Here is a 109,616-nt window from a genome sequence, read left to right on the forward strand (position 1 = left end):
TGAAAAATACCAGGATACCATTTACTTTTGATAAACTTCTTAATAATTGGTATAGATAATAAATTGAATGGAGTTTTGGGTGCGGGATTATTTGGCATAGACATTTTTGTTCCCTCTTCCTTTAATCAATTTATTCCATACACCAATAAGGATGAATGTAAGATTTATTAATCCAAAAACGGTTAATACGCGATAGTTTGGAGCACTTTCAGTTATCTCTTCAGTGCTATGCCCACCCTCTTCACCATGCTCGCTTTCTTCTGAGTTGTGACTACTTTCATTCTCGGCTCCATGTTCACTGTTTTCTGTACTATGACTTTCCTCTGATTCAATTCCTCCTTCTTCTTGCTTTGTATTTTCTTCTGAAATTTGACTATCATCTACTCCTTCTTCATTAACGATAGACTGGTTATTACTTTCTTCATCTGTACTAATTTCAGTGGTATGGGTTGTATGACTATCTCCCTGACCCTCTGCAAACACTGATGGACTACTAATCAGTAAAAAGGTCATGGCTACCACTGCTAATACCCTCTGCTTCATAATCTACCTCCGTAAATGTTGTATTTCGCATAGTTACAATTTATAGAGGAGATTTGCAGATTTGATGGTTTTTATTTGTATAATTAAAGAACAACTTTCCTGGATCTGTGACATTTCTCACAAAAAAACGCCTCTCATAGAGAGAAGCGTTTTTTCTGTACTTTTCCAAAAGGTGGTCTAGCAGTGCTAGAGCTAAATTATATCTGATTATTTTGTTAATGTCTATTCTTCATTATGTAAGAATCTTCTCCTAATCAGTTCACATTATTATTGAATTAAAAAAAATCGTTTTTTTCTTCCATCTTTCCTATAACTCCTTTAAATACCATTTCAATCTGCATAGTTTCTCAACAATTTTCTTATAAACTATAAAAATCTAATGAATTATAGGGGTAGGTGTACTCGTTGTACTATAGACGTTTACTAAAAACCGGTCAAATTTCAATTCCAAAAGAAGTAGAGGAAGAGCTTAATATTATGGAAGGACAATTCCTTTCTTTATACAGAGAAGGTAATAAAATTGTTATTGTTAAACAGCATTCTAACGCTACTTTAAACCAATGTATTTATAGTTATAGGAAAATATCATTACCCATAGAGTTACGTAGATTAACAGGTTTTACATGTGGGATGCTTTTGGCACTAAATTACTGTAAAAACGAACAAAAGATTTTAATACAAGCCCACGGTTAAAGCTGATTTTTAAATCAGTCATATCTCAAATAAATATTCAGAATTTCTTCATAGTTTTACTATATGCTTTAAATATTGTCTTGTTGAAGGGGTGAGATAAATAGCAACTATACTTTTTATGGGAGATGTACAGGAAATCAGTGTAGAATATTATCTACACTTACATGGAAATTATTTAATTATTACAAAAGAATCTTTAGAAGACGCATATGCCCTTATTAAGAAGGGCTCGGTTGAACTTATCATTATTATAGATCCAAACCCCGTCCACTTATGTATGCAAATTAGAGAATTTTCAAATACTCCTATCATCGTTAAGTCCATAATAGGAAGTAAAGAGGAAGGGATTAAATCTCTTAATATGGGGGCAGATGATTATTTATATGGTAACGTTTATCAAGAAGAATTTAGTGCCCGTATAGAAGCAGTTTTAAGACGATCTGGAAACGACAAACAAATAGTTGAATTAAACCAATTAGTATGGGACAAGAGATTATTAGAGCTAAAATACCAGCAAAAAGTAATACCCCTGGCCCCGAAAGAGTTCAATATAATTGGGGTCCTTCTACAAAAACCTGAAAAAGTGTTTACAAATGAAGAGATTGTTTTAGCTGTGTGGGGGAACAAAGATAAGGTGGACTCAAAAACTTTACATTCCTATATCAGAAATATAAGGGGCAAAATGAGGGACGCAGCATATCCAGTAGATTTGCATCTTATTACTGTATGGGGTGTTGGGTACCGTTGGCATTCACTTCAAGACACTACTAACTGAATTATCTTTTCATTTTTAAGCAAAAAGGGACTTTTATTAGTCCCTTTTTTATCTAAATCCGCTCTGTATGCTTTCAAATCTTATTGACTAATCTCCTCCTGAAGCCACGTAAATGTTCTAGACTTTATGCCATTAATGTTATTTAATTTCAATTCTAAAAATGGAAACTCACTATTCCAGTTGCCGTTCACTTTTATATATCCTTCAGTATGATGACTTTCAGTAGTGGATGGTTCCCAAGTAATACTACCAACTTCTTCATTTTGCCCAATTGAAATCTCTGTAAGGTTGTCTAAGTCAAATTCTGATAAGTCCACCGAATGCGTGTTCATTTCTACTAGAAATACATAATTTTCTTCATCGCTTTTTTCAAGTAATGGAGTGACACTAATTGTAACTTCTCCTTGGTTGTCTGTTTTTGTTATCTCATTATTACCCTTATTCACTTGATTTGTTTCAGTTTGAACTTCTACTACTACTTTCTTTTCAACCTTTGGCTTTTCTCCAACGATTGTTATTATCGCAAAGTAACTTATTAAACTTGTAATTCCAAATAAGAGAATTAAACCTACAATCTTTTTAGCCTTTGTCATTTCTGTCACCCCATAGAATTTTATAAAAATAAGATCTCATAATTTTTTGCAGAATTTAACGAAAAAACTTGAATACTTTATGAAATTTAAGCAGTGACCGTATTTTTTAGATTACTTTCAAAACCTATAATCAATGTTCACTCAATTGCTACTATTTCTGCAAAGACTCTTCATCTTTATTTTTTAGAATGAAAGGGAGCAAATATTAAATCAAGAAAAGGAAAGGAAGGATCTTTTGAATTATTTTGAAATAAAGCGTCACTTAGCAATTAAGATCGAAAATTTATTAAAAAGGTTAGACGACCCGTATCTACCAACTTCTGATGGCGAGGCACTTAGGAATATGATTGATAATTATCAATATATAGCTGAAATAGCAGAAATGAACCACTTCCAAAGGGGGATAAAAAATTAAAGAAGTCACCGCTACTTTTGCGAAAGTAGCGGTGACTTCTTTTAATTATGAAATTAGCTGCATTAAATTGATATTATATGAAGTTATTTTTGGGATTAAGTTGAGAGAGCTTATTACAATAAAAAGTAAAAGTAAAAGTTCCCCCTCTTTGTTGTTAGAATTCAACAACAGCTTTTTCTACCGTTGCATCAGGGTGTACCATTATTAAGTGTCTACATTTACCATTAAAAGCAGATGAAATATAAACTGTTCTCATTGTATCTCTATATAAAGAGACTTTATCAACATCAATGAACGTCTCAATCTATTAAGAAGAGACAATGCTTAGTTTTGGCCGATAACATATACGAGTGGAAAACTGTCTGGTGCTTAAACTAAAAAGCCACCAGAAAAAAACATGGCTTATGACACTAATTATCTCTACGATGGCCCATTCACCCAAATATAACGTACCTAATCTTATCCAAGAGTTATGTTAAAATAAACATTCACTCAATAATTTGATTAAATTGAAGGTCAACTATAAAATGCAGTTGACCTTTAACAATAATCTTTTTATTCATTTCTAAATGATTTTATCTTAATTCGTCATTCAAAGGCACAACAATATCATCTAATGTCTTTCTCCACTGACGTTTCATTTCTGGTCCATATTTCAGTGGTTTTGCATCTGGGTTTACTGCTTTATACTTGTCGAATTGTTTACTATCAATAATTCCACCGATATTTGGAATAGGCTCAGTTCCTATTACATATTGAATAGCAGATGAATGCAGCTCTCCTTCTTCCACAAACCAAGTATTCGAAAAATCTTCAATCGTATGATTATAGGCTTCCTTGAAGAACCGTCGTTTCACTACTAGAATATCTTCTTCTAAATCTATTTCCTTGTTATCAATCGCATTTAAGATCGCACGATATACATCTTTAACAATTTCAGATTTCTTTAGTTTTTGCAGGGCTTTTTCAATTTCGTCACGGGTATTCTGATTATTGGCTGAGTAGATTTCTAATAAACGGTCAATATACGTTGAATCTATATCATAGATTTTTATTGCATTATCTCCATAGAATTCAATTTCAGAGAGGTCAGGTCTATCCCCACCATCTCCTCCATCATCATCAACCAGTGACCCTTTAACCGTGTTGTATACACCTATGTATTCTTCTAAGATTTTTACCTGTTCTTGAAGTGCCTCTGATTTCTCCATTTCATTGTTATACTGATCATAAGTAACTAGAGCTTCGTAAGCATTGTTTAACTCTTGAAATGCTTTTACAAATTCAATCCGAGTTTCTAGCGGTGAGTGTTCATTCACATCGGTTTGATTTGAGACTATTTTTTTCAAGGTTTTGTGCGCTTTTTTGAATCGTTTTTTCGATTCATCATAAGTCGGATAAACAAGCTGAGATTCCTCATGTTCTTGAGAGTACAACTTTGTCGCATCTTTCACGTTGCGTTCCATAGTAGCGGGTTTTCGGTATGTCACGATCAATCCCTTTGTCTTACCTGGATATGTACGATTGGTACGTGAAAAGGCTTGAATCAAATTAGCGTAACTTAAATTTCGATCGACAAATAACGTTTGAATCGTTGGTGCATCAAATCCAGTCAACAAGCGATCTACAACAATGACTAAATCAATTTGTTTCCCGAATTCTTTGAATTCCCCTTTTTTTCGAGCCAAACGATTGTTTATATCGCCATTATATCGTTCGATATCTTCTAACGACCAAGCGGTCCTATAATAATCGTTATAGTCTTTGATAATCCCTTTCATTTCATCTTGAATTTTTTTGGAATTATCTTCGTTTTCTTGTAACGAGTAGGTGATAGCGATTCGAGGAAAATCAGTATCTTCAATAATACGTCCCTTTCGAATCGGATTTCCAGCGAATTCCTTTGTTATCCATTCAGGATCTTTGGTCAGTTCTTTGATTGCCTGATAGTAACGCTTCGCCAGATCAATAGAACTTGTAGTTAATATAGCAGACTTTTGGGGTTTACCATTTTGGAAATCAAATTTGATATAGGCGCTATCTGGTCGGAATATTTTACGAATGACTTTTTGAATATGTTCATCACTTTCATAAGAAACTGGCTGAAGATATGATTCCTTTGCAATTCCATCCATTTGATCAATCATGTTGTTAATTTCATCGTTACTTAAATTTACGTAATTTTCATTAATGCGGAGCTGACTAAAAATATGATTTTTTAATGATGTTGGTTCAATCGTATCTTCATGCTCTACTTGAAACCCTAAAACAGCACCATCATCTAATGCGTTTTTAATCGTATAGGTGTGTAAAACTTCTCCATATTGGTCACGAGTAGTACGGGCTAATTTCCCTTGTGCTTGTTTCTTGTTTTCATTGAATATCGGTGTACCTGTAAAACCAAACCACGTAGAATTCGGGAAGAAGCTCTTAATTACTTCCATTCCTTCTGCACTTAACGCTCGATGGCATTCATCAACGACAAAGACAATATGTTGCCCAGATAGCTTTTTAAAGCGTTGTGTACCTTTTTGTTTTTCTTGCTTTTCGGCAAAGCGTAACGCAGCCTCTAATTTTTGACGAGTGGTAATAATCACTGTATTGGAATTACTGTCCGATAGTAAGGCTTCGCTCAATTTTTTTGCACTTCCAGTTCCGACAATTAAACTATTCGACTTGGCTTTACCAGAAGAAATACCCGTATTAAATTCAGAAGCGAATTTAGTGAACTCAGTGGTCGTTTGATTATCCAAGTCTTTTCGGTCAATTAACATAATGGTGCGATCCACACCTGGCTTACGAGCTAATAATTTCGTAGATACAAAACTAGTTAACGTTTTTCCTGAGCCTGTGGCATGCCATACGTATCCTGACTCATGTTTTATAGCAGCCGTAAACAACGCTTCAATCGCATGGATTTGATAAGGATGTAACACCATTAAGGCTTTGTTATCTTGGTCTTCACTAACGATTGAATAATTAGCAATTATTCTATGCGCATCTGGTATATTTAAAACTTGTTTTACGAATTCATAGAGGTTTTCTACTTTTCTATTTTCCTTTGTACGCCAACTAAAGATGATCTTCTTATGCATATCTTTAGGTAGCGCGTTGGCGAAATAGCGAGTAGTTTGTTCATTTGAAATGACAAATAACTGTAGAGTTGAAAAGATATTATTTCTAAACATCCCTTCTTCTGCGTACTTCTTTATCTGATTAAAGGCTTGGAACACCCCATCTTTGGCACTAACCTGTTTCAATTCAATTTGAACAATTGGTAACCCATTGATTAAAAGGGTCACGTCAAATCTCCTGTCACGACCATCAACGATAGCCTTTTGTTTCGCAATTTGATGAACGACTTCATATGTAGAAATTCCTCCACCAATGTCTTGATTGGAATACAACACCAACGACATTGAACCAAGAGAAACTTCTTCACGTTCAATCGTTATTCGCGAAATCCCATTCTCCCCTTTAAGCCATCTAGCAGCATCAAAGGGAGTTTTGGTTTTGGATAACAACTCTGTTTTAATAGCGTCAAATTCTTTATCAGAAATGGGATGATCCCCAATTTCTGATAAGTTATTTTGCGTAATCTTTAAACGCAAGTTCTTCCATAGGTCTTCTTCTGATTTTAAATCCGGGCGATAATTCCACTGATTATACCCTTCCCCTAACACTTCAATCAGGCGACGTTCTACCTCAGCTTCATCATTATATGGTATCTTTGTCACGTTTCTTTCTCCATCCCTTCTATTAGATTAAACAAACATCTTTTGTAGGAAGGCTTTTTTCGTTTCTTTTAAATACTCCAAATCTCGTTGATGAAGATCGATAGTCTCGTCTAGTTGTTTAAATAATTTACCGATTTTACGTTGTTCTTCGAGAGAAGGATATTTCTCAATAAATCCTTCAACATCGTTTTTAGATAAATTTGTTTGACCCACACCGTCGTCAAAACGCAAGAAATAGCTATGTCTATTCATTAAAATATACAAAAAATAGGTATCAGTATTACTATCAGGAGTAATACCTGCAATACGTTGATTTAGACTGTACATATCATTAGACTCTACTAAAAAAGTTTTAGCAATAGCACGACCATTTGGTACATCACTAAGGACGAAAGCAATTTCGTTCATGTACATTGGCTCAATTTGTTTATCTGAATACTTTTTAACTTTTCCATTTGTCGAAACGAATTTTGAATTTATAACTATATATTTACCGTTATCTGAAATGTTTTTTTCATGTGCCTTCCCATTTCTATACTTCGCAACTTCAATTAATTTTTTCTCATGCCAATCTCCAGTAAATCCTGGGAACCGAAGTTCCGGCACGGACTCCCCTTCTTTTGGAAACATTTTTTGCAAGAATCCCTGCTTTGTTTGTTTGAGGATGGTAAGTTCTTGCTGGTGAAGAGCAATAGTATTTTCTAGTTTTACAAAGAAATTTCTAATTTCAATCTGCTCTTCAATAGAAGGTTCTAATATTACTATACTGCTCAGAATAGATTGACTTACATTAAATCGTGTACTTCCTCCTGCCTTACTTTCAATTTGCTCTCTATTGGAATAATTCAAAGAAAGTTCAATAAATTTGGAGTCAAATTCACTTTTTTTCTTGCCCCTAATTGAAAATCCACTATATAGAGCATACTTCTCTTGTTTATAGGCTTTTACCCAACCAACCTCATCTGGTATTTCCGATGACCGAACAAATACTAAATCACCGTTTTCCACTTTATTTTTACTTTCAGTAATATCATCTACTTCAACAGAATTTCGAATATTTTCATAAATAATAGGCTCATCAGCAAGTATATCCATAACACTAATCATTTTTCTTCCCTTGCCATAATTCTCTTTCGGAGCATTTATCCCATTTGAAAAATCCATTAGGTCTGATAGCCTTCGCAGTTTCCAATCTCCACTAAATCCTGAAAATCGAATTTCAGGTGTATAATTATTTTTCACGATTAAACACCTCTAATGCACCCTTGATCCATGTTGCGTTTTCTTCTTCAAATTGTAACGAAGAAATCATCTCAAATAGGCTAGATTCTAATTCTGCTTTTTCTTTTCGAATGTCATGAATTTTCGAGCCAATTGAAGCCATATCAATAGGCGCTTCTTCTTCAAAGGTATCTACGTATCGAGGTATGTTTAAATTGAAATCATTCTCTTTAATTTCCTCAAAGGTAGCAACATGGGAATATTTCTCCACACCTTCCCGCTTCTTATAAGTTTCTACAATCTTATCGATATTTCCCTTTGAAAGTTTATTTTGTGTTTTTCCTTTTATAAACTCTTTACTTGCATCAATAAATAATACATCACGAGTGGTACGATCTTTCTTTAAGATTATTACTGTAGTTGGAATTGATGTTCCAAAGAATAAGTTTGCTGGGATGCCAATTACAGCATCAATACTGCCATCTTCTAATAGTTTCTGACGAATAACACCTTCTGCAGCTCCACGGAACAATACACCATGTGGTAACACGATTGCCATTGTTCCAGAGTCTTTTAAATGATAGAACCCATGTAAAAGGAAAGCAAAGTCTGCTTTTGATTTTGGTGCTAATTTCCCGTAACGATTGAATCGAGAATCATCTAAGAAAGAATCATCTGCAGACCAATTTGCAGAGTATGGCGGATTCATAAGAACAGCATCAAAGGTATAAGGCTCGTCTGTCGGCCAATCTTTATTCAATGTATCCCCATTGCGTAAACGCATATCCTCTTTATCAACACCGTGCAAAATTAAATTCATTTTTGCTAGATTATAGGTCGTTGTATTTAGTTCTTGCCCATGATACTTTACACTATCTGGATAGTTAATATAGTTTCGTATATTCAACATCAATGATCCTGATCCCATGGTTGGATCAAATACGCTAAACAATTTTTTGTGTTCTTGTCCCATTGCAGCAATACGAGCCATCATGTCAGATACTTCATGAGGTGTATAAAATTCTCCAGCTTTCTTACCTGCTTCTGAGGCAAATTGGCCAATCAAAAATTCATAGGCATCCCCAATGACATCGCCATTATGTCCTAGAACATCGATATCAATTAGTTTCTTCAGTACCTCTGTAATGGTAATGTTTCGTTGTTGATCATCTGCTCCAAGTTTTTTTGATTTCAAATCCACATCATCAAATAAGCCATTAAATTGGTCATATTTCGTGGATAAATCGATAAATGATTTATTTAAATCATTCAACTGAAATGTATTTTGTTTTGCTTGAGCTGTTAGAACATTAAATAAATAATTGGGTTCAATATCATAGCCCAATGTATCAACTAATGTTTCAATTAAATCATCTTTTATCTCCTTATCTGCTAATAAATCCTCATACAATTTAGTTTGTTTTTCTTGTGTGTTGTATTCTTCTAGCGATTCATCTGCTATAACAACTACTTTTTCTAATAACTTATCAGATAAATACTTGTAAAAGATCAATCCTAACAAGTAGTTTTTGTATTCTGAAGCGTCCATTTTGCTACGTAGGTTGTCTGCAGCACTAAATAATTTCGTGTTTAAATCTGCCATGTTGGTTCCTCACTTTTTCTATTGTTGGTCTAAATTGCTTCAATACTTCTAATAAAAGTTGCTATTTTGCTTTTTCATTGAGTATAATTCATTCAACGAATAACATAAATAAGCTACTATCCAAATAATCATGTCCATTTTGCAAAATTTTGGTTTATTATCCCGCTGTTTTAAGTGACTTACTTGACTACCTTTTAGCTCACAAAACCAGAAACAAATCTCCAGCACTGCTCAAATAACTGTCTTTATAATTTGGGTTTCCACTAGTTGAAATAGCTTGTGAGTCTAGAAATGCAGCCATCTCATTTATTAAGTACTCGTAAGAATAAGAATCCAAAGTTAAAGATTTTTCCCTATTTTCACTGTAAGAATTTCGTCAAGTTTCCTATCCCGCCCTATTAAATGAAGTATCTATAAAATTACTATTACAGTTACATTTTCATCATATCATCTGAACATACCTAGTCAACAATTGTAATTACTATGAATTACAGAAATAATGTTTTGCGATTTTTACATCATTATTTATTAACGAGTATGTATATTGGGTTGCAAAGGTTAACCGCTTATTGTGGGTTGATTAGTGTTAATATAAGTTTTGCGGAGATCTAAATAAAATAAAAAACGTTTCAACTCAGTGATACCAAGGGTTGAAACGTTTTTATAACCGTTCATTTAGTAGCGTTAAAAGGTATTATAAGAATAGTTGGAAGAAGGGTCATGCCTTCAAATTGGGACAATAGAAATATAAAGGCACGATATGAGTATGCTGGCATTACTTTACTAAATTACGCAAAAGAATACATAGTATGTAATTAAAAATAAAATGATAAAAACGGAAAATTTTTTACAATTACCGTTTTTATCATTTTTGATTTATTCAAATGTTATTAATTCTTCCGTTTTTAAAATGATGGCCCAATCATAAGCATTATTATTGTAATTATAAATAATTATTTCAGGATGATAATGATTGATTACTCTACCTAAACTAAAACTAAGTGAAACAGGTGTTGTAGCAAATAAATGGATTTTATTAACACCGTTAGCCTTTAACTTTGACAAAATATCTAATAAGTATTTCTGATATAAGTCTATTTGAGCATAATTATTAATTTTCCATCTATCTGGATTTTCAATACCTATTGAAATTACTTGTGATACTTTTGTAAAACCTTTTATCCCTTCGTCCCTAATTGGAAATGATTGCTCTATTTTTAGTGCAATTTCATTTTCGTAAGTATTTTGCTGATCATAATTACTTACAATTTTCATGTCAGTATTATATTTCTTATTTAATTCATAGAATCCCTTTCCTAATGATTCCGTATCCTCTCCCTGATACTCGAATAATACTGGATCATCAGTATCTTTGAAATGATATCCATCTAAAAATGCCAGTGGCACATGTGGGAATCCAAGATAAATTAGTGAATTACTATTTTTACCTCGCTTTATTGCAACCTTCATCCTTTTCTTTTGCTTTTTTAATATTTTCAGGAGATTCTCCTTTTTAATACTCCCATCAACCTCAAAAAATTTTATTACATTAAGGGTTAAAAACAAACAGCCCTGTTCTTGAAATTTCTGCTTAATTTTTGAATAGTTGGCTTCTTTCTTTGAAAAAGTGGTTAACATGACAAACTCTCTCTTCATAAAACGGAAGATATTATTAACTATCCAATTATATACAATTTGCAGTAACCCGAATTTTTTATATAGCAATATACTAGAAAAAATCAATATTAATAGAGTTATTATTGCAGTTAACGGGTCACTTTGTATAAGTATAAATAATTCAGTTACTGTTTGAACTAACTTCATCATAGGCTCCTTTGTAAATAAAAACTACTTCCCCATTTATACGATTTCCTACCCAAATTTTATAAAAATTTATTCCACCAATAAAAAAGAACAAATAATCGGAGTAGGTTTTAGACTTTTTTAATAACCTTTTCCAATTCCTAATATCCTGCCAAGAATAATGTGGATCATTTTCGGGATGAGTATGCCATTCCCCCATATACATTACTGTCCCATCACTATCCATCCACTTTTTATGCAATATAGCATTATGAGTTTTTTTCTTTCGTATGAATCGATACCTTGATTGATGGTCTCCTATTTGTGGTATAGTGTAGTCCCTTATTTCAATTTCATTGCTGTTATTTATAATTGAGCCAATCACCATACCACCGGATTCTTTATCTTGATATTTCATCTGACGTCTCGATCTTATTTCTTCAATTATTGTTTCTTCAACACTAATAATCATATTTTCGTATTTAATCTTAATCATTTCTGAGAGCCTCTTTGAGATGCATAGAACATATTTTACAACTAGAATTTATATATTCATAGGTATCCGTCATTAACTTATCTATTGGTTGTCTATATCTCTCAGAAGTCTGATAACCACTTTCTTCAAACGCTTTAGAAGAACCTTTCCATGATATTAATGGATTTCCTTTAATCTCGTTGTTTAAATATCTTAAAATGAGTCTAGAAGCAAGTATTGCTGTCTCCATGGAGTCAACACTTCCATATGGAGTGAATGATGTTGTACAACCATTCATATTTTTAATAAAAGGCACATCACTCTTACCCGCAAATGATGGAAACATGCTTAATTTATCATCAATTAAACACTCATAACAACCTTTGTCTCCATTGTTAACCATCAGTGCATGCCCTCCTACTCCATACGCTTCAACCCAAGTAAAAATAGCAGGTGTTGATGATTTCGATATAAATTCATTTAACTTTCTTTCAGTATTTGGATCCCCAATAGCAACAATTATTAAATCATAATCATTTAGATTTAATTCCCCATATTCAATTGCAACCAGTGCATCCTCTTCTAGTGTGTGTATATTGGAATTAGGATACCTAGACTCCATTTCATCCTTTAGAAGTTTTACTTTAGACATATTTTCAATAGACTTATCCATTCCTAAAAAATGTCGATATGAATTTTCGATTCTCAATTTATCATTGTCTACTAATGTAAACTTATTTATTCCGGAACGTGCTAATAAAAACAGTAAGTCACTTCCTACTGAACCACAACCAATAAGTAAAGTATTTAAATCTTTCTTTACTCCACCGCCTCTTTCTATTAATGTCTCCTCATCATCTCTATAAACAAATAGAGGTGTAATTTCAAATGCATTTGCAAATGTTTCATCAATTAGCGGATTTACCTTTTTTGAAAGTCCGTGAACAATTTTTTTATACCAAAGCCCAATCAGTGCACAATCACCTGTTAATAATGGGATTCTTATTAAATAATAGTAATTATTCTTGTTTACACAGAATTCCTTTATCCTTTCAAAGGTATCGCTGGTTGTGTGTTCTTTTATTATTTTTATTATTTCTTCACTCGTCCAAAAACGATCTAATTGTGGAACATTTCCTGAATACGTATGGTCTAAAGGCAAATAAAATGCTTTATTTAGATTATGTCTATTAATATTCGTTTTTAACAACCTACCTAAGAAAAATTTAGATTGATTGTTATCATTTAAAAATGCAAATGGTTTATCCTTTAAGGTTAGAACTGAAATTTCCATTGGTTTATCTTCTGGAGTAAATACAGAAAAAACATATTCTAACGGGTCAAGTGATCCATAATAATAACTAAATTCCCGATGATATTCTATTTGTGGTGAGTCTGCAATTAATACTTTTTCCACTCTCTCGAAAACAAAGTCGAGAGTACTTTCGGGCTTATTATTCCAAATAACTCCTTCACGGTCTAAGAAACATATCAAGCCGTTATTCATCACGTGAGGGATTTTCGGTATAATATGCTGCCTTTTGTTTATATAAACAAAAGGCAACTGTGTAGGAAATAACGGACTGAAAGTTATCTCCAATGGAATCGTGTACCCATTTCTCATAATAAATAAAAATTCAAATTGGAATGGGTTTATTGTTTCAACATTTTCTATATATTCTTTTTCACTTAATATCCTTTTAAAATCAGTTTTCATAACCAAATCCTTTTGCAGAGTTTGATGCTGGAGCACTTGATAACGCAACTTTTTGGTATCTTGCTTGTGCTGACTCTGGAATCGGGAATTTATCTCCAAGATATGGACTTAATACTGTACAAGCATCATGTGGATCGCTTTTGCTTTGTGCATCGGCTAATGCACCCTCAAAAGTGACAAGTTTTTGATAAAATGTATTCATTTGTACCTTTGTCATTTTAGAAAAGATATTCGAATATGGTTTGACTGGTAAACTATATTCGATTGTGCGTAAATATTCTTCCCTTTCTGAATCCCAAACTAGTACAAATTTATTTTTTAAATTATTTACAAAGTCCTTTAAAGCAGTCAAATCATCATATTTATAAGTCCCTGATAAAGAGTTGTATGTTTGTCGAGGGGTAAATAAATCAACTACTGCAATAGTTATCCCTACACTCGGAGGCCTTGAACCACCTGATGTAGAAAAGCAAATATCTTTCCATTTTTTCATGTATCTCACAATTCGTTTAAATTGTTTTTTATCATCACCTGTAAAAGAATTCGAAATGTGATCGTTTAACCCTTCTGGATCTGCAAGGTCCCAATATTTCTTATCATCCTCGGCAAATTCCTTCCCCCAAGCAAGAAACAAATCATTATCATATTTTGATTTAATATAAACAGGTAAATCGACATGGTAAATTGGTTCATCATCTAGTGAATAAGTTATGGTTACACAGGGGTTTTTAATCTTTGGTGGAGTGCTTGTGTGGTTTGCAAGTATATCTTTTATAATTTTTTTTAATTCTACACTATTAGTGTAATCCTCTTTATATAAATCAAAAATTACTCCTTCGTCAATATCGTAATCTTTATCTTCTGGTACAATACCAAGATCAACTGCATAACTGCCTTGATCAATGAATTCCAAACTAGGAACGTCTTTCTCCATTTCCTCAAATTTTGTCTTAATTCCACTTTTGATTTTGCCTATAATGATATCTCTTTTTTCCCTTAACTCTTTGTTTTCCTTAAATCTTTTCAATTTAATCGCATCATGGAACTCTTCAAATTGTTTCTGGATATCAGCCATTATTTCTCCCCCTAAAATATTTTCTTTTTCTACTATTATACGACAAAAACTGGAAATCTTAAAAAAAATGAGACAACAGGCTACGACAAATGAACTGAATTTATTTTAATAAACAACAAAAAAAACAGAGAATTTTCCCTGTTTTTTAATGCTGTATATATTTTTGTAATTTGTGTCCTTAAGTATGGTACCGGTGGTCTGGGTCGAACCGACACTCCGCAGGATCACTATTTTGAGTCGTGCTCGTCTGCCAATTCCACCACACCAGCACTTTTAAAGGGTTTTGCCATTTTTAAGTTTAAGTAGCTTGGTTACCTATCAAAAACGGAACATTAGAGGCTCTCAAAAGTAATGAAGCTGGATATATCTTGCGTTGTAATTAAATCATCATCATCCTCACCCTTCGATAGATAGGAGTACGATAAGTTATATAAATGGGAGAAAGCTGCGAACAAATCACCAATAATGGTTTCAGTTATCCCTTTATCGATTTCTAATTGAGAAATCACGCTCTTACTTAGTCCAAGTCTCTTGCTACCTCTTCTTGTGACATTCCGTTGTTAATCTTGCTCTCTTTACTCGTGCACCTATCATGCCTTATCCCCCTACAATCTCTCTTTTGTCTCATTATAAACTACTTTGAAATCAACAGATTTATAAAAAAGAGACTCACCTACTTATAAGGCAACTCTCTCTTTTCCGGTCTATTATTCTTTTATATGTGTTGATTATTTTACAACGTCTCTGTCTATACTGTTATTGTTGGGGAAACCCAATAATTACTCGCAAAGGAGATGAATCTATTGGCAGTTGTAGATGTAATCATCAATATCATTATTGGCTCCAAAAGAAAGTAATAGCCATTAGCAAGAGATAGATCGAGAAAATATAGGAACGTAGTTTAATCAATAATAATTATGGCATCTACTGTCAGTCTTCTTGGTTTTTCTTTTTAAACGAGAATAGGTTTAACATCTTCTATTTCATCATGTTTGACTACCAATTCACCGCTAGGAACTACTAAAGCATCCACTTCAACAGATTCATCTAAATGAATGCCTGTTTGAATCGTATTCGTACTACTAGGCACTGTAGAACTATTATAAGCCCCTATTTCGACTCCAGCCTTTCTTTAGAGGGTTTTTATATTTTTATACGTTTTTTATGATAGTATAGTATTCTATCTATATGATCTTCTTCACCGTGTATAACACATCCTTGGCCCGAAGTACTATGACTGATACAAGGGAAATTAAATTCATTTTTAATATCTTTTCCCATAGCGCTTTCTAAATTCCAACTACCAGTATTTCGAATTATTTTTTTCTCCAACTCTTCGATGCATTTATCTGAACAATTGTTGAAAGAGCAATCTAATTGTCTACAGCTTATTACCTTCACAATAATCACTTATCCTTTAATTTAAAGTCAAACATTTATCCAGTGAACTTCTAATTAAGATTAAATACATCACGTATCTTTTTTGTATTAAGGTTTGTCTCTAAGATAAAGACAATTAATAAAGCCCCTCAATTTGAAGAGCTTAGTTGAAGATTTAATTATGAAAAATTTATTACTTAGTTTCACTAACTGCTTTTTCAAAAGGTTCAAGGATATCAAGCGATATTTCATCTAGTAATTCAGCTGCATCCTCTACCTTTTTTAAGTTTTCATCAATTAATTGTTCATGATTAGCTTCAACTAACATTGGCAAACTTGTTGTTGCCTCACTTAGTAGCGATGACGCTTCTGCTAGTTTTGTATCGACCTCTTTGAATCGTTCTGAAGGTGATTCTAATTCATCTTCTATCAATACATTTATTGCCGTCATGGTTAGCATTCCCTTGAATAAATCTTTAGAAGCTTCTTCTGAGAGGCCGTTTTTCTCTACATCAACTAAAGTCTCTGTGAATTCATCATAAGATTTAGTCATTTGTGTTACTGCTTCATTTACTCCTTCTAGATACTGGATTTCTTCTTTTGAATAAACAACTTCTTCTGTCTTTGAACATCCTAATAAAAGGCCCATAAAGAGTGTTAATACTGCTATCCTAGTTCTGACTTCCATAATGGTATTTCCCCCAAAGTATTCTATTTATAGTAGAATACTACCATATATAGGTATATTTAGGTATATAAAGAAAAAGGTTTAATAAGTTCTAATATTACCTTCCCGTATTCAACGTACTCCTATGATTTTTCAATAGATTTTCTAAACACTTTTTAAACCTTTTTCAAAAAAGTGTTCCAAATCTTCCTTTTTAACCACCCATCTGGTACCTTGCTTTTCTCCAATTAACTTTCCGTCTTTAATCCACTTTCTAATGGCGTCACTGTAAATGTGATGTTCTTTAAAAGGACTGTTTTCATCATGCCTACATATGTTTTGAATTCTTTCACTTGTGAGGAAAACACCGTCCTTTATTTGTGAAGTTGACACGATTTAATAAACTCATTTCTTCGCATTTCCTCTTCTGCAACTTCAAGACCTCTCTGCAAATCTAATAACCTTTGAGCTTCTTTGAGAATGTCTTCACTTACTATGTAATTCATCATCCCCATTTTTCTCCACGTATTAAAGTGATGGGCAGGTTCAAACACGAACATTCTTGGAGTATTAGCAAAAGGAACATGAATGAACGTAAAATTTGGAAGTATATAGCTTAACATTTGATTTGGATCCCCTTCTCCAACTCTTCCAGCTATCCCTAATTCCTCGGAAAATACGTTGGATAAACTTGAAGGAAAGGTAGGTTGAGGATCACCTTGTTCTTTAAGCCAATTCCACATAAACCACATTAAAGTCCCTTTATTTAAATATCTTCGCGGACTATTAATAGTATGTCGATATAGAAAATGCATCTCTTCATTATCTTCTTTGGAGGGTTTTTGATAATACTTACATGGTAAGACACTTACCTTTATATATCTCTTGCTGAGTAAAGCAGCGAGGAAATACCAGGACATCCAATCTCCTCTTGGGCCCCACCACCCATCGGTACCGCTAAGTATTCTCTTAGTGGAATTATAATCCCATTCAATTGTTTCATTATTAATAGAATCAACAAAACTCTGTAAATCTTGTTCGGATTCATATTCGCTCCAAAACTTATAATATGATGATTCTTTTAAACTTGAAATGAATAACCAGTACTCCAAACGCTCTTGAAATTCAATTCATATTCAACTTCACCATCGTCTATATACTCAGGACCCTCAAAATCTAAATTTAATTTCTCAAAGTATTTATTTAAGTCTTTTAACATTACATCTGAAATATAATACCGTAGTATTGTAGAATAGTCTTCTCTCAAGTTCAACAACTCCCAACAACGTTTCTTTATATTCATTATGTACTCATAATGGTAATCTAATAACCATTTGAAAAGTTATTATAATAGACTTATTTAACTCAATTACCTTAGATTTATCTAGATTGTACACAATTGATTTTCATTTTTCGTATTTTAATTTTCGACAGACTCATCTTTATGCTACAACCTTATATAATCCCCCATGATTAGAAGTAATTCTTAGCCGGAAAATTTGCTAAGAACAGATTACCACTTTTTGTTATATAGTTAACTTAAATCTAGAACAGGGAGGCTGATAGGAATGAGAGAGGAACAATACATGAAGTTTCTATTAAAAGATGAGAGTATTAATAGCAAGGATAAAGCGGTACGAAGTCGTATTAGTAGGGCAAGAAAAGTAGAAAGAGAATTAAAAATTAATTTAGATCACGTTGTTTGTAATGATGATGCAATGTTTGAAACACTTCTAATGATCAAAGAGAAGTTAAAAGATAAAGGTAATCTGCAAAATACCGTTCGTAAGTATTATACTTTTGTTAATAATAAGGAATTTCCATCTTTACTAAGATACAAGAGAACAACTAAAGTAAATTGAAAAGAAAAAGTACTGTTAGGATGGAAATAAATTTTTAAAATCTACTAAAAAGAGGAATTATTTAAAAGTTAATTCCGTAATACTAAATAGTAAGTAAGCTAGAATTCGAATTCAATTATAAGGAGCGATACAGCAATGTCACCAAAACAAATAGAAGAAATAGCCATGCAAGTAGTATCCGAGGAGTTGCCACAACTTGAGCAACAGAATCAATCGTATTTTTACGGTTTTGTAAAAGAACTAACTGAAACTATTATTATTGGCTATGACATAAATAAAATCGATTCAGAAGAGTACTTAAAGAAGTTGATGTTAATCGACTTAGAGCGTTTAAAGTCAGCTCTTTCTTCTTAACCAGAATAACTAAAGTAAAAGACCCTCTCTTTGGAGAAGGCCTTTTCTTATATATTAATATATTTCTTTAAAGGTGATTTCCATTTTGGACTCATCTTCTTGATAAGCATACCCCTCTTTAATTAATATCGGAGCAACATAAGAAGCTAGAGCGGTCCTAGTTACCATTGTTTGCAACCACGCACCTAGAGACCCATCATCGGGACTCGTCCTAGAAGTACCTATTAACACCTTACGGCCCTTGAATTCTTCTAAAAGATTATCAAGGTGTTCTTTTTCAATGGTTTTTTCTCGATCAAAGTCATGGCCAAAATATAAGGTAATGCCTGTGTCAACTGAACCTTTATATTTAAACCGCTTCTTCCTTTGTAATGTGACCACTTCATTCAAATTATCTACTAAATTCAAAGTAGATACCTCCTTATTAAATTACATAATTATATTACGCCCGGATGTCCCTCTTTTTGACACTCTCTACACGCGTGCATAGGTATTGGGATTATGTTATTTTTACAGACTTCACAAACCTTTTTCCCTTTCATATCCCATAAAAACGCACATTTCTTACAGAAGGTCTTTGTATCCTTTAATGAGATATACCGTTGATGCTCTTCTATCGAAATATACAGTGCCTCTTTCCGTATATCTTCGCCGTATCTTTCCCAAGTGACCTGCTCTTTTCTTTTTCTCAATAGGCTGGCTTTTACATCTTCAAAACTAGGTTTTATTTTTCCTAGTTCATTCGAATAGGCTAACTTTAATGGTTCATCAAATTCGTGTCTACATTTAATACATTTGAACTTCGGCACCATCGTTTTTCGTTCCGAAATACTAAGTCGACTACACTTAGGACAAGCGTATCTTTCATCAACAAATCGTTCTAAATAGTGATGGATTTCTTGGTATTCACTATCGTCACTAACCAGTTCTTGATCTACAATTGGAAAATACTTTCTGTAAACCTCTCTAATGATATCCTGATAACGTTGTGGGTGCCACATATGTTGAAGAACAAATGGTGGTTGTGTTTTTTCACATTGTTCACAAGTATCTTTAATTAATTGCTTTCTTTTGTCTTGCCATTCCTTCGTCTGCCAAGGTTTTTTCTTACTGTCATAAATTAGCTTTGATGACTCATCATATGACATTTCATTGTTAATTAAAGCTGTCTTTATCTGTTCAAGGGTAAGCGTCATATTTAGCTCCTAAAGGTAAACTAACCTAAAAGGGTCAGTAAAGTTTTATAAAATACAAAAAGCATTAATGCTATTGATAGTAAATTTGAAATGTTATTGGGTACTTTAAAACTCCGCAGCAGAAACTTACATATCAACCCGGTTAGTAAAGGAACAAATAAAATTACAGCTAGTTTAATAGCCATGCTATCAATGGTTCCTTTTAGTGGACTAAAATCAATCTCATTCATTCGTTAGTGCTCCCTATAGCTTTATAAAAGGTTTTTCTTGTTTTACTTATTACTTCTTGAGATTATTGTTTTCTATGGTTAAATCTTGGACTTGTCTCTGGAGTTGTTCAATTTTTTCATATAACTCCCTATTATCTTCACGGCTTTGTTGGTTAAGCTCTCGTTCTCTTGCTAAAAGAGCCCTTTCTTTATCGACTTCCGCTTGCTCCGCTGCTCTAGTTAAATTGATCTCGTATTCCCTACTTTTTCGGACCATTTCTTCTTCTAATCGTTTATTAATATCCTTCAGCTCTGAATTTTCTTTAGAAATTGGCTCCATTTCCTTTAGTTGTTCAAGAGTATCTACGATCTGTTGGTTAAGCCTGGACTTCTCTTCTTTATGTTGAATCTTTAATTCCTCTAACGATTGGATATATTGACTCTTTTCGGCAGCATTGTGTTCCTTTGCGGTTTCCAACTCTACTTTTAATCGGTCATTGTCCCCTTCTAATCGTTCCATACCCTTTGTCAGCTGTTCTTCTAATTTCGCAAAGCCTTCTACCTTCGAGGAAAGACTTAATATCTGGCGGTTAAGCTCTTCAAGTTCCTCATCCTTTTCTTGAAGGTTTCCCTCTAGCAAACTAATTTCTTGTTGGAGCCTTTGTTGTTTTTCTTCATGGATTCTAATGGTATTATTAAGATGTTCCGTCCAATTCCCTTTTTCAACTGCAATCCGGTTCATTTGATTTAAGAATAGGGTATTAATCAGGTTCATGGCTTCTTTCAATGCCGATACATCACTTGAGAAATGCTTCCGTAATTCAGGAGAAATATTCTCCTTATCGAGAACCAATTCATTGGCGGCGATCTTATGGATGACCGATTCAAACCATTCTACATCTTTCATACCTGAATCAGATATTAATTTTTGAACTAGAGTAAATGATTCGTTCCCCAAGTTAAAGCCTTTGGTTTTTCTATCCTTTTCCGCTGACATTTCCTCTCACCGCTTCCGATTTTATCTTATTTTCATTATACGACTTTGTTAACAGAAAATATACTATGTTAACCTATTTTTCGTACTGTTAACAGTGGTTTAACAGGTTTAACAAGTTTATTTTATCCTAAATCTTTAGTTATTCATTTTTAGATAAGATCTAATTGAAGTAATAATCCAAACCAATTAAGACATCCATAGGGCGCTCCTTCTATACGATAATATAAGGCGTAGATTCTTTAATCTGTTCCTCTTAGTGAATAATGGTTTTACCATGATACTTCATCATCAACTGTAACACCTCTCCTTTTTCCTTTATTGATAAAGGTTTGACAGGTATCGAAATCAACGGTGAGTTATTATTCATACGAATTTCTAACACTTTTCTTCTAATCCCGCTATAGCCCTTCACGATGTGTCTACTATTGGATACTTCAAGTCTAATAAAGTTATACTCTGAATGAATGGTGTATAACCCTCCTGCATTATGACTCACGCTCGTTTTCATATCGTTAATGGATACAATGCTACCCCAAGGAATAAAGCCATGTTTGAATATAGAGGTGTTATCTGTTATTCCCTCTTCATTTATAGTCAATATAGGCTTAGATACAAATAACATCCTCATTGTAAAAATAACAAACTACCAAAGAATAAGAGTAGAAATATTCCTATCACCATTAAAAGAAGCCCTTGTACATAATCGCTATAATCTTGATGGAAAGAAATCCAATAAAAATGAAAAAGATGGGTATTGCGGTAAAAATGATATTACCAATAGTCAATTTTAGATAGTACCACAAGGAGCGGTACAAATTCATTTCGTCTTTCATTTTGCCCACCTCTACGTTTAATCTATTATTCCAACCACTGTCCTATCGCAAATAATAGGATAATACTTGCTACACATATCCATAAAACAACTAGGATTCTGATGACCACGACATACCAATCCCCTTTTTTGGGGCTCATTAATAAACGATATTTGTAACTAGTCCAATCAATGCTATAAAGCAAACCAAAACAATAAAATAGTACGTAAGCTTATCTAGCATGAGCTGTTTTACCTTGTTCTAAGATGGTGTAGTTTTTGTGATTAACAACTGTATTGTTGTTCTCATAACCTAAAACGAATTTCGAATAGTCATCGATTTGAACCAAGACGCTGTTGTCTTGTACCTTCGTAACCTTCCCTTCATGGGTTCCTTCTTTCCGATTGAAAAGGATAATGTCTCCTACTTTTGCTTTAATAATCTTTGCCATATATATTAACCTCCAATATAGACAAAAAGAGAGTGCCCCAAAACGCAGATCATCCTTAGATAATCTTGTTTTGGGGCACTCCCATTCGTCCAATTTAATTGAATTCATAATAGCATATTTGGTCTAATAAATAAACAAAAATGCTACAAAGGTATTTCATCAAGATTTTAAATTATTTACATATTTTAGGTGTAGGTATTTGTCCTTATTTAATGTTCCAATGTTATTATTAATATATAGTTTAAATGCTAGGAGGAAATAAGTTGGATTTCAAGCGAATACCTGTTGTATTAAAACGCTATTCTTTTGATGCTAAAATGCATAAATGCCAATCACATTCTAAAAAACTAATGACACTTAACGGTTTAGTTAATGCAGATAAATTAAGAAGTATGGCCCTTCCTTGGGATTTAGAAACATTTGCTTTATTTTCCACTATAACTCTTGGCGAATACTCTAATGCTGACTTCGAGGATAGACGTGGCGATAGACAATTTGTTGAAATAATAAGTGCTCTCAAGGAATATATGCCGCCAAAATTAGAAGAAGCAATGGATAGCAACAGCAACAGTTTTCTAGATTATTTTATGATAGTTACAGGGTTAAACCAATTTCAAATACAAGAAAATATTCCATATAAAGTCTTTCGTTACTCCTATATATTCAACTTTATAAACGATAATGTAGATATGAATAAGCATTTCATTGAAAAGTTCGGTTGCGGATTTGAAGATTTTATTAAGTTTGGTTTTATCATTCAATTTCTTTTCTCTAATGAATCTATTAACCATGTGAGTTTATATAATTATGTAATAGAAAGGTATAGGCATATTGTCGAAACATTAACAATAGAACGGGAGAAATTTAATGATCTTCAGCAGAGAATTACAGACGATATTACACATTATATATATGGTTTTAAATATTTTTATCAATTCCCATTTATCTCATATAATCAAAAATTTTATCTACCGCTACCACATCTTATAATGCACGCTGTTACGTCTTCGCTTTTATTTAGGTTAACTGAGGGCAATAATCATTTGCGTCAGCTTTTTGGCAAGGAAGTTCTAGAAAGTTATCTTTTACATATCTGTCGGTTCTCTGAACATTTTGATGAAGTCGTACCTGAATTTTCTTATCACCATAATATGAATCGAACGTTAGACATTATGGTACGTAAAGATAGTCAATGTATTATGCTAGACTCCAAAAGTATGAGTCCAAGAGTATCCATTCGTAATCTGTCAGATAAAGATATATTACATACAATTGACAGGATGGCAGAAGCGGTTAAACAAGTATACTTACACATCACTCAAAGATTTAGAGTAGATTATTATCCTTTTGAAGAAACAGTAGATTTTCAGAAAGAAGATATTTTTGGAGTTGTCATATTATTTGAAGATAGTTACGTTCGTAGGGATATTATTATGTCAAACGCAGCAGATAAATTAGGCCTAATGAAAGATAGCGAAGAATATAAATATTTATTATCTAACGTAAAAGTAATGGGCCTATACGAACTTGAGAAAATGTTATTTGTTAAGGAAGATATCTTTCGGCTACTCTCTGCTAATAGGGATAATCCAAGTAAATGGTTTGATCTTTCCTATATGGATTTTGAAGGAGGTAAAAAGGAAGTAATTAAAGAAATTAGTGATATCAATGACAACATGAAAGATATAATTATTGATTTTGCAAAAGAATTAGAACAAGCCGGGTTAATTTCATCATAACGCTAGTCGAAACTCAAATTGATCTTCTTAAAATTTGTGAGGTATAACATGGAATCTATAACAATCAAATGGCATGGTCCATACTCATTGTTAAATCTGGGGGCAAAAGAAGCAGCTGGTAGCATAGGTATTTATGCCATTTACCGAACGTACGGAAACAAGGAAACCCTTTTGTATATCGGAAAAACAGAAAGAAGCTTCTCCCAACGATTAGCGGAACATTATAAAGATTGGCTATATCAAGTAAAAGGTAAGATAACCGTTAGATTAGGAATCGTAGAAATTCCTTACGGTCGCAGGTTCTCTCCCAAGCGACTTAGTGACGTTGAATCACTTTTAATCACGTGGCATAAACCTATCTATAATACTACTTCCACGGTTTATTATAGGGGCAGATTCAACTTGCAAATTAATAATGTAGGAAGAAGAGGCTCAATAAATAAATTTGTTACGACAGAGGAATTAGTTTGGGCTTAGCGCTAATAATATTAATCTATTATCAAATAAAAAACCGTTGCAACAAAATAAATGAAGCAACGGTTTTCCTTTTAAAAAAGGCTTAATTGTTCTAATTCAGAGGTTTTTACCTCTTCTATCTCCTGTTTAGGATTTATTAATTCGTCTACAGGAGTAGCCGCCTCATTCTTCACTTTTGGTACATAGTGAGGTGAATGTTTAATTTGATAACAGCGACAACGCTGTTTCATATTAGGATCCGTTGTAGTAAAGACACACTCCAACTTCCCATAATCACATTTATTAAAAGCATGACAGCAGCTAAATTCCATTTTCTTTTCCTCCTACCATATTTGGCGAATTTATTTTTTTCTTTACGCTATTTGAGCCATATCCAATAAGGTTAGTTGACTCTCTTCAAGGTTTTCTAATCCCAATAAAAATTTAATGTTATGTGCTATAATCTCCATCGTAGACATCGTTTCTGGGGCCTCTATCCGCTCTCCTGTTGGAAGGTATATCTTTCTATCAGACCACTTACGCGCGTTTAAATACGCAGTCGAGTCAGCAGAGAAAATCCCATAGTCTAATAGCATTTCATTTGCTATTCCAAGTCCATGAAAGCAAACGTTAGGATGACGTTTCGTAATCATCTTCAGTTTGTCCCGAACAAAGTCTTTACGCGAGCTTAGGAATGGGACACAGCCACCTAAAGCCACCATTTCAGGCTCTTTTTCTACGATTCGGTCTAATTCCTCCAACGTGTCCGTTATTTGCCACACAGGGTAAATATGAGCATCGGTTAATTCTTTAAGTTTCTTATAATTCTCCCTTGTCATTTGTGGGTTTCCGATACAATCTAATGGCATAAATCCTAGTATTCTCGGATTACTTTTATGCTTATTGATAAATTGAGCGTACCCTTCAAGGATCATCTCATCTAACAATTCCGACTCAAATAGAGACGGCTGATAAACCTCGTTTTTCTCATCTTTTTTTGACTGGTTAAACAAGGAAAAGGCTCCACTGTCACAAATACAAAAAGGTCGTTTTCGTCCAATTGACGTAAACAATTAGGGGACTCCAAGATACTTTTATAATTGAACAGAACGTACTTTCCACCCAAACTTTTTAGGAGAGAAAGAATGTCCGGAGACCGTTCTAAACCGCTAAACCAGTGTCTTGTTCCGATTAAAGATACTCGAAAGAGACCATGTTTTAACTTCATCAACTTGCTTTTATCTCGAAAGCAATGAACGATAATGGCAAACATGGCCGAAGTGAACTCGGAAAAGCTCTTAAAATCTGAGCGAATCGCTGTTCTCTTAAAAAAGAAAAAAGTAATCGCTTTTCTAATCCTAGTCCGTTCCAACTCGATGGGATTAGCCCCTTTTTCAGTTATCACTAATACATGTGTTTTGCCATACTCCACTAAGCGATTGATGTTTCCTTTTGCGGTACGATAATACCCTTGTTTGCTCATTTCTCTTTGAAACCTTCTCTCTACCTGTCTTGCATTGACGGTATATTCTTTATACATCTCATTTCCTCCTATAAAAAAGAGAAGAGTTAGAAACTCTTCTCTCATTCCTGTATTTTGATTAGAACTTATCGCTTAAAAACGAAAAAATCCGGATTAAACCAATGACAGTGAACACTAGTCCAGTAATTGCTCCAACTACTGAGCGAATTACTTTTACGACTACGATCAATGCTATGACTCCAATCACTAACATCCATAAGGACGGTAGTTGAAGTATACTTGTCAATAAATCCATAACAGTTCCCCCTTAATTAACAAATTTTCTTAACCCATCTTTTCTTTGGTCCAGTAGGAGCTTTATCAGTTCTTTTTCTTGAACGACAATTCCAAGAACCGCCCTCACTGATACCATCGAGGTAAAACCCACTAGCTTTAAGGGAGATACCTGTCTCTTCCTCCAACGTATACGAAATAATTCGCTTATACCCGAGCGCTTTTCCCGCTTGGTAAACTGCGGATAACAACTTCGATACACCATTTTTATAGATGCTGCTTTTCATACAACATCTAGTAATCTCTAAGGTTCGTGAATCATCTAAATAACGATTAACCGGATTTCCTGCTATGGCCACACCCACTATGTCTTTCCCATCACTAAGACCAACGCTGAAACGATGTCCCTGGGGAGCTTGATGATGACGATGATGGGTGTTTATAAACTCACAAGCCTGTTTAAAGCTAAGAGGCACTGTTTCTAAAGTTAAAGGCTTTGGTTCCTCCAATAGTAAGCGATCGAGCGGAATATCCCTTTGATACCAATCTAGGAAAGTATGAATCTGTTCCATGACTCGTTCCTTTGCTATGTCCTTTGATAGAGCACTATCCCAAACGATTTCATATCCATCGTCTAATAAATCACCTAATGCTCCATTTTTTAACTCTTCATCATTGGTAATAATGAATTTATTTGTTTCTACTTTATAGAAAATCCAATGAAAATTGGTTGATCTACCGCTAACGTAAAGCATTTAATTCCTCCTGCCGTAGCCTAAATAATGAAGGCTAGCTGATTGTTTTGGTTTTGCTCCAATGGAATGGTCATTTGACGTTCCGCTGATTGTTGAACTCTCTGTTTCATCAATGAATAAGCCACTTCTATCCCGATTACTCGAACGACATTACCCGAAACTGATTGACCTAGTAGCGCAGCTCGTTGGTTTTCAGAAATGAATTCTGGAAAAGAGAAGCTGTCTGGCACATCTAAAAATCGAGCTAATTCATCTGATCGGAACAATCTCCATAAGTCAGGATTCTCAGGATGCTTGAAATAACTAGAAGTTACATTGATTTTTGCGTAATTCGCAATGATACAGGAGATCTTCTTATCCTCTAAACCGACCAAAGTACGATTTTTTTCTGCAGTAAAGTTGTTGTTTCCACCCTTTGATAGCAAATGCTCCATGGTAGACCCTTTAATCGTTCTCCAATCCCCTTCTTCCCAAACCTTACCTAGCACTTGTCCGACCGTCAGTCGCTTATGCTCGGGCAGCTTAGGGATAGTAGGAAATTGAAAGTCCGTTTCCTCTCTGAAAGCCACTGCGTATCCACGTTTTCTGCTTGAAACAGAACCTAGCTCATACGCATCGATGGTGGTCACATTCCAATAAGGAAACAATGGTGCTAGCAATCCTTTTAATTGTTCAAACGAACGACTTTGAAAGTAGGAAGGTACTTGCTCGACAATAATGGCCTTACAATTGGTTGCCAGTACTAATCTTGCAAAGTGAGGTCCTAAGCCTTCTAATACACCATGCTTTGACCGCCAAGGCTACTAAATGTCACGCATGGTGGTGACAGCCACGTTACATCAACGGAAGGAACGAAAGAAGGATGTAGGCTCTTCACATCTCCCCAATATGTACTTGATGAAGAGAAGTTATGAGCATACGATTCTACCGCCAAGTTCCATACGTCTGCGCCAATCTTACCCTCGAAAAATCCAGTACTTTCAAGGACAGATGGTGCCACGCCTGCACCGGATGGGAAGGAAGCAACCGTTAACTTACTCATCGGATTTCTACTGCTTAACCGAGGCTGGCCGATAACACATAAGTCAAAGGTTTGTTCTTTCCTTATCACAATGACCGAATCAGATACCAAAATATCGATCTTCTCCTTTGTGCGGAACAGGAGAGCTAAATCACCGTTTGAATAATCAATCAGGGGTCGCTCTTTATTCCAGGAAGGACGTTTTCTCTTTGATACTCTGTAAAAAGTATCCTCCGCTTTCTTAATGACCAATGCTAGCTTGACATAGGTGTAGGAAATGGATTCTCCCATTTCAAAATTACCTGCTTCAAGAACAGCTGGCTAAGAAAAATACGAGGATTGCCGTACTTATTCGTACTCGTCCTTACATTCCGTATCATTTTTACACTTGTGTCCACGATGATTCCTCCTTAAATAAAAAGACAGAGCAAATCAGTTAGATTTCTCTGTCCTTATATGTCCTCTATTCGTATATGGGTAGATTCGGTTCGACTAAAGATTCACAATCGAACATGATCCACTGAACATCTATTGAAACCGCGTAATCCAACACTTGTTTCATATCCTCTGGAATGGATTGAAAGGTAGGCTCATTAGGATTCACTTTATAGTCTTCAGGTATAGGAATAAACCAACCATAATCACTCTTTTCATAGGGTGATAATGGAAAAGGGCTGTCCATTAACCACTGTCTTGTTGACTCGGTTAAGTGAATCGTACTAATGTCTAACATTCTCTCAATGATTGTCTTTTGTATCATTTCATTCTCCTCCAATTCTTAGATAGCCATTGCTAGCTGGAAGTTTTCCTCTTCAAAGAAGTCCCCTTCCTTCTTGTCCCCAAAATCAACGAAACAGCCGCAGCCCGAAACATCATACTTTAGGTCAAACTGGTCCTCTTGTGTGGTAAACCCTGTATTCCCATTTAACTCTCTTGCGTATTTAGCAAGCGGATAAGCACCACCATGTCGCTTTAAAAAGCTGTATTGGTTGATTACAAGATCCGTAGGAATATACACTTTTGGCCTTTTAGCTCTACCATAAAAGTAATCACTATAACAATCTTTCAGATTCTTATGCCATAAAGCCTTTACTTCATCATCTAAACCATCTACTTCAAGATTCTTAATGTAGTGGTACTCAGATACGTAAAGCTTTAAATAATGTTCCTGTTTAACAAGCTCATTAAATACTTGTGGCATCTCTTCTTTAAGTCGTTTAAAGTGAGCTAAACCTCCTCTTATACAACGTCCACCACAATTGTTATGACTGAAACCTTTTAAATACAGGTCAGGAATCCTAATATCTCACTTATCCAACACATCTTGATTATTAATAAAGTAGTCGATTAATGGGAATTGGCATTCAAACGGGGCCCAGTTCAATTCTATCGGCTCAGCACGATGCGCTTACTGGAAATCAATCCCAAAATACAGAGTAGCATCTGTCCGAAAGTCCTCCTGCTTGAGAAACTGTTTATTTCTCCAAACTTCAATTTTAGGAGTAATACCTTTCTTTAAATAATCGGCTGCCACCTTCATTTTCAAGTACTTAGAACAATTCGGGATTCGGTTGTTAAAGATCACTCGTTGTTCGAACATTAGTTGAATTGGCGTCAATCCAGTACTAATTGTGACTAGCGGTAACTCCAATTTATCCGCTGTTTCATGAACGAATCGGTACAAGTCCCCGTCCTCCCAAAGCGTGTCACTAAAAATAAGGACCACGTTATCATTAGGGTACTTTTCTTTAACAAAGTCCACTACAGAGAAGCTGGACGCTCCACCTGAGAAGAAAATGATATGATTTTTCATGGTATATTCCTCGATTCTTTTATATGTTTTTCCTCTGCTATGAAATCAGTTGTTGGTGAGTTGAAAGATGATTGTTCTGATACTCTAAATGAATGGCTAACAAGAGGGATTTAAACTCTTCAAAATCCTCCTCTATTAGTCCAGGTTCATAGAAATAATCAGAAAACCAATACTCCCCATCTCTCCGCATACAACCTACTTCAAACGGTCTGAATCCTTCCCCCTTACTCCCGTTAAAATCTTCTAGAGAAGCTGTTACATTCGGGTCAAGATAATGAAGGTTAGGACCAAATCCGTTTTTTCCAAAGATAATCACTTCATCTACACCCACTCTTACCGCTACTTGGAACCCTTCTATACAATCCAGGTTTCTAAAAGCATAGGTAAAACCGTCTTTCTTGGAGAAGATCCAACTTGGAAATTGCTCTTGGATAGAAAAAGGCTGTGGACTCATTTAGACCACAACCCTTCAAGTTCATTCCACGTAAACCCTTCATCAATTGCCAATTCAACGAACGAATCGTCGTTATCAGATATGTCATAATTCATATCCATCAATTTGTATTTCACCTGTTGGTCATTTAATTGAAGAGTAAATCCTTTTGCATAGGCAAATTTTCCGCAGCAGATGACTTCCTCCGCTTCCTTCACGAAATAGCCTGTTTCCTCATGAGTAAAGAGAGAATGGTAATAAGGGTTATACAGCACTTTTGAATAATCAGCTGTTACATTCACGTTATACGCAAGCAAGGTGCCTCTGATATACGCATGAACCCTTTTTCTCTTCTCATTTACCGTTTTCATTATTCCGCTTTCAGATACGACAAATCGAGCATCCTTCAGATGAACCGTACTACAATGAGCAAGTACCAATCCTGTCTTTGAATCGCGAATGCTGTAGCCATTATCCGTATGGAGATTTCGATATACATCTACTGTTGCTCCCAACTCAACCGTTCTTCCCTTGTAAGGGGTAAAGAACTTTTCCTCTTCTTTTGAAGAAGGCGTTTCAATTGGTTTAACAGAGAGAATATCCCCCGAATAATAAATGTCTGCGGATGTACTACCAAACTCCCAAAATAGAACATCAATGATGCCTGAGTCGTAGTTGTAATCCAATCCTCTAAATTCACCTTGAATCGTTACATTCTTGGTATCATTCTTAGGATCTGGCACAACAATCTCATAACAATCTCCAACATTCTTGAATTGTTCATATGGTTTTTTCATCTTTCTTCCTCCTTAAAATAGAAAAAGACAAAGAAATCTGTACGTATTTGTACGGTTCTTTGTCCTCCATAAATTATGTTTTTTATATGTACAGTCGAATGGTATCTGACTGTAACAATCCATCTCCAAGTGTGTTAAATCGCAAGCATTGATAGAGCATACTCGTAATGATCTTTTGATAAATCCCAGTTAGTTACTCCATTTGTTAATTCGATCCTACGATTCATCACTTTTCGATAATCCTTTACACCATCCAGAAGAGAGATCAAATTCTTTGGATAGGTTAACCCGGTCTTTATCTCAAATTCTTGAATAAAATCCTAGTCACGGGTAGGAAACAAAGCTCGGCCTTGAAAAGTACCAATGGTCATTTTATCTACTTTATTACTTGCGTGATTCTTATAGATAACACGATACTCTTGGATTTCCTTTACTTCACATAGTTCATATAAGGTTCTCCACTTTCCAAAAGCTTCTTTTCTGAAAACAAAAAAGAGCTGACCGATAGTTGGTTGTATCCCACTAACATCACCCCAAAGACATTTCATATGCTCGTATTTGTAGTAATCCTCAAAGATTCCGTCTATCATTGATTCATTGTTAGAGCGGTATTCTTCAAGTTTGGTATAACCCTCTTGTGACGTTTAATAGTGTACATTTTCTTCCCTCCAATAAGTAAATTCTTCTTATTCCTTAAAAAAACTGACCACCTTTCCGAGAACGCAAAAAAAGCCCTGGGATAGAATTTAGACACACTGAAATAAAAGTGTCTTCCTTCAACCCAAAGGCTGCTAGTTTAATAGAATCCCGCTAACGATATGTAAGGATCGTTGCAATTAAAATAAAAAATAAATAAAACTTATGAACTAAGTATAACATAAGAAAATTGTAATGAAATAGAGTTAAAACCCTTTCGCTTAAAGAAATGTTGTGATACCTTTTTCTTACATATATCAAATATATTTAGCTCAGATGGAGGCACTATGGAGAACAAAGAACTACTGGATTATGACTATGAAGATAGGAAATTCTTAAAAATAGTAGAAAATGGTACTGAAGGATTACATAATATGATTAGCATTAGCAAAGAAAGTATTCTACCGGCACCTGTTAAACTTGCAAAAAAAATTATTGGAAAGCAGAACAAACATATAAAAATTATTGAACTAAGAAAAACACATTCTGCTATTTTTCCTGGTGATGGTCTACCAAAGGTTGGCCAAGTGTATATATGTAATCCAATTGATACTAGAAGGTATTATGAGGTTGATCAATTCCATAAAGAAATGGTCGATCATAAGATTTTCGAAGCTGAATATCTCCTACGCTCATTGGGAGCTACCACGATAGAAATAACGAATGAGACAGTAGTTGAAACCAAGAGAAAAGCAAATGCCTCTTATAACGGATTTGTTAAAGGGGATTTTGATAACTCATCAAACAAAACTGAAAAAACAAGGTGGAGAGCGACATATACACCCATTCAAGAACCTTTCATTCCAGAAGATTTAACTTGGTTTGATCGTGAAAAACAATGGGAAATGATAGCTAATTCTAGGTTATATAATGGATTAGAAACATTTACACTGGAAGTGGAAATGAATGAGGACTTCGGTATTACTTCTGATGTAGTAATACCACTTAAACAAGGTATTGTTTCTGTTAGTGGTGAGTTTGGTGAGTTTAAAAAGAGTAAATTTACATTAGTTGGTGAATTTAAACCATTGTAACAAACCAAAAGAGCTGTACTTCATAAAGAGAAGTCAGCTCTTTTTTCAATGTTAATAATCCTGTACCGCTGTTACAATCCCATCTTCTAAATATACATATTTTCGACTTCCTTTAATCTCGTATACCCACTGTTCACTAACACCATAAACAGTTGTAGATTTATTAATTTTCATCGGCTGTCCCCAACTGGTTAACTCTACATCACTGCTAACCATACCGACACTCGGAATCATGGTACTTAAATCCTTTCTTCCTTCAATACCTGCTTCTATCTCATCTCTCATGTCTAAGTCATAACTGTTATATATTTGTTCCCATTGAGCTTCATTTATAAAGAAAAAGTTTTGAAGTCCAGTTTTTAGATTAGACATTACATTAGGTATAAATGATGAAGCCCCATTAGTATTCGGGTCAATTTCTTTTAAATACTCAACCACTTCCAATAGGTGTTTATCCGCAAACCCTCGACCATAGGAACGTTGATTATCATAGTTTCCGCTACCATTGTAACCGGTTTGACTGTTCATATTATCCCAATATTCATTGATAAACCCATTTTGTACCGCATAATAGTAAAGAATAAGTGCATCTTCCTTGTACTTGGAGATAAAATTGCCTTTATTACTAAGAACTGATTTAATGTTATTTCCAGTAGAAGCATTATCATTACCAATTTTTATTAACTCTTTCCACAAGGCATAAGCTTCTTCTACCTTTTCCCTTTCTTCAACCTCAGCAACTTTTATCGCTTCTTCAACTTGTCTCTCAAGTTCTGTTTTCAAGGTAATAGCTTTTTTTGCTAATTCACTTTTATTGTCCTCATCAATCTCTGTGTGTTCCAGAACCCTTAGAGCATTTTTATTTTTCTCGAAACCACTTACTTCTTCACTTTCTAAGACTAAATTAGCCTTTACATAACTATTCATAATGGTTATCTCATGATCGTAATCACCTGGAATCTCTGAAACCATTTTGTTTGCTTCATCCCATTTTGCACTTGAAATTAATTCCTTAACTTCTTTTATTTGCTTTGAATAGTCTTCTTTTACACTTGCTTCCTTATTGGAACATCCTGTTATAATAACAAGAACAAGTGCTATTCCCCAAATACGTTTCTTAAACATACTCCCACTCTTTCCACTTTTTATGTACCTTTCTAACGTACCATATTTTTACTAAAAGTGTATGGGATTTAGTTAATTTAACCTATTAAATTATGGAGGAAAGGTTTTTGTAAGACCTTTGGTTTCACCATGCACAAGGGTTTGTAATAGGATTTTATGTGGGTTTTATAGAATATAAGAGTATGAATGAGCTACTAAAGGGAGGATAGGAAATGGACAAGCTGACAATGATTGCTGGACTTTTGTTTTTAAGCGAAATAAAGGAATACCAAGATTCAGCCATTATGCTGTTAAATGGTGACTTAACATTGGATGTAGCAAAGAAAACACCTAATCTTTCGAAACAAGTGTATGAACTTGAAAACCTCTTGAAGACTGAAACAATAGATGAGGAAACCAACCAAAAAGTTATGGAATTCGTGGGAAAGTATTTGTTTGAAATGGCATAATTTGAAATAAGGGAATCCCTAAGCGGGGTTCCCTTTCTTGTTTAATTATCATATTTATTTAAAAAAAGGCAAATTTGTTCATTTTCAATTAGTGTGTTTTGTCTACGTTAGCAGATCCTCGAACGTAGAACAATGCGCTTCAAAAAAATCTCCCTGTTTCTCTGTTTTACTCCAATTTACGAATTTGATATTCATCTCCGTCTTTTATATCCTCTAATTAATCTCAAGTAATTAATGGAAGGGTTGAGATAGCGACACCTAGCAAAATTCCTAAAACAATCCCTAAAGAGTATTCACTCTTTAACAGTTTTTTCATCATAAACTAAAAGCTCCCTACTACCCGAAATACAACTAGATTAGGAGTGAAACTAATTCACTCCTAAAATCCTAAATGTCTAATGTAAAAGGAGATACCAATAGCAAGTAATCCAAAAAGAGCTGTAATTTCCTTGCGTTCCCCATATAAGGCAGCATCCCTTGTAAAAGTGATAAGAGCAAAAGCTCCACCGATGATCAACATTACTTTAATAAAAAATAGTATCGTTTCCAGTTAAATCACCTACGATTTCACCTAATCAGATATCTAGACTTATAAGGTCCTTTCCATAGAAAAATCCGAATTTATCTCTGTCAAAGTCCACTTTGTAAGAAATGGTTCCATTCTTCGGGTTTTTTGATGATGTACTAATGACACCCTTTTTATTTTCGTAATCCTTTATATAGTAATAGTCCTCGGGTTCAAGTTCTTTGGCTTCATCTTCTGTCAATTTTTTCACTTTAACCCTGTCTCCATCTTGAAAAATTACTTCTTCCGCTGGGGAGGACTCTTCCTTTTCTTCAATCTCGAATAAATCTAGTTGGTTCATAGCCATCCCTCATTTATCGTACTTTTCTTTTAGGATCTTTAAGACAAACTCTTCCATCGTTACCCCTTCACGTTCCGCATCTTCCTTAACTTTTTCTTTTAAACGGGAAGGAGCTGCAATTTGAATGATTTCTAAATCACTATCGATATAGAATCCGTCTAAACGTTTGGTAACACTACCCTCTACCACTGATTCCTCTAACAATTGAAACTCTTCTGCCGTTAATTCTTCTTTAATAAGGATTGGCTTTACTTCAACAGTTACTTTTTCGTTATCAACTAGGAATACCTTTAAGTTCTTTGGACCGAGGTACTGGTAAAAGTAGTTCATAATAGAGCAAAATGTTTCTGTTACGGTAAATTCAAACTTCGCAAACCCTTTTTTATTGATGTAACCAGGGTTTGGAATGGTTCTGAACGGTTCGTAACCAATCTTTTTTATGTCTTTATAGGCAATTTGTTGACCATTTTCTGTTTCTAAATAAGGCTGGCCATGTTCATCTAATAATAAGAAGTTCTTTGCAGTACCATTCTGGTCTTGAAACTCTTGGAACCAAGCAAATTTTGTTTTCTTATCATAGAATTCTTTACCTTCACTCTTTTTCATTTCTTCATATACGGATTTAAACCGCTCTAACTCTTCGAAAGAAATGAAATTAAAGATTTTTCCTCTATATTCTTTTCGCTCTGCTTTTAATTGACTTTGCTGAATATATTGCAGAATGGTTCCACTATGAATCCCTAGCATTTTACCTGCTTCGCTTGTGGTCAGTCCTGGTTTTGCTAGTGCCTTCTGTAATTTCTCGATATCATCCTTATAAAAGAGTTTGGTCTTATCAATATAGTGATTTTTATAGACTGGAGTTAGTTCTCCATCTTTTACATATTTAAGAATGGTCGTTTTTTTCACATCAAGCATTTTTGCGGCTTCTTCAGTCGTTACAATCTCTCTATCTAGTTCCATATATAACACCTTACTTTCCATACAGTAAATAATTAACTAAACAATTTACCTTAAATTATATCAAATGATTATGTATGGATTTAAAAAAAGGTAAAAAACTTTTTACCTTTTTTCTTCTATAATATATAGGAAACTATCGAATCAACTTTTCATTATAAGCGTACTGTATATATTCCTCTATCTTATCTGCAATCTCAGGTCGTTTCGGATTAGATAGAATTTCTTTTACATATGATTTTTTTAGTATCAGCTGGTCATCACCATGTAATAACTCAACCTCTACGGATGTGCTAAATTTTGTTGTTAGCGTTCTTAAGTAACGAATTACATTAATGTTGGTAACTCATTGCTGTGGTGCTTACGCTAGATAATTACTTCAATTTTGCTACGTATTCTTCTGCTTCTGTCTTGGTATCAAAAACCCTATTCAATTGCATAGAGGATAAAGTATAGTGACCTCCATTAGCTTCGTGACCAACTATGTATGCTTTAGCGCTTTTCCCCTTTGGAACAACGATTACAGGAATAATTTCTTTTCCATTCACAAAATAACCGCTCCTTGGACTCAACCACCCTAGATTCTTTTCGAACTCCTGTCTACCGGTTATTAATTTATCAATGTTCGTTCTCTTACTAACCTTCTCTAGACCCGCTTGTGTACACTGCATGTCTATATTTCCTTCGGTTAATACTCGTATAGGGAACTTGGTTGTAGGTTTGAGGTCGTAGATGATACCCAATTTTCCATTACTTTTTAATTTAACTGGTCTGCCTATGTGAATATCTTCACTTACAAGAATAGACCCTTCCGAAAGTGACCAAGAGTTAATCTTGTACTTCTTTGCAAATTGCTTAATCATTTCCTTTTCCCCTAATTCACGTAACTCTTTTTCACTCATACCCTCTGGAGCATCAATTTCTACCGAAATTGGAGCAAGGTTAAAAGTTAATGTTTTTTTCATGTAAATCAGCCCTTTTTAAAGTTTTCTTGTTTAAGAGAATCTAACAATCAAGAACTTTCCAAAATTGACTAAATTCCCCTTCTGAAACCAATATATCAAATTTAATTATTAATGTATAGTTAATTATAAATATTGAGTTAAATTAATAATTACATTAATATTTTTGTATAGTCGTATATAGTAGACAAATAACCTCTTTTTCGTGTAGGGTTATAGTTAAGTAAATGGTTATTTTTTATTACATATCTAATCTTTTTGCATTCTTAGGTTTTGAATTTAAGTTAAATTAGATATTGGAGAATTACATAGGATAAAAACTATTTAATGTAGGATGGGTTGTTTTAGATGGTTAATTACGAAGTAATTCAATATAAAATTGATTCAATCAATGAAATTAGGAAATATGTTAATCAGTCTGATAGTATCGCTTCTTTAACTAATCAGTTGTTAAATGATTCATTACATAATCAATTAATCGATATGATAGATGAGGAAGGAGATGAAGATTACTCCTTATTTAACGATATGGAAATGATTTACCTCTTCGTTCATAAAAAGAGAGATATGAATGATAAGAAGAATCGAGGAGAAAACACTAAGAAGGAATATTTGCGGGATGTTCTTCTCTTTTATAAGCAATTGATTGAACAGGCTGAGTTGATTGAATTGACCTTAGAAGGTTTGGAGCAATACCAGCTGTTTAAAAGATTAACCGCAAGACACCTACGCAAATATCAGGAATGGTTGAAAGGTGCTCCACTAGGTAAAGGGAAGAAACCTTATTCCGTTTCAACGCTTAGTAGAAAGATAATGATTATTCGAGGATTCCTCAACTTTCTATTTGAAAGTAAATACATTGAGCAGCCGATACATAAAAAGATGCTGAGTAGCAACGTTAGGAGTGAGGATCGACCATACAAAGACCTTTCCTCTTACGAAGTAACAAAGATATTAGAGGGATTTAAAAACCATCCAATCGTGTACGGAGTTATATCAGTGCTTGCTACTACTGGATTGAGAATACAGGAGCTTTGTACGGCTCGTGTTTGTGACTTATCTTTTGTTGATGGGGACTATTGGTTACTGGTAAAAGGTAAAGGTGATAAGCGGAGAGAGGTATTAATTCATTCCAATGTACTGAAAACTATTGAGCAGTTTCGCTTAAGAAGAAGGTTATCATTTAAGCTGGACCCTAGTGATCAGTCCCCTTTATTAACAACTGCAAGCGGAAAGGCTTACGATTATAAATATTTATCAAACTACATCACGCGGAAAATACAGTCTTTGGACTATGACTTCGTTAAATACCGCTCATCGCCTATTACTCCACATGCATTTCGACATTTCTGGGCCATACAATCGGAAGAAAATGGGGTTAATTTAAGTCAAATTCAGTCAGGACTAGGGCATTCAGATGTGAAAACAACCATGATCTATTTAAAGAGGAAAACACTACGGAAGAATCATGCAGCTCACGCATGGAAGAATTCCGATATAATAAACAATATATAAGTACTTGTTGAGACAAATGTTAAGAATAATAGAGACACCGATAGTTGCGTCAACCTTCTCTTGAAGTATTTATATTTCTATAATTAAATATGGCTATCAAGTAGAATTGCTTAACTAAAAAAATAACAACTAACATTTAAGATTGGTGGAATAGGTATGTCAGAAGTAAGTTTTATTCGAGGATTTGATGTTGTATGGAGAAAAAATCAGTTACCTGGGTATCCGAAGATGTCCCTAAAAAACAACTTGGTTTTAGCTCAGATAGGTGGTAATTTATTTGGATTAGATCCTTCAACAGGTAGAGAATTGTGGGAGTTCAAATACCCTAACCAAGGTTATAATATAAATCACATATCAGATTATGACGATAATATCTATTGTATTAATAATATTGGTAGAAGTCATCATAGCGAGACTAGTAGATCCTCAGTCTTGTACAATCTAAACAGAGCGAACGGAGAGATAATTTGGAATATAAAATTATCTGATCATGTAAACCTACCAGCCGTAGCAGGGAATGAAATAGTAGTTATAGAATTTTGCGGAGATCTAATCGGAATAGACAAAAAAACAGGGAATAAAAAGTGGACTCTACCAACTGAAGGTAAACAACCTATCTTTTTATCTATACATAAAGATATGGTTATATTTGTTGTATCTCAACGTATAAATTCTGGTGAGAGTCCTGGAAGTATTAAACATATATATATCTTGGACATAAACACCGGTAAGGTAAATAAAAAATTCGAGGAGAATACCCTCATTGGAAAGTTTTATATCTCTAAAAGTCATTTATTTTACGAATGTGGCACTTTGGATGATTTGAATTATTTTTATAGAGAGTTTATTAAGGGAATAAGTTTAAAGTCGTTAAAAGAATTACCATCAGTCTTAAAGGTGAATAATAACGATATTATAGATATACATAACGGAACATTCTATTTGTTATCAGATGAATCTTTAACCTGTATAAGTTTTTCAAATGAAATAAGGTGGCAAAAAAAGATTGGTTTCAATCCTGGTCATTCTATAACTACTTTTGAAGCAGGGGTAACATATCTAAAGGATGGTAACTGCTTGTTTGCTCTTAATCCAGCGACTGGTGAGGAGTATTGGAAAAAGGAGCTACTTCCTACCAATACAGTAACCATTCCTTTCGTCTATAAGGGATTAATACACGATTTTGCTCTTAACTATAGTTAGTATTCTTATCCCTTCTTCGGAATGGAATTCCATGTACATGATTAATATATAAATTAAAGTCTAAAAAAGTCCAGGTGTTTACACTGGGCTTTTAGGCTTTAAGGAACATAATTTTCCATTCATTCATAGATCCTACCGCCAATACTAGTATCCTATTTCCCTACTCTACTCACTACGGACATTAGCCTATCTTGGCGCCCTTGGTCAACGAATCCTATTTAAGGAATGCTCCTTTTCTATCGCTCTCCCCCTGTTTTGACATCATTACTAACTAACAATTTCCAAATCTCGTTATATGGACAACACAAAAAAACGCCTTCCTCCTTCAAGAATGGCGACATTTTGTTGAATAAAGGTTCACATTTTTATGTAAAACTCTTTCAAAGTGTTTTAATGATAATAACAGTTTGATTTAAGTTAAAATTCCAATGTAGTTAAAGTTGTTATTTAGTTTTCTTCTCAATTATTAACCATTTAGCTTTTTAAATTATTATATGGATTTCCATCAGGATTGGAACGTAAATATCCTCCACCCTCTTCTACTGTCCTATCTATTGATGTATCACCATCTCCGTCAACCCAAATTGTATTTCCGTCTGATAACATACGAGAATGAGGTTCAACAAAATGATTATTAGGGCCCTCAACTAGTTCAAGGGAATTATAATCAAGTGAGTCTAGGACATCTAATGCATCTATTGCGTCACTTAATAACCCAATGCCTACTGTTCCGAAAATAAGCATCATAACGCTTTTATTAACTTTAGCATCATCATCATAAACGATTCCTTCCACTAAGTTTACAATATGTCTAACTGGTGCTGAAACCATATTCCAAGCAAAGACAGCAGCTTTACTTAGTAGGGATTTCTTTTTTATCTTAGAAAGTTCATCAATAGCTGATTGATATTTAATCAACTGATCATTTAAGTGACCGATTATTTTTTGTGAGTGCCAAATCAACTTTTCTAAATTATTTCTTCTTATATGGTATAAGTATGGAAAAAACTCTTTTATTTCTGTATCATTTTCTAAAATTTCTAATGTATATTGAGCCGATTTGATATTGGAATCGAAATACTGAATTTGATATTTAATTGTATAAATTACACCAATCAAATTATAAATAATTCCAAGGGCTTTTTCATCAATATCCATACTTTTGTAACGTTTTTGGTCTTCATATGCTTCCTCCCCCTGTTTTATAATGGAGTAGCTTGTTGGATAATCTTTAAAAAATGAATTGAAACCCAGTAAATAAGCATCATAAATCTGATCAAATCTTTCAAGTATTTTAAGTGCGTTTTGTCTTTTATTTTCACTATTTCCTTTAGATGAATAATATTTGTCTAAATTATTTTTGCGAATCTTAACTTTTTTATTTTCATCTATACAAAAAGAAACTATAACAAAACCGAAAAATAAAATTACTAAAACTAAAATAATTACAAGGATTGTCTTAAACAAATCTTTTAATACTCCTTTCAACCATACTTAATCTCCTATATATAGGTATAGTATCCTGCATCCTTTATACTAATCGCACATTTATTTTAACATATATATCCAACCTTTGTAGCAGTAATTTTTATCAAAAAATTCTCTCATTTGTTGATAAATAATCAACTCTTTATTATAAATACTAATTTTAAGAAATTTAGTTTTTATTGATTTTTATTAATTCAAACCTACTAGCTTAGTTGTTTTCATCCTGATTATTTTTTCACTCTCCTAATGAACTAGTCGAGTAGAAAGGAGCCTTCCTACCTTACGGTAAGTTGTTCTCCTCCCCCTCACAGAACCGTGCTTGCGCTATTTACGCACACGGCTCCTCCTAGTTATCATTACAGAATATAGCTAATCTCTTCTCTAAGTTCATAGATATTTACCTTAACTCTTGGTAAAGGAAGTGGATATCTACTGAGGAAGAGATTAAATTTGTTCCATGTAAAGGACTTTCTTTGGCTCCTTCTGTTTAGCCATTTAAATAGTAAGTTTTCAAGTCTCTCTTTGAAATTGTTAACAGTTTGGATGTTATCTGTCATGCAATAATAGTTGTAATAACCAGTGAGCGAGCGATTAAGTCTATCCATAATCATATGAATAGATTTATTTCTATTAATCTTCAACCATTCTTTAGTTTCTTTTAGTTTGCCTTGAACTTTCTTCCTACTGGATTTTCGTTTCACACGAAATTTTCCTTCTTTACTTTTTCCGCAATAGTGGGTAAATCCTAAGAAATCAAATGTGTCTGGTTTGCTATTTCTATCTCGCTTTGCGTTATGTACTGCAAACCGACCAAAGGAAATAATTTTCGTTTTATCCTCGGCTATTTCCAAATTAAATTTCTTTAATCTAAGCTTTAATGAATGGAAGAATTGCTGGGCTTCGCTCTTATGTTGAAAACAACATACAAAATCATCTGCGTATCTTACTATATATGCCTGCCCTTTACATTGTTTCCTAACCACTTTTTCAAACCATAAGTCGAGAACATAATGGAGATATACATTGGCTAATATCGGAGATATTACTCCACCTTGCGGTGTACCATTGTCTGTCTTATACTTCTTACCTTCCTCCATGTATCCACCTTTAAGAAACCTGTTGATTATTCTCAGTAGGTTAGGGTCAGCGATTCGAAGTTTTAGAAACTCCATCATCCATCTGTGATCAACGTTGTCAAAGAAACCTTTAATATCTACATCTACTACATAACTTACTGCTCTCTTTTCAATGTAAAGATTCAGTATCTTCAGCGCATCATGGCAGTTTCTATTAGGACGAAACCCAAATGAACAATCTAGGAAGTCATTTTCATAGATAGAATTTAGTATTTTGGTAATTCCCTTTTGTACAATTTTATCTTCATGTTCAGGTATGCCCAACGGTCTTTTCTTATTTGAATTGAGCTTTGGGATATACATTCGTCTTACTGGAACAGGGCGATAGCTCTTGCTTTTAAGCCTACTTACCAAATCAATTATGTTTTCTTCTAGGTTTTCACTGTATTGTTCTTTAGTCGTTCCGTTAACACCCGTTGCCTTTCTATTTGGCAATCCATGATGACACTGTGTTAGTGATTGCTCATTTAATAAATGAGCAAGTGATGTAAATTTCATATTAGGCTGAGACTTTGCTAATTCTGCTATCCTTAGTAGTTTTGTTTCCATTATTATTCCTACCTCTGTGTGTAGTTAATGTGTCCCTAGTGAGGGTGATAACTGGTAGCTAGCCTTCCCTCCATCGGCATTACCCAACTTCATTGGTACTACGCTGCTATCCGACTCCCTACACGGCATTTGGTTTCCTTGCTTGTTATCGCTTGTACACCATACTCTTCTAAAAAAAAATAGAAAAGACCGGTAGGGTCTCCCGAGTTGCCGTATCATATCAATGTGAAGCGTGCCAAGGTCTCTGACTCCAGAGAGGTTTTATTCTTCTTGCCTTTGATGAAGAATAAAATGTTGCTTTCTACCGCAGTTAAGGTATCAGCCCTCTCAGTCTACTAAAGTTTATGGAGCTCAATCCCTTCAACCATTTGGCTTTCGGCCCACTTCCTAACTGTCTACGCTTAAAGACTAAAGTTACCTTTAGCCCTCCAAGACTCGCTACGAGCGAATGGCTAGTTCTTACTCGGCGGGAATCCCACCCGCTATATGATACGACCTAGGCTCGGCCGCACAACTGCCGCGTTTTTGGAATATAAAAAGAGGTCCCTCCATTATTGAAGGAACTCCCTTAACATTAAAGTAAAAATATTCGATTTGTTTACTCTCCTACTAGTCCATCTCCATCTCGATCATCCATATATTTATAAAGCCATGAATCAGAAGAAATTGGCATTTCATAGCCAGCTGCTTTGGCTTCTGCAATCGTAACAATTCCATTATGATTGGTATCCACTTTACTAACATCCTCATTACTACTTACCGTTTCATTTGCTGGTACATTGTCTGTTTTCGGTGGCGTACTCGTACCTGTTGTTACCCCTAAATTTTTGTTCACATCGTCTGGGTTTACATTGTCAAATTCGTCTGTAATGGTTCTGCCCTGTATTTTGTATGTGAATTTATAATGATTTGGAATTTGCGTGTGAGTATTTGGATATTTAATCACTGCTACGAAATCTGTAGAACCTCCTGCATCTCGAATCACTTTTTCCATATATGCTTGATTGCCGTGCCTATTGAGAATGCTGTCTTGAGGTGTAATGTTGTATGCGTTAGATACTCCCCCAAGTGAGTCAGCAATTACATGTCCTTCATCTAATTCTTCACTCTCTGTACCGGGAACCTTTGCTTCATCAGAATAGTATCTCCCAGACGATGAAACATGTTCAGTATTTGGATTTTGGAGTGTTATATTTTTTGCCTCAACACGAATTAGCTGTCCGTACTCATTTGTGAAGGCCCAATACTTTCGGTCACCATAACCAATGTCAACAACCACGTTAGGTTCACGATATCCAGACAAATCACCACCATCAACTTCAATAAGTTTGTATCCTGAGAACAGTTCATTATTTGATTGGGTTTGTGTTTCCTCTACTACTGGTTCATCAACCGTAGTGACAGTTTCTTCTTTTTCATTATTTTTATCTGTTTCAACTGTGGTTACTTCTTGTTTATCTGTTTCTATAACAGTATTGGATGCATCTTCTACGTTGGTACAACCAACTATAAAGATGGTTGTTAATAATAAGATTAAATAGTTCATTTTCTTTTTCATTTTAGGACTCTCTTATAATAGTTTTATATGTTCATTCTTAAAAAAATCTCGAAATGTTAAGGTAGATTAACGTTGTTAACCTATTGATATAGTATATTCTAAAATCGAATATATTTCAGTATTAAGATTTTGTTTTTATTTACAGCATAATCCTCCTTGTATCTTGAAATAATTAACTGTTAAATGGGAGTATGATATTATTAATCTTTAATTTATAAACTGGTATAAGTGGAGTGCAAAAATGAATAGTGAATTAATATTGTATGTTTTAATCATTGTTTTAGCTGCTGTGTTGAGTGTGTTTTTATCCTTTTTCACTTACCTTAAACTCCGAACTAACCCGGGTGCAAAGCCATTCTTGGTGGTAACGATATTATCATCACTCTTTTCCTTTTTCTACATCTTTGAGTTAACAAGTACAACACTCAAGGAAATAAAATTATGGCTTAGTTTAGAGTACCTTGTAATGCCTTTTATTCCAGCTTTTATTCTTTTGATGTGTTGTGAATACATAGGAAGAAAAATACCTATTTGGGTTTATTATGTTTTGTTTACAGTTCCTTGTATCACTATTTTTATGCATGCAACCAATGAGATGCACCACCTCTATTACACATCGGTTACTTTGAGAACTCATACACCATTTCCAATAGTGAAATTTGAATATGGGGTGTTTTTTTATTTTCATGCATTATATTTATTTCTTTGCTTAGTCATTAGCATTATTACTTTACTTGTTCATCTAAAAAAAGGGTTATTTATTTTTCGAATGCAGATCTTAACGATGATAGCAGGATTAATCTTCCCTATTGTTGCTAATTATTTTTATTTAAATGACCTAAGTCCATATGGGATAGATCTGGGGCCTGTGTCTATGAGTTTGTCTTTTCTCTTTCATACTCTTGCTCTGATCTCCTATAAAATGTTTAATGTAACACCTGTCTATAGGGATACGGTCTTTGAGAGGATGAAGGAAGGAGTCCTTGTTTTAAACAAGGATGATGTGATTCTTGATTATAACCATGCCATGATGGTAATCATGCCCGCCCTTACCTCCTCCATCATTGGAATGCCGTTAAAATCCGTAATTACGGGAAACGAACAACTTGATGAAATCATAGGACAAGGAGAAGATTGTGACTATGAAATTTTGAAAGATGGAGAAAGGATTCACTTTCAGGTACAATTTTCTCACATAGAAGTTCAGAAAAATACGAGTAGAGGCGCTAAGATTATTTCATTCGTTAATATTACAGAAAAGATAGAATTACAGGAAAAACTTAAAGAATTTGCTTCAATTGATGGACTTACTCAGGTATTTAACCGCTCATTTTTCATGAAAAAAAGTGAAGAACAACTTAGATCTATGGTCGTGGGTGAACAAGTGGCCTTCATTATGTTTGATATTGACCATTTTAAAAAAGTGAATGATACATATGGTCATCAAGCAGGAGATTTAGTCCTCTCCCATGTGGTGAATATATCTAAGAATAGTCTAAGTGGAACGGATTTTATTGGAAGGTACGGTGGAGAAGAGTTTGTCATTATGCTACCTAATACATCTCTAGACGACGCATATGCTTTATCCAACAATTTGCGTTTAAGAGTGTTAAAGAGTTCTATTCTAGTAAATAATGTTCAAATACAGGTTACATTGAGCCTTGGAGTTTCAAGTAAACAAATTTACGGGGATGAAAATATTGAAGAGATGTTAGGTGATTTAGTAAACAAATCTGATCAAGCTTTATATATGGCAAAAAGGAATGGCAGGAATAATACTCAAAAATATGTTAGAGAGCAGTTGAGCAAATACATTGAATTAGGTGCGGAAATCTAATATTAAACTAAAGAACACCTGTACAGAATAATATATACTATCTTACATAAGGAGGTAATTAACTATGAATGACCCGAGTGGTGGAAGAAGAAAAGATCCTGGTGGTGGAGGATTAAATTAATTAGTGGAAGCACCCAGTTTTTTAATGGGTGCTTTTTATAATTCATAAACAAGCTGGTTGTCAAAGATGGAGATAAGTTAGTGGAATAGAGATGTAAAAAAGGAGGATATCCCCTCCCTAATTATTTTGAAGATAAGTTTTTATAATTTGAATGGCTAACAACGGTTCTATTATTAGGTAATAAAAGTAGCTTTTGATCATCCTCTGTTATTTCCACTATTACTGTGTTTTCATTTACAACTACAATCGTTCCTTCGAATATCATTCCATTTCTTGAAAATGTAATTTTGTCTCCCGCTTTTGTATTTGTATTCATATGTACCTCTCCTTATAAGTAGTATGCTTATTTTCTACGACCGCTTATTTTACTTATCTCCACTAATGAATGTACTTTATTATAAAAAAAGCCTCTCCAGGAGAGGCCAAGCGGTATAAAATATACCTTACAGGGGTTTTTATTATAGCATTACATATAATATTTTCCAAATAAACAACTGAACATAACCAATTATCTATTAAAAAAGAAACGGTATAATCCTAGAATGAAACAACCTACAGCAACCATAAAGGCAGTACCACTTACGAATGAAAGGATATGATAAAAAAATCCTGGTGAATCATCATATGAATTCATAATGCTGCTGTTAACAGCAACTATAGTTGAAAGAAATTTAAAGATAATTCCTATAATAAATGAAAATATACCGACCCTGGCAGTTTGAGACATATTATTGAATGAGTGTTTAGTCTTTCTAGAGAGTAAGAAAAATACTCCAATAAATAAAATTATAGCTAAAATTAACTGCATGTTGATGTTACTCCTTATTTTGTTCGGATAGAAAGGTTACTATTGAATACTCTCTTCAAGCTTTTTAATAAAATCATTTATCTTTTGTTCATTATTCGTAAGGTCAATCGCCAAAGATTTATATCCCTGATCACTATTGATAATCTTTTTGCTGTTTGCTTTACCATACTTATTAAGGAATTCAATATACTCTTCTTCGGATACAGTTTTACTTACTTCCCCTTCGGTTATAGTGTATAGATATCCTAGTTCACCGGAATTACCCGAATATGACTCTTGTTTTTCTGCTTTAGCTAGTTCCTCAATAGTAAAACCATCATGGCCATAAAATATATCAAACGTGGTAGTATTACTTCCCTCTGTCAGCTGCCCTGACTCATTTAGGAATGCTTGTCCATCAGGTGTAATATTCACATACATTGAACCTTCACTTAAGACTCCAAAATCCCCATGATCCTTAGTCATTAAGCTATGAGGTTCTTCGGATTGCTCCGTCCATATCCCTTCTTTGTATAATGGGAATCCATTTTCGGTAACACCAGATATCTCATATACGACATATAGTTCCTCGGTACCATCGTTATTAAAATCTAAGAGGTCCACATAGGCTAATCCTTCATTTCCACCTAGCTTATCGTCTTCTGTTAAGATACCATGAGTATCAATAAGTTCATTTATCTTTTTTAAATAGGATGATGCAAATACAGTTTCTTTATTACTTACATCTCCAGTAGAGGATTGCTCTTGTGTTTCTTTATCAACATTTGTTTCTTCTATTTTATCAGAACTCTCGCCACATCCAGTTAGTAATAAGAGTGAAGCTCCGAATGTAAGTAGTAACTTATTCATATATATACCGCCTTTGAGTAGTGTACAGAATTTTTTTTGCTACCTATTAAATAGATTTCTTCATTCCACAATTACTACATTCTCGAATAAATTTTCCGTTTCCTACTGAACTATTAAAATGTGCTCTCCCACAGTTATCGCAGCGTCCACTCTGCTTGTCCGGGAAGCTTTTAAAGTCATAGATTATGCTTAAATCAATAGGTGTCTCTTCGTTTGGTGTAGTCATATTTTACCCTCTCCTTAGTTACATGAGTAAATAGTCCTTTTATAAATTTATCTTCAGAACCCTTTTAATAATAAAGTAGGTGATATAAAAAACCAATTAGAAAATTTAAAGCCGGCCGTCTGTTCATAGGAAGGGATTAAGAATTCCTTATGCCTTATGATGAAAACTCACCTTTTATTTTGTATTTGATCTTTACCGTTTTCCACTTGTCTCTATTAATGTTAAGTTTGTTAGCATCTATATAGTCATCGTATCCTTTTTCCTTTGATAGCAAAAACATCCCAAATTCTTTTTCACTTATTTTTTTTCCTCCATAATAAGCACTTATTATAATCTTGCCATTAAAATCCTTATCGTTGTAATTATTGACCACATAGTTTATATTCCTGTTACCGCTAGTAGATGCTCCAGTTTTGTATAACTCTACAAGGATTTTTTCAGTGGTTTCATCTTTCGGTAAATCATTCTTTATTAGTGCGTACTTTTTATCCATTTTCTCAATTAAAGGTTTCTCTTCAGTATAATAACTAGCTATTAAAATAGGAGTTATGATAAAAATCAATACCCCTAATAATAGCAAGTTTGATTTTTTCCAAATGGCTTTGAATCCTTTTTTTCTAAAGAAGAAAGCAATGATCGGAGATACCATTCCTACTATAATAAATACAAATACCGCTAAACCGCCTAATATATCAAACAAAGTTATTCTCCTCTCCCTGGTTACTAATGACGTTGCTGGTAAGTCAGAATGAGTTTATCTAATTCCTGACTTAAACGCACCGTATCCATGTTTTTAATGCCTTTTTTACGAGAACTTTCTATCATAGCTAAACGAAGTTCCTCAATAGATTTCATTAACTTTTCATCTTTTCTGAGTGTTTGTAACATCTATTAATACCCCCTCTTGATGCTATGTTTGTTCAGTTCCTCTTTGGCATTAATCATTTTTGTGACGATTGCTTGTGTCACATTCTTACTATTTACAAAACCAAACAATTTCTGTCACCTCTAAATTACGTTTATGGGAGCATCTCCAAATATTTATTTGATTTGATATGAAGCTCTGATGTGTTCTTACCCTTAAATTCATTCTTTATTAATCTAAATCCATAGGACAATATTTTACGTCCAATAAGCTGTTCATCTTTGTAAGTGAAGTGTTTAAAGTACTTGTCGAAAATAACTAAACTAAACACAACATTATTGATGGGCTCAAAGTTGAGATAGATTACTTTCTCTCTACGAATGACCTTTCGAATAGTTCCATAAACAAAATAACTTAGTGACTCATTAGCTTGTCCAGACCTAGCTAATTCATGTGCTCGATCAGCACTAACAACTATCTGTGAAAGTGGTATTTTCCTTCCTTTTACACTTACTAGGATGCTTGCTAGAGTATCAGGCTCATAGGAAGTCAGAAGCTTTACAATCGCTTTTAACGTACTTATACTGTTAGGTGTGTTGGACTCTTGTTTAACTTTTACTTCATTTAGATCTTTTATTTTTTTCTCGGACTCTTCCCTTTCGATTACCTTCTTTTGATAGTCTGGATCAATTTGAGCCATATTTAACCGGATAATTGTTTCGGGGATCCCTTTTCCCATTAATTCAGACTGGTACTCTTTTACTTTTTCTACGCTTTCCTCAAAGGATAACATCTTGTAAAAACCACAGCTTGACTTATGCTTAGACTCGTTATTCTTTCCAGTGGTTTTAAAGTACGGTACGGTTGACTCTGTACCTGGAACATAGATGATGTTAGTCTTGCATGCTTTATCAATACAATATATCCTCTTTCCATGTTTGTCAGGATTGTACTCAGCAGCTGTAATTACTTGCCCATTATGCAACATAGCCGAATTCATAAAATCACCTCCATTCTAAAAAACCATTATTATTAATTAGGAAAACGATAAGTAAGTTTCTTTTGGTTTTCGTCCCACGCAAGAAATGCATCAAACGTTTTTTCTTTTTTCTTACTTACGAAGTTTTTAATGAGAGCTGTTTGTCCAGTTGTTAGGAGCTTTTTAGCATTTTCTTTACTTATGGTCTTCTCGGACATTGTTTTTGGTATCCTAAAGGTACAGTTGTTCTTACTGTAATTGCTACAGCCATAGAAGGTATCTCTTTCGATGACTACCCCTCCACATAGTTTACAGGTACCTACTTCTTCTGCTTTTTGTATTTCTTTTATAAATGCGCTAAAATCCCATTTTTCAGCATTACTAACTAGTTGTTCAACGATTTCTCTTGTGATATCTTCGGTACGTTTCACAAAAGAGTTTAAATTACCTTTTCCCTTTTCAATCTCTTTTAGATAACGCTCCATGTGTCCAGTAGTTAAGACAGAAGTAACGTAACTATTTAATCCTAATGCTTCAATGAGTATTTTCCCCTCAGGCAGCATAAACACTTGGTTCTTAACAATCTTTACATAACGAGCAGTTAACGTGTTTACAATGCTTGCTCTTGTGGCCTCTGTTCCGAGTGATAATTCCCCTTTTCTAAAATCTCCTTTGTCCTTACAGTAATGAGATGCATTCACCATTATTCCTATTAGGTCCCCTTGAGTAAAACGAGAAGGTGGGGCGGTTGAGCCTCCCTTTATTTCAGTAGATAAAACTTTTCCAATTTGGCCTTCTTTAACAGTAGGTAAGTTTACCTCTGCCTCTGCCTTCTCTTCACTGGCTATGCCCTTATAAACCGTCTTCCATCCCTCGTGTTTGGTTTGATTCCCTTTGCTCTTGAAAGCAAACTGGTCTTGTATGGTGGTTAGAATTTCAGTTGAATCATAGACGAAATCGGGGTAATGGGCAGCAATTACAGATTTCGCAACCAAATCATAAATTTGTTGTTCTCCCTTCGGCAATTCAAGCGGATTAACTGCTTCTTCAGTAGGAATCATGGCATAATGGTCACTCACTTTAGAACTGTCCGTAAATCGCTTATTCTGAGATATATCTAGGGTAGCTCCATTAACTAACTCTTGGTAGCACTCATACTTTGACAGATTATTAAGTATGGTTGGCATCCAAGCGGATTCCCCTTCGGTTAAGTACCTTGAATCTGATCGTGGATAGGTTAATAACGATTTGTCGTATAGCGATTGGCAAAACCCCAAAACTGCTGCAGGTGACATACCAAACAACTTATTAGCATGAATTTGCAAGGCAGATAGGTTATATAATTGAGGAGGCTTAACCCTTTTTTCCTCTTGAGTAACCGAATGCACCTTTGCTGGTTGCGTCTGACAAAAATCAGCAAATGCTTTGATCAGTTCCTCATCCATATCAAAAATATGCTCTGAATCTTTGCTAATCCATTTACCCATTAGAACGGCTTCACCAAATTGAAACTGTGCAAAAAGGTCAAAGTATGGCTTACTAACAAAGTTCTCGATCTCCTGCTCACGTTGATAGATGATACCAGCAAGCGCGCTTTGCACTCGACCTGCGGAAAACGTCTTATTTATCCCCTTTTGGTTTAATAAACAAGTTAGAGCACGGGAGGTTGATATACCAACAACCCAATCAGCACGTTGCCTAGCGATTGCCGCCCTATTTAAAGATTCATATTCAGTGTTATCTTTCATCGTTTTAAAAGCCCGGATGACGGCATCTTTAGTTAAGCTTGAAGCCCAAAACCGCTTTACAGGCTTTTTATTGCTGAAATAGGTTAAGATTTCGTTAATAAGAAGCTGACCTTCACCCGCTGGGTCCCCACAGTGGACAATGGTTGATACGGAAGGATCTCTTAGCCATTTCTTATAGTTATTAAGTATTTTCCTTTTATCTGGTGTTGGCTTTAATTTATATTCGGAAGGAATGATAGGAAGGCTCTCTAGAGTCCATGTTTTATATTCTTCGGAGTAATCACTTGGTGCAAAAAGTTCGAGGATATGTCCAACAGCCCAAATAGCCACCGCGCCTTCAGGGAAAATCTCACAAGGTGCAATGACTATATGATTTCCTTTATCGGTATGTTTAAATGGTTCACAAAGTTTTCTTGCCTGTGCAGGTTTCTCGGCACATAATAGCATTCTTCCCATTTCCCGCTACCCTCCCTTTGCTCACATGACATGGAGCTCTTTATCTAAGAAGTAAAATCGAGAACAAAACCACTCGTCATGTTCATAACCAGCTGGATGATGTTTAGCGATAATATGCTGTTCACCTTTATCATCGACGACTTGTAACCCTTCAGGTGTAATGGTTCCGATATATTGTTTGTCTGTAGTGAAGTTTTCGCTTCCACAATCATTGATACATCTAACTATCATATCTTGATCTACCTTTCTATTAGTAATGAAACCAATAACCCTCTAGGCAGATAAGGAATATTCCTTTTCTCCGCCTGTACAGAAAAACAATTATAAGGGGGGATGGAGATGTACTATCTCCCTAGAAGGTTACTGATAAATCCTTTTAGGACTGATATAACTTAGGTTCAGCTATCTTGTCCGTTGCAACATTAAGTAGTCTGCTTTTAAGATGTCCTGAATCCATTTTCTTAACTTGCTTAACAAATTCATCCAGGTCCTTTATATCACGAATAGTTTCAATTAAAAGCTGCTCAGCTCTAGTTAGCTCAACTAGTTTTTTATGTGTATTGACAACTTTGAATGTCATCTCTTTATTTCGTTTAAACATTTTGCTCCTCCTTATGCTGCTACTGAAGTGTTTAAAAAGCTGACACACTTTTGGATAGCACCGCTTGCTCCTCTTCCATCATGAGTGATCATTTGAACACCTAGTTCCTTACATACTTCTTTCACGATGTCCATGCTCACATGTCCCAAAGCTCCAAGGAGAATAACGACACAATCAGCTTTTTTTACCAGATTTCTAAACTCTTTTTTGTTACCGCCGTTCCGGGACTTCCCACAATGAAATAATACTTCTACTCCATGCTTCTTCCCAATTTGCTTATAAGTTGTCTCCTGGCTTCCTCCAAATACAGCTACTGTTTTTTTCATATTGAATAACCTCCGATTTTTGAATGATAATTTAAAATAAATATATCATATATAAATTCAAAATCAAGTGGTTTATATGACTTATTTTGATGTTAATTTTTTTAATAAGACCTGACCAACGTCTGGATGTACGTAGATATCGTTATAATCGAGTATTTCTTTTAATACATGAAGCATATCTGAAGTGGGCATGTTTTTTAATAAAAAGCCATTAAAGATATCTAAGTCTACGTTATCAATATCATCTGCTTCCAAACTAAGTAAAACGATCTTGGAGCCTTTCTCCCTCATTTCATTTAAAAATTCTTCTAAGGTATCAGTAGATACGTCATCCACAATGATTAGTTTTGGAATGTTCTCAGTATGATAGTTCTCTAGAGCCTTAGTTTCCGTTTTTGTTATACCGAACATGTTACCAAACTTAATTTCCAGAAGCTTAGACAACCCTTCCTGGAAAGGAGTTCGTTCATTAATTATCATGATTTCTTCCATAGTTGCCACCACCTATTAAATAAAAAAACCCTGCTGTAAAAGAACATACGGATGGTATGCCTTCACAACAGGGTTTTTCCCTTTGTTTTCAATTACTATTATTATAGCTTGTAAGTATCGGTAATTTCAATATTACTTTGCCCAATTTCTTGGTTTTGGTGAAGAAAGGGACGTAATCTGGCCATTAGCAAGTAAGCCATATTGTCCATAACCATCTTCATCAACGATCCACACCACTTTAGAAGCAAGTGGTACAGACGATTTATGATTGTGAAGAGGGATGGGAGATTTATATACCTTCTTTGTCCAACCTATTTTGGCACTTTCCCTATCTTTCGGAGTCACCATCGGTTTTTGGTAGAGGTTTACAATCCAGCACCCGTATGTTCCACAAGGTGATATATACCAATATGCATCATCTCGGAATGCAGAAAAGTCTGGTTCCAACGGATATGTATACATTTCTTTATATACTTTCTTCCCTACAAATTCACGAAAGATCTCAGGATCATCTAACAGGTAGTCTGCCTCTTCCTCAATTAAAGTAAACCTAGTGTTCATTATTTTACTATTTGATTCAGGTAAGGTCATGCTCTTGTGTAAGAAGAAGCCACATCTCGCTGCATCGTAAGCACTATCGACATCAACTTCAAGGTGAATTGAACATTTTTCTGTTTTCTCATCATAGTATTCACAAGTATTACGGCAAGTAATTAAATCGTGAGTTGGACACTCCTCTTTTTTATTATCTATCACAAGTTTTAACATAACATTCACCCTTTTCAAACTAGATTAAACAGCTCCTAACACTATTGGAGCTAGAATGGTTAGTAATGTAAGTACGGCAGCTATGCCCCACATCCGCTTACTCCATCTCCCGAACTCAGGATGTTTAATCAAGTGGAAGAACAAGTAGAATATAAGTCCGATAGAAATCATCCAGTCTACCGTGGAGTAACTAGTAGCGGTTATTAATCTGATAAAATCACTTGCTAATAATGTAACACCCTTTCCGTTTGTTGTAAACAATAAGAGCATTAAAACACGTATGGAGAAAAAAGTAATAGGTACCCAGATTAATAAACCGGTAGATCCTTTCATGACTTGTCCTGTCTTAGTAACGATACTATAGCCTAAGCGAACCGCTCCAAAAAGGAACATAAGAGTAAATATAGCTGAGAATAAGTTAGAGATAGTAGGAGCAAGATTATTTACCCCGTCGTTCCAAACCCCTAACTGTTCATTGAGGGTTGGACCATTATTTTTCCCTATCTGTAATGGACTGGCTTTAACGGACAATGGTAAAAGTAAAAGGATTATGACTGAAGTGAAGCCCGTTTGAAAAAAACGACTCATAGTTTTTTACCTTTAGCATCAAATTTAAAGCAAACCCCAGTCTCATATGTTGCTGTATTCATTCTCCCATTTACAATAGGTAATGTGATTCTGTGTTTATAACGCCCCTTGTTAGAATCAATTGTATGGTCAATAGTCGAAGCCCATTGTCGAAGAATTTGATTGTTCGGTACAGATGCATTACTTAAAATGGTGTTTACCTTTTTCCCATCTAAATCCATAGAGAATCGGATACTACTTAAGGATCCTCCATGCCATACAAATTCCACACGAGTCAAGTAATTGCGGAAAGGAACTAGTCTTGTTAATAATGGTGTTAGTTTTCTAAGAATTTGCGGTGAATTCATTTCACCAGGGAATGTAGTTAACATTCCAATTTTTATAGAGTTGTGTTCAAATTCACCCTCTGGATCTACAGCAATAGTCGCATCAAGATTCACATTAAGTTGATGACAGATTGGACCAAGCCAAGATAGATCAGAGAATACTAGGTGGTCTTCAATATTCTCATAGTATGTGTCTGCTTGTGGTATACCTTCAATTCCTGCAGTCTCTATGTAAACAGTCCCTTTCTTGTATCCAATTTCGATTTTGTTAATACCCAGTTGTTTACTTCTAATAGTTTGGCTCACTTCTTCAATGTGAGTTTCGGTTAGTATTGGTGCGGCCATTATAGGTGACCCCTTTCTTCCTTGCTAATAATTTTTGTAGTATTGCATGAAAAAAGACTATCTCTCTATAACTCTGTATCTATTTTCGTTTGTAATTGTCTTTTTTACGTATTGCACAATTATCAATCTCCAAAACTTACAAGTAATATGCGACTATTATCCTACGCAAGTGAAATCATTATAAACCTATTTTACTACTGCTTTTTGTCGTTTTGTGTCGAAAATATATAAAAATTTACAGAGTTTTGTCGAGACCGTATTTTTTAAGATTTTCAATACCAAATGTTTACCACATTTGGTGTAAATAAGGGAAATTGTTCCCGTCCTTACACCAAAAGGCGACAAAAAGTCGCACAATTGGGAATTATTCTTAAATAGCAATTCGAACGTCCTCTTCTTCTCTAAGGAAGCGTTCTTCATCAGGAATCATGTACTCATCTGTAGCGGATGTTTCTACCCGAACTAAGTTCTGTACAGTGATCTCTTTGCCATGTCGAACAATATCTAAAATTAGAACGTCATTCTTGTGAATCTTAGAAGCTCTTTCACCAACGTTAATCCAAATTCTCTTCCCATCTGAAACATGGATATATTGCTCTTCCATACCAATGACCGAGACTACCCATTGTTGAGGGCCATACATGTTGTCGATAATCTTGGCAGATGCAAATGCTTCATACCCGCTTGGTGAGGTAACAACTTCTTCTCTCATTAGGTCTTCCATATGAATACAATCTTCTTGATTGTCTACTAAGTCATCTTCATATGCTGTGACATAAGTCCCTTCCTCGATAAACTCTTGCCCTGATTCATCGTAATCAGCAAGGCTTACCATTTCGTATCCGTAATCAAATTCTGCTTGCTCTTCATCCGTCACGTAGGTTGCAATTGGTTCATACTCGACTTCTACAGCAGTATCTGAATCCATACCTAATTCTAGTTGAAGTTCAGCAAATAGCCCTTCTGCTTTTTCATCAAGTTCAGATTGCATAGCGACTGGTTTCATAGAAACAACAGGTGCTAATACAGGTTGTGAAACAATTGATGATTCTACCTGGTAAGATTGATTTTCAAAGGCCTCTTTGGGCTGACTACAATCTCTAAACATTTCTGCTAAACGTTCATGATAATCGTAGTACTGTTGCACCTTTAACTCTTGAATTCTTACAAATACATAGTTTTCGATCAGCCAGTATACATATACTAGACAATCTATTGTTAATGTGATTGTCATTGAATTGGTCCCCCTAAAATAGTTCAAACGCTAATTGTCCTGTAACTGGAGCTTTGCGTTTTTTAGTTTTTATTTTGTCTTCTGCCTTAACTTCAAACAATGAAATTTGTTCTTCAGTAGCTACTACCTTTCTCTCATAATCTGTTAAATAAGCAACCATTTCACCGTCTTGAATACAATCAAATCCAAAGGCTTCAATGAGATCTACTTCTAACACTCCGTTTACGAAGCTAAACCCATTAATCTTCCCTTGTTCAATATGACTTATAATGGTTGATGATTTGCGAATAAGTACGTTTTTAGAAGAATCCGTTTCAATGTGTTGATTCACCCAAGCAACATATTGTTCTTTAGGTGTTAGCACTTTCTGCTTCTTCTTGCCGATTCCTGCTAGAATTTCTCTTGCTCGATCGGAAGCTTCCGCTGTCCATTCTTCTGTACTTCCCTTAAGGACTTTCCCTTTTTTTATAGATTCAATTAACATTGTTTGAAGATCTGCATCATCTGAACCTAACATTGCGTTAAGACCATCTGAAGAAGCCTCTCCGTTAATTGCACCCGCTGCCTTATTCTTTTGAGCAATAAGCATAGCCATGGTTTCTTGATACGTATCTTTATAAGCCAAATAGTAGAGTCTGCATTCTTCGGTTTGACCGATACGCCATGCTCTTCTACTTGCTTGGTTGATCGTAAAGAGAGACCAGCTGAATTGATAGAAAATGAGTGTAGGAGTACAAAGCAAGTCTAGACCAACCTCGACAAGTGCCTGTGAAACGATACAAACATCGTATCCTTCTTTCTCAATTTTCTGTTTCAACCATTCACTGCGCTTATTGGTTTTAACCGTAGATGTATCTAGGATACAAACCTTCGCACCAAGTTGCTCTAGAACTATTTTTAATCGTGGACGCACATCTCTACCTTCTACACTCGAACCAGTATCCCTTACATAAACAATGCTCTTTCTTCCTTCATCCAGTTCTCCTTTGATGATTTCCTGAAGCTTTTTCTCTTTATTTAAGAGGTGTTCTGCAGGAAACTTCTCTGGTTCCCAAATTAAATCTCTGTGACCAGATTCAGTTTTAATCGAGAAAGCTGGGAAAGAAAAAGGATTATCAGGATAGGCAATGCCGTTTTGAGTAAGAGGCATGTATAGCTTATAACCATCATCTCGACTATTAATGGCATGCTCGAATGTATTGACCATGTTTCTGTAGTGAGGTTTTAATTCTTCTTCCAAATCTACAAGAATAGTAGGGACATTCACGAGTTCCACCGGATCTGGCCATACATCTACTAGTCTTACAAGTACAGAGTTTTGTACAAGAAACTTAGAGAAAACATAAGGGGAAATCCCTGGCATAACTTTCTCTGTTTTTCTTGTCACACCACCTCTAGACTGCTTGTTGCTGTATTCACCAGTATCATCAGAACCATAAATAGTCGTCTCGATATTCCCAAAATTTTCATTCCATTTTCTTACCTCAGTGTACGCGAATCCATTCTCAACCATAAGGTGAGGGAATAATCTCCAAAGAGTGTAATAGACATCTTCTGCTTTACCACCGAAGAGCGTCCCTGTTCCGCCAATTACTTTCTTAGAAACAGCAGCGATACTGCCCAATGAATTTCCCTGGGCACTCAGACCAGCTTTAAGTTGATGGATCTCATCAACCACTGTAATATCAAAGAACCATCTCATCTTACGGCGAATATATTCGACTGTCGCAATTCTTCTTGGGTTCCCTTGTTGCTTCGGAACTTCCGGTTGTGACAACTGAATCTGCTCTACTAGTTTATGGTTTTTATCTTTCAAGGCATGGCTCACATTCTTTTCATGCTTTAGCCAACCGTTAATTGATTCATAACGAGTAGGAACTTTTTTCGTCCACAAGCTTTCTCCACATTCAGAACAAAATGCGTTTGCCGGATTTTTAGAGTTTTGTAGTCTTCTTGACTCTCCGAATTCATGCTCTTGCATCGTGCGTTTCACTTGGTTTTCTACTTCATTCCCGTCTTCGTCGATCGTGGTTTCTTTTGATTCGACTACTTGGTGGGCTTTGCCACAACAAGGACAATAGTAACCATCGCGATACGGAAGTTCTTTTTCTTCCTCTTGAACATGGGTTTTCTTATATTCGTAATGCACCGCTGGAACCGTTGCACAATCACCTCGCATCGTTGTAAACGAAATAACAAAGAAGGTCGGTTTTTGTGGTTTTGGTCTACCTGCGTATGTCCAGTTTCGATGGAAAGCAATCAATTGATCTGTTCTTTCTATCACATGAACATCTGCATACGGAATAATTTCCATGATTTCCTCTGGCCACTTTTTGGTTAAACTAGGAGGACACATAAGACAAGCGAAATATCCCTTCTTGTTGGACATTGCAGCTATCACATCTGGAATGGCTGTCATCATTGTTGATTTGCCAGTACTCATCTCCCCTTGGATTAACGCCACTTTCTGCTTCTTTAACACTTTTGCAATCGCAGTACTCACATGAGCTTGTACTGGGAATAGTTCACGTTTGTATGTTGAAATCTGTGGATGAACAGGATCTACAATTGGGTTATGAATCGGTGTTACCCTATCTGAAACCTTTTTGACCATATCGTCCATAAATTTCGTCATATACGTGCCTAAATCTTCAATGGATTCCACTGAAGCGCCAGTACCTGCCTTAGGAAACTTAAGCATTCCCTTTTTTATCATGTCAGAGATAATGTCGTCTGCTTCTTGTTCTCCATTCTCTTCGCTGAACTTAAGTTTGTAGATGGAAAATCCATTTGGAAATAAGGAAGGGTCATAATAAAACTTCAACTCTTCAATACATCCACGTCTAACAAACTCATCCAAAATGATATTTTTCCATTCAGGTAAGATATTAAGTCCGTATTTACCGCCACCTAACAGCTGACGTAAGTCTTCTGCAGCATCGTTTTCAAAAGAAAGGATGTAATCTCCATTCCCTAACAGATCATCATGCACGATAGCAACGGCTTTCCGATTACTGTTAATCGTCATTTTGAAGCTCTCATATTTGCCTTTATCGGTATACAAACGTAACTGAGAGACAAATTTATAATCCGTTAGTTGCTTTTCTCCATGCCCAAAGGAAATGCCTGAACTTCCAATATCAACAGACGCTTTCATCGCTTGTAATGTTGAATCACTCCCAGCAATAATGGTCATCAGAAGTTTAGCTGATTGCCATTCTTTCTCGGGTTCTTCTACCGCAAGCGCATAACAAAAAGCATTCTGCCAAGCTTGGTCTAAGTAAAGTTCTAACATTTTTGGGTTTTCATTTGTTTCCTCAATTTGATTCCAATTAATCATTCTGGCTCCCCTCTCAAAAATAGATAAAGGAGCCGAATGGCGTTCCCTTATCTACTATGAGGTAAGGGATACACCTCCCTATTGAATTTTATTTACATTGTTTTATCTCCAAGCTTTTATATAAACATGCATGATAAATGAGTCTTACACTTCTCTATGAATCTGATTTATATCACTTTGTCCAAGTGCTCTTTAAACGCTTCAATAACTTCTTGTTTTGCTTTTTCAATGGATTCTGCATAGCCAACAGTTAAGTTATGGGCAACACCGTTGCTCATATGAACTCTAAACCAATTGCCTAGAGGTATTGTTGAAACATGCTCAACGTAAAATTTATGTCCAGCATATTCTTCAAGGTGACTAGATAGTAGTTCACTCACCTTTGAAGCACTTCCTTTCTGTGTAGTTCTAAGCTGACTGTTGAAGTTGTCCTTCCTGTCCTTCCATCAAGGCTCTAAACTCGTTAATTATTTTTCCTGAGATATCTGATATCTGGGATCCGTATTTAACAAGGGAGTCATCATCGTTCTTTTTCCATGACTTAACGTAACGGAAAGAATAGTCAGATGTATCGAGACCAAAGAACGAACAAACAACAAATGCAGAACCTTCAGCAACTACTTCTTTTTCACTAGAAGAGGATTTTGTGTCATACCTATGGACTCTTGAGTGTACTAGTTCATGTACAAGTGTTTTACAACGGTGATTAATACTAAGCGTGTCGCTAACAACGATTTCGTGGGTATATGGTCGATAATAACCATTAGCACCATCCGCATCACCATAAGTTACAGGACAATCATCTATTAAAGCAATTTCTTCAGCGCACTTGATAATTTCTCGTGCCTCTGGACAATCACCCTCAAGCTTAATGCGTACCATGTCAATTGGAAGTGCGTCACCCTCTGTCTGCTCATAGGCAAAAACAGGAACGGTACCGAAACCGACTAGCTGATAATCCTCTGTGGACGAACCATTTTCATCTTTTTTATCAACCTTCTTGAAGTTGGGTTTGAAGATTCTAATGGCTTTTGAACCCTTTTTAACTTTTCGTCCTAAATCACTCCAATGCTTAAAAGATGCTATAAAACTAGCATTGGGGTATTGAGCCTTTGCCACCATAAGGTTCCTGAAAGAATAATTAGGCATGAGTGCCTTCATTTCAAGAATTGCTTTGTAATCTTCGGGTGAATACGTAAAGTTCTTCACTCCTTCATCTAGGATCGACACAAGTTCTTCAACTCTTTCTTCCAAACTTGGTCCATCATACTTCTTCCACCTAGTACTCTTTTTCATGTAACAGCGCCCCTTTTAGAAATTTTATATATAAAAAAGAGAATAGGAAAAATCCCATTCTCTTTGAAAACACCACCATCAAATTGGCTAAATAAACGCAAAAAAGCCCTTGAAGTCTCTGAAATAAATAGCAAAAAACAAAATGTTTAAGCTATTAGTCCATCAACCTCAAAGGCTGCTATGTTTAGTAGATTCCCGCTAATCCTATGTTGGATTGCAAACAAAAAAAATTAAAAAGAAATATAGGCTTATTATACTCGTTATGACCTCATTCGACAAGCTATAGATTAATAGAGAAAAATGCGGATGGTAGTGCTTATTATATATTTTTTTTAAGATATTATTCCCCTTTGTATTTATTCTGATTAAAAATTTCATAACCAGAGGTTTAAAATCTTTTAACCTATTAACTACCTTTAAAATTTTTTAACCTGGCACTCTTTTATAAAGAGCTTTATTTTATACCTTAAAAATCTATTAAGGTATACCTAGAAATTTTTTTAACCTATACCTTATGAAAATCTTAACCTAATATAAAAATCTAATAAACTACCTTTAATATCTTTTAAACTCCTTTAAAGACCTTTAAACCTCCTTCCATAAAAACAAAAAAATACCTCCGTTTTTATACAGAGGTACTTAATGATTTATATTCAATAGTTTCAATGTCTATGTCATAGTCCGACAATGCTTCTTTAATTAAATAGTCATACTTTTGCTGTAACCAATCTCTAGCAAATTCATTTGGTGCAATTATATAAATTGATTGTTGACCATTGTTTACTTGAAGTTGAACATCTTTGAAAAAGGTCTCAAAAGAAGGCTTAGAGATCTTCTGTAACACATAATGATTAATATGTTTTAATATCATCGTTTCGGATTTATCCATGGATACTTGAAGCGTAGTACTTTGATCTAATGCGGCAGCAGTTTCCTTTCTAGAGGCTTTAATAAGTTCCCCGTATTTCTGCCATTGCTTATATATTTCTTCAAAATCAATTTTGTTTTCAATAGAAACCTTTTCGTTATTCTTAATCATGGAATCAACGTATTTTTCATGTTCTTTTCGGAGACGTTCGGGTAAACCCTTTTTCTCCTTTTTAAGAGCCTTTTTAATATGTGCTGGGGCATCTTCTGGTATCTCAATATCAGGATTACCGTATATAAGTGCTTCTGTTAGCAAAGGAACTTTTTTTCTGATTTTAAAGATCGGTCCTTCCTCTACACCCTCTCTTGAGCGATTATACACTCCGAATTTATATGAAAAACCGTATCTTTCTAATATATCTAAGTAGTTATGAATGGTAGGTCGAGACTTATCCATTTTTAAGCTAATTAGTTCGAAATTAGGGTAACAGAAATCTTTTGAACCATATGCAAACCGCTTTAAATGACCGTAAAGCGCTAGCCCTTCTGCATTTAGGTAATAGGACCAAAAATCAAATAAATAATTATTAAAGATGGTTAATTCCCCATCTATGTAAGGGATGTTTTCACCATATGAATCTAGTGAGAACTTTCGAACTTCATCTTCACTATAAATAACCTTATCTTGCTCAGGAACCCAATAAGTAAGGGTTACTAAGTTTTCCTCTTTTTCCTCTTTTACAAGCTTTAGTCTGGGGGATAGATTACCGTTATCAATCAATCTAAAGTATTCAAGTTTGTCTTTTTTCCCCTTTAAATTGAGATTTTCATCTTCCATATATGTCTCCTCCGATTCTCCCAACCAGCTGCTTAAATTGCAAGTGTTGTCGAAGGTTTCCTACTTGTAAAATATCGTACTCATGGTAAAATATATACATAATATTTAGTAAGAAATCCTACCTCTTTTGAGTTTTCAATCATCTGTCAGCGGCCAAACTGTTTTAGATGGTTGAAAATGAACGGGTGGGTTTTTTTGTGTCTTATTGTGTCGTTTAATTTCCATAGTATCAATAATATCGGTAGACTAATAAAATAAATTTACTAATCTAATATAATTTTTTTAGCAATGGCCGAATAAATTATGGAAATCCAATAAAAAAAACCCTAGACGAAATAAACCGTATACGTGTACGGCTATTGTCTAGGGTTTTTCCCTTTTGAGATATTCAAATAAATTATATACATCTATTAAACCATGATTTATAGTAAATATCATATAGGAATATTTGCTCATAATATACCCATTTAAAAGTAAAGAAGGAAATAATAGTATGATTACCATTACACTAGGTAATAGCCTACGACTAGCAAGACTAGCAAAAAATCTTACCCAAAAACAAGTTGCCGATGCTATTGGTATGTCAGTCCACTCAATTCGTTATTATGAAAGAGGTGAAGTTAAACCAAAAAATGAAACGGTTGTGAAGTTATTGAAGCTGTATAACTATCCTTGCACTCTCCTAGCAAACGAGGGGGAATTTATTGAAATCAGTTGTTCGTTTCCTAATTGCACTGAACATTCTTGTACATATTAATGACAAATTTACATAAATTCAAATGACAAATTATATTAAAATCTATGACAAATTTAGATAAAAAAAAGATAACATAAACAAATAAAAAAGACCATGGTATACAGTATGAACTATATTACCTTGGTCTTTTTAACTTTCATAATAAAGCGGAATTGAATTTAGATATGACACAAATTTTAGAGAATAATTTTTCATAATTGGCAGGAATAGAGTTCTCCTAACCCTTTAATCATTAGTTGTTTTTCATAATTAAGTGGAAAAAATCTTAACTCAATTTCTCTAATTTCCATGATATAACTATCATTCCGGATAATTGTGAAAATCTATTCCAGATAATTTTGATGCAATTCCAAGTAATTATTAAAAATTACTTTTTATTAAGTTAGTAATAATTCGAGTTGTCCCCCGTTATTAATACTGTAGCTGGTTTGAATCGATTTCACCTTTTCAGTAGCAACGGTCTTTACCTTCATAAATGTATATGCTATGCGATTAGCGATGGCTTTAATTACACGTCCACAAACAGACTGTCCCAACATTTCATACTTTCTTATCTTTTGTATGTTGTCTGTAAATGAAAACGATTCTGGAATGTCTAGAATGCGTTTAATCTCGTCTATAGATAAAAACCTAAACGACTTTCTATCATCGCTTAAAACGTGACTATTAGAGGCTGATTGAGCGGTATAACGTTTAGGCAAACATGCGATCCGTTCAACGGCCTTGTCAACGAAAGTTAAATCTAGACTTCTATCTTTCCAGGAGGAACCACGACTATTAAAGGACTCCATCCATTTTTCTACTGACTTCCATTCATGCACCACACCCGAACGGTCTAAGTAATCCTTTAACTTCTTCCTTCTTCCTTTTGGAGCTGTAGGAAATTGAAAATGAATAAACCTCTCTTCATTTTTAAATGCTACAGAATACGTTCTTTTTCTCATGGATATGTTACCAAAATCCCAAGATTCAATATCCTTTTGAGCCCAAAATGGATAATCCTCTTGGAGAAGACACTTTAATGTAGCCCAAGCTGCACTCCTGAAGAAAGATGGTACATTCTCAAAAAACAAGACCTCTGCCTTTGATGATTGTATAATTTTGGAAGTGGCTAATGCTAAATCATTCATTACCCCTGCATCGCCAAAACCCAACGAGCTATGCTCATTACAAGGTAAAGTAACGAATGCCATATCAACCTCCGCTACATCCATACAATCTCTCAGATCTCCATTGAATACCATAGTATTAGGAAAATTATGAAGCAGCACTTCTGTACTATCGTCTTCCAATTCTATCTCTTGTATTGGCGAAAAATAATTTGTAGATTGAAGAATTGATGTACCTACACCCGCTCCCGCACACACACTTAAAAAACGTATACGTTGGTCTTTCGGAGTAGGAATCGTAGAATTATCAAACAACTTATATTCAAGCGGTTTAATGACGACTCTTCCTTTATTCCCTTTTCTATAAACATTCATCTCCACTTTCTGGTTTATGTCTAAAAAAGCATATTTTGTACCTGCCGTATCTATAAGAGGTCGTTCTTGCTGACTAAGTTTACTCTTTCTTGAGGATACATGCATTGTATGAATGTTCTCTTCATTTTCAAACGGATAGTTTTGAATAATGATCTCTTCTTTCTCTTCCGATGTATGAATGAAGATTTCACCCTTTGGTTCGAATCCTGCTGCCTCACAAATTAAATGTTGAAGAAACAGTCTTGGTTTCTCGGGCTTCCCTTTTTTTGATACACTGTATACCTTTTTTAATTTTAAGTTCATTTTTATATCCTCCTAATAGTAAGAGGACTCCCTTGTGGAAAGTCCTCACAATAGATTTATAAACGGTTATATTCATCTTCCACGGCTGTATCGTTTAGGACATTGCTATTGAAGATGTATAACAAGGCCTCTGACTTGGAATGATTTCTCATTTGAAGGTCATTGAATACAAATGACAAATAACGGTCTTTATCAACAAAGCGTTTCATCTTTTCTTCATCATAGAGAACGGCAGTCATTTATAAGTCCCCCATTCCTAAATATGGGTCGTTTTTAGATATGATATGAGCATCCTGCTTTTCTTTGCTAGCAGATTCATGGCAAGATAAATGCCATGCTTCAATCCCCGAACGTGGATGTTCAACAGGAATATTGGGTATGTTCTTCCACTCGTTTATCATTTCCTGAGTGAGTTCATCTCCCGATTTCCATGCTTTGTCTCCAGGTACCATATCGATTCCTCGTTCTTTTGCTATTAAGATACGAAAATCAATCCAGTTCATTAACTGACCTTGATAGACTTTTTTGTTAAAATCGGTCGAATCCTCAAAGCACCATAGAGAACATTGAACCTCTTTTAGACTGTCCCAGCTATCATTTATGACCTGTCCATAACCGTCATATTCGCCTTGAATACTCTCTATTACCTCACCATGACGGATATGTTTTAGAACCACCTGTTGGCCCTTAAATCCGTTGTATTTGAGTCCTTGATTACAACCTATACATAGATATGAATACGTCATACACTTTTCCCCTTATTTTAAAATTTCAATATCACGTAGATACTTGAAAATTAATTCGAATTTTTCATTAATGGCTGTTCTCTCTTCTCCCATAGGAAAAGCTATGCTATCTGTACGAGTCCCTGCTACGAGGTAATCGCTTCTTCTTCCGCTTGCTACAAGCTTATCTTGGATATAGGATTCAAAGGCTCTAGCGGTAAGCTCCACATTGGAACTCCAATACTTATCTACCTTCCCCTTGTCTAATGAGATGGAAGCTTGATAGTAGTTAGACTTATCCGTTGGGTATGGAATTCTATCCACTCGCTCACCTGTTTGCTGCTCATGAAACCAAGCTAAGGCTTGAGCAAACTTTTTTATATTTCTCTCGAAAGCTTTTTTCGCTTTTTCGATTCTTTGGTCTGCATGGATGCTAACACGTGAATAGAATTGAATATCTGACTCTAGCTGAGCTTTAGCCGATTCAACCTTTTCAGTCATAGCAGCCAATAAATCTCCGTTGTGACGACGATAGCAAGACTTAAATTCTGTACCTCTCCAAAAGGTTTTATCGTCATTCGTATTCTCAAAGTAAGCTACACTTTTCCCTTTCTTAATCACTTCAATTAGTTCAGAGAACAGAATGGATACCAAAGAATCAATGTGTGAACCTAAAGTATCTGGGTTTGAAGCATAGTCTAACTTTCCGTACTTTCCGTTATGGCTTAGGCGGTAGAGGTAACTGTCATATGAGTGCCAAAATTCATGGGCAAAGATTCCAAGACAACCACGTTGTTTGGTCATGTTTATGACGTTAGAAAACGGTTCATAGTGCGCAAGGGCAGAACCGCCTCTTCCTCTAGCTCCGAAGGCCATGGCAAGCGTTCCATCGAGAGATACAAACGAATAACCTACCTCGAGTAATTCAGCAAGATCCATCATCGCTTCTGATGAACGAAGAAGATGTTCAGTTGCTTTAGAATCATCGACGTAATGGCCGAACTCAACTCCACGAAAGCCAAAGAACTGTACTAAATCTTCGGGTTTTTCTACAGGACTTTGAGCACCACCAATACGATCTGGTCGCTCAGGTAATGTCCGCTCCCATACAGGCTTTCTCTTCCCTGTAGATTTTTTTTCTTTTTTTCCTAATAAATCCTCCCAGGAATCAACCTTAAGAGCATTCCTAATAGTACTCCCGTAGCTTGTTTGGCTTTTGAAAAGGTTACAAAACTTCTTTCCTAAGCTGCTTAAACCTAAACGGTTTGCCCTTTCGATACCTCTCATTATGGTCTTACAGTTCGCTAACTGGTTACTAATTTTTTCATAATCCTTTGACCCTTTTTCTAGATCCTTTTGCATGGCTAGCAGTTCATCAATTCTCTTCACATAAAATGAGCAGTCTCTGCCTTCGTAACGAATGATAGTAGAAACGTCAGAAATAAATGAATATAAGTCTTCCATTTCTCTAATCATGTCAAAACGGTGAAGCACAAATTGCGCAGCCTTCATATATTGCTCACGGCTTTCTTTTGAATCACCACTTGGAGTAGCATCTACTCGTTGGATGATCAATTGTTTGGCACGAGCAACAGAAGGCTTTGTACAATTCTCGTTCTCTTTTTCCAAAGAAAAGCTTTTAAATAGTTCAGATTTTGTTATAATTTGAGCAGCAAGGACAGAGCTAATATTTTCAATCTCTTCTAAAGCAGAAAAAGTTTGATTATCCTCAAATCCCTTTCTAAGTGCCGCTAAGTCTTTACGTGCCAACCCGATCTTCTCGCCCACATCGTACGAAACCTTCTTATTGATTTGTTGCTCCGAACGTATATCTAATACCGCTAAATTACTCTCTTCAACGCTAAATAAAGACATTTGATTTTCCATGATTGAACCTCCAATAATGTTTTAAAGTAAAAAAAAGAGGCATGAAGAAAATTTCTTCAAAACCTCTTTTATATGCCACAAGACCTTTACAGTCTTTTTGTTTAAACCATACTCAGCAAAACAGGCATAATACCTGAATCTGATTGTACGAGCTGGTACCCACCTGAAAATGAATACTTTCCGTAACAGTTATGGAATGTATACCCCTCTTCCACATAAAATGAAAGACTTTCAATTGCTTCTCGAGTCGAATCCTCATAGGATAAGATGCGTTCGTCTAAGAAGTTGAATTCTCTTAGCCAAAGACGAGCTACCACTTGGTATTCGTCCTTACATCCTCCAGTGGGAAATTGATAATACCCAAATTCATAATTTCCAAATGAACATACCCTGATATATTGGATCACATTATTCCCCCATGTGCTTGCAAGTATAGGACTGATCCTTAATCATGCAGTAAGCACTCATGAATAAATCATTAAGCATGCCAAGTGTTAATTCATCGGGTGATATAGAGTAGGTAAAATCATTTCTAAACTCATATTGCCACATCTCATTAAATGCTGTTTGGTTATACTCTATCCAAAACTCTTGCGGTTCCTCAAAGTCTCCACCGATAAATTGGATATAGAATTTACCAGCTTCTAATTTGATACCAGTAATTTCATTTGAGAAACCAAGTACCTCGAAGAAGTACCATTCTTCTTCTTTCATAAGAGATACTGTAAGATTTGAATCTGTTAACTTCTTCATATCTTTTCTCCTCCTAGACCAGCTTCATAATTACACCGCTCGGGGTAATAACCTTAACGGACACTTCCCGGCGAGTTTTGATCTTAGTAATTACGGATACACTACCACTTTCATTTAGCTTTCGTTCGGTTGAAGGAATCTTCTTCACGATTTCAAGTCCTTGAACCAAGTGGTAATTGTCTCCCTCTCCTATTTCTCCGTTTACCGCTCCACTAGCTAATAAGAGTGCTAGTTGACCAGAATTCAAAGGTAAAATAGGATTTCCTCCGATTTCTAATTGCCTTGGCTTAGAACGGTTCATAAATGCTTGGAATCCCTTGCTCTGACGAATGCTTTCCACGAAATCAGATTTATTCGCTAGTTTGGTATAGAAGGTTTTTAATTCCTCAACACCTGCAGGTACATTCCATTTCTTACCCGCTGTAACAAAACGATCGATCGGAGTAACTTTCTCGAGTACAAAATCATCGGATTCCATGTGAGTAAGAAAATCAAAAAGCTTTTGGTTAAACTCTTTGTGTTTTCCGGACTTCTTGTTACCAATAAAAATGCACTGGCGATAATCATCGAAATCTTCATCAGAGAAACGCATCATGCCAACATTATAAAAATGAGTGGCCAGGAATCGAGCAATTTTCTTATCCGCAAATCTATAAGAAGGAATCACATACATCATTAATCCTTTGTCTTTAAGATAGCGGGTATTTCGGTATAGTTCGGTCCATTCTTTGCGTTCAGCTGAATCGTCGTCCATGCCTTTCATCGTAAAATCATAAGGTGGGTTGAGATATAGAAAAGAGACTGCATCATTCTGGATCACCATACTCTCGATTGGAGCATTGATAAGGTGAGTCAAAATGGATTCTGATTTCTCGGCTCTTGCTTTATCTAATTCCACTCCGTAAGTACTGATTCTACAATCCTCTGTTTGGAAAGTGGTTGCTAGTTGATTAAGGATTTCTCCTTCTCCACAAGTCGGGTCCAGCCATACTCCGCTTCCTTCCACTTCTAGTAATTGAGTTAAGTATTCTCCTTGTTTTTGGGGAGTGGCGAAAAAGCCAGCTCTTATCTTGTTACCTACATGACTCATAAACTTAATCCTCCTAAAATATTAGTTTTTGTATCGGCCCAAGTACGATAGCCACCTCTCTCATAAAAATCCTGGTATGGATCACGAAAGGTATCTAACATGCTAATAAGCTCTTCGAATATCTCCTTTGAAATCTTGCCCTTCTTAAAGAAGTTTCTAAGGTGTGTTAGAGCGACAACCTTAAACATCTGGTCCTCTTCTGTATAAGCACAATAAATGGTGATATAAGCGAGGTATGGAAGGTTTTCCTTTGCTTTTTGTAAGAAAGGCTTAACCGCTTCTTTATTTTTGTAACAATGCGGCAGCATATCCTTGATTCCTCCTTAAACAAAAAATAGCAAGAAATTAGTTTCTTGGCCCCCTTTGCCTTTGCAATTTAAATAAAAAACGTTCACTCTTATAAAGAATGAACGTTTCTTGAATTTCAGCCGACCTTTATCTCATCCAATCAGGTATATCAGCATCGATTTCTTGACTGCCTGAGAATGGATCTTGTTGGTTAAAAGGTGGCTCCTCATATGAATTATCTCCGTTTGTTGCGTTAGAATGGTTGTTTGAAGGTTTACGAGAATCAAGGAATTCAACATCATTTGCTATGAGTTCCATAGTGTATTGTCTCTTTCCATCTTTATCGTAAAAACCAGTTCTAAGCTCTGCATCAATCGCAACTAGACTACCCTTAGTTAGATATTTAGCACAATTGTCAGCTAGCTTCTTAAACGTTTTAACTTGTGGAAAGTCAGCCTCACGCTCACCTTGTTGATTCGTATATTTACGATTGACAGCAATGGTAAGTACACCGACTTTATTTTCTCCTCCACGAAGTTCTACATCCTTTGTTAAACGACCCGTTAACATTACCTTATTCATAAATATATTTCCTCTTTTCTAATTTTATTTGACCTAGTCAGTCAGAAGCCCTTTTTAATATTTTGTAGTGTGTGATAAATTAGTTTTCAATGTCAAAAAAATAGCTTAAAAAAGCTGATTTTGCACGTTCCACTAAGGAAGGACGAGACGTATAGTTAGTACTCATATGGTACGTTTTTTCGCCTGTTCTTCTCCACATCACTTTTTCCCCAGTAGCACTTTCAATCGCAGCAACAAATGTTAATACTTCACGTAGAGCTTTCTTTTGATCAAGTTCTTTCGCGATGTAAAAGCGACGAGTACCATCTTTCAAAAGAACCTCTATAGACATACGGTATTTCGCATTCGAAGCTAGTGCTTTCGTTTTCTTTCTACAATCCTCTACTACATCTCCTTGAATTCCTAATAACTGTGACATTGTTACAGCCATTACTACCACCCTTTCTGAAATAAAATAGTTAAATATTTTTATATTAGAACGCAAAAAAGCGCCCTTCAGAATGGACTTTAATAGACACATAGAAATAAAGTGTCTTAAAATCTTATCCCAAAGGACGCATACGTTTAATATCATAACCCGCTAACCAAATATATGGTTGCAAAAAAATTAAAAAAACAAAAAGTAGAACTGATATAATCTTACTATTTATTGGAGTTAGAGGCAATAGTTTTAGTGGTTTATTAGGTAAAAAGTATCTATGATAAATATGTTTTCAAGGCATATCGAAGATTTTCTATTTTGATACAAAATAGTTCGTAATCAAAAGTACTTCCATTTTTAAGAGACTTAACGGATAGTCTTATCTCTTCCCATTCCCTCCGCTGTCCTATAGACATTACAGATTCTAAATTAGATAGTTTCTTCAGTTCTTTTAAATGTAGTTCTATTAATGTTTGATAAGTTATCAATTTTTTGCTATCTCTCTCTTTCTTGTCCAATTCAGTTATATATTCATCAATTATTGGCAAGTGTCTTTCTAATAATGGGAGATTTGCATACGCAAACTCTCCGATTTCTAGATCCCCTATTTTCTCAGCGTGTTCTTGCTCTATTAGTAAGCCGGTTGAGTGAACAAATTTATTTAATATTTCCTTTTGTTCTTTAGAGATTAAGGTATTAAATACAAGCAATTGTTGCTGTGTAAGATTGTTATAGGCTTCTTCCCTTTTTAACTGTAGGTCGTATTCAGTCATCAAATATTTTACTTTAGCTAATTGGTTGTTTGTGAGGGGGATATGAAGCTGAATTTGTTGTTTTATATTCAGTGGAATAGTATCAACGACAAGGTATTTAGTTAAATCAGGATTGTCTTTTTGCTTAAACTTAAGTAAGATTTCGTCTCTTTCTAAATCAACTAGATGAAAACCAGTTTTAATATCTTTGAGTACTTCTGGTTGAAGATCGGTGTAATGCTCAAAACATGTTTCTCCTAATTTATAGGTTGTATCATCCCTTTTGTGGTAAACGATATATTGGAAACGTAGGGATTTTCCACATTCACATTCGTAGGGTCTACTTCCATAGCCCCCATCTAAAACGTCTACTAACACCCACTCATCCAACATTTCTTCAACTGCTTCTAAACTCATATTATCCGATAATACAATACCTTTCTTATTAGCTAATGTCTCTATCCATTTACTCTTTTTACTTTGCTTCGTATGTTCCATAAGAAAGTTTCTTTGGTCTTCTGAAAGACTGGACATTATATTTTCTACTTCACGTTTGCTAAGTGCTCTCATTGAGTTTGTACCTCACTTCCCTCATAGTAAAATATTAACATTATTAGATAATGGGTTCGATCAAAAAATAAGTAAATAACAAAAAGAAGTCACGTATTACGTGACCCCCAATCGAGTTCTTATAATGTCTGTTCAAACCACTGAATAAACTTATGATACGTTTGTTTCCTTGTTTTCTTTAGTACCAGTAATACTGGTAACATAAAAAACTGTAGAATGCTAATGGTTAAACCCGCTTTTATAAAGAAGTTTAAAGTTCCAAACGGGGTATCTAACAATAGAATTCCAATTGAAAATGCAGCTAATGCAACAGCAGACAGGAAAAAGCCTAACTCATATGGCTTCCCCTTTTTCAAAAATGTCTTTGAAATAATCTTGACCAATATAGCTGCGAACACAGCATACAAAAAAGCAAGTAGGACACTTAAAAATGCCATTACATATTACCATCCTTAAGTTAATTTATTTAGACTATATGCTATATTCTACGATAATATGTTCTTGCATCCAAGTATGTTCCTGCGTAATCCCAAAGTGCATAAAGGGTACCTACAGCTGGGATGCTTTTTAATACTTTTGATGATACAGTTTTCAGAAGTGTCCAAGAAAGAATTTTTCCACTTTTAATCGCATCTATTAAAGCATCCGCAACTGATAAAGCCCCTCCAATTACGGTTAATTCTAATTCCTTTTTCTTTAAATCATTAGCATAAATTTTGAAAATTTTAAAGTTGTCATTACCTGTTTTTGTATATTTATAGTAAGGACTTTGCCCGTTCATTATAGCAGTCGCTGACCCATCGGAGTAAGTAATCCATCTTGTGTCAGCTATGTATGAACCGCCAGAACCGGTTTGGTATCTTAATGAACTTGCGTAATTTATTCCTGATTTCGTAACAGTTGTTGGAGGTGGCAGTACATCGACTGTCCCAGTAGGGACCTCTGGAGTTTCCTGAATGTCAGTAATTTCAATTAATACGGGTTCTTCTGTTTGATCTGAAGTAACTAATATATCACCATTTTCTGTCGTCTCAATGGTTTGCTCACTTTCTTCTACTAGTACTTTTTCACCGTCAATTACTTTGTACTTAGTGATCACTACGTCTTGAATTTCACCATCTGTAATAATTTCTTCATGGTATTCATAAGTAAAGCCATCAGCTTCTAATACTTGATAGATTACTAGGTTCTCAGACTCGACAAGAAGCTGTGTGGGTTGTTCTTCGGTTAAAACTGGAGTGATTTCTTCTGCTTTTACAAGATTTAGCCCAGGTGAAAATAATGCTAGAGCAAGGGAACAAGACAGAGTAATAGGTATTAGTTTCTTTTTCATAAATAACCTCCTAATAATGTAATTACATGAAAATATTACCTTTTAGGCGGAGTTCCGTAAATAGAACGATAGTATTGAAATGGTTAGAATATATTGGTAATAAACTACTGTTTTAATAGAGAATTAAAAAAATACTAGTGTTTTAGTCTAATGTTCTAGAGGTTTTCGAACGTTATTAAGAATCGAAAAAGGAACGTGTTAGGTTCCACATGAATTAACTCCCTGTAAAGTGACTGAGAAAAGAAATAGGAGAAAAAACTCAGACAGAAAGTTAAATCCATTGTGACTGCTAAACACGTTCCTTTTACCATTATTAACTATTGTTTATGTTTTATCCTGTTTGGATAAGTATACTTCCTCCAAATACATTCGACTGGTCCATATGAGTACTTCTTCAACCAGAAATAACTAAATATAGATTGAATAATTAATATGCCAAAACCTAAAGAGATTGCTTTTATTGGAGCTATTAAACCATATAAACCGAAAAACTTAAATAATATAAAGCCTATAATGGACTGTAGAAGATAGTTTGTCATTGACATTCTACCTAGATTGCTAAAATAGGTCATATTTATTTCAGTTTTTCTCATTAAGACTAATACGAGTAACACATAAAATAAGCCGATTAATGGCCCTCCAAAAGCTTCTGAGAAGTGATGGGAAATAAAAGAATTTGGATTCAACATTGGTAAACTTTTAAGTGTGAATCCTAATATTCCAGAAGTAAATAAAACATATACTCTTAGATTAGTGTACTGGTGCAGAGATATCTTAGTAATCCACTGACTCTTAGCAAAATAAAGTCCAAACAAGAACATGGGAAAAATGCTAATAATGACAAAAGGAATATTAGACACTGTGTAGAGCTGGCTCCAATCTATAATATTTTGAATGAAACCATTAAAGAAATTACTTTGGTAATTATTTATTATTAATCGGATTAAATCCGTATTGTTAATTGTCGGTAACTCTGTCTTGTTTAATTTCAAAAGAAAACCGTAAAGTAAGTTAGGAATTGTCCATATACTAGCGGCTGCTATGAGAATGTTCTTTGGCTTTAAACGGTAGAAAAGGAGTAGTAAGAAACCTAGCACCGCATAGACTAATAAAATATCGCCATACCAGATAAGAAAAGCGTGAGCTGCTCCGATCACTAGTAAGAAAAAAAGTCTTCTTGAAAAGATATAGTAAGGGTTATAACCTCTCTTCTCTGCGCTTTTAAAAACAAAAGTTAAGCTTATTCCGAATAGCATTGCAAAAACAGGATAAAAATTAGACTGAATGAAGATTCGGAGAATTTCATGTATGTATTGCTCTAGTGGAGTAGTCCAATAAGAACTAGGGTTAGAGTCGTATAGTTCTGGCCATCCAAAAGATATAATATTTACAAATAAGATTCCCGTAATTGCTAATCCTCGAATTGCGTCTAAATTTAATAAGCGTTCTTTCATATTAGGTACTCCTGGTATATATAATAAGTAATTCTTATAATTTGGTATTAGATTACAATAAATTATTTTATTTTTTTGTAAAATTAGTCTATAATAGGGTTAGATATTCCATATATTAAAAATAAGCGCAGTGCTCGTAACACTACGCTTACCTTAACAACGCATAATCGCAGAATGGGTGCGATTGGCAGAATGTTAGTGAGATCTAAAGTAGAACCCACCTGATCCGGCCAGAGACAGGGTGGGTTCTACTTTTTTATTTTTTCAATCAAAAGTACGATTAGAGTTACCAATGCTACCATGAACATTGCTGTATTCAAATCCACGATTTATCACCTCCCAAATGGAAGGCTCAACCGCCCCACCCTGCAACTATGCAATTGTCTTCTCTATTATACCACAACGAACATACGTTTTCTTCCTGTGTATCCAAAAAATTGTAGGTAATATGTTTCAATTAAAAGAGTCCGCCAAATAAATAAAAAAGAGTGGAACCTTAATGGATCCACTCAATTATAATCATTTTTTATTTGCTTTTTTTATCCTTTTATCCATTGTTGTAATCTTCTGTAAGAGTACATCCAACTTTTTATCGTTTTTAATGCGAATTTCCTCGTGAATCTTATCTTTTAAAGATTGAATCACTTTATTTAGTCTTGATTTACCTTGAGTTTGAGCGGAGTAAAAAATGGTTAAGCCAAACCCATTTACTGCTAACCAACCACCTACGCTATCCCAATCCAATGAAAGGCTCCCTACTTTCAAGCACAAAATGATAAATGACACACAAAATACTAAAAAGGAGAATAGATGTATAAATCTTTCTAATGGACTAAGAAATAACAGGTATCCTGAGTCCTTATCATCCATTTTTTCAAATCCCTTTAAAAGTGTTTCTGTATTTTTCATTTTATTAATATTCTTTAGCTGTGAAAGATCACCTTTGTTAAATACATTTAACTCTTGAATCTCCTCGCCACCGTAACCAAGATGGATATACAATCTATTAATTAATGCTACACCCAAATTAACTACCCAAAGAGTAGTAAGTGCAGCAAGAACTACTGACAAGAACTCCACTAAAGTTAACGCGTCTTCTAATTTCAGATAAATAAAAGTACCAGGTAGTATTGCTAAATAACAAAAGTAAGACAATCTCTTTTGAAATAAAGTTACCCCTTTTGCAATTTCTTTTAATAATTCTATCATTCTATTTTCCTCCTAAATTAAATAATAAATGCGAGCTGACCATCGTTTTTCGTTTGAATAGGATTGGCTGCTACATTTGATAGCTTTTTAGTTTTTTTATTTAAACCTTCCTCAAAAGAAAATAAATTTTCTTCCCTTTTAAATTTCTGTGGTTTTGGCCTGATCCACCTTTGAATAAGTAACCACTTTTTCGATAACCTCTCCTGTTCGGCATGGTCCAATTCATCAAGGACTGTAGAATCCTCTTTTAACCCTTTAATTTCCGTGTCTAACGATATTAAAGAGTTTTGAAGAGTATCTAACATCAAATGATTTAAAGTCGCATGAAAGGCTTCCTTTGTCATTTTCGTAAAGGGCTGTCCATCCGTTCCCATCGTTACTGTTCCAGCTAAGTAAAACCACTCATTTACATAGTCTTTAGCTTGTTCCTGAGTAGTGATCCCATCTTTGCAGACAATAAATGTAGCTGAGTTATAGACAGCTTTCATATGAGCAAGATCAGTATGGTCGTAGTAGCAGAAGATACTTCTACCTGTTAACCGCTGGCGCTCTTTATGATAGACAGCTAGTTCCTTAGCGGACATATTCATCGGCAACTGAACATAGAAAATGGGATTAGGATTTGTTGTCTCATTTTCATTAATAGACCAATCTCTCTTTAGAACAACCGCTCCATCATATTGATGGTTAATTGGCTGTATATCTTCTAAAGAAACATGAAATCCTTCATTGGCCCACTCCTTAAGAATGTGTTCTACCTCTTCATCTGAAATCAGTGAGTATCCAGCCATTTTCTGAGTGTAGAATAACTTTTCAAGCAAGATTCTTCTCATTTCAAACGAAAACTTCCCAGGATCATATTCACCTTTTCCATTTCCTTTTGATGCTCTTTCATAGGTTTGGTACTCTTCGGTGTATTGCTCAAATTCATTGGCATACCAAAGACTCTCATCACCTAGAAAACCATTATCTAAGAAATCATCTTTAGATTTCTTCTCTATATCTTTAATCCCTTTAATCGGATCCTTGTATCTACAATCAAAGGTCACGTCATAAAGAAATGCTTTCCACTCTGCAAGATACGTAACAGAAGTGTCTCCTCCGTCAATTAGTTCTTGCAGCATCTTGTCTTTTCTCCCCGAATAAAGGCATACCCAACATCCGTTTCTGCTGTTGGTAGAACCACACGATTGATTCAATTCACTCTTACTACGGATAACTGGACACTCTTTTGAGTTATTACCGCCATAGAGAGCTTTTAGGTCTTCTAATGGAGTTCCCCATGGGAGTGTATTCGTATTGTAAGATAGCCAATTCCATAAATCATCTGTCGAAATATACTTAATCGGGTGGTAGACTCTCGATTTTGGTACGTAATCATGTTTTCCAAACACATCGTCACCTGAATGGGACCTGATTTTTGACGCACGTCGAATTGACTCATCCAATCTCACACCGAGCAATAGAGTTAACCTGTGCTCATGTTCGGGCTCAGGTATCACTACAGGCTGTTGTTTTAATAATTTCACCATAAGCTCACTCACAGGTTTTATCTTTATTCGGTCCGAACACCAGGAAAATCCCTTACCTGGAGCGGGAGGAATAACCCCTAAACCAATTACATGTCTAAAATATCTTTGAATCATTCGTGGCTGGACTAGATGAACCTCAATTCCAAGTTTTTTACCGTTTTTAGCCATCAATTCTAAGTTAGCATGTAAGTGTTTGGTGATTTGATTTGTCTCCACCAACGTATCCGAAGAAACTATGTGTACCCTTTTATGTCGTTGTTCTGGAGTAAGACTTTCAAGTATTTGCCATGCAAGAGCAGCAACTAGCGAAGAATCCTTTCCACCTGAAAAAGTTAGTACCCAATCAAAACAATCTTTTAGATACTCCTCTTTCATCTGTTCTTTAATGTCGTTGAATTGCTGTAATTTCTCTTCAGGATTTAATATCCAATCCATAAAATTATCATCAGATTCAATACGATTTACATTACGTTCCTCTATTACCATATAAGGCCCATACTAAATAATGAAAAGGAGGGCTTGCCCCCGCTAAACATCCATTTAGCAAGGACTTACACCTCCTTGAATTGTTTACTAGATTAAATTTGGTCTATTAAGCGTTAGGCCGCTCTTTTATCCTCTCGGTTAATGACAACACAATTCACTTTCTCAAGTTTTTCAACGATCTCATTGATACAATTGACCATTGATACTGAATCAGTGATAGGATAAGTTTTGCTAAAACCCATAGCCATGACAGTAACTTCATTTTCATACCCATATATATCTATCTTGTTAGACCATTCTTCTACATTTTTTAGGTCTTTCATTTCCACGTAATATTGAAGTTTCATCTGTATGTCCTCCATTAAGCACCCATACGATTAGCGGCTGCTGTTCGATTTTTATTATCCAACATATTCAGGAATTTCTCCTCATCCTCTAAAGTCATAACTGAAAATTCCAAATCAATCGTCTTAACGGTTTTGAATTGGTCAATTTCCTTTTTAGAGATCGTTCCATTCAAGATGAAACGTTCTAGTAGCTCCGAGTTGGGCTTTCCATACTCAATGAGCAACCACTCTCCGATATAGTCATAGACCGCAGGAACGTTGTATCTTGGTTGGTTGGCTACTAAAGAGATGCTTCCATACTTGTGAGGGATTGGCTCTCTTTTTTCTTTAGGCAAATACATCATTTGCTCAAACTCCGGCAAATTTATGAGCTTCCATTTCAATCGTTCATAATCATTCTTTAGTTCTTTGACGCGCGGTTTTAACATGACTATTTGACTGGCCAGATCATCAATCGCACAATCGTCCGAAATCACAAATGAGTCAGGGAGCTTATTTAACTCCTTCCCTACTTTGTTAAAATTCGGTTTCACAAAGAATGTATCTTCCAATTTAAACTCCTGGATCATGTCATAGTAGAGGAAATTGCTTTTAATAGCCTTATTATCAATTTCAACTACCTGAAGCAATAATCCCACGTCATATAAATACTCATTCAAAGCAAGATAGTCGGTCTCATATACCTTTTTGGCAATGAATCGACCGACTAACCCATGTTTCGTAAATTCATGACGCTTCACTTCTGACGATTTCAATTGTTCTCGTATGGAAGATGAAAGCTTTTTTAGTTTTCCTTCTGATTGTTTCAGTTCTGGGTAATACCCATCCTCGATGAATGTCTCCATGAGAGAAGCTGCAATAGAAGGTTTATTCGCCTTTTGTCCTTTTTTCTTAACCATCTTTATCACCTCATAGACCCCCTATCTAGCATGGCGGGAGTCTTATTGTAAGAGCCCCACTAGAAAGGGAGTTTACTTATGAAGTAAGTAAAATGTTTATATTATGCCACTTGATAAATCTCCATCGGATCAAAGATAGACCAAAGAGCAAAATCCTGTTCAACTTGTTTTCTATTCGGTGAATAGATATAAACAGATTCCAGGGAAAATACTTCAAAGTCTATTTTAAAAACTTCCAAAGGGGACCATTTTTGCTCTTTATCAGCTGCCTCAATGTTTTTCAAAGAAGTAGAAATTCGTTCTTCTACTTCTTTGTCGATACAATCAATGACTTTTCCATACTCAGCTTTAAGATAAAATTCATTCATTTCACCTTTTAATAAAATGCTGCTACAATCACGATGTTGATAAAGAAAGTCAATGATACAATCCTCTCCAATAAAACAATCAGAAATTGTTGATGGGTTCATTAATGTTGCTTTAAACATTATTTTTTTCATCTGAATTCCTCCTAAATTATGCTGCTGTCACAACATCTAAGATTATTAATTCACCTGACTTCACGCCCACTTGTAACATGAGTGCATTGCCAGCTACCTTCCCAACTTCTAATAGATATAAATAGCCATGCTCAGGAGAGAAAGATTGATATTCTCCTTCTTGCTTTAGCAATCGAAGCACTCGGCCTTTGTTACAATTAAAATAATCTAGAAATCGATTTTTTTTAGACTCTGCCATGTGTAATCACCTTAACCTTATATTTGATTTTGAACTGAAGAGAGCGAATCAATAAGAGAAGCAACATGAGTAGTTCGGATACCACGTAAATCACTACCATGTTGAGCTTTTAAAATTTGTCGTGCATGAGTAGCATCTACTGCAGAAATAATTTCTTCGTTACGAATCCATTCTTCATGCTTGCGAACCAAATACGACATTTTAAAAGCAGTTCGATTCCGTCTCTCTCCTCTGTACACTTCCTGACTAGGTAAAACTGCTGTCACCTTATCCAACTTAAGGAATAAGGGTGGGTTGTTTTCACCTTGATCGATGTTGAAAAACGCATGATCATTTAACATAAGGTGATAAACATGAATGTCCCCTTCAGCAATAACCTCTCCATTTCGATAAATGCGGTTTTCAGTAACTACAAATTGTGTCTCAATCCCCGTATAAAACTCGATCATCATCATGCAATTTCCTCCTGTAAACACGAAAAAAGATCGAAACCTTCGCTTGGAACTAAGTCCTCTCGAAGAATATCAATCTCATTTAATGAATCCGCCAATTTTAAGTTTTTGTTTTTTCTACTATGAAGTTTAAGAGTTAAAGAGTTGTTAGATACAACAGCACTTATCCCTTTCTTCATATAAAGTCCTCTAGGGTCAATCATTTGATATGACGGCCTTTTCCTTAATTCCTTGAACCAATCAACATCCTTCATAGATGGGTACTCCAGAATACATTCCACACAAGTTACAAGCGGTTCAAGACAACCAATGGTTAGATCAAAAAGGTAAAGTCCACCATGTAACTCTCCATCAAAACTTACTCGATAGGCCTTCATTGTGGTTCGTGGTTGGTTTTCAAAAGGTTCAATTCGAAACTTTGCTCCATCCATGGACCATTCAAAGCCTTTCTTTACCGTTTTAAAATAGATCCCTTTTAGTCTCTTTTCTAAATCAACAGGCTCGATAGGAGCAAAACAAGTAATTTTAAACATGTTCATCATCTCCTAACTGCCTCTTAATACAATCCTTAGAAAAAAAGACTCTCCCACTCTTCTTGTAGAAACCCTCTTCACAAGAATTTTTGCAACTAGATACATAGCCCATAAATCAACGCCCCTTCTTAATGTTTTAAGATAGTTTTTTTAACTTCCCTCTCCATTTAAAACCACGCAAAAAAGCGCCCTTTAAGAATGGACTTTTAATAAACACTACTAATGTTAATAGTGTTTGAGTCTCATCCCTAAAGGACGCTTGTAGTTTAAAATAGAATGCCCGCTAACCAAATGATCGGTTGCCAAAAAATAAAAAAATTAGAAAAAAACTATAATCAAATTTTATCATTTTTTGGTACCTGGATTCAAGACATTATAGTAAATTTGCTACAGTTTCAATAAATTCTGGGTTTACTTCCACTTTAGCTAGATTAGATAATTGTAAAGCTTGTTCTTCTGAAATGTATACTTTGTTTTCACTTTCTTCAAAAGATAACTTCTCTTTTTTAATTTGACTTAAAGGAATTTCTCTAAGAGAAGAAGCAATTATTTCAGGTGTTACATTAGAGATCCCGTTATTGCACGAATGAATCTCTTTTGTTACGTAGATTAGTTCTGTTACTGATTCGTGTTCTCCTTCAAATACCACTCTTTTAATATAATAAAGTACATTTATAATTGATTCATTTGTCATGAGATATCATCCTTTTATTCGTGTGTTAACTATAGTGTACATAATTAGAAAATTGATTATTGTAGATTTTCACAATATATTAGGGTACAAATTTAAAAAAGTATAGAATATTATCTAATCAAGTTAAGGTTACTGCCTTATTCATACAGTAACTTGTAAATTGAAAGTTTGTAATTTCTAAATTCCCTAAGTTTTTCATTATTCATTCTCCTCTTAATTCATACTAAGAGGGTCGGTTACACTAGTTGCTCCACATAATCCAAGTGTCCAAATAAAGATTATATTTCTCAGCTTCCCCAATTCATTGGTTTAGTATCTGATTCAATGTTTACATTATTAATTATCACTTTGTATAATTCAGAATTTCATTATTCCTTACCTATAATATACCAAATACACCAAAAATGGTATATTTTTAGTTCAATTTACCCATGTTTGTATATATCTATATAAATATAAATACCAATTTATATTTTTATCCTTTATCAGACTAAAATGATTATAATACAGAATTTTGATAGTGGAAATATTTTTGGATGGGTAATGCGGAGGAAATTGTTACCAATAAGGAATCATTAAGTGGTTATCTATCAATTATCCAATATGTATATTAATCTATTCTTAAATTTATAAGGTACACTATTATTTTATCATGAAATGTTTAAGAAATATAAAAAAAGCAGATGTATACATCTGCTCCAATCTTAAAATCTTCTGTGTATCCTGAACGTTTTAAAGGAATCTGAAATTATCTCAATGTATACTGTTGTTTTTTTTACAACTCCATTTGAGTATTGAACTTCAAATTCAAAAGCTGCAGGTCCAACCTTTAAGTTCTTGGGATATTCGAGGAAAGTTACATCATACAATTCCCCTTTATAGAGAATATTTGTTTGATAGTTTAATGGCACGGAAGTATTAACAAGTGATTGGTCTGCTCGACTCGCTTTGAGTGTTGCTTTCACGTAGTTTGTCGGATATGGCGAGGTTTCTGCATCCAGCAAGAACTTTTCCCCACTATAAAACTGGTTAGGTTGATTTCCCTCTTTTAAGTGCTGCTGTTTCCAAAGTTCCGTATGGTTAACGTATCCATTAATAATTAAAGGTTTAGAATAGAACCATGTAGAGGTTCCAATTTCATCGTAACCATCATTGACTGTTGTTCGTATATCGTATCTTCCAACCTCTGTGACAAATGAATAACATTGCTCGACTCCACTTGCAACATTTGTTCTTGAAAGAACTGTGGATTCTGTTCCATTATCCTTTTTAATAAAGATCTTCACCGTTAATGGGTTGTTATCTTCATCTTGTGGTCTAGAACAGACTTGTACGGTATCGCCTTCATATACATCAGTTGGAGTATAAGTGAGATCAACGGTTGGCAACGTATTAACTAGAATAGTTCCCTGTTTAGTATTATCAGCATCCGTTTCATTGGTTTCAGCAATCACATTATTGTCATCCACCTTAAACATAAAAGTTCGATTGCCAGATGTCTCAGCTGTAAAGGTATAGGTTAAGGTCTGGTCGCTACCAGAATTATGCGACGGTATATCTAGTTGTGTTTTACGATTTCCTTGTTCATAGAAACCAACTTTATAAGCTCCTACATTTAATTCACCGTTATTGCCTGCTACCATAGAGGCTTTATATTGTCTTCCCTTTACTAAGTGTGTTACTGGAGAATTATTCGTGTCTGTTATTGTTATGGTTTTTGCTGTAAGGTTTGTTGAATAAACTGTTCCCTCGTACTCAACCTCTACATCCCATTGGTCGGAAGTGTAGTACTCATCCCAATGGTCAAACACCTCTTTTGATAAAGTACCCTCATAAGTCGCTGTCCCAGTATAGTCTACTATGTAGTCAGGAAGAGCAAAAGTTCCAGAATAAGCTTGTCTATACTTACTTACTGGAACATTTAAATCGTAGTCAATCCAAACCCCACGTCTGTACTTGTTAAGCTTTCCGCTTTCTGATTTCCAATAATAGGAGCCATTGGAATATTCTAAACGTGATGCTTGTAATGGCCCTAGACTTGCATAAAAATCAGCGTGGACAACTCCTGGTTCATCCCACCCATAGGCAACTAATCTTACATCAGAGGGAGAAAGACTTCTTGGCAACCCATAATATCGGTCAGGAGCCTCTCCTGGCATTGGATCAGTCCAGTTCCCTGCATAATAAGAAGTTGCGTTATTAGACATAAATCCCAAATAATAGTTTGCCGCCTTATCGTACCAATCCGATCTACCCAATGAACGGTACCTAATCCACATTTTTGTATTCTCAATGGAATATAAACCACCGCTTTTTGGAAGTGAGTAGGATACGTTTTGGCCAGTGGCACCATCATAATGAGTTCCATTATATGTAGTAGGAACAGGCGCTTCACTAGCAAATTCTCGATAATTAGAATCAGTCCAATATTGAGTCAGGGAAGCAGTTCTGCCACGTGCCCAATTATCTGTCCATGAAAGTGACACCCTTGGTATATTCCCGCTGTACCCATCCTCATTGATCCCCAGCCAGTAAACTACATCTTCATCGTGCTTTCTACCATATATATTTGAGTAAGTTTTGGTAAAAGTTCGATACTCAGTACGATAAATAGCATCCTGATGATAGTCCTTTTGCTTTGGGCGAAGAATGATTCGTTTTGCAGTAAGTGTTCCTGTAAATCCTCCATCATTATATTGGTAAGTTGATGGATAGTTTCCATAATCGCTGTTAGGATAAGAAACAATTTTAGGATCTTCCCACCTCATATATTTATTGATTGTTCCAGAAGGAACAGAAACCTTTCTTGATTCAGCAGCCTCCACGGATGGAGGTGCGATATAATCAAAAATGGTTGAACACAACAATAAAGAGGCAAGAGTTGATAGTATGACGTTTTTCAATTTTCTTGCTTTCAAAAAATGATCACCTCTTTTTGATAAGTAAAACACTCGAGTCAAAAGACTATGAATGAATATCATAGTCTTTATCTTCCAAAGTTCTAGTTACCAAGTTAAATAGATAACTCCACTTCTTTTCATTCCAGATGTGCTTCCACTTTGCGATGTAATTTCACCCGCTAAAAGTGCATTTACTACAGTTTTCATATCAGAGTAGCTTCCTCCTACACCTGTAGCACCTTTCATAGAAGCATCCATATCTCCTCCACCTAAAGAAGCACTAAATGTGAGAATTCCCGGTAAAGTGCTAGCGATTTGTGACCCTCCTCTAAGAATGAGGACAGAAGAACCGTCACTACCAGTTGTATAACCACCAGGTAACGCATTTTGAACAGCAGTCTCTAATGAGCTTTTAGCTGGTTCAGTTGGCTGGCTAGGCGCTGGTTGGCTTGGAGCTGGCTGACTTGGTGCAGGCTGGCTCGGAGCCGGTTGACTTGGTTGTGCTGGCGCTGGCTGACTTGGAGCCGGTTGACTTGGTTGTGATGGTGCAGGCTGACTAGGCGCTGGTTGACTTGGTTGCGTAGTCGTTGGCTGACTTGGTGCTGGTTGGCTAGTTGTTGTACTAGGTTTTGTCTGAGTAGGTGTTGAGTTACTTGTACTAGGCTTATTAGCTGTAGAAGTAGTTGTATTTGAAGTAGATTTATTTGTAGTCTGAGTTGATTTTGTTGCTGTTTGGTTATTAGAAGCAACAGATTGACTACTTTCTTTCTTATCTTCTTGAGCAACCGCTCCACTTTCTGTAGTAGTATCCTCTTTCTCTCCCTCTTCAACTTTTACCTCTTCCTCGGTTTCTTCTATTGTTTCTTTCTCCTCTTTCTCTGCTTCTTTGTTTTCCTCTACTGTTTTTTCCTTATCTTTCTCCTTATCTACTGCTTCCTCAGTTCCACATCCTGATAAAACCAACATTCCTAACAGTAGAAAACTTAATAACTTTTTCATCATGATCTCCTCCAACGATAATTAGTATGTAGACAACAAAAAAACGGCTCGTTGGAGCGGTAAAAAAGAGCATAGTAAATAACACTATGTCTTATATACCTGGCCCCAAAGAACCGTTACTTTAAACACCCGCTAACCTATAAGGTCGCAAAAAAATAATAGAAAGAAAATTTGATACTACTATAATAACGGGTATTTATGCGCGATACAAGGAGCAACACCTATAAAAGTACAGTTCTTTTAACCTATCATCACTTTAAAATAATTATATCATTAATTAATTCATAATCAATTAAAAACCTAAAAGAACCATAGATTTCTCCATGGTTCTTTTAATTTAATATCTTCTATGAAATTGGAATCCTTCATAGAGTACATCACCTATGATCTGTATTTGTATCTTATCTTGCTTAATAACTCCATTCGAGTATTTAACTTCGAAAATAAAATCTTTTCCCTTGTGTCAAAGATGTATTAGATTCTTGGAAGATTTCCTCATAGAGTTCCCCTCCAAACACAAGTGGACGTAAATAGGATAAAGGCACAGATTTAGTATAGATGGTTTGATTACTTAATAGAGCATTGTTTAACGTGGATTTCACGTATTCAATTGGATAATTAGAAACGTCTGCTTCAAGAATAAAGGTTTCCCCAGAATAAAATTGAGAAGCCGGATGGCCTTGCTCTTATATCATATATTAATTCACAATCAAGTATTCGGTTACCTGTTCTTAATTACTTTATATATTCGTAAACCGCTGCTTGACGGATATAGGTTGTTCCACCTTTAAACCAGCGGGGACTTTCGGTAGTTAGTACTGCTATGACACTTGGTCCATTGACTGTTTCCATTATGTCGTAATCATTATTTATATAGGTATATGGATACGTACGGGTAACTGTATCATCAATAAATTCTAAATGAGAGATATATAGGTCATTTTTAAAGAAGGAATTACTAGTCGGAGTATAAACATAGCCCGCACCTGTATCAAGGTGTAGATTAGATTTTAAACTCTCTGATAAATTATATATAGCTAAATCTTGATTAAAAACGATCCGTCCATTAGCCATATCAATCGGAGAAATAGCTAGAGCAGCATCATGAACAGCTAACTCTAAGGCATTTTTTATTTGTCGAGTAGCAGTTTTATCTGAGTCTAGGTTGATTTGCATTTGAGTAATGAATGCAAACAGCAAAATAAACAGGATCGTTCGTAATGTTGTTGCCATATCAACAACTCCTAATTAATGTATTCACTAAGAATTTTCGTCTCTTTCTTAAAAGTAGATGGAGCTGGGTCAAAGATATCTAAAATAAAAATAAAACCTCTTGGTGCTTCAATGCTTGCTGTTAAATATTGATTTCTTGGTGTTAAAGTTTGGGTTGCACTAATGGTGATCTTATCTGAATCAAAATTATAATTATCCACTAGAGTAGAATTCATTTCGTTAATAATTTCTGGGGTAAATCTACCTTCAATGGATGCTTTTTTTGCTCCTTCCGTAAGGACAACCTCAACAGCCTCTCTGTGTAAACTATCGACGTAAGTAAGAATAGGAGCAAACATGATATTAATTGCGATAAAGAGAGTCATCCACTCTCCTAGAGTCTTAGACATACCCTATCCTCCTTTATTGGGTAAAGAGGGGGATGTTTCTCCTCCCCCTCTTTACTAAATCATTAGTTGTTTGAGTTTACACCAGCACCAGTTGGTAAGTTTTCACTCATATTTGTAATATCTGTTTGATATTCATTTGTTTCAGATCCAATCATGTTGTAACCAATAAAGAATAAGAAGGCAGAAATACTGATTACTGTGATCCCGATTTTTAAGAAAGTAGATAATGTTTGATTCATTTTTTGTTTCCTCCAATTTGGTTGTTTTAGTTTTTAAATTTTAGTTGATGCTCCGTTTTCATCATATCTTCGTGATGAGTATTCTTGCTGTTTAGTGCTTCATAAACTGTACCGAAAAGTAAAAAAACCATAATTCCGGCAACAGAAGCAATAACCATAAAGGTTGATAGAGACTTGTTCATTTGAGATTCCCCCATCTACCCGCTTGGGTTATATAATCGTCAACATCACCTGAAAGATCATTCATTACCACGTACATGGCACCGAATATGAAAGCCGAAATGGTGACTGCGGTTATAGCTATCTTCATAAAAGTGCTTAACGAACTATTTATTCGACTCACCCCCTTTCGAGTAAACTAGGTTACATTCTAGAAGTTTTTAATATCATTGAAACCATGGTAACGACCACTACTAAGAAGTTCAAAATAATTATGAAATGAGTCGCCTTAATGGGTATTCCAAGCAGGTCTGTAGTAACTTTTCTTTTCCTTCGGTAGTTTTCAATTTGGGATTTAACGAACATATTGTGCATTCCTCGAAGATGGCCAAGAGCCGTTTCTCTGCTCACATCATCAAGATTTTTTATCACTCCGATAAGAGCATGGGCTTCTTTAGAATTCAGTTCATCTCCAAATTTATCTAATGCTACCTTTGGTCCTTCACTATTACTCCAATTTGTTAAAAGAATCGTAAAAGGTTTCTCTAAAACATCAAAATATGGCATTATATTTCTCAACACGTTGTATGTATTGAGTTTATTAACATTCATCATCTCAATTTCATTGATTAATAGGTCATAAAGCATGAATACTTCAGCATGTTTCTTCGCATTGTGATAATCAATGACACGCTTCATCGTATAGACAAATAAAGAAAACGGAAAGCTAGGAGAACCAAGTAGACCAACTACTAGAATTGCTACAGCAGCTATCATAGTTTCTCTGGTTGTTCCCCCATTTATAAGGACAGGACCAACTACATAATAGATGAAAAGAAAAAATACAAATCCACCTAAAAAGAAATAATACCTTGTCCCTGTTAAACCTAACGGATACTGAGCTTTACTTAACCACTCCTCCGCTTTAGAACTCTTTGTCCCTTCAATCACCTTTTCTTTGCTTTTAGCTATACTGGTACGGATCCTTATCCTGTGTTGAATTCTCTCAACATTCGAAGTCAACCCTGTATACACCAAAATGCCTGCTATAGACGAAAGGATAATGGCCACGATATAGATGATGTAAGGTAAAATTTTAAACAGCATTACTTGACTAGCCATAACGTACTCCTTTCCTACAAGTCATTTTTCGGTCTCTTAAGGAAGACAGAAATAATTAGAGAAAAAACAACCCCTATAAGAGATAACGAGAATAATAAGATGGTCCAACTGGTTCCAAACTGTAATTTAAACCAATCCTGAGCTCCTGATGTAACGTATCCCAGTACAAGTGCAAGGAAAAATACCGGTAGAGTAAGATAGCCATTATATACATGGTCTAAAGTTTGAGAATGTTCTTCTTCTAGCATTTCAGCGGTTTCTTCCATTTGCTTGTTTAATACCATAAGAGCATTTAAGACTTTCTCATTATAAAGATAGGATTTTAGAATAATACTCCCAAGACGCTTACTCCAACTGGTTCCAGCTGTATAGGTAAAGACTTTAATCGTTTCCTTTAGTTCTTGTTCATTTCTTGAAACTTGTAAGTCTGAAATAAGCTTAATAAGAACCTTTCTTAATACAGGATTCTTTACCGATTTTTGAGTTTCATTTAGTGCATGGTACATGTCGTAATGCATAGCGTTATAATTTTGTGTTAGCTCCTGTACGATGGATAAGAACTCTTCCCCCATCGCAAAACGAATGTTACTTAACCTCATTCTTAAGAATAAGTAAGGAATCATCGACAATAAGACTCCGAATATAACGGAAACCAATATATCTCCAAAGGAGATAAGGATAAACATTCCGACTGATACCCCAAGCAAACCAGATAGAATTAGGAAGGCTGTCACATCAAATTCATTTCTCTCTTCTCTAGTTGTTCGGATTAATAAATTCAAATGCCTGAGAAAGCGATTATTATATTCCGTACCCTTAGTAGCGAGGGTTTTGCTTTGAATTTTCCTTATACGATATCGGTAATTCCATTGCGTGTACTTATCCTTCAATGGTGCGAGCATAATGTTTTTGGAAGTCCATAATGTTATGACAATTAGAAGTGCATAAAAGAAAAAGTTGACTCCTATTTGCCAAAACCAAGTCGTTAAATCATCCAATCTCATCATCTCCTAGCAGGTGGTCTACAATATGATCTTTTATCTTCTCGTAGTCAGACATAGGAGAATCCTTCTCTTTCCACTTCAAATGATTTAAAAGAATCTTTGTATCTTCCAAACTTTCATCAGCCATCAACTTCAATAGATCACGACTAATCTTTGATGAGTAATAGTACTTATCTGTAAGAGGACTATAACGAATAAGATCTTGTGTAGAATGTTTACGGGTTTCGTTGTTCCAGATAATCTCTGTTACCCCGATCACTCTTTTTCTTCTTCGGTCTCTATCCGCACTCATGGTTACAATAATGTCGATGTTACTTGCTACACGCTGTAATTCATTATCAAAGTTTCGGTTAGGAAACTCATCTAGAATATGTCTCGTGATCTGAGGAACCACATTTTCAACAGTAGTTAAGTGGTAGGTCGATACCGCTCCACGTTCTCCTCTCTCACATGCTTGCAAATAACCTTCTGTTTCTAAGCTACGAATCTCCCCAACTACTATGTAGTCATGTTCCATACGAAGAAGTCTTGGTACCGCATGGTGTAAATCTCCCTCTTTGGCTTGGATTTCAAAGATTAATCGCTCTGGAAACTGTTGCGATAATCCTAACTCAAAGTGTTTCTCCATGACGGCTGCAACGAATGATGAATCTCGTTCTCGAATCATCGTTTTCATAAAAGTAGACTTAGCAGATCGAACACGACCTGCGAAAATGGTATTGGCCATCGATCTAGCTAAGGCTCGGAAGAAAGGAATATCATCTGTTAAGATCGTTCCACGTTGAGCCTGTTCTTCTAGACTCATGTTTTGAACAACAAATCGTCTAAACATGATATAGTTTTCTTTTCCTCTTGGTTTTTGTATCATTGTGATACGAGAACCATCTTCACGCTCAATTTCTAGCTCCGGAGTTTGCTCGTTTATTACTGCATCCTTGATACGCATAGTAAACGCACGTTTAATTCGTTCAACCGCTTCAAGACTCTCGAACTCTTCATTTTGTTTCTTAAACTGTCCGTTTTCATCAATCCATAATTGTTTGCCACGAATAACAGCTGCTTCACTAAACGGGAGCTTGTCCCATTTATGAAGGATGCTCATACCCCATACTTCATGAAAAATTGCTTCTGCTAGAGAATCATAAAAAGATGGGTATTCTTTTGTTGTGATGTTATGTTTTCGAAGTACCTCGTTAATTTGATTGATAAAGTACGACATAGCTTCTTGGTCTCCGATAACCGCTCTGTGCTGACGGTCTAACCAACTATCTTGGTCTTTAAAAGCAAATCCATCCTCCGTTTGATTCTTTTTGCTGTCAGCCACCCCATCTATTATGATGTGGTCTAACTCCTCCCGAATAGTTTTGCAGATTTGATTGAAGGATTTCTTTCTCGCGTAGGTTGTAACGAATTCAGTTTTCAACCCCTTTTCCGCTACAATCTTCGCTAGCATATCAGAGGTACTAAACGGTTTCTCAATTCCTAGTTCTTGTTCTAGTTGTTTCAACGCTACCCCCTCCTCTTTACTTAAAAATGCTCATGAAGCCTTTACGTTTATCTTTTATTCCATCTAGGACCAACTCTTTTTCTCTTAATCGACATTCGGAGATGATGAGATTCGATAGTAAATCAATGTTTTTGGTATATAGAGACTCGCTCGAATCATATAACAGTCTCTTTTGAGCGGAAGCGATGGTTCCTAACTCTCCCATATCTGGAATGGTAACGACTCTTGTCATATTTAACTCTTCTTCTAATGCTCGTTCATTAATTAATGTATTAGCTGGTTGGAATCGATTCACCACCAACATAAAGTCTTCTGACTTTCCACCGATTGGTTCAATTAGCTGCTGATAGACATAAGGGAAGTACCCTCTGTATCCTTTTTCTTCTTGAGTAGCTACTAAAAACTTTAGATTACTCGATAAGTAAGCCTGAATCGTTGGTGCGGTATCAAAGTGAGTTCCTGCATCTATTAGAATGACATCAAATATTTCTTGAGCTACCTTTATTAGATGTTGAATCTCATGAGGTTGGAAAAATCGTTGCATCTTAATATCTCGATTACCAGCTAGATGATAAAAGCTTTCATGTTTGCTAACGGCTTCTTGCAAGCGAGCAGGTGATAAGTTTTGTGTTTTTAAATCAATTTTTAAATCATTTAGGTAATGACCTTTATAATCATAAAAGTAGTCGGCAGGATCCCAGCTATTTAAGCTAAGTACTAGGACTTTTTCTTCCACTCTTTTTGAAAGTGAACGAGCAACATTCAGAACAGTTGTCGAAACACCTGCACCACTATGACTTCCAAAGATACTAATCAATCGTTTAGAAAGAAAACTCTCGCGGTCAGTCAATTGGTTTAAGATTTCTTGAACGGTTTGCTCCCAAGTATTGTACTCGCTTAGCATCTTCACTTTATGCGCCGCGCATAAACGAGTAAGGTTCCTCATGATTACATCACTATGGATGGTGTGAGGTTTAAAGAATACCGGAGTTTGAGGATATTTTTCCCTCAATGTAGGGAGTTGATGAATATCGAATACTTCACCATCCAGGATGATTGCTCCTAACTCGATCGTTGCATCCTTTACTTGGTCCCAAACAAGACATGTGGTGACTTCTTCATGCTTATCAAACAACTCTTTATACATGGAATTTTTAGATATAATCGCAATCTCCATTTGAATTCTCCTTTCTTATTATTGATAAGTGATATATAATTTGGATCCTTTCGTAAGAACCTCAGTCATAAGCTTTGTAAAATCTTCTTCATTTAAGATAAGTTCAATATCACTGATTTGCGATGTAGCATTTAAGCGGTTATCTGTTTTTGTACCTTCCTCAGCAGCAACAACCTCTTTGTTTCCTGAGTCCTTTACGTAAGCTACACGAACATTCTTAAGGAAGGGCTTTGTATTCATAATTTGCTTTTCTTCATTAGAAGTAGTAGCTTCATCGGTTGTTTCAGTAGTGGTGTCTGTTTCTTCAGAAGAAACTTGACTAGGTCCGCTTTGCATAAAGCTTGCTGTTCCATCTGGATTAACTAAATATATATCGATAATGTCTTTCCTTCTCAACGATCCCGGTTGGGCATAAATCATATCTCCTGTGATTGGACGAATGGCTTCCCCTTCTGCAGCATCAGGAACCATTAAGTCGTAATCAATCATTTTTTCAGATACCATCGAGTTACCCAGTAGATCTTGTTTAGCGTCTCGACCTACAATCTCTTTCAATTGGTCTGCGTAAACGACGTCTTTGATTAAGGTATCTTTGGCTCGTCTTTCAATAATGAGTTTATTTTCAGTAATTCTTTCGGATTTCTTAATCTCCTCACCCGGCTTAACCACGACCACCTGTTCACTGTCGATTCTTTCTTTAATATAGAAGTCATAAGTGAAGATTAAACCAATGGTCGCAAGTGATAAGAAGATACCCGAACCTATTTGAACTGCGGGTTTCATATCTTTTGTTCCTCTCCTTCTGTGAGTTTGCTCTCTTTCTTCTCAATGGTTATGTTCTTATTGAATAATCCCTTAAATATCCCTGTTCCCTTGCGTTGCTTCTTTAAGAATTCTCCTGGCAGGATCTCCTCTAACAGCGGTTGAAGGTGTAATTCCATTCTTTTTTGGCTCTCTTTATACTCATTTAGAAATTTTCCTTCTAGCTGAGCCTGAAAAACTTCTTTAACTGGGAAAACAGGAATACTGGTTATGATTTTGTCCTTATACATATCTTGAATCAGCGCACTTTCTAAAGTAGGCTTATCAAAGCGGTTGCCGATAATGGCAGATTTCTCACTGGATAATTTATCTCTCATGAAGGAAATGCGGTCATCTTTAGTTTCCTCAAAGAACTGGATAAACGGAATATCTGGTTCAAAAACAAAGTACACATGGTCAGCGATATCAAACACATCTTGGAAAAGTTCATACTCCCAATCCGTACCTACATCCATAATGGTTACAGACGAAGAGGAAGAGAATAACACTTTGATTAAGCTTTCAAAAGCAACTTCATCCTCTTGGTATACTGGTTCATTGGTTGGATGCTTACAGATGATATCCACGTCAAATTTATTCCAGTCAAAAACACTTTTTACCTTTGGATCAATGTACTTGCTAAACTGATAGAACTTGCTACGATAATCAGATGCATGTTCCGTTCCAAAAAAGCGGTCGTATGTATAAGCCTTTGAAAAAGGGCTTTCCACGTATGTAGTTGGTACTCCCATTTGGGTCAGCGTTCGTGCTAACAAATGAGAAACGAAAGTGCTTCCGCTACGCTGTATGGGACTCCCAATCATGACTAGTTTCTTTTTTATTGGAATACCAACGATTTTTTTCGTATGGTTATGAACCTGAACGGTATAATCTCTTTTAATTACGTTCTTATTAACTACCTTTTGGACAACCTTTTTCTCGATTACCTTTTGGACGACTTTCTTTTCTGTCTTTTCTTTTCTGTCTTTTTTAGGTGAATCTTCTTCCGCCTCATCATCTTCGTTTACTTCCTCTTCCACTACTGGAATAGTAGTGGAAGGTGGAACAATGGAAACGAGAAATTTTTCTACCTTAGCAAAACGAGGTTTTTCCTTTAATTGTTTGATAAACTCGTCTAAATCAAAAGCATTGCTGTTGAAGATATCAAGAATCCCCATACTAACTAGAGAAGAAAGGAATGGATCACCTTTTGGTCTTTCGCATAAGAATACTATTCTTATGGAATCATCATATTCAACCCTTAGCTTTCTAAAGAAAGTAGCTAGTTCTTGTTCCTTCATTTCGTCTCTTGTAAAATCACTTTCTAGATAGTAGTCGTGGATTACCAGCATATCTGGCTTTTCCAATTCAACTATTTCTTCTAGAAACCGCCGGTGAAGCACTTCCTGGGAAGATAATGTGAAGTAGTCTGTATGTTGAGAGAAAGTTTCTGTGAGGATGTCCGTATATGATTTGTCCCCAACTGCAATAAGTACTTTCACCATGGTATTCACTCCTGAGAAACAAAAAAATACCCGAAACTCAACCTACCAAAACAGTCCATGTACAAGGTACATATGATTGCTTTGATAAGCGGTCTCGGGTATTTCCCGTTGTATATATAATTTGTCTTAAATTCCTATTTTCATATCCCCTAATCGCTTAGAGGATAATCTATAAAACATTAAAAAGGGCTGCTGTTTTTGTTAAAAAACAGAGCTATAGGCTAGTATTATAGTACCATTAAAACCATAGATATTCAAGTACCATATTGTAATTGTATGGAATATCTTTGTTTTAGAAAACTAAGAAAATCCGTAACAAGTTCCGGGTCAAATTGTTTACCTCTAAGAGTGAATAGTTCTTGGATGACTTCTGTTTGAGTTCTAGGGATTTGATAGATACGACCGTATAACATAGTGTCGTAAGAATCAATAATTCTGATCATTCTTGCTAGTAGGGGAATCTCTTTTCCTATTAAGCCATAATAACCAGTTCCATCAAAATTTTCATGATGAAACTTAACTATTAATGAATACGTGTTTGGTAGATGTTTGAGTCCTTCTACAATACGCTCTCCATACTCGGTATGGAGTTGGATGTGCTTAAATTCCTTTTCGGTCAATCGATCTTTTTTATTGAGAAGAACATGAGGTATGTTGAGTTTTCCAATATCGTGCAAAACCCCAAGAATATAGACTGATTCTATATTCTCAAGGTTCAAATAAGATGCAAATCGATATAATTCATCACCTACTCTAAGGGAGTGTTGATAGGTGGATAAACAGTGGTTGAATAAATCCCCCGTTAATAATTGAGTATCTGCTAACATGGTTTTAGTCATTTGTTCACTCCCTTAGAAATCAATCTGAATCCGCTTTAGCTTCTCGCTTGTAGGGATATAGAAAGAAGTATTGAAACCAGACTCAAGTAAATCTTCTTCTACACATACCCATATTGGAAACGGGTATGTATCAAGCATTAATTCTTTGTGAAGCTGGTTGGCCACTGAGAGTGTTGAAGCAAAAAGAATGACATAAGATGGATGATCAGGGAACTCTGATATAGGCAGTTCACCATATCGTTCATATATCTTTTTCCAATTGTAAAGACGGTCTTTAAAGTAACCAATAAAATCTTGTGTACTCTGTACCCGATCCATAATAAAATTCACATTACCTTGTGGAGTTTCAACAAGTCCGACTCCAAGAGGACGGTGGTTTTTATGATGATTTGCAATAACAGGATTCCATTTCCATTGCTTTAAAATTCTCATCTCTATCATTGTGCAACGCAGCTCATTTACTGACACATATCGTTTGATTCCTCCAATACCCAGAGCATCCCAACGATTCGCATCCATAAAGAATTCGGAGTTATAATAATGCTTTAGTAGTTTGAAGCCCGCCATTCCTAATGTATAAGGAGCGGGAGGCTTCACTGTCTCTTCTTGTCCTCTAATTCGGACCTTCCAACGATCGACGAAACCATATCTTCTCATTCGGTCTAACCTGGTAGAAGTTTGAGAGTGACTTAATTTAGGTTCTAAGTATCTTCTAAGCTGGTTTTCATTGGCGCAGATAGCGTCACCTAACACTTTTAAGATCATAAAATCATTCTCATCTATTAATCCCCTTGAAAGGTGTTCAACTGCACGTTCCAAGTTCGTAATCGGATAATACTTCTTCGGCAAGACCTTGCTACCTTTTAGGAAGGGGTGATCCCACAAGGGTAGTTCACCTTTTTTAGTGGTGTAATAGTTGGCTTCTAAATTCTCGTCAAAAGGAACGAGGTCTTGTGCTAATGTTTCCATTACTCAAACAAGAAAGCTCCTACGTCTTTGCGCTTCTTTTTACCCCTTGGATAACCGGTAATGACCACCTTTGCTTGACGCTTCTCTTTATCGATGCTGCGTACACGACAAGAAACGATATCACCAACGATTGGTTCCTCTAACTGATTTGGCTTAACCCCTTTCACTTCAAGGCCAACATCCAACTGAATGAAGATACCGTGCACTGGGTCAACCCCTGTTACTTTCCCTGCTACCGCACTGTGATGTTGAAGAGCTTCTAATTTCACGAAAGGATCTTCCAAGGTGTGTCTACGTGATACACGAATCATGTTGCTATCTTTGTTAAAGCGGATGACTTTTACTTTAATCTTTTCTCCACGCTGGACCTGTTCTTCGATTCTGCGACCGCGGTCCCAACTGTAATCGCTCGGATACATCACAGCGTCAACCCCATTAATACGTACGAAAATGTTACGGTTCTTTGAGTTGATTCCAGTGACTACTCCATCAAACTCAAAAGTATGAAGAAGTTCTGATTGCTCTAGCACTTCTAATTGGCTTAAGAATTTTGCCTTTTTCATCTCGTCCGCTTGTTTAATACTTACAATCGCAACTTCTTGGTCTAAATCTAGATTCGTTACAATAAATTCTTGCATGGTACCAGCAAATCCATTTAAAGAGCGGAACTCATGTGCAGAGAACTCGTCTGCTGGGCAATAAGCAGTTACTCCATTTTCTAACATAAGGAAAGCAATTTCTTTGTCTTTAATCATTGAGATAGAGGTAACAACACCACGAACAACCTCTCTGTCTCTTTTAAATCTTGCTAGGTCTTCTAATTGCGTATCGTTAGACCATGATTTTATTGTTAATTCAGCCATTGGTAATTCCTCCTGTATTTAAATATGCTGTAGAATAAACCAATAACAACGCAAAAAGACCCCAAAAACCAGAGCAGTCAAAAGTGACTACTCCGTTTTTGGGGTCTTCCCATTCTCGTTATTCATTTATTCGTTCATTAATTCTTACCTAGAGTGTATAACACCCTTACGAATAATTCAATATCAATTTTTGTATTTACACTAATATAGTCCTGTGAAAGTGAGCCTAATAGGATGTTCAGTCTGATTGTTTAAAGCCCTTATCCCACTGAATCTTGAATCTTTGCAATGATTCTTGATTTAGCAACCAATTCCCTTTAATTTTTACTGCTTCAATTGTGCCGGTATTCACCCAGTTTGTAACTGTAGTTTTACTTACTCCTAATAACTCTACCGCACTAGATATGGGTATTGTGTACTTCTCTGGTGAAGGAGCTCTCCTGTCTTCAAAGCCCTTACCGTCCCTAACGTTTGAGAAACTTTCTAAAAGCTTATCAATCTCTTTTACAAAGTTTTTAAAGTTTATGATCAAGAGCATAGGAGCAAGGCCAATTAAAAACTCTCCAGTATAAACTAGCTTTTCTGCAATTAGATTTCCTCCTTCATTCGTGGTTAATTTTATATGGTCACAGTAAATATTTAGTTCATTTAAGAATTCAAAGTCAACTTCACAACCATCCTCAAAAGAAATGAAATCTGGCAAATAGAACCGTATATATTCTTTCGAAACGAAAATATATAAACGCTCTTGATTATAAGAAAATATATTTTCAGGTGAAATGATAATGACAGCTTCATCTTCTTTATCATCAAAGGGTGTAATTTGTGATGTAAAATCATATTCTAGAAAATTGTAAAGTGTACTTAGAATAGATTTTGTTCTTCTCTCTATGTAACTGTGCATTTAAATCACTCATTCCTTTCATACAAGTGCATTACTCAGCTATTCTGCTTGATGAAGTATTAGTAGAAATCAGGAGTATCAAATTAACCAACTCGTTACGGTCAATAAGCTTAACACCTGTAGAATCAGCTAATTCCATCGCTTGTGATGAAAAATAATTATTTGTTATTACCCAAGCTTCTTTTGCCTTATAGTAGGTTCTAGCTGAATTAATTTCTTGAACAGCTTTAATACCCACTTTCCTCTTATACCTTTTGGCTTGAACCACAACGCGTTCGCTTCCCTCTAGAATTAGGTCTGCTCCAAAATCATTTGAACCTGGGGTAATTCTTACCTGGTATCCGTATTTTCTTAAAAGGATAGATAGGTAGTGTTCAAACTCTACCCCTGTCATTTCATCAATCTCAATAATTCCTGCCTTACTCAATTTTTCTTCTAACTCTAAAAGAGCCTTATTTCTTTTCTGTACGTCATTAATCATTATTAATATCGTCATTAAGACGATGATAACTGCAATCAACATGAGAAAATCTAAAGCTGGTGAATTAAATATATCGGTTCTCTCCTTTGCTTTGGGTATTTAAAGATAAATTGATTATCCCATAACTTACCATGGGATTGATACGAATAATTTAATCTTCCTTTTCCATGCTAATAGTGTACTACAATGAAATAATAGGAGATGAACAATCATGGCAAGAAGCAACAATAACAATCAACTTTTAGTTCCAGCAGCAGAACAAGTACTAGAGCAAATGAAATTTGAGATTGCACAAGAGTTTGGGGTACAGCTTGGAGCCGAAACATCAGCGCGTGCAAATGGTTCAGTTGGTGGGGAAATTACCAAACGATTAGTACGCATGGCTCAAGAAGCCCAAACGGGAATGTTTCGATAAAAATAAGGCCCGCTTAAGAACATCAGCGGGCTTGGTTTACAATTACCTCTCTTTTTTAACAAAATATGGACCCAACATTTCCTTTTCATGGGTTATTACGTATGTCCAATTAAACTCGGTATCAACTACGTACAAATCCTTTTCGTCTATATCCTCTTCAAATTGCAGGTCACTAGCTTTTAAGTCTTGTGCATTCTCCAAAATATAAGCATGGTCTGAGTGTTGAAAAAAAATATAACATGATTTCTTTTCCACTAGATTAAAAGCTTCCTCCGCTTGTTTTTTCTCTAAGCATCTCAACTTTTCATAACTAAAAACATGCCATAAGAACCCACATGCACCATCTTTAACGTCATAGAGGTAAATAGAGTCCTTTTCCGCTTTACTAAGGTGACTGACAAAATTGCCTTCCCATTCCTTACGTAAATACGTTCCCCAATTGGGTATCTCTCTAACTTTCATTTTTTTTGGCTTAAGTGTATTGTATAAATCCATGTACCTTAAGCCCTATTTTTTAAAGTTGAAAGATAACTAATACAGACTATAAGGGAGATAGGCACATCATTATTAAATACTTCTATTTCTTTCTTTCGTGACATATCAAACAATTTATAGTTAATGCTTGCAATCACTTTATTGTCTTCAGATTGGATAACTTTTCGTGTTTCAAGAGGTTTATCTAAGTAGTAATATTTCTTCCCCCGAAACAGCAGCTCTTTTGTGTCACCCCATTCAAATTTTTTAATATCTTTTATGCTACCGATTGGTTGGTTATCCTCTAAAATTAACCATTCATTTCCTACCCAACGGAATTTATCTTTGATCGTTAATTGTGATCCGTCTTGTGTTACCTGAAGGTTCACTTCCCATCCTGTTATAAATATCTCTGTTAGTATATTGATCAAGTTTGGGTAGTACCTTTGAATATTAGCAACAGAGACACCATCAGCATTTAGAATTTCAACAGGTTTCTTTACTCCCTTAACCATAGGAATGGTATAACTAAATTTCTCCATCATTCTCCTCCAACTGCTGGGTAGGTATCAAAATGCTAACATTCCAATAACATATCGACCTATACCATATCCAACTAAAATCAGTGAAAAACTAACAACTATATAGATACTTGCACTTATATATCCATTCATTTGGTTTATTTTTCCCATGAGAGACTTAATCTTTTCCATCTTCAAACCCTTTCCTACAGACTAAATTTCTGTTGTATAGCGGATTCTAACAATTTCTCACCAGCTTCATAAAAAGTAGTTCCATTAATTATCTTAATCTTTTATTTAATTTAGTACGTCGTGAAACCACTAAAGTTTCATATCGATCACAAAAAAAGAACTCGCCTTCTGACGAGTTATCTAGCTAGTTCTTTAATTGTTTGTCCTTTACTCTTAAACTTGTTCTGTAACTGGACTTCATCGCTATAGTACTGCTGTATTATTTCTAAAGCCAACTCCTTAGCCATTTCAGGAGTAGCCGCATAACATTTGTCTACGAAGTACACTTCATCTTTAGCTGTTGCTGCAAATTCATTACCAGCTAGATAGAGCTTAACCTTTACCTTCTTCATATTGAATCTACCCTTTTTGATCTTATTCATTTGTTTCCCCTTTCTTTAATACCCCTCATCCATAGGGATACCAAATCAGTTATAACCTATTTTCAGTTAATCATCAATTTCAGTAAATGTAAGGAAACCGCTTTTTCCTTGTTTAGTGGGCTCTTTTGCAGATGCTACTTCCTCATGCGTAATTGATTCTGGTACGTGAGAGGTTGGTTCACTAGGTTCTACTTCCTCAAGAGACTTTAACAATTCATCTTCTAATTGCTTTTGCTGTGAACCTAATTCTGAGACCGCAGCTCTCCTTTTAGCTAAGTGATTTATTGGAGAAGGAGTTGAACCCTTGTCTGATTGAACCACAACAGGAGCGGATACTTCAGCATCTTTTGTTACACCTCTTCCCTTTGATGGTTGAGGTGTTTCTATATCTAAATGTGATAAGGACTCTTCCTCGATAGTAGATAATTCAGATTCTAACGTCTTCGCAAAAACCATAGGTTCCTTTTCTGGTATCTCCTCACTCTGTTTTGGCAATACCACAGGTTCAGGTTTTGATGGTCTCAAATAAAGAGAATCAAGATCAACAGGTTGCTCTTTTCCTGGGAAGACAAGTAGAGGCTCTTTCTCAACAGAATCTTCCTCAATTACCTCTTCCTCCTCAAGAACATCAAACTCTTCTAAAAGCTCGGTATCCTCTTGAAGCACAATTCCTCTACGATTCTCTAACCATATGGAAGCTGCCTCTTCATCAACGTATACCACCGCTTCTTTAAATTCATCCTTAGGAACAAAGTTTGCATCGATTTGTACCACAGGGACAGGCTTATTCTCCGCTACGATCTTAACTGCACACTGGAAAGGCTTTTGGAAAATGATATCGTTTGGTGATAGAATCGCTTCTTTTGCCTTTGTATATGTGTTACCCATACGAAGCATCGGCTTTTCTTGAAGTGGACTAACCGCTTGCTCTTGGATTCCTTCTTCAAACTTTTCCGCTTCACCAAAGATTTTTGAAAATAACTGAGCATCAAAATCAGGAATATCTCCGTATACCATTTTGTGTCGAAGGGTACCTAACAAGGTGTGCATATACGTTTCCCCATATTTATCTGCTAATTGTGCAATGGTCTGAGCAACAACGGTAATGATCGTCTTATACTTACGCGACTGAGCTGGAAATTCACGAAATGGAGCGTAAATGTAATCAGGGAATTCGTCACAGATGATATGATGAAACGTCGATGTATTTGGCTTTCTTCTAAATACAGCATTTTGTAAACTCAGAAGCACCAATTTCCCTAGAATGTTCGATAGACCGGCCATCTCCCCCTTAGCGGTGTTGACTAAGAGTACGCCTCCGGACTCTAGGTGTTTATCAAAATCAAAATCTGACTTTCCGAATAGTACTCTACGAATCAATGGGTTAGCTCCGATGTCGTTAAGAATATTTCTAAGTCCTTGAACATACTCTGCCTTGGCATCGTAGAATTCTTGTTGACCTCTATATTCCCCTTCTGGGATTAGTTTAGGAACATTTCCGCTACCTGCTCTCTCAGTACGAGGCAGCAGGTTTGAATCAAACCATTCGTCAATTTGCTTAACGATTGCCCAATGGTTTCTTTCGTCTCTATCTTCAATGTCATTAATGTTAGTAGGTATCTGTTTCTTTAATTTCACGTGCATGTTCCGAACAAGGTTTGAATTATCGTACATCTTTAATAACATATCAAACGTAACTTCTTGCTCAGGATCATGCAGCTTTAATAGATAGATATAATGCTTTAGATGGTTTCTTTCACTCTGTTTGAAGAAGTCATTGCCTCCACCACCATCTTCCGCTAACCCTTCAATAACCATAGCAAAGGCTTCAGCTACTTTATCAACGGGTCCTTGCATTGGATTAATGCTCGGAGTGTTAGGATTCGTGGGGTCTATGTAAAAAACAGACTCTTCAGGTATCCCATGAGCCTTAACCAACTGAAAAGCTTTCTGACACAAATCGTTAGAAGGTTCAATAACACTTATGCCGTTTAAGTACATCCCCTTTACTTCTTCACTATCATAATCCTCTCGTTTATATAAATTTGGATAGTCATTGATGAAGCGGGTCATCCAGTGTAAGTCCTGATTAATAATAGGTAATACCAACGCAGCTGTCTTCCCCGTTCCAATCGAACCTATGATTATATTATTTAATGTACGGTCTCTCCCTGGCTGAACGATTAACTCTTTTGTTTCAGAGGAAGGACCAAGAACAACGTCCGGCCAATGTTCTTTCTTCTCTAACTTAAATAGTTTTTGCAAATGGGCATTCTTGAACTCAAACTCCCAAAATGCTTCATTCAAATCCTTTGAGTATTGAGAATATTGCCCTGCTAGCCACATCATACTTACCAAAGTAACAGCTGCAGGAATGAACATGATGGTAAGTAACAGCGTATTCGTGTCTCCTACAGCAACAGATAACCATATATTACTTACGTCCATAGAAGTGATCCGATTTCCTAGGTACGGCAACAGCGAATTATAAACAGGAGCGGATACCATCCATAGAAAGTAGAAGAGCATCCCTAGTGCCATATTGAGGAACCATGAAACTCGCCATTTTGGTACTTGAAACTTCTTGAATTTTGTACTGACTAACCAGCCAACAATTAGTACGAGTGCGGATAGCCAATATCCTATTCGACCTGGTGAAGTTGGATCTCCGAATAAGATGAACATCGGAATCACACCCATAAACTGTCCAACCATTAAAAAGAAATAGTTGAACATCGCTCGGATGGTTAAGAATACGGATACTGTTCCTAAGACCGATACAGTTATTAGCGGCAATTTAGGAAGTAGTTTATCCTTCATACAGTGAACACCTACTTTTCTTTAACGGTTTAGTAGAACGATAGAAAGCAGCTCCGCTTTTCCCGTTTTTATTTAATTGTTGTAACGAAGTGAACAATATTTTATTGAGATTCCATCTCTCCCCTAATGTATCTGTATAGAGTTCATCATCAGTGGCATAAACAGCAAGGACTTCATCTATTTCTCTGCCTAGGAGGTTATTCTCTACTACGTAATTTAGAAAAGATAATTCATCCAATGATTTAACACTGCCCTCATCTATTACCTTCACTAAGACTAATTTAGAAGTCCCCTCCTTCTTCTTAATTATCAGTTGTTTATCAGCATACATGGCTTGCTCAATATTAGGTGGATAAATCTCACCCGGTTCTATTTCAACCACTTCATCGGCCAAGCTACGATTCACTCGGAAGGCATCAACGATTTTTGTTGCTAGTTCCGAATGGTTCTTATAGTTACCTGAAAGGATGTCATAAGCCACTTTCCCAGAACGACTCGAGGACACCACGTGAAAATGGAGATTGGGTACCAAGTGTGCACTCACTCTCATAATGTAATCCTTTAGTGTACCAACTCTTTTACTCCGATCTTTAGGTGGAGATTTTACATAGCAAAGAATATCATCATCCTTAGAATCGGGAGGAACAATGAGTACATGGTGGTCAATGCTCTCCAAACCCTGTTCTACGTATTGAACATATCTCTTTACCTTTTCTATAATGGCCTCTGAAAACTCGGAGCCCGTATCGGACTCGATATTGAGAATAGCCTTTTCACTAAAGACGATCCAATCTGGAATGACCATTGGGGTTAATTTTGCTCCAGGAGTAACATGCTGTTCCATCGCCTTTACTTCATCTTGATTGTTATAAGGTAATTCAGATGGTGGGATCGAATCAAAGGTCGAAAACCCCTTTTTCTCCGCTAATAACATTAATCGAATAATGACTTCCCTTGTTCCGAAGAAATGGTCAGCTGTGGCATGCTTTGGTATCTTTACATTTTTATAGTTATAGGATGGAGTTACAACTACTCCCTCGCTCTTCAATATCTCTAACCCATTCTTAGCAATTCGAACACATTTATAAGGAGTGTTACCGTCTGTATATGCTTCTGTAGTTATGATGTTTATGTTGTGCCATTTTAATAGTTTTTGGTAAATGGCCATTTCCTTATCCTTATACTTGTGGCGAAGAAAAAATTGAACCTGCGATAAACTTACTACCCTATGTTTCCAAACAAGATGAAGAAGGTCTACATCTTTGTTAGTGATCCACACTCTTTTGTTGTTAAACTGATAGATTCTTTTTGTATCTTCCACTTGTTCACCTCCTAAAACAAAAAAGCCCCTATTCAAACAAAGCTACACAAAATGTAACCTTGCATGAATAGGGGCGTCCCTTTGAATATGAATTTTCTATCAGAGTATACCACTTCGATCAGGGTACAATCAACCATTTGTTAGTGAATAAAAATTCGAGGAATACAAAGTTTTATTAGTGTACATGGGAAGATATTAGGGCTGATGCTCATGGGGAGAAACTTTATTTAGGGTACAAAAAATGATATTCAGAAATGAGACGTTTTTTGGGGTATATCCCCTGAAATGGGACAACCTTTAGGGAGAAATACTCAGCGTTTAGAATTGCCCTTCAACCATTGGTACAATCATAAAAAACTACTCAAGTGGTTTGAGAACTTCCATTTGAGCAATAATCGCTCAAATGAAACTGCTCAAATGGGACGCTATTATCTAGCTTAAAAAAGTAAAACATATCAATGCCACCTAATTTAAAGGTGATGAATAAAAACGTGCATGAATTTATTGTAATTCTTTATCTCTAAGAAAATACTCGATATTAAATTTTAGCTCTCCCTCTCCCTCTCCCTCTATCCCCTACTCTCCCCATTTAAAGGCTCGTATAAATTACGGTCATTTTTCCACTTTTCCACTCCGATCGTTGCTCATTACTCAATACATATAGTAGCTGGGGGGTTCTTAAAAACATCAACACTATAACCAGTCAATTAGAGAACTGACCAACATTAACTACGAAACTTTATTACCATCAAAGCTAAACTGCACTTGCTATCACTTTGTAAACCATGAAGACAGAATTAAAATAGAGCTCTTTTAATAGACACCAACACGAGACTCTACATATAGAGTCTAAACCACTTAAATTTTGATAAGAAAGTGTAAAAAAACTAAAAAACTCCCTATTTAATAAGGTTTATTTATAGAGTCTATATAAAGATTCTATTAATGAATTTGAGTATAAAACAACTTGAATAAATTCAAAAATTTTATGTTCTACTTTAAAGATAACCCCCATTTATAAACAAAAATGGCGAAAATCACAATATTAAGGGTATTTAGCTACTAGAAAAAGTGTTAAAACTCTCTAAAAATCATTATCAGACTCTATATATAGACTCTAAATAAAACCCAATAATATCAATGTTTATAGGGCTAACGGAGACGAAATTATGATGAAATTTTCAATAAAGAGTCTAGTATTAGAATCTATAATGCGTTATAATTAGAAAAAAAGAGAAAAGGAGGATAAACTTGGACAAGGAATTGCACTTGACATACGAAAAGAAACTTTTCCCTCAAGAGATGGTCCATTTATTCTGTGATCTTGTTCAATCGGATGAGACGACTAAAAAAATAATTCTCTTTATCGGAAAGTTAGAAAAGAAACGTACCAAAGGTGAAGAAACGATTACAGGTATAACAATTAATGAAATTATAGATAACGTACAAGTTGAACGTAAGACAAAAGATGAAAAGAAACACACCTATAAGTATGAAATTACTAATCTTCATCGAAAAACCACTGAGCAGCAAGTAGCAAAGTTGTTAAATATGTCTCTGTTATACTATGAATCTGTTAAACCTTATAAAATGCTTTACCTAACCCAAAGAGGTTGGCAAGTAATAGCTGAATTATTACATAGAGATAAACAAACTAAGGAACAAGGAGCGAAATAAAATGTTGTTTACGAATAATAGCCCTGCAATTAATATGACAATGGTTGGTTTTGGACAAGCTGGAACAAGAATGGCTGACGCTTTTGCAGAAATCAAAGATACTAATGGGAGCCCTGTATACAACTGCTTGGCTTTAAATAGTAATGACGGAGACTTGAAAGGTCTTAAATACATACCAAAGAGCAATCAAGTATCACTGGATCTTGGCGGATTAGGTAAAAATCCCGAAAAAGCCATGCGAATCCTTGAGGAAAATGAACATGCAAAAGAAAATCTTAAGCAGTTTATTACAGAAAGAGTAAGACCTAATGATGACTTAGTTCTATTTTTTGCTGGTCTCGGTGGAGGTACTGGTACATCAACGATTATCAAAGCTATTGAAGAATTTAACGATTATCATAACAAACCAATCATTAAAGAAGAGTTAGTAAAGCTGCAGAAGATTACTGATCCTGCTGTATTTAAGAAAGACCTTAGAAAATTCATGGCACAAGCTGTTAAGAATGCATCTGAAAGAACGGTAAAAATCGGTATTGTTGTTACTCTTCCTGTTCGTGAGGATGGCCCTGATGTTTTAAGGCAAGTAAATGATTTTACACAAAAAATTTGGAAGTTAGCGAAAGACAAATCTAAAGGAATTGCATTCGTTATATTCGCTGATAATCAGAAGTTTTCAGATGACTTTGAGGCACTAGCTGACAATACAAAACAAAGCTTAAAAGTAGATAACTACAGAGATTACTCTAACTTACAAATTAGAAATGTTCTTCATGAGATAAATACTGCCACTACTGGTGGTGGAACGTCTGTTACTTTCGATAAAGAAGACTTTAAACGTGTTATTCTAGAGCATCAAGGGTGCTTAGTTATAAATAAAGTCGAAGCTGACATCCGTAATGTAAACAATGAACACGATATTAAAAAAATGTTTACTGATTCAATCAAAGGCAGTCTTCTCCATGAACCAGTTGAACTAGTAGAAAAGCAAGAAGATGGACAATTAATGGCTTCTAAAGTACACCATTTAGGATTACTTGCAGTTATAGCTCCAGACAAAAAGATACCAAGTTCTTTTATGGACCAATCTAAGAAGGCTGTAATTGACGATTTACCGTTAAGCGGCACAGTTTTTAATGGTTATCTTGAGGAGAAAAACAATAGAAAAGCTAGTGTTTATACCTTCTTTAAAACCGAAGGACTACCTTCTCGACTTGTAAAAGGTTTAGTGGAAGAATACAAGGAATATCGTGAAAAACAACAAAAGTTTGCTTTTAAAAACTCTGCTATCGAGTCAATTGCTGCAACATCCGAAGATGAAGACGATTTTGATATGGATCTAGATTTATCGGAATTTGGATTAGACCTTGGAGAAGATGATACAAAAGCAACTTCTACTGAAGAAGATGTAGACCTAATTGATATTGATTCCCTTGAATTCGATGATTTAGATTAATAAAAAAGAGGAACTAATAAACTGGCACCTTTGTCAAGGACACTATAAAAAAAGAGACTAAGCAGCTAAAAGATGATTCCTAAATTGAATAGGAGTCATCTTTTTTAAATTCCATTGATAACGATAGTTGTTATAGTAAACC

At 35.3% G+C, this 109,616-nt stretch carries 122 protein-coding genes and 1 riboswitch (1 of these 123 only partly in view); of the genes, 16 read left to right on the top strand and 106 right to left on the bottom strand.

The window, feature by feature from the left end; translation table 11 throughout:
- Both ACVBAX_RS13250 and ACVBAX_RS13255 read right to left on the bottom strand, forming a co-directional pair.
- Positions 1–104, bottom strand: partial view of a 4Fe-4S binding protein gene (locus ACVBAX_RS13250; protein ID WP_447117440.1) — the start only. Its footprint begins 1,255 nt before the window's first position; 104 of the gene's 1,359 nt are visible here — the first part of the coding sequence; its start codon is at positions 102–104; its stop codon lies beyond the left edge, outside the window.
- Positions 88–543 carry a hypothetical protein gene (locus ACVBAX_RS13255; protein ID WP_447117441.1) on the bottom strand — a complete coding sequence of 152 codons (456 nt, stop codon included), beginning with the start codon at positions 541–543 and terminating at the stop codon, positions 88–90. The genes ACVBAX_RS13250 and ACVBAX_RS13255 overlap by 17 nt, the downstream gene beginning before the upstream one ends.
- Before the next feature lie 405 nt (positions 544–948).
- On the opposite strand from ACVBAX_RS13255, the gene ACVBAX_RS13260 reads away from it, so the two are divergent.
- Together ACVBAX_RS13260 and ACVBAX_RS13265 are read left to right on the top strand one after the other, a co-directional pair.
- Positions 949–1,236, top strand: coding sequence for an AbrB/MazE/SpoVT family DNA-binding domain-containing protein (locus ACVBAX_RS13260; protein WP_447117442.1), 288 nt, complete (start codon positions 949–951; stop codon positions 1,234–1,236).
- 118 nt (positions 1,237–1,354) lie between these two features.
- Positions 1,355–2,011 carry a response regulator transcription factor gene (locus tag ACVBAX_RS13265; protein WP_447117443.1) on the top strand — a complete coding sequence of 219 codons (657 nt, stop codon included), beginning with the start codon at positions 1,355–1,357 and terminating at the stop codon, positions 2,009–2,011.
- Between the two features lie 80 nt (positions 2,012–2,091).
- On the opposite strand, the gene ACVBAX_RS13270 is transcribed toward ACVBAX_RS13265, so the two are convergent.
- Positions 2,092–2,604 carry a hypothetical protein gene (locus ACVBAX_RS13270; protein WP_447117444.1) on the bottom strand — a complete coding sequence of 171 codons (513 nt, stop codon included), beginning with the start codon at positions 2,602–2,604 and terminating at the stop codon, positions 2,092–2,094.
- Positions 2,605–2,839: 235 nt separating this feature from the next.
- Here ACVBAX_RS13270 and ACVBAX_RS13275 point away from each other — a divergent pair, with 235 nt between their 5' ends.
- Positions 2,840–3,019: a DUF3896 family protein gene (locus ACVBAX_RS13275; RefSeq protein ID WP_447117445.1), complete on the top strand. Its 180-nt coding sequence runs from the start codon at positions 2,840–2,842 to the stop codon at positions 3,017–3,019.
- Positions 3,020–3,594: 575 nt separating this feature from the next.
- Here the strand turns inward: ACVBAX_RS13275 and ACVBAX_RS13280 are convergent.
- The 11 genes from ACVBAX_RS13280 to ACVBAX_RS13330 form a co-directional block, all read right to left on the bottom strand.
- Positions 3,595–6,756 carry a type I restriction endonuclease subunit R gene (locus tag ACVBAX_RS13280; protein WP_447117446.1) on the bottom strand — a complete coding sequence of 1,054 codons (3,162 nt, stop codon included), beginning with the start codon at positions 6,754–6,756 and terminating at the stop codon, positions 3,595–3,597.
- A gap of 27 nt (positions 6,757–6,783) precedes the next feature.
- The gene (locus ACVBAX_RS13285; RefSeq protein WP_447117447.1) at positions 6,784–7,998 is read right to left on the bottom strand and encodes a restriction endonuclease subunit S; all 1,215 of its coding nucleotides are present in this window, start codon (positions 7,996–7,998) and stop codon (positions 6,784–6,786) included.
- Complete coding sequence (locus ACVBAX_RS13290) at positions 7,988–9,580, bottom strand: type I restriction-modification system subunit M (RefSeq protein WP_447117448.1); 1,593 nt, start codon at positions 9,578–9,580, stop codon at positions 7,988–7,990. Before ACVBAX_RS13290 ends, ACVBAX_RS13285 begins: the two co-directional genes overlap by 11 nt.
- Positions 9,581–10,456: 876 nt before the next feature.
- On the bottom strand, positions 10,457–11,407 hold the full coding sequence (locus ACVBAX_RS13295) for an SAVED domain-containing protein (RefSeq protein WP_447117449.1): 951 nt from the start codon (positions 11,405–11,407) through the stop codon (positions 10,457–10,459).
- Positions 11,379–11,879 (bottom strand): Mov34/MPN/PAD-1 family protein, encoded by a 501-nt coding sequence (locus ACVBAX_RS13300; RefSeq protein ID WP_447117450.1) that lies wholly within the window; start codon positions 11,877–11,879, stop codon positions 11,379–11,381. The genes ACVBAX_RS13295 and ACVBAX_RS13300 overlap by 29 nt, the downstream gene beginning before the upstream one ends.
- Positions 11,872–13,575, bottom strand: coding sequence for a ThiF family adenylyltransferase (locus tag ACVBAX_RS13305; RefSeq protein WP_447117451.1), 1,704 nt, complete (start codon positions 13,573–13,575; stop codon positions 11,872–11,874). Before ACVBAX_RS13305 ends, ACVBAX_RS13300 begins: the two co-directional genes overlap by 8 nt.
- Positions 13,565–14,650 (bottom strand): cyclic GMP-AMP synthase DncV-like nucleotidyltransferase, encoded by a 1,086-nt coding sequence (locus ACVBAX_RS13310; RefSeq protein ID WP_447117452.1) that lies wholly within the window; start codon positions 14,648–14,650, stop codon positions 13,565–13,567. Before ACVBAX_RS13310 ends, ACVBAX_RS13305 begins: the two co-directional genes overlap by 11 nt.
- Positions 14,651–15,602: 952 nt before the next feature.
- On the bottom strand, positions 15,603–15,740 hold the full coding sequence (locus ACVBAX_RS13315; protein ID WP_447117453.1) for a hypothetical protein: 138 nt from the start codon (positions 15,738–15,740) through the stop codon (positions 15,603–15,605).
- Positions 15,741–16,223: 483 nt separating this feature from the next.
- Entirely contained in the window at positions 16,224–16,718 is a 495-nt protein-coding gene (locus ACVBAX_RS13320) for a hypothetical protein (RefSeq protein ID WP_447117454.1), read from the bottom strand.
- Positions 16,719–16,862: 144 nt separating this feature from the next.
- Positions 16,863–17,090: a helix-turn-helix domain-containing protein gene (locus ACVBAX_RS13325; protein ID WP_447117455.1), complete on the bottom strand. Its 228-nt coding sequence runs from the start codon at positions 17,088–17,090 to the stop codon at positions 16,863–16,865.
- On the bottom strand, positions 17,072–17,809 hold the full coding sequence (locus ACVBAX_RS13330) for a hypothetical protein (RefSeq protein WP_447117456.1): 738 nt from the start codon (positions 17,807–17,809) through the stop codon (positions 17,072–17,074). The genes ACVBAX_RS13325 and ACVBAX_RS13330 overlap by 19 nt, the downstream gene beginning before the upstream one ends.
- A gap of 456 nt (positions 17,810–18,265) precedes the next feature.
- Between ACVBAX_RS13330 and ACVBAX_RS13335 the strand changes: the two genes are divergently transcribed.
- The gene (locus ACVBAX_RS13335; RefSeq protein WP_447117457.1) at positions 18,266–18,559 is read left to right on the top strand and encodes a hypothetical protein; all 294 of its coding nucleotides are present in this window, start codon (positions 18,266–18,268) and stop codon (positions 18,557–18,559) included.
- 135 nt (positions 18,560–18,694) lie between these two features.
- Entirely contained in the window at positions 18,695–18,913 is a 219-nt protein-coding gene (locus ACVBAX_RS13340; protein WP_447117458.1) for a hypothetical protein, read from the top strand.
- Positions 18,914–18,967: 54 nt separating this feature from the next.
- Here ACVBAX_RS13340 and ACVBAX_RS13345 read toward each other — a convergent pair whose 3' ends face one another.
- From ACVBAX_RS13345 to ACVBAX_RS13370, 6 genes are all read right to left on the bottom strand, one after another.
- Positions 18,968–19,321, bottom strand: a complete 354-nt coding sequence (locus ACVBAX_RS13345) for a hypothetical protein (RefSeq protein WP_447117459.1) — start codon at positions 19,319–19,321, stop codon at positions 18,968–18,970.
- Positions 19,322–19,350: 29 nt separating this feature from the next.
- Positions 19,351–20,109 carry a hypothetical protein gene (locus ACVBAX_RS13350; RefSeq protein WP_447117460.1) on the bottom strand — a complete coding sequence of 253 codons (759 nt, stop codon included), beginning with the start codon at positions 20,107–20,109 and terminating at the stop codon, positions 19,351–19,353.
- 20 nt (positions 20,110–20,129) lie between these two features.
- Positions 20,130–20,339, bottom strand: a complete 210-nt coding sequence (locus ACVBAX_RS13355; RefSeq protein WP_340906630.1) for a hypothetical protein — start codon at positions 20,337–20,339, stop codon at positions 20,130–20,132.
- Positions 20,340–20,388: 49 nt separating this feature from the next.
- On the bottom strand, positions 20,389–21,315 hold the full coding sequence (locus ACVBAX_RS13360; protein WP_447117461.1) for a hypothetical protein: 927 nt from the start codon (positions 21,313–21,315) through the stop codon (positions 20,389–20,391).
- Positions 21,316–21,568: 253 nt separating this feature from the next.
- Positions 21,569–21,943, bottom strand: coding sequence for an STM3941 family protein (locus ACVBAX_RS13365; protein ID WP_447117462.1), 375 nt, complete (start codon positions 21,941–21,943; stop codon positions 21,569–21,571).
- Between the two features lie 416 nt (positions 21,944–22,359).
- A complete protein-coding gene (locus ACVBAX_RS13370) occupies positions 22,360–22,578 on the bottom strand; it encodes a DUF2187 family protein (RefSeq protein ID WP_447117463.1) in 219 nt (72 codons plus the stop codon).
- A 263-nt stretch (positions 22,579–22,841) separates the two neighbouring features.
- On the opposite strand from ACVBAX_RS13370, the gene ACVBAX_RS13375 reads away from it, so the two are divergent.
- Together ACVBAX_RS13375 and ACVBAX_RS13380 are read left to right on the top strand one after the other, a co-directional pair.
- On the top strand, positions 22,842–24,317 hold the full coding sequence (locus ACVBAX_RS13375; RefSeq protein ID WP_447117465.1) for a hypothetical protein: 1,476 nt from the start codon (positions 22,842–22,844) through the stop codon (positions 24,315–24,317).
- 48 nt (positions 24,318–24,365) lie between these two features.
- Positions 24,366–24,794 carry a GIY-YIG nuclease family protein gene (locus ACVBAX_RS13380; protein WP_447117466.1) on the top strand — a complete coding sequence of 143 codons (429 nt, stop codon included), beginning with the start codon at positions 24,366–24,368 and terminating at the stop codon, positions 24,792–24,794.
- A 71-nt stretch (positions 24,795–24,865) separates the two neighbouring features.
- On the opposite strand, the gene ACVBAX_RS13385 is transcribed toward ACVBAX_RS13380, so the two are convergent.
- The 13 genes from ACVBAX_RS13385 to ACVBAX_RS13445 all read right to left on the bottom strand — a co-directional run bounded on the left by ACVBAX_RS13385 (position 24,866) and on the right by ACVBAX_RS13445 (position 31,896).
- Complete coding sequence (locus ACVBAX_RS13385) at positions 24,866–25,105, bottom strand: hypothetical protein (protein ID WP_447117467.1); 240 nt, start codon at positions 25,103–25,105, stop codon at positions 24,866–24,868.
- Positions 25,106–25,147: 42 nt separating this feature from the next.
- On the bottom strand, positions 25,148–25,720 hold the full coding sequence (locus tag ACVBAX_RS13390) for a hypothetical protein (protein WP_447117468.1): 573 nt from the start codon (positions 25,718–25,720) through the stop codon (positions 25,148–25,150).
- Positions 25,714–26,313: a hypothetical protein gene (locus ACVBAX_RS13395; protein ID WP_447117469.1), complete on the bottom strand. Its 600-nt coding sequence runs from the start codon at positions 26,311–26,313 to the stop codon at positions 25,714–25,716. Before ACVBAX_RS13395 ends, ACVBAX_RS13390 begins: the two co-directional genes overlap by 7 nt.
- A 61-nt stretch (positions 26,314–26,374) precedes the next feature.
- Positions 26,375–26,551, bottom strand: coding sequence for a hypothetical protein (locus tag ACVBAX_RS13400; RefSeq protein WP_447117470.1), 177 nt, complete (start codon positions 26,549–26,551; stop codon positions 26,375–26,377).
- 16 nt (positions 26,552–26,567) lie between these two features.
- On the bottom strand, positions 26,568–27,284 hold the full coding sequence (locus ACVBAX_RS13405; RefSeq protein ID WP_447117471.1) for an XF1762 family protein: 717 nt from the start codon (positions 27,282–27,284) through the stop codon (positions 26,568–26,570).
- 20 nt (positions 27,285–27,304) lie between these two features.
- Positions 27,305–28,024 carry a DNA cytosine methyltransferase gene (locus tag ACVBAX_RS13410; protein ID WP_447117521.1) on the bottom strand — a complete coding sequence of 240 codons (720 nt, stop codon included), beginning with the start codon at positions 28,022–28,024 and terminating at the stop codon, positions 27,305–27,307.
- Positions 28,025–28,056: 32 nt separating this feature from the next.
- The gene (locus tag ACVBAX_RS13415; protein ID WP_447117472.1) at positions 28,057–28,596 is read right to left on the bottom strand and encodes a DNA cytosine methyltransferase; all 540 of its coding nucleotides are present in this window, start codon (positions 28,594–28,596) and stop codon (positions 28,057–28,059) included.
- Positions 28,597–28,768: 172 nt separating this feature from the next.
- Positions 28,769–29,065 carry a DUF5983 family protein gene (locus ACVBAX_RS13420; RefSeq protein WP_447117473.1) on the bottom strand — a complete coding sequence of 99 codons (297 nt, stop codon included), beginning with the start codon at positions 29,063–29,065 and terminating at the stop codon, positions 28,769–28,771.
- 18 nt (positions 29,066–29,083) lie between these two features.
- On the bottom strand, positions 29,084–29,506 hold the full coding sequence (locus ACVBAX_RS13425) for a hypothetical protein (RefSeq protein ID WP_447117474.1): 423 nt from the start codon (positions 29,504–29,506) through the stop codon (positions 29,084–29,086).
- Positions 29,507–29,713: 207 nt separating this feature from the next.
- On the bottom strand, positions 29,714–30,118 hold the full coding sequence (locus ACVBAX_RS13430; RefSeq protein WP_447117475.1) for a phosphoadenosine phosphosulfate reductase domain-containing protein: 405 nt from the start codon (positions 30,116–30,118) through the stop codon (positions 29,714–29,716).
- 37 nt (positions 30,119–30,155) lie between these two features.
- On the bottom strand, positions 30,156–30,572 hold the full coding sequence (locus tag ACVBAX_RS13435; protein WP_447117476.1) for a hypothetical protein: 417 nt from the start codon (positions 30,570–30,572) through the stop codon (positions 30,156–30,158).
- A complete protein-coding gene (locus ACVBAX_RS13440; RefSeq protein ID WP_447117477.1) occupies positions 30,569–31,348 on the bottom strand; it encodes a hypothetical protein in 780 nt (259 codons plus the stop codon). Before ACVBAX_RS13440 ends, ACVBAX_RS13435 begins: the two co-directional genes overlap by 4 nt.
- A gap of 320 nt (positions 31,349–31,668) precedes the next feature.
- A complete protein-coding gene (locus tag ACVBAX_RS13445) occupies positions 31,669–31,896 on the bottom strand; it encodes a hypothetical protein (protein ID WP_447117478.1) in 228 nt (75 codons plus the stop codon).
- Between the two features lie 435 nt (positions 31,897–32,331).
- Here ACVBAX_RS13445 and ACVBAX_RS13450 point away from each other — a divergent pair, with 435 nt between their 5' ends.
- Positions 32,332–33,078, top strand: a complete 747-nt coding sequence (locus tag ACVBAX_RS13450) for a hypothetical protein (RefSeq protein ID WP_447117479.1) — start codon at positions 32,332–32,334, stop codon at positions 33,076–33,078.
- A gap of 51 nt (positions 33,079–33,129) precedes the next feature.
- Here the strand turns inward: ACVBAX_RS13450 and ACVBAX_RS13455 are convergent, their stop codons facing one another.
- A complete protein-coding gene (locus ACVBAX_RS13455; protein WP_447117480.1) occupies positions 33,130–34,203 on the bottom strand; it encodes a hypothetical protein in 1,074 nt (357 codons plus the stop codon).
- A gap of 212 nt (positions 34,204–34,415) precedes the next feature.
- Between ACVBAX_RS13455 and ACVBAX_RS13460 the strand changes: the two genes are divergently transcribed.
- On the top strand, positions 34,416–34,652 hold the full coding sequence (locus ACVBAX_RS13460) for a hypothetical protein (protein WP_447117481.1): 237 nt from the start codon (positions 34,416–34,418) through the stop codon (positions 34,650–34,652).
- A 575-nt stretch (positions 34,653–35,227) separates the two neighbouring features.
- Here the strand turns inward: ACVBAX_RS13460 and ACVBAX_RS13465 are convergent.
- The 3 genes from ACVBAX_RS13465 to ACVBAX_RS13475 all read right to left on the bottom strand — a co-directional run bounded on the left by ACVBAX_RS13465 (position 35,228) and on the right by ACVBAX_RS13475 (position 37,443).
- Positions 35,228–35,518 (bottom strand): hypothetical protein, encoded by a 291-nt coding sequence (locus tag ACVBAX_RS13465; RefSeq protein WP_447117482.1) that lies wholly within the window; start codon positions 35,516–35,518, stop codon positions 35,228–35,230.
- A 9-nt stretch (positions 35,519–35,527) separates the two neighbouring features.
- Complete coding sequence (locus ACVBAX_RS13470; protein ID WP_447117483.1) at positions 35,528–36,481, bottom strand: helix-turn-helix domain-containing protein; 954 nt, start codon at positions 36,479–36,481, stop codon at positions 35,528–35,530.
- Between the two features lie 371 nt (positions 36,482–36,852).
- Positions 36,853–37,443 carry a hypothetical protein gene (locus tag ACVBAX_RS13475; protein WP_447117484.1) on the bottom strand — a complete coding sequence of 197 codons (591 nt, stop codon included), beginning with the start codon at positions 37,441–37,443 and terminating at the stop codon, positions 36,853–36,855.
- A 345-nt stretch (positions 37,444–37,788) separates the two neighbouring features.
- On the opposite strand from ACVBAX_RS13475, the gene ACVBAX_RS13480 reads away from it, so the two are divergent.
- Positions 37,789–38,955, top strand: coding sequence for a tyrosine-type recombinase/integrase (locus ACVBAX_RS13480; protein WP_447117485.1), 1,167 nt, complete (start codon positions 37,789–37,791; stop codon positions 38,953–38,955).
- A gap of 156 nt (positions 38,956–39,111) precedes the next feature.
- Positions 39,112–40,158 (top strand): outer membrane protein assembly factor BamB family protein, encoded by a 1,047-nt coding sequence (locus tag ACVBAX_RS13485; protein ID WP_447117486.1) that lies wholly within the window; start codon positions 39,112–39,114, stop codon positions 40,156–40,158.
- A gap of 474 nt (positions 40,159–40,632) precedes the next feature.
- On the opposite strand, the gene ACVBAX_RS13490 is transcribed toward ACVBAX_RS13485, so the two are convergent.
- From ACVBAX_RS13490 to ACVBAX_RS13500, 3 genes are all read right to left on the bottom strand, one after another.
- Positions 40,633–41,646 (bottom strand): hypothetical protein, encoded by a 1,014-nt coding sequence (locus ACVBAX_RS13490; RefSeq protein WP_447117487.1) that lies wholly within the window; start codon positions 41,644–41,646, stop codon positions 40,633–40,635.
- A 356-nt stretch (positions 41,647–42,002) separates the two neighbouring features.
- Positions 42,003–43,331 carry a group II intron reverse transcriptase/maturase gene (ltrA, locus tag ACVBAX_RS13495; RefSeq protein ID WP_447117488.1) on the bottom strand — a complete coding sequence of 443 codons (1,329 nt, stop codon included), beginning with the start codon at positions 43,329–43,331 and terminating at the stop codon, positions 42,003–42,005.
- A 598-nt stretch (positions 43,332–43,929) separates the two neighbouring features.
- The gene (locus tag ACVBAX_RS13500; protein ID WP_340906563.1) at positions 43,930–44,889 is read right to left on the bottom strand and encodes a DNA/RNA non-specific endonuclease; all 960 of its coding nucleotides are present in this window, start codon (positions 44,887–44,889) and stop codon (positions 43,930–43,932) included.
- A 241-nt stretch (positions 44,890–45,130) separates the two neighbouring features.
- Between ACVBAX_RS13500 and ACVBAX_RS13505 the strand changes: the two genes are divergently transcribed.
- Positions 45,131–46,726 carry a histidine kinase N-terminal 7TM domain-containing protein gene (locus ACVBAX_RS13505; RefSeq protein ID WP_447117489.1) on the top strand — a complete coding sequence of 532 codons (1,596 nt, stop codon included), beginning with the start codon at positions 45,131–45,133 and terminating at the stop codon, positions 46,724–46,726.
- A 242-nt stretch (positions 46,727–46,968) separates the two neighbouring features.
- On the opposite strand, the gene ACVBAX_RS13510 is transcribed toward ACVBAX_RS13505, so the two are convergent.
- From ACVBAX_RS13510 to ACVBAX_RS13605, 20 genes are all read right to left on the bottom strand, one after another.
- A complete protein-coding gene (locus ACVBAX_RS13510; protein WP_340906561.1) occupies positions 46,969–47,163 on the bottom strand; it encodes a DUF2187 family protein in 195 nt (64 codons plus the stop codon).
- 192 nt (positions 47,164–47,355) lie between these two features.
- Positions 47,356–47,655 carry a hypothetical protein gene (locus ACVBAX_RS13515; protein WP_340906558.1) on the bottom strand — a complete coding sequence of 100 codons (300 nt, stop codon included), beginning with the start codon at positions 47,653–47,655 and terminating at the stop codon, positions 47,356–47,358.
- Positions 47,656–47,694: 39 nt separating this feature from the next.
- A complete protein-coding gene (locus tag ACVBAX_RS13520; protein ID WP_340906556.1) occupies positions 47,695–48,504 on the bottom strand; it encodes a hypothetical protein in 810 nt (269 codons plus the stop codon).
- Between the two features lie 46 nt (positions 48,505–48,550).
- Positions 48,551–48,730: a hypothetical protein gene (locus tag ACVBAX_RS13525; RefSeq protein ID WP_447117490.1), complete on the bottom strand. Its 180-nt coding sequence runs from the start codon at positions 48,728–48,730 to the stop codon at positions 48,551–48,553.
- A gap of 154 nt (positions 48,731–48,884) precedes the next feature.
- The gene (locus ACVBAX_RS13530; RefSeq protein ID WP_340906552.1) at positions 48,885–49,430 is read right to left on the bottom strand and encodes a hypothetical protein; all 546 of its coding nucleotides are present in this window, start codon (positions 49,428–49,430) and stop codon (positions 48,885–48,887) included.
- A gap of 23 nt (positions 49,431–49,453) precedes the next feature.
- The gene (locus tag ACVBAX_RS13535) at positions 49,454–49,618 is read right to left on the bottom strand and encodes an aspartyl-phosphate phosphatase Spo0E family protein (RefSeq protein WP_340906551.1); all 165 of its coding nucleotides are present in this window, start codon (positions 49,616–49,618) and stop codon (positions 49,454–49,456) included.
- 131 nt (positions 49,619–49,749) lie between these two features.
- On the bottom strand, positions 49,750–50,595 hold the full coding sequence (locus tag ACVBAX_RS13540; RefSeq protein ID WP_340906549.1) for a hypothetical protein: 846 nt from the start codon (positions 50,593–50,595) through the stop codon (positions 49,750–49,752).
- Positions 50,596–50,627: 32 nt separating this feature from the next.
- Positions 50,628–52,778 carry a type IA DNA topoisomerase gene (locus ACVBAX_RS13545; protein ID WP_340906548.1) on the bottom strand — a complete coding sequence of 717 codons (2,151 nt, stop codon included), beginning with the start codon at positions 52,776–52,778 and terminating at the stop codon, positions 50,628–50,630.
- Positions 52,779–52,799: 21 nt separating this feature from the next.
- Positions 52,800–53,009 carry a hypothetical protein gene (locus ACVBAX_RS13550; protein ID WP_340906545.1) on the bottom strand — a complete coding sequence of 70 codons (210 nt, stop codon included), beginning with the start codon at positions 53,007–53,009 and terminating at the stop codon, positions 52,800–52,802.
- Positions 53,010–53,154: 145 nt separating this feature from the next.
- Positions 53,155–53,379: a hypothetical protein gene (locus ACVBAX_RS13555; RefSeq protein WP_340906544.1), complete on the bottom strand. Its 225-nt coding sequence runs from the start codon at positions 53,377–53,379 to the stop codon at positions 53,155–53,157.
- 11 nt (positions 53,380–53,390) lie between these two features.
- Positions 53,391–53,705, bottom strand: coding sequence for a DUF2325 domain-containing protein (locus ACVBAX_RS13560; RefSeq protein WP_340906543.1), 315 nt, complete (start codon positions 53,703–53,705; stop codon positions 53,391–53,393).
- An 81-nt stretch (positions 53,706–53,786) separates the two neighbouring features.
- On the bottom strand, positions 53,787–54,197 hold the full coding sequence (locus ACVBAX_RS13565; RefSeq protein WP_340906542.1) for a hypothetical protein: 411 nt from the start codon (positions 54,195–54,197) through the stop codon (positions 53,787–53,789).
- A gap of 132 nt (positions 54,198–54,329) precedes the next feature.
- Positions 54,330–54,965, bottom strand: coding sequence for a hypothetical protein (locus ACVBAX_RS13570; RefSeq protein ID WP_340906541.1), 636 nt, complete (start codon positions 54,963–54,965; stop codon positions 54,330–54,332).
- Positions 54,966–54,989: 24 nt separating this feature from the next.
- Positions 54,990–55,553, bottom strand: coding sequence for a hypothetical protein (locus tag ACVBAX_RS13575; protein ID WP_340906540.1), 564 nt, complete (start codon positions 55,551–55,553; stop codon positions 54,990–54,992).
- The gene (locus ACVBAX_RS13580; RefSeq protein WP_340906539.1) at positions 55,550–56,224 is read right to left on the bottom strand and encodes a hypothetical protein; all 675 of its coding nucleotides are present in this window, start codon (positions 56,222–56,224) and stop codon (positions 55,550–55,552) included. Before ACVBAX_RS13580 ends, ACVBAX_RS13575 begins: the two co-directional genes overlap by 4 nt.
- A 370-nt stretch (positions 56,225–56,594) precedes the next feature.
- Entirely contained in the window at positions 56,595–57,458 is an 864-nt protein-coding gene (locus ACVBAX_RS13585; protein ID WP_340906538.1) for a hypothetical protein, read from the bottom strand.
- A gap of 13 nt (positions 57,459–57,471) precedes the next feature.
- Positions 57,472–60,798: a helicase-related protein gene (locus ACVBAX_RS13590; RefSeq protein ID WP_447117491.1), complete on the bottom strand. Its 3,327-nt coding sequence runs from the start codon at positions 60,796–60,798 to the stop codon at positions 57,472–57,474.
- Between the two features lie 167 nt (positions 60,799–60,965).
- Positions 60,966–61,178, bottom strand: coding sequence for a hypothetical protein (locus ACVBAX_RS13595; protein WP_340906534.1), 213 nt, complete (start codon positions 61,176–61,178; stop codon positions 60,966–60,968).
- Positions 61,179–61,206: 28 nt separating this feature from the next.
- Positions 61,207–62,094 (bottom strand): ArdC family protein, encoded by an 888-nt coding sequence (locus tag ACVBAX_RS13600; protein WP_340906533.1) that lies wholly within the window; start codon positions 62,092–62,094, stop codon positions 61,207–61,209.
- 625 nt (positions 62,095–62,719) lie between these two features.
- Entirely contained in the window at positions 62,720–63,799 is a 1,080-nt protein-coding gene (locus ACVBAX_RS13605; RefSeq protein WP_447117492.1) for a DnaA N-terminal domain-containing protein, read from the bottom strand.
- 493 nt (positions 63,800–64,292) lie between these two features.
- On the opposite strand from ACVBAX_RS13605, the gene ACVBAX_RS13610 reads away from it, so the two are divergent.
- The gene (locus ACVBAX_RS13610) at positions 64,293–64,556 is read left to right on the top strand and encodes a helix-turn-helix transcriptional regulator (RefSeq protein WP_340906530.1); all 264 of its coding nucleotides are present in this window, start codon (positions 64,293–64,295) and stop codon (positions 64,554–64,556) included.
- A gap of 377 nt (positions 64,557–64,933) precedes the next feature.
- Here ACVBAX_RS13610 and ACVBAX_RS13615 read toward each other — a convergent pair whose 3' ends face one another.
- The 40 genes from ACVBAX_RS13615 to ACVBAX_RS13810 all read right to left on the bottom strand — a co-directional run bounded on the left by ACVBAX_RS13615 (position 64,934) and on the right by ACVBAX_RS13810 (position 100,221).
- Positions 64,934–66,343 carry a DNA cytosine methyltransferase gene (locus ACVBAX_RS13615; protein WP_447117493.1) on the bottom strand — a complete coding sequence of 470 codons (1,410 nt, stop codon included), beginning with the start codon at positions 66,341–66,343 and terminating at the stop codon, positions 64,934–64,936.
- A gap of 56 nt (positions 66,344–66,399) precedes the next feature.
- Entirely contained in the window at positions 66,400–66,582 is a 183-nt protein-coding gene (locus ACVBAX_RS13620) for a hypothetical protein (RefSeq protein WP_340906524.1), read from the bottom strand.
- Positions 66,583–67,089, bottom strand: a complete 507-nt coding sequence (locus ACVBAX_RS13625; protein WP_340906523.1) for a hypothetical protein — start codon at positions 67,087–67,089, stop codon at positions 66,583–66,585.
- Positions 67,090–67,101: 12 nt separating this feature from the next.
- Positions 67,102–68,955: an LPD1 domain-containing protein gene (locus tag ACVBAX_RS13630; protein ID WP_340906521.1), complete on the bottom strand. Its 1,854-nt coding sequence runs from the start codon at positions 68,953–68,955 to the stop codon at positions 67,102–67,104.
- Positions 68,956–69,056: 101 nt separating this feature from the next.
- Positions 69,057–69,362 carry a hypothetical protein gene (locus tag ACVBAX_RS13635; RefSeq protein ID WP_340906519.1) on the bottom strand — a complete coding sequence of 102 codons (306 nt, stop codon included), beginning with the start codon at positions 69,360–69,362 and terminating at the stop codon, positions 69,057–69,059.
- 1 nt (position 69,363) lies between these two features.
- Positions 69,364–69,708 carry a hypothetical protein gene (locus ACVBAX_RS13640; protein WP_340906516.1) on the bottom strand — a complete coding sequence of 115 codons (345 nt, stop codon included), beginning with the start codon at positions 69,706–69,708 and terminating at the stop codon, positions 69,364–69,366.
- 13 nt (positions 69,709–69,721) lie between these two features.
- Complete coding sequence (locus ACVBAX_RS13645; RefSeq protein WP_447117494.1) at positions 69,722–70,798, bottom strand: DUF6094 domain-containing protein; 1,077 nt, start codon at positions 70,796–70,798, stop codon at positions 69,722–69,724.
- Positions 70,795–71,106 carry a hypothetical protein gene (locus ACVBAX_RS13650; protein WP_340906509.1) on the bottom strand — a complete coding sequence of 104 codons (312 nt, stop codon included), beginning with the start codon at positions 71,104–71,106 and terminating at the stop codon, positions 70,795–70,797. The genes ACVBAX_RS13645 and ACVBAX_RS13650 overlap by 4 nt, the downstream gene beginning before the upstream one ends.
- Before the next feature lie 127 nt (positions 71,107–71,233).
- The gene (locus ACVBAX_RS13655) at positions 71,234–71,668 is read right to left on the bottom strand and encodes a single-stranded DNA-binding protein (RefSeq protein WP_340906508.1); all 435 of its coding nucleotides are present in this window, start codon (positions 71,666–71,668) and stop codon (positions 71,234–71,236) included.
- A gap of 79 nt (positions 71,669–71,747) precedes the next feature.
- Positions 71,748–72,098, bottom strand: coding sequence for a DUF6018 family natural product bioysynthesis protein (locus tag ACVBAX_RS13660; RefSeq protein WP_447117495.1), 351 nt, complete (start codon positions 72,096–72,098; stop codon positions 71,748–71,750).
- Positions 72,099–72,364: 266 nt separating this feature from the next.
- On the bottom strand, positions 72,365–73,411 hold the full coding sequence (locus tag ACVBAX_RS13665; protein ID WP_340906504.1) for a hypothetical protein: 1,047 nt from the start codon (positions 73,409–73,411) through the stop codon (positions 72,365–72,367).
- 119 nt (positions 73,412–73,530) lie between these two features.
- A complete protein-coding gene (locus ACVBAX_RS13670; protein ID WP_340906502.1) occupies positions 73,531–73,848 on the bottom strand; it encodes a hypothetical protein in 318 nt (105 codons plus the stop codon).
- 41 nt (positions 73,849–73,889) lie between these two features.
- The gene (locus tag ACVBAX_RS13675) at positions 73,890–74,744 is read right to left on the bottom strand and encodes a hypothetical protein (protein ID WP_340906500.1); all 855 of its coding nucleotides are present in this window, start codon (positions 74,742–74,744) and stop codon (positions 73,890–73,892) included.
- A 317-nt stretch (positions 74,745–75,061) separates the two neighbouring features.
- Positions 75,062–76,198, bottom strand: coding sequence for a DUF418 domain-containing protein (locus tag ACVBAX_RS13680; RefSeq protein ID WP_447117496.1), 1,137 nt, complete (start codon positions 76,196–76,198; stop codon positions 75,062–75,064).
- Positions 76,199–76,717: 519 nt separating this feature from the next.
- Complete coding sequence (locus tag ACVBAX_RS13685; protein ID WP_340906498.1) at positions 76,718–77,407, bottom strand: hypothetical protein; 690 nt, start codon at positions 77,405–77,407, stop codon at positions 76,718–76,720.
- 17 nt (positions 77,408–77,424) lie between these two features.
- Positions 77,425–79,425, bottom strand: coding sequence for a hypothetical protein (locus tag ACVBAX_RS13690; protein ID WP_340906497.1), 2,001 nt, complete (start codon positions 79,423–79,425; stop codon positions 77,425–77,427).
- A gap of 113 nt (positions 79,426–79,538) precedes the next feature.
- On the bottom strand, positions 79,539–79,772 hold the full coding sequence (locus ACVBAX_RS13695; protein ID WP_340906495.1) for a hypothetical protein: 234 nt from the start codon (positions 79,770–79,772) through the stop codon (positions 79,539–79,541).
- 14 nt (positions 79,773–79,786) lie between these two features.
- Entirely contained in the window at positions 79,787–80,680 is an 894-nt protein-coding gene (locus ACVBAX_RS13700) for a hypothetical protein (protein ID WP_340906494.1), read from the bottom strand.
- Between the two features lie 92 nt (positions 80,681–80,772).
- Positions 80,773–81,171 (bottom strand): hypothetical protein, encoded by a 399-nt coding sequence (locus tag ACVBAX_RS13705; protein WP_340906492.1) that lies wholly within the window; start codon positions 81,169–81,171, stop codon positions 80,773–80,775.
- Between the two features lie 16 nt (positions 81,172–81,187).
- Positions 81,188–81,409, bottom strand: a complete 222-nt coding sequence (locus ACVBAX_RS13710; RefSeq protein ID WP_340906491.1) for a hypothetical protein — start codon at positions 81,407–81,409, stop codon at positions 81,188–81,190.
- 17 nt (positions 81,410–81,426) lie between these two features.
- Positions 81,427–81,864, bottom strand: a complete 438-nt coding sequence (locus tag ACVBAX_RS13715) for a hypothetical protein (RefSeq protein ID WP_340906490.1) — start codon at positions 81,862–81,864, stop codon at positions 81,427–81,429.
- Positions 81,861–82,394, bottom strand: coding sequence for a hypothetical protein (locus ACVBAX_RS13720; protein WP_340906488.1), 534 nt, complete (start codon positions 82,392–82,394; stop codon positions 81,861–81,863). Before ACVBAX_RS13720 ends, ACVBAX_RS13715 begins: the two co-directional genes overlap by 4 nt.
- 373 nt (positions 82,395–82,767) lie before the next feature.
- On the bottom strand, positions 82,768–83,088 hold the full coding sequence (locus ACVBAX_RS13725; RefSeq protein WP_340906487.1) for a hypothetical protein: 321 nt from the start codon (positions 83,086–83,088) through the stop codon (positions 82,768–82,770).
- A 222-nt stretch (positions 83,089–83,310) separates the two neighbouring features.
- A riboswitch (cyclic di-GMP riboswitch) is annotated at positions 83,311–83,393 on the bottom strand.
- Positions 83,394–83,792: 399 nt separating this feature from the next.
- The gene (locus tag ACVBAX_RS13730; protein ID WP_340906485.1) at positions 83,793–86,006 is read right to left on the bottom strand and encodes a CARDB domain-containing protein; all 2,214 of its coding nucleotides are present in this window, start codon (positions 86,004–86,006) and stop codon (positions 83,793–83,795) included.
- Positions 86,007–86,093: 87 nt separating this feature from the next.
- Positions 86,094–86,990 (bottom strand): hypothetical protein, encoded by an 897-nt coding sequence (locus tag ACVBAX_RS13735; protein ID WP_447117497.1) that lies wholly within the window; start codon positions 86,988–86,990, stop codon positions 86,094–86,096.
- Positions 86,991–87,722: 732 nt separating this feature from the next.
- Entirely contained in the window at positions 87,723–88,220 is a 498-nt protein-coding gene (locus tag ACVBAX_RS13740) for a peptidase M23 (RefSeq protein ID WP_340906481.1), read from the bottom strand.
- A gap of 11 nt (positions 88,221–88,231) precedes the next feature.
- Entirely contained in the window at positions 88,232–88,609 is a 378-nt protein-coding gene (locus ACVBAX_RS13745) for a hypothetical protein (protein WP_340906478.1), read from the bottom strand.
- Between the two features lie 62 nt (positions 88,610–88,671).
- A complete protein-coding gene (locus tag ACVBAX_RS13750; RefSeq protein ID WP_340906476.1) occupies positions 88,672–88,848 on the bottom strand; it encodes a hypothetical protein in 177 nt (58 codons plus the stop codon).
- A 26-nt stretch (positions 88,849–88,874) separates the two neighbouring features.
- Positions 88,875–89,030 carry a hypothetical protein gene (locus ACVBAX_RS13755; RefSeq protein WP_340906473.1) on the bottom strand — a complete coding sequence of 52 codons (156 nt, stop codon included), beginning with the start codon at positions 89,028–89,030 and terminating at the stop codon, positions 88,875–88,877.
- Between the two features lie 181 nt (positions 89,031–89,211).
- Entirely contained in the window at positions 89,212–90,129 is a 918-nt protein-coding gene (locus ACVBAX_RS13760; protein ID WP_340906471.1) for a hypothetical protein, read from the bottom strand.
- A 14-nt stretch (positions 90,130–90,143) separates the two neighbouring features.
- Positions 90,144–91,127 carry a hypothetical protein gene (locus ACVBAX_RS13765; protein ID WP_447117498.1) on the bottom strand — a complete coding sequence of 328 codons (984 nt, stop codon included), beginning with the start codon at positions 91,125–91,127 and terminating at the stop codon, positions 90,144–90,146.
- Positions 91,120–92,640: an ATPase, T2SS/T4P/T4SS family gene (locus ACVBAX_RS13770; protein WP_447117499.1), complete on the bottom strand. Its 1,521-nt coding sequence runs from the start codon at positions 92,638–92,640 to the stop codon at positions 91,120–91,122. The genes ACVBAX_RS13765 and ACVBAX_RS13770 overlap by 8 nt, the downstream gene beginning before the upstream one ends.
- A 16-nt stretch (positions 92,641–92,656) precedes the next feature.
- On the bottom strand, positions 92,657–93,817 hold the full coding sequence (locus tag ACVBAX_RS13775; RefSeq protein WP_447117500.1) for a ParA family protein: 1,161 nt from the start codon (positions 93,815–93,817) through the stop codon (positions 92,657–92,659).
- Between the two features lie 18 nt (positions 93,818–93,835).
- Positions 93,836–94,600 (bottom strand): hypothetical protein, encoded by a 765-nt coding sequence (locus ACVBAX_RS13780; protein WP_447117501.1) that lies wholly within the window; start codon positions 94,598–94,600, stop codon positions 93,836–93,838.
- Positions 94,597–96,123 (bottom strand): hypothetical protein, encoded by a 1,527-nt coding sequence (locus ACVBAX_RS13785; RefSeq protein WP_447117502.1) that lies wholly within the window; start codon positions 96,121–96,123, stop codon positions 94,597–94,599. Before ACVBAX_RS13785 ends, ACVBAX_RS13780 begins: the two co-directional genes overlap by 4 nt.
- A 254-nt stretch (positions 96,124–96,377) precedes the next feature.
- A complete protein-coding gene (locus tag ACVBAX_RS13790; RefSeq protein WP_447117503.1) occupies positions 96,378–96,962 on the bottom strand; it encodes an HD-GYP domain-containing protein in 585 nt (194 codons plus the stop codon).
- 12 nt (positions 96,963–96,974) lie between these two features.
- The gene (locus tag ACVBAX_RS13795) at positions 96,975–97,811 is read right to left on the bottom strand and encodes a hypothetical protein (RefSeq protein ID WP_447117504.1); all 837 of its coding nucleotides are present in this window, start codon (positions 97,809–97,811) and stop codon (positions 96,975–96,977) included.
- A 119-nt stretch (positions 97,812–97,930) separates the two neighbouring features.
- Positions 97,931–98,794 (bottom strand): S1 RNA-binding domain-containing protein, encoded by an 864-nt coding sequence (locus ACVBAX_RS13800; protein ID WP_447117505.1) that lies wholly within the window; start codon positions 98,792–98,794, stop codon positions 97,931–97,933.
- A gap of 238 nt (positions 98,795–99,032) precedes the next feature.
- Positions 99,033–99,698 carry a helix-turn-helix domain-containing protein gene (locus tag ACVBAX_RS13805; RefSeq protein ID WP_447117506.1) on the bottom strand — a complete coding sequence of 222 codons (666 nt, stop codon included), beginning with the start codon at positions 99,696–99,698 and terminating at the stop codon, positions 99,033–99,035.
- A 31-nt stretch (positions 99,699–99,729) separates the two neighbouring features.
- On the bottom strand, positions 99,730–100,221 hold the full coding sequence (locus ACVBAX_RS13810; RefSeq protein WP_447117507.1) for a restriction endonuclease: 492 nt from the start codon (positions 100,219–100,221) through the stop codon (positions 99,730–99,732).
- Positions 100,222–100,390: 169 nt separating this feature from the next.
- Between ACVBAX_RS13810 and ACVBAX_RS13815 the strand changes: the two genes are divergently transcribed.
- Positions 100,391–100,594: a small, acid-soluble spore protein, alpha/beta type gene (locus ACVBAX_RS13815; protein ID WP_447117508.1), complete on the top strand. Its 204-nt coding sequence runs from the start codon at positions 100,391–100,393 to the stop codon at positions 100,592–100,594.
- Between the two features lie 42 nt (positions 100,595–100,636).
- Here the strand turns inward: ACVBAX_RS13815 and ACVBAX_RS13820 are convergent, their stop codons facing one another.
- The 5 genes from ACVBAX_RS13820 to ACVBAX_RS13840 form a co-directional block, all read right to left on the bottom strand.
- A complete protein-coding gene (locus ACVBAX_RS13820) occupies positions 100,637–101,089 on the bottom strand; it encodes a DUF4275 family protein (protein ID WP_447117509.1) in 453 nt (150 codons plus the stop codon).
- Positions 101,090–101,094: 5 nt separating this feature from the next.
- A complete protein-coding gene (locus ACVBAX_RS13825; RefSeq protein WP_447117510.1) occupies positions 101,095–101,613 on the bottom strand; it encodes a tubby C-terminal domain-like protein in 519 nt (172 codons plus the stop codon).
- Between the two features lie 344 nt (positions 101,614–101,957).
- Entirely contained in the window at positions 101,958–102,173 is a 216-nt protein-coding gene (locus ACVBAX_RS13830; protein ID WP_447117511.1) for a hypothetical protein, read from the bottom strand.
- A 96-nt stretch (positions 102,174–102,269) separates the two neighbouring features.
- The gene (locus ACVBAX_RS13835; protein ID WP_447117512.1) at positions 102,270–105,023 is read right to left on the bottom strand and encodes a type IV secretory system conjugative DNA transfer family protein; all 2,754 of its coding nucleotides are present in this window, start codon (positions 105,021–105,023) and stop codon (positions 102,270–102,272) included.
- Positions 105,013–106,344: a replication-relaxation family protein gene (locus tag ACVBAX_RS13840; RefSeq protein ID WP_447117513.1), complete on the bottom strand. Its 1,332-nt coding sequence runs from the start codon at positions 106,342–106,344 to the stop codon at positions 105,013–105,015. The genes ACVBAX_RS13835 and ACVBAX_RS13840 overlap by 11 nt, the downstream gene beginning before the upstream one ends.
- 1,251 nt (positions 106,345–107,595) lie before the next feature.
- Here ACVBAX_RS13840 and ACVBAX_RS13845 point away from each other — a divergent pair.
- Together ACVBAX_RS13845 and ACVBAX_RS13850 are read left to right on the top strand one after the other, a co-directional pair.
- On the top strand, positions 107,596–108,021 hold the full coding sequence (locus tag ACVBAX_RS13845) for a hypothetical protein (RefSeq protein WP_340906446.1): 426 nt from the start codon (positions 107,596–107,598) through the stop codon (positions 108,019–108,021).
- 1 nt (position 108,022) lies between these two features.
- Positions 108,023–109,474: a cell division protein FtsZ gene (locus ACVBAX_RS13850; protein WP_447117514.1), complete on the top strand. Its 1,452-nt coding sequence runs from the start codon at positions 108,023–108,025 to the stop codon at positions 109,472–109,474.
- 57 nt (positions 109,475–109,531) lie between these two features.
- On the opposite strand, the gene ACVBAX_RS13855 is transcribed toward ACVBAX_RS13850, so the two are convergent.
- The coding region (locus ACVBAX_RS13855) for an IS3 family transposase (RefSeq protein ID WP_251524369.1) at positions 109,532–109,616 on the bottom strand (85 nt) is incomplete at its 5' end.

This window comes from Robertmurraya sp. GLU-23, assembly GCF_052983275.1.

What these genes read in the sequence shown, in the direction of transcription:
- ACVBAX_RS13255 (WP_447117441.1), bottom strand. Translation starts at nt 543, where the DNA reads ATGAAGCAGAGGGTATTAGCAGTGGTAGCCATGACCTTTTTACTGATT.
- ACVBAX_RS13265 (WP_447117443.1), top strand. Translation starts at nt 1,355, where the DNA reads ATGGGAGATGTACAGGAAATCAGTGTAGAATATTATCTACACTTACAT.
- ACVBAX_RS13270 (WP_447117444.1), bottom strand. Translation starts at nt 2,604, where the DNA reads ATGACAAAGGCTAAAAAGATTGTAGGTTTAATTCTCTTATTTGGAATT.
- ACVBAX_RS13290 (WP_447117448.1), bottom strand. Translation starts at nt 9,580, where the DNA reads ATGGCAGATTTAAACACGAAATTATTTAGTGCTGCAGACAACCTACGT.
- ACVBAX_RS13295 (WP_447117449.1), bottom strand. Translation starts at nt 11,407, where the DNA reads ATGATGAAGTTAGTTCAAACAGTAACTGAATTATTTATACTTATACAA.
- ACVBAX_RS13300 (WP_447117450.1), bottom strand. Translation starts at nt 11,879, where the DNA reads ATGATTAAGATTAAATACGAAAATATGATTATTAGTGTTGAAGAAACA.
- ACVBAX_RS13305 (WP_447117451.1), bottom strand. Translation starts at nt 13,575, where the DNA reads ATGAAAACTGATTTTAAAAGGATATTAAGTGAAAAAGAATATATAGAA.
- ACVBAX_RS13310 (WP_447117452.1), bottom strand. Translation starts at nt 14,650, where the DNA reads ATGGCTGATATCCAGAAACAATTTGAAGAGTTCCATGATGCGATTAAA.
- ACVBAX_RS13320 (WP_447117454.1), bottom strand. Translation starts at nt 16,718, where the DNA reads ATGGAAGTCAGAACTAGGATAGCAGTATTAACACTCTTTATGGGCCTT.
- ACVBAX_RS13335 (WP_447117457.1), top strand. Translation starts at nt 18,266, where the DNA reads ATGAGAGAGGAACAATACATGAAGTTTCTATTAAAAGATGAGAGTATT.
- ACVBAX_RS13340 (WP_447117458.1), top strand. Translation starts at nt 18,695, where the DNA reads ATGTCACCAAAACAAATAGAAGAAATAGCCATGCAAGTAGTATCCGAG.
- ACVBAX_RS13350 (WP_447117460.1), bottom strand. Translation starts at nt 20,109, where the DNA reads ATGACGCTTACCCTTGAACAGATAAAGACAGCTTTAATTAACAATGAA.
- ACVBAX_RS13355 (WP_340906630.1), bottom strand. Translation starts at nt 20,339, where the DNA reads ATGAATGAGATTGATTTTAGTCCACTAAAAGGAACCATTGATAGCATG.
- ACVBAX_RS13360 (WP_447117461.1), bottom strand. Translation starts at nt 21,315, where the DNA reads ATGTCAGCGGAAAAGGATAGAAAAACCAAAGGCTTTAACTTGGGGAAC.
- ACVBAX_RS13365 (WP_447117462.1), bottom strand. Translation starts at nt 21,943, where the DNA reads ATGAGGATGTTATTTGTATCTAAGCCTATATTGACTATAAATGAAGAG.
- ACVBAX_RS13370 (WP_447117463.1), bottom strand. Translation starts at nt 22,578, where the DNA reads ATGGCAAAGATTATTAAAGCAAAAGTAGGAGACATTATCCTTTTCAAT.
- ACVBAX_RS13380 (WP_447117466.1), top strand. Translation starts at nt 24,366, where the DNA reads ATGGAATCTATAACAATCAAATGGCATGGTCCATACTCATTGTTAAAT.
- ACVBAX_RS13385 (WP_447117467.1), bottom strand. Translation starts at nt 25,105, where the DNA reads ATGGAATTTAGCTGCTGTCATGCTTTTAATAAATGTGATTATGGGAAG.
- ACVBAX_RS13395 (WP_447117469.1), bottom strand. Translation starts at nt 26,313, where the DNA reads ATGTATAAAGAATATACCGTCAATGCAAGACAGGTAGAGAGAAGGTTT.
- ACVBAX_RS13400 (WP_447117470.1), bottom strand. Translation starts at nt 26,551, where the DNA reads ATGGATTTATTGACAAGTATACTTCAACTACCGTCCTTATGGATGTTA.
- ACVBAX_RS13405 (WP_447117471.1), bottom strand. Translation starts at nt 27,284, where the DNA reads ATGCTTTACGTTAGCGGTAGATCAACCAATTTTCATTGGATTTTCTAT.
- ACVBAX_RS13415 (WP_447117472.1), bottom strand. Translation starts at nt 28,596, where the DNA reads ATGGGAGAATCCATTTCCTACACCTATGTCAAGCTAGCATTGGTCATT.
- ACVBAX_RS13420 (WP_447117473.1), bottom strand. Translation starts at nt 29,065, where the DNA reads ATGATACAAAAGACAATCATTGAGAGAATGTTAGACATTAGTACGATT.
- ACVBAX_RS13425 (WP_447117474.1), bottom strand. Translation starts at nt 29,506, where the DNA reads ATGCCACAAGTATTTAATGAGCTTGTTAAACAGGAACATTATTTAAAG.
- ACVBAX_RS13430 (WP_447117475.1), bottom strand. Translation starts at nt 30,118, where the DNA reads ATGAAAAATCATATCATTTTCTTCTCAGGTGGAGCGTCCAGCTTCTCT.
- ACVBAX_RS13435 (WP_447117476.1), bottom strand. Translation starts at nt 30,572, where the DNA reads ATGAGTCCACAGCCTTTTTCTATCCAAGAGCAATTTCCAAGTTGGATC.
- ACVBAX_RS13440 (WP_447117477.1), bottom strand. Translation starts at nt 31,348, where the DNA reads ATGAAAAAACCATATGAACAATTCAAGAATGTTGGAGATTGTTATGAG.
- ACVBAX_RS13445 (WP_447117478.1), bottom strand. Translation starts at nt 31,896, where the DNA reads ATGAAATGTCTTTGGGGTGATGTTAGTGGGATACAACCAACTATCGGT.
- ACVBAX_RS13450 (WP_447117479.1), top strand. Translation starts at nt 32,332, where the DNA reads ATGGAGAACAAAGAACTACTGGATTATGACTATGAAGATAGGAAATTC.
- ACVBAX_RS13455 (WP_447117480.1), bottom strand. Translation starts at nt 34,203, where the DNA reads ATGTTTAAGAAACGTATTTGGGGAATAGCACTTGTTCTTGTTATTATA.
- ACVBAX_RS13460 (WP_447117481.1), top strand. Translation starts at nt 34,416, where the DNA reads ATGGACAAGCTGACAATGATTGCTGGACTTTTGTTTTTAAGCGAAATA.
- ACVBAX_RS13465 (WP_447117482.1), bottom strand. Translation starts at nt 35,518, where the DNA reads ATGAACCAACTAGATTTATTCGAGATTGAAGAAAAGGAAGAGTCCTCC.
- ACVBAX_RS13470 (WP_447117483.1), bottom strand. Translation starts at nt 36,481, where the DNA reads ATGGAACTAGATAGAGAGATTGTAACGACTGAAGAAGCCGCAAAAATG.
- ACVBAX_RS13475 (WP_447117484.1), bottom strand. Translation starts at nt 37,443, where the DNA reads ATGAAAAAAACATTAACTTTTAACCTTGCTCCAATTTCGGTAGAAATT.
- ACVBAX_RS13480 (WP_447117485.1), top strand. Translation starts at nt 37,789, where the DNA reads ATGGTTAATTACGAAGTAATTCAATATAAAATTGATTCAATCAATGAA.
- ACVBAX_RS13485 (WP_447117486.1), top strand. Translation starts at nt 39,112, where the DNA reads ATGTCAGAAGTAAGTTTTATTCGAGGATTTGATGTTGTATGGAGAAAA.
- ltrA (WP_447117488.1), bottom strand. Translation starts at nt 43,331, where the DNA reads ATGGAAACAAAACTACTAAGGATAGCAGAATTAGCAAAGTCTCAGCCT.
- ACVBAX_RS13500 (WP_340906563.1), bottom strand. Translation starts at nt 44,889, where the DNA reads ATGAAAAAGAAAATGAACTATTTAATCTTATTATTAACAACCATCTTT.
- ACVBAX_RS13505 (WP_447117489.1), top strand. Translation starts at nt 45,131, where the DNA reads ATGAATAGTGAATTAATATTGTATGTTTTAATCATTGTTTTAGCTGCT.
- ACVBAX_RS13510 (WP_340906561.1), bottom strand. Translation starts at nt 47,163, where the DNA reads ATGAATACAAATACAAAAGCGGGAGACAAAATTACATTTTCAAGAAAT.
- ACVBAX_RS13515 (WP_340906558.1), bottom strand. Translation starts at nt 47,655, where the DNA reads ATGCAGTTAATTTTAGCTATAATTTTATTTATTGGAGTATTTTTCTTA.
- ACVBAX_RS13520 (WP_340906556.1), bottom strand. Translation starts at nt 48,504, where the DNA reads ATGAATAAGTTACTACTTACATTCGGAGCTTCACTCTTATTACTAACT.
- ACVBAX_RS13525 (WP_447117490.1), bottom strand. Translation starts at nt 48,730, where the DNA reads ATGACTACACCAAACGAAGAGACACCTATTGATTTAAGCATAATCTAT.
- ACVBAX_RS13535 (WP_340906551.1), bottom strand. Translation starts at nt 49,618, where the DNA reads ATGTTACAAACACTCAGAAAAGATGAAAAGTTAATGAAATCTATTGAG.
- ACVBAX_RS13540 (WP_340906549.1), bottom strand. Translation starts at nt 50,595, where the DNA reads ATGAATTCGGCTATGTTGCATAATGGGCAAGTAATTACAGCTGCTGAG.
- ACVBAX_RS13545 (WP_340906548.1), bottom strand. Translation starts at nt 52,778, where the DNA reads ATGGGAAGAATGCTATTATGTGCCGAGAAACCTGCACAGGCAAGAAAA.
- ACVBAX_RS13550 (WP_340906545.1), bottom strand. Translation starts at nt 53,009, where the DNA reads ATGATAGTTAGATGTATCAATGATTGTGGAAGCGAAAACTTCACTACA.
- ACVBAX_RS13555 (WP_340906544.1), bottom strand. Translation starts at nt 53,379, where the DNA reads ATGTTTAAACGAAATAAAGAGATGACATTCAAAGTTGTCAATACACAT.
- ACVBAX_RS13560 (WP_340906543.1), bottom strand. Translation starts at nt 53,705, where the DNA reads ATGAAAAAAACAGTAGCTGTATTTGGAGGAAGCCAGGAGACAACTTAT.
- ACVBAX_RS13565 (WP_340906542.1), bottom strand. Translation starts at nt 54,197, where the DNA reads ATGGAAGAAATCATGATAATTAATGAACGAACTCCTTTCCAGGAAGGG.
- ACVBAX_RS13570 (WP_340906541.1), bottom strand. Translation starts at nt 54,965, where the DNA reads ATGTTAAAACTTGTGATAGATAATAAAAAAGAGGAGTGTCCAACTCAC.
- ACVBAX_RS13575 (WP_340906540.1), bottom strand. Translation starts at nt 55,553, where the DNA reads ATGAGTCGTTTTTTTCAAACGGGCTTCACTTCAGTCATAATCCTTTTA.
- ACVBAX_RS13580 (WP_340906539.1), bottom strand. Translation starts at nt 56,224, where the DNA reads ATGGCCGCACCAATACTAACCGAAACTCACATTGAAGAAGTGAGCCAA.
- ACVBAX_RS13585 (WP_340906538.1), bottom strand. Translation starts at nt 57,458, where the DNA reads ATGACAATCACATTAACAATAGATTGTCTAGTATATGTATACTGGCTG.
- ACVBAX_RS13590 (WP_447117491.1), bottom strand. Translation starts at nt 60,798, where the DNA reads ATGATTAATTGGAATCAAATTGAGGAAACAAATGAAAACCCAAAAATG.
- ACVBAX_RS13600 (WP_340906533.1), bottom strand. Translation starts at nt 62,094, where the DNA reads ATGAAAAAGAGTACTAGGTGGAAGAAGTATGATGGACCAAGTTTGGAA.
- ACVBAX_RS13605 (WP_447117492.1), bottom strand. Translation starts at nt 63,799, where the DNA reads ATGGAAGATGAAAATCTCAATTTAAAGGGGAAAAAAGACAAACTTGAA.
- ACVBAX_RS13610 (WP_340906530.1), top strand. Translation starts at nt 64,293, where the DNA reads ATGATTACCATTACACTAGGTAATAGCCTACGACTAGCAAGACTAGCA.
- ACVBAX_RS13615 (WP_447117493.1), bottom strand. Translation starts at nt 66,343, where the DNA reads ATGAACTTAAAATTAAAAAAGGTATACAGTGTATCAAAAAAAGGGAAG.
- ACVBAX_RS13620 (WP_340906524.1), bottom strand. Translation starts at nt 66,582, where the DNA reads ATGACTGCCGTTCTCTATGATGAAGAAAAGATGAAACGCTTTGTTGAT.
- ACVBAX_RS13625 (WP_340906523.1), bottom strand. Translation starts at nt 67,089, where the DNA reads ATGACGTATTCATATCTATGTATAGGTTGTAATCAAGGACTCAAATAC.
- ACVBAX_RS13630 (WP_340906521.1), bottom strand. Translation starts at nt 68,955, where the DNA reads ATGGAAAATCAAATGTCTTTATTTAGCGTTGAAGAGAGTAATTTAGCG.
- ACVBAX_RS13640 (WP_340906516.1), bottom strand. Translation starts at nt 69,708, where the DNA reads ATGAAGAAGTTAACAGATTCAAATCTTACAGTATCTCTTATGAAAGAA.
- ACVBAX_RS13645 (WP_447117494.1), bottom strand. Translation starts at nt 70,798, where the DNA reads ATGAGTCATGTAGGTAACAAGATAAGAGCTGGCTTTTTCGCCACTCCC.
- ACVBAX_RS13650 (WP_340906509.1), bottom strand. Translation starts at nt 71,106, where the DNA reads ATGCTGCCGCATTGTTACAAAAATAAAGAAGCGGTTAAGCCTTTCTTA.
- ACVBAX_RS13655 (WP_340906508.1), bottom strand. Translation starts at nt 71,668, where the DNA reads ATGAATAAGGTAATGTTAACGGGTCGTTTAACAAAGGATGTAGAACTT.
- ACVBAX_RS13660 (WP_447117495.1), bottom strand. Translation starts at nt 72,098, where the DNA reads ATGGCTGTAACAATGTCACAGTTATTAGGAATTCAAGGAGATGTAGTA.
- ACVBAX_RS13665 (WP_340906504.1), bottom strand. Translation starts at nt 73,411, where the DNA reads ATGAGAGCACTTAGCAAACGTGAAGTAGAAAATATAATGTCCAGTCTT.
- ACVBAX_RS13670 (WP_340906502.1), bottom strand. Translation starts at nt 73,848, where the DNA reads ATGGCATTTTTAAGTGTCCTACTTGCTTTTTTGTATGCTGTGTTCGCA.
- ACVBAX_RS13675 (WP_340906500.1), bottom strand. Translation starts at nt 74,744, where the DNA reads ATGAAAAAGAAACTAATACCTATTACTCTGTCTTGTTCCCTTGCTCTA.
- ACVBAX_RS13680 (WP_447117496.1), bottom strand. Translation starts at nt 76,198, where the DNA reads ATGAAAGAACGCTTATTAAATTTAGACGCAATTCGAGGATTAGCAATT.
- ACVBAX_RS13685 (WP_340906498.1), bottom strand. Translation starts at nt 77,407, where the DNA reads ATGATAGAATTATTAAAAGAAATTGCAAAAGGGGTAACTTTATTTCAA.
- ACVBAX_RS13690 (WP_340906497.1), bottom strand. Translation starts at nt 79,425, where the DNA reads ATGGTAATAGAGGAACGTAATGTAAATCGTATTGAATCTGATGATAAT.
- ACVBAX_RS13695 (WP_340906495.1), bottom strand. Translation starts at nt 79,772, where the DNA reads ATGAAACTTCAATATTACGTGGAAATGAAAGACCTAAAAAATGTAGAA.
- ACVBAX_RS13705 (WP_340906492.1), bottom strand. Translation starts at nt 81,171, where the DNA reads ATGAAAAAAATAATGTTTAAAGCAACATTAATGAACCCATCAACAATT.
- ACVBAX_RS13710 (WP_340906491.1), bottom strand. Translation starts at nt 81,409, where the DNA reads ATGGCAGAGTCTAAAAAAAATCGATTTCTAGATTATTTTAATTGTAAC.
- ACVBAX_RS13715 (WP_340906490.1), bottom strand. Translation starts at nt 81,864, where the DNA reads ATGATGATGATCGAGTTTTATACGGGGATTGAGACACAATTTGTAGTT.
- ACVBAX_RS13720 (WP_340906488.1), bottom strand. Translation starts at nt 82,394, where the DNA reads ATGTTTAAAATTACTTGTTTTGCTCCTATCGAGCCTGTTGATTTAGAA.
- ACVBAX_RS13725 (WP_340906487.1), bottom strand. Translation starts at nt 83,088, where the DNA reads ATGACAAATGAATCAATTATAAATGTACTTTATTATATTAAAAGAGTG.
- ACVBAX_RS13735 (WP_447117497.1), bottom strand. Translation starts at nt 86,990, where the DNA reads ATGATGAAAAAGTTATTAAGTTTTCTACTGTTAGGAATGTTGGTTTTA.
- ACVBAX_RS13740 (WP_340906481.1), bottom strand. Translation starts at nt 88,220, where the DNA reads ATGGCAACAACATTACGAACGATCCTGTTTATTTTGCTGTTTGCATTC.
- ACVBAX_RS13745 (WP_340906478.1), bottom strand. Translation starts at nt 88,609, where the DNA reads ATGTCTAAGACTCTAGGAGAGTGGATGACTCTCTTTATCGCAATTAAT.
- ACVBAX_RS13750 (WP_340906476.1), bottom strand. Translation starts at nt 88,848, where the DNA reads ATGAATCAAACATTATCTACTTTCTTAAAAATCGGGATCACAGTAATC.
- ACVBAX_RS13755 (WP_340906473.1), bottom strand. Translation starts at nt 89,030, where the DNA reads ATGAACAAGTCTCTATCAACCTTTATGGTTATTGCTTCTGTTGCCGGA.
- ACVBAX_RS13760 (WP_340906471.1), bottom strand. Translation starts at nt 90,129, where the DNA reads ATGGCTAGTCAAGTAATGCTGTTTAAAATTTTACCTTACATCATCTAT.
- ACVBAX_RS13775 (WP_447117500.1), bottom strand. Translation starts at nt 93,817, where the DNA reads ATGGAGATTGCGATTATATCTAAAAATTCCATGTATAAAGAGTTGTTT.
- ACVBAX_RS13780 (WP_447117501.1), bottom strand. Translation starts at nt 94,600, where the DNA reads ATGAAACCCGCAGTTCAAATAGGTTCGGGTATCTTCTTATCACTTGCG.
- ACVBAX_RS13785 (WP_447117502.1), bottom strand. Translation starts at nt 96,123, where the DNA reads ATGGTGAAAGTACTTATTGCAGTTGGGGACAAATCATATACGGACATC.
- ACVBAX_RS13790 (WP_447117503.1), bottom strand. Translation starts at nt 96,962, where the DNA reads ATGACTAAAACCATGTTAGCAGATACTCAATTATTAACGGGGGATTTA.
- ACVBAX_RS13800 (WP_447117505.1), bottom strand. Translation starts at nt 98,794, where the DNA reads ATGGCTGAATTAACAATAAAATCATGGTCTAACGATACGCAATTAGAA.
- ACVBAX_RS13805 (WP_447117506.1), bottom strand. Translation starts at nt 99,698, where the DNA reads ATGCACAGTTACATAGAGAGAAGAACAAAATCTATTCTAAGTACACTT.
- ACVBAX_RS13810 (WP_447117507.1), bottom strand. Translation starts at nt 100,221, where the DNA reads ATGTTGATTGCAGTTATCATCGTCTTAATGACGATATTAATAATGATT.
- ACVBAX_RS13815 (WP_447117508.1), top strand. Translation starts at nt 100,391, where the DNA reads ATGGCAAGAAGCAACAATAACAATCAACTTTTAGTTCCAGCAGCAGAA.
- ACVBAX_RS13820 (WP_447117509.1), bottom strand. Translation starts at nt 101,089, where the DNA reads ATGGATTTATACAATACACTTAAGCCAAAAAAAATGAAAGTTAGAGAG.
- ACVBAX_RS13825 (WP_447117510.1), bottom strand. Translation starts at nt 101,613, where the DNA reads ATGATGGAGAAATTTAGTTATACCATTCCTATGGTTAAGGGAGTAAAG.
- ACVBAX_RS13830 (WP_447117511.1), bottom strand. Translation starts at nt 102,173, where the DNA reads ATGAAGAAGGTAAAGGTTAAGCTCTATCTAGCTGGTAATGAATTTGCA.
- ACVBAX_RS13835 (WP_447117512.1), bottom strand. Translation starts at nt 105,023, where the DNA reads ATGAAGGATAAACTACTTCCTAAATTGCCGCTAATAACTGTATCGGTC.
- ACVBAX_RS13850 (WP_447117514.1), top strand. Translation starts at nt 108,023, where the DNA reads ATGTTGTTTACGAATAATAGCCCTGCAATTAATATGACAATGGTTGGT.